This is a genomic window from Pseudomonas syringae group sp. J248-6 (assembly GCF_032586995.1).
Taxonomy (GTDB): domain Bacteria; phylum Pseudomonadota; class Gammaproteobacteria; order Pseudomonadales; family Pseudomonadaceae; genus Aquipseudomonas; species Aquipseudomonas amygdali.
In genome coordinates, this window is the sequence record NZ_JAWHOP010000001.1 from 1 (window position 1) to 115,343 (window position 115,343).

The window sequence follows — 115,343 nt, forward strand, 5'->3', positions numbered from 1 at the left end:
TTGTATTGCAGATTCAGCCGGGTCGCCTTGATCGGGGCGATGAGTGCCTGGGCGACAGGGTTTTTGGCATCAAAGCCAGAAAACGCATCGAGCATCGCCTTGCCATCGGGCTTGCCCTTGTACAGGTCCTTGAAGCGCATTTTCGACCCGCTCAGGTCAGGGCTGGTGCAGCGCTGATCTCTTGAAATCGCGTCTTTTTCCAGACGCTCAAGGCGTGCCGCGCTGAGCTGTATTTCCGAGAAACACAACTGTAGCGTCTGCACGTGCCGGTTGTTCCAGAGTGCCGGCAGCCAGATGTCCTCAAGCGCCTGGCCAGTGGCCTTGCGCTCGCCTGCTAGAAACCCGCTTTGCTGACGATATCGGGCCACGTCGATGTCGTGATACGTGTTGCCGGTTTCGCTGACGTGGATCTCCAGCTCGCGCCACAGCTTCTCCTGATAAAACACATACACATAACCCGCGCGAGCCAGCACCGGTGTGCCCATGTCGTCCACTGTCTTGGAACCGGGCAAGGCAATGAATGGCAGCACCGGAACGATCTGATTGAACTGCGCATCGGCCTGTCGCGGCGTGACTTTCGTGCCACTGAGCAACGGCAGGCGAATCGGCTCGCCTTCAAGGGTCGCGATTTGCAGATCAAGACGCCCGCCGTCGATGTGATCCCAGACTTTCAGTGTGCTGCTGAACAGCTCGTTTACCAGCCTTTCCGATTTGGCTTGATAGATACGATTTCCATCAGAGCCGACCAGCAAAACCTGCTGCTGGTCCGAATGCTTCTTGCCCACGATCTGGACGATCAGTTTGTCCATTTCGCAGGATGGTCCAGCGCTCAGTCTGCCGTTGGTCATTGTGTGAATTCCCTGCTCTGGCGTTGGTAATCGATACCGTCGAGGCCCAGACAGAAACGAACAGTTGGGCTAGTTGAATGCCATGAAAGCTAACAAGAACAGTGCCAAGTATTTTTTATTCATATAAATCAAAAGGTTAATTTTAAATGTGATTCGAGAGTGATTTCTCAGTCGAAAATCCAATAAAACCTGCGCGAGATTCTGCGTGCGATTACAAGATATTGCGCAACGCCGTCAAAGCGCCGCTAAGCGAGGCTCGCAAGCGCTTAAGTGATCTAAAGCGACCGCTGATTGCGCAACCTATTGCGCACCACTCCCCAAACCGCAACGCAGCCCTATCCCCGAGCGTCTCAACCCGGAAAAACGTTCTAAGTTAATGACTAAACAGTCTTTTTTATATTACCAAATGCGCTATATCGTCATTCCCCAATAACTCAAGCTCATAAGGGAATTCACGATGCGGCGTCTGACAGCTCTGGCTATGGCAATCACAATCAGCGGTTCAGCCTGGGCTGCAACGCCCCCGGATACGTTGGTGGTGGCGCGCTCGATAGACGACATTGCCAGCCTGGACCCCGCCGAAAGTTTTGAAATTACCGCGACCAATACCCTGGCCAATATCTATCAGCGCTTACTTGAGCCAGACCGGCAGAACCCGGCCAGCCTGGTGCCTGCCCTGGCATCCAGATGGAAGGCGGGTGACGACGACAAGAGTCTGGTTTTCGAACTGCGTGACGGTGCCAGATTTGCCTCGGGCAACAGTGTTCGCCCGGAAGACGTCATTTACTCACTGAGCCGCGTGGTCAAACTGAACAAGTCGCCTGCATTCATCCTGGGTGAGTTGGGCTGGACGGCGGAAAACGTCGACAGCTTCCTGACCCGGGTGGATGACCAGCATGTGAAGATTTCCTGGCCAGCAGCGGTAGGCAGTTCATTTGCGTTGAGCATTCTGTCTGCGACGCCAGTGGGCTTCATTGTCGACGCGGTAGAGGTCGGCAAGCATACGAAAGACGCTGATCTGGGCAACGGCTGGCTGAAAAATCATTCAGCCGGTACGGGTTCCTATGCGCTGCGCAGCTACGTGCCGCACGAGGCGCTGGTTCTTCAGGCCAATCCTAATGCCATCAAGGCCCCCAAGCTGAAAACAGTAATCCTCAAGAACGTCACTGACCCGGCAACCCGACGTCTGTTGGTGGTGCAGGGCGATGCTGACCTTGCGTTCGATCTGGGCGCAGACCAGTTCAGCGCTCTGGAAAAGCAGAAGGGCGTCAGTGTGCAGCGATTCCCGTCCTCAATGATCTATTACCTGGCCATCAACAGTGGCAGCACGCAGGCGCCTGCACTGAAGAACCCGGCGTTCTGGGAAGCTGCTCGCTGGCTGGTTGATTATCAGGGCATTTCCAAAGATCTGTTGAAAAACCAGTACAGCATCCACCAGGCATTCCTCCCTGCGGGCGTCATCGGCTCGCTGGTCGACAAACCGTTCAAACTGGACGTCGATAAAGCCAAGGCCGCCTTAAAGGCGGGTGGTATTGCCGAAGGCACGAAAATCGAACTCAATGTGTTCAATCAACCTCCCTACACAGATATTGCCCAGGCGCTGCAAGCCAGTTTTGCCAAAGCCGGCATAGAGATTTCAGTGCGTCCGCTAGTAGAAAGCGAGCTACTGGCGAAAATGCGCGCCCGGGACTTTCAGCTGATCTTCACCTACTGGGGGATGGATTATCTGGATCCTCACTCCAACGCGAGCGCCTTCACTTACAACGTCGCCAACGGTCCGAAAACCATCGCCTGGCGCACTCAGTGGGATATCCCGCAACTGAGCCAGGAAACCCGCACGGCTGCTGCCGAACGTGACCCGCAAAAACGTGTTGCGCTGTATACCGACCTGCAAAAAACTGTGCAGCAAAGCTCGCCATTTGTCGTGGCGCTGCAAGGTCAGAACCAGGTCGCGGTACATGACGGCGTGCAAGGTGTGTTACAGAACATCACCGTTTCGCTGCCGTATTTTGATCAGGTGAGCAAAAGCAAGTGAGAGCAGGGGCTTCACGCAGAGTGAAAGTGGCGGCCAGCGGACTGTTGTCGTTGTCGATAACACTGATCGGCCTGTTGTTCTTCACATTCATGCTGACCACTCTATCGCCAGTCGATCCGGCGCTAAGGATTGCTGGCGATCACGCCAGCGAATCGTCGCTGGCCCAGGTTCGAACCGATCTGGGCCTTGATCAACCTTGGCCAGCGCGGTTCGGTCGATATCTGGACAACCTGGGGCAAGGAGATCTTGGGGTTTCCATTACCTCCGGGCAGCCCGTGCTGGAAGGTTTGAGCCGTGCGCTGCCAGCCACACTTGAGCTCGCGACCCTGGCCATTCTGCTGGGCAGTACCCTCGGCCTGTCATTGGCCCTGCTGGCAGCGTGGCGGCCGGGAGGCTGGGTTGACGGGCTGGTGCGGCTGGTCTCGCTGATTGGCTATTCGGTGCCGATCTTCTGGCTCGGTCTGCTGATGCTCCTGCTGTTCTACGCCAGGCTGCAATGGACTGGCGGGCCAGGCCGTCTGGACGATTCGTACCTGTACACCCTTGAATTGAGCAGTGGATTGATGTTGTGGGACACCTGGCGCTCTGGCGAAAGCGGCGCGCTGGCCAACGCCTTCAGTCATCTGGTCTTGCCTGTTCTAGTCCTGGCGTTTTACTCGATGGCAGGCATTTGCCGCATGACACGCTCCGCGCTGCTGGGAGAAATGGGCAAGGAGTACGTCGTGACTGCGCTGGCCAAGGGGGCGGGACGTGGTCGGGTGCTGTTGCGCCATGTGTTGCCGAACGTTGCCGGGACGCTGGTGGTCGTCGTTGCCCTGTCTTACGCCAGTCTTCTCGAAGGCTCGATTCTCACCGAGACGGTCTTCGCCTGGCCGGGTATCGGCCGCTACCTCACCACGGCGTTGTTTGCCGGTGACGTACCAGCGATCCTCGGTAGCACGCTGGTTATCGGACTCTGTTTTGTGGTCGTCAACGGCATCGCCGATGTGCTGGCTGGCATGATCGATCCGCGAACACGGGGGGTGTCATGAGTGTTTCCGTAGCGTTCGACAATATAGTGGCTCGCAGCGGATGGCGTCGCTCACCCGCATTACTCATCGGCGCGTCGATTATCGGGGTGCTGGTACTTGTGGCGTTGCTGGCGCCGCTGTTGAGTGGTTTTGATCCCAATACGCAGAATATTCAGGAGCGTCTGCTGCCGCCGTCTGCCACCCACTGGCTGGGCACCGATGCGTTTGGCCGGGATCTGTTCACACGCCTGCTTTACGGCACACGCCCGACCTTGCTGCTGGTAACGCTGGTATTGCTGCTGACCTTGCCCATCGGTTTGCTGGTGGGCGTTACTGCCGGCTTTTACGGCGGCTGGGCCGAGCGAATCCTGATGCGCCTGACCGACATAATCATGGCCTTTCCGCAATTGGTGCTGGCCTTGGCGTTTGTCGCAATTCTGGGGCCGGGCCTGCTCAACGGGGCACTGGCACTGTCGCTCACGGCATGGCCCGCGTATGCCCGTCAGGCAAGGGCGGAAACCAGTGTATTGCGCAACAGCGACTATCTGGCCGCAGCTCACTTGCAGGGCATACGTGGCATGCGTCTGTTGATCGGTCACGTCCTGCCGCTGTGCCTGCCTTCGGTGATCGTGCGTGTAGCACTGAACCTGGGCGGCATCATTCTGGCCGCCGCAGGGCTGGGATTTCTTGGCCTGGGTGTCGAGCCACCGACTGCGGAATGGGGCTCGATGGTTGCCGACGGCAGCCGGGTCATCTTTGATCAGTGGTGGGTCGCCGCTGCACCGGGAATCGCGATATTGCTGACGAGCCTGTCTTTCAACCTGCTGGGCGACGGTCTGCGCGATGTACTGGATCCTCGTCATGACTCATGAACAATCGCTGTTGAACGTGCAGGGCTTGCGGATCGGTTTTCCAGGCTCGGGCCCGGAACTGATCGAGGTGGTCAAGGGGATCGATTTCACTGTGGGCACTGAAAAGGTCGCGCTGGTGGGTGAGTCCGGCTCGGGCAAGTCACTCACCGCGCGTGCGTTGCTGGGGCTTGTCGCATGCCCCGGTCAGGTGACCGCCGAACACATGAGCCTGGCAGGCGATGACCTGCGCAGCCTTACGGCAAAGCAATGGCAGGGCCTGCGCGGTACTCGTCTGTCACTGGTGTTGCAGGACCCCAGGTATTCGCTCAACCCGGTGCTCAGGGTCGGCACTCAGGTTGAAGAGGCGCTGGTGTTGCATACCCGGCTGGGACGCCGTGAGCGTCGCGAAAAAGTACTCGACATGCTGGAGGCTGTAGGCTTGCCCAACCCGCTGGCGCTGTATGACAGCTACCCCCACGAACTGTCCGGCGGCATGGGGCAGCGGGTGATGCTCGCCGCAATGCTGATCAATGATCCACGCCTTTTGATTGCCGACGAACCCACCTCGGCACTCGACAGCGGCCTGCGCGATCAGATTCTGGAGTTGATTCTGGGCCTTGTCGAACAACGCAACATGGGGTTACTGCTGATCAGTCATGATCTGCCTCTGGTGGCGAAATATTGTGACCGGGCGCTGGTCATGTACCGCGGGCGGATTGTCGACCGATGCAACGCCGCCGAACTGGCAACTGCCAGTAACCCCTACACGCAGACGCTATGGCGCTGTCAGCCCTCTGCTCTGACCTATGGTCAGGCACTTGCGACCCTTGATCGCAAACTAATGGAGGCGCTGCCATGAGCGTGGTGGATATCAATGAACTGACGGTAAGCTTCAAGCGTGGCCTGCATGCCTTTACTGCACTGCAGATGGCAGAGTTGAGAATCGAACCGGGCGAATGCTTCGGTCTGATCGGCGCGTCAGGCTCTGGCAAGTCGACTTTGCTACGAGTACTCGCCGGCCTCCAGCGCGACTGGCAGGGCAGTGTGAACCTGTTCGGGCAGCCGCTTCACGCGCAGCAAGCCTTCACGGGAACCTTGCGTCAGCAGGTGCAGATGGTGTTTCAGGACCCTTATGCATCATTGCATCCGCTGCACCGGATCCGCCGCAGCCTGCGCGAGCCGCGGCAGATCAACGGCCTTCCTTTCGACGAGGCCAATCTGGTTGCTTCGATGGAACAGGTGGGCCTGTCGGGTGACATGCTCGATCGCTACCCGCATCAACTGTCCGGCGGCCAGCGTCAGCGCGTTGCCATCGTTCGTGCGCTGCAATTGAATCCAGCACTGTTGTTGCTGGACGAACCGACCTCGGCGCTGGACATGACCGTTCAGGCGGAAATACTCAATCTTCTCCAGGCCCTGCGTCGCGACACGGGCATGACCATGATTCTGGTCAGTCACGACATGAATACCATTGCCCATTTGTGTGACAGGGCACTGTTGATCCGCGAGGGACGTGTCGAGCGACATCTTGATCGTGCGGCACTTGGCGTATTGGCGGGGGCGAACCACTGATCGATTTCCCGGAAGAAATTTACGTCGAAAGTGGTACAAAAAAGATACACATCGCGTTTATTTGTCGCTCGAGTGAATCACTTGTATACAGCGCAGATCAACGCATTGCGGACCAATGACCCCGATTTTACGCAGCGGCGGCGGGCTTTTTGAAAAAAAGAGCGTGGACTCGGGATATAACACTAATTAGAATCAGTCTCATTTGGCGCCCCCCATCGCTCAAGGCTTTTGACATGACTGAAGCAGCGACGCTATCACAGCAGACCTTGCATTCCCTTTACCGCGATCATCATGGCTGGCTGGAAAGCTGGTTGCGTAAACGCATGGGCAATGCCTGGGATGCTGCGGACCTGAGTCAGGATACGTTCCTGCGTGTACTGTCCAGCTCTCAGCAGATCGCCGATATGCAGGAGCCACGCGCGTACCTGCTGACCGTGGGCAAGCGCCTGCTCAGTAATTTCTATACTCGCCGCAGCCTGGAACAGGCTTACCTCGAAGCGCTGGCGCAGTTGCCTGAAGACAGCGTGCCGTCCCCCGAACAGCGCTGGCTGCTGCTGGAAACCCTGCAGGCGCTGGACGAGTTGCTCGACGGTCTTTCGGCAGTGGTGCGCCGGGCGTTTCTCTGGAGCCAGCTCGAGGGGCTGGGGTATCGGGAAATCGCAGAGCGCCTGGGTGTTTCCGAACGCACCGTCAAACGCTATATGGCGCAAGCCTACGAACACTGCCTGCTGGTGGATTGGTGATTCGCTCGGCACCTTCTAACGAAGAACGCGAGGTAGTACGCAGGGCGGCGCAGTGGCTGGCGCTTCTGGAATCCGGCGGCGCCAGCGAAGAAGATCACGCCATGCTGCAGCACTGGCGCGACAGCTCTGCCAGTCATGAGCGCGCCTGGCAAAAGGCGCAACAGCTGCGGCAGCGTTTTTTCGGCCTGCCTGCCAATCTGGCTATGGCCACTCTGGATCGTCCCGACAAGGCAAGACGCGCGGCGCTCAAACGGGCGTTGGGCGCTGTGGCACTGGTCCCGACCGCCTGGCTGGTGGGCCGTCAGCTGCCGCTGGATGTCTGGCGTGCCGACCTGCAAACCTCCGTCGGCGAGCACAAGCGTCTGTCCCTGGCCGATGGCAGCACTTTGCAACTGAATACCGACAGCGCGGTGAATGTCGATCTGGGTGCACGTCGAGTCACCCTTGTGCGTGGCGAGATAGCACTCAAGGTGCCGGGCAGGGCAGCACTGACCATCGAGGGCCCCTACGGGCGCGTCGTGGTCAGTCAGAGTGAAGTCTGTGTACGTCTCAACGACAGCGATTGCCGTGTATCGGTGGTCAGCGGCTCGGTGCAACTCTATCCGCTGCAGGGGCCGGTGCTGGCATTGCATGCGCAACAGCAGGTCAGCCTCAAACACGATGGTGCCGGGCCTGTCAGCGCCTTCGACGCCTTGCTGCCCGGCTGGCGCGACGATGTACTGACCGCGCAGAACCAGTCTCTGGGTGATTTCCTGCGCGAGCTTGGCCGCTACCGCCCCGGTTTGCTGCGCTGGGAACCGGCACTTGAAGCCCTGCGAGTGACGGGCAGTTTCAGGCTCGACAATACCGACCGCGTGCTTTCGTTACTGGCTGCCAGCCTGCCGGTGGACGTGCAGATGCGGACCCGCTACTGGGTCACGCTGGTACCTCGAAAAAACATTTCGACAAAAAATAATGCGTGAAGCTGTCCCTTTTTTTTGTCTCGCTGGTCATTTCAGGTAAGTGCACAAAAAATACGAGAGTTTCCCTCTATGTCCGCAGTGTCTTCCTACCGTTTGCGTCCGCTTTTGCATTTCAGCCTGTTGCTGACGTTGAGTTCCAGTCCGTTGTTCGCCTCGACCAGTTGGGCCGAAACCTCGGGCAAACGTGCCTATGAGGTGCCGGCTGGCAGCCTGAGCGCCGCGCTCACCCGCTTTGCCGGTCAGGCCGGGGTCAACCTTTCGGTAGACCCCGCGCTGGTGAACGGTCGAAACAGTTCGGGGTTGTCCGGCGAATTCGCGGTCGAGGAAGGCTTTGCGCGCTTGCTGCAAGGTTCCGGTCTGCAACTGGTACCCGTCGGAGAGCAGGCTTACACGCTGATCCCGGCACCTGACAGCGCGAGCGCAGGCCTGCAACTCGCACCCACCTCGATTGTCGGTGACAGCGGCTCTACCGATGGCCAGGAATACGCAGGCGGCCAAGTGGCACGCAAAGGCTCGCAAGGCATGCTGGGTTCGCGGGACTTCATGGAAACGCCCTTCAGCATGACCACCTATACCAAGGACGCGGTGAAAAACCAGCAGGCCCGTACCCTTGGCGACCTGATTGCCAGCGACCCGTCGGTGCGTGCCACTAACCCTGCTGGCGGGCGTTACGAACAGTTCACCATTCGCGGCTTCAGCCTGTTCAATAGCGACGTCTCATACAACGGCTTGTACGGCATCCTGCCCACATACACCATCGACATGGAAATGGCCGAGCGGGTAGATATCCTCAAGGGCCCAAGCCAGCTGATTAATGGCATTTCGCCGCGCGGCAGTGTCGGCGGGGGGATCAACGTGGTCCCCAAGCGCGCAACGGATAAACCCATCACCGAGCTGACCACCAGCTATGCGTCCAAGGGGCAGGCAGGCGCGGCGGTGGATGTGGCCCGTCGCTTTGGCGAGGACGACAAGTTCGGTATCCGTTTCAATGGCGTGAAGCAGTCTGGCGACACTGAATGGGATCATCAGAGCGTTGATCGCGATATGGCCGTACTGGGCCTGGATTTCCGCGGCGACCGCCTGCGCCTGTCGACGGATATCGGGCACACCGAGCGCGATACCGATGCCCCGCAGGAGCGCGTACAGGTGGGTGCCAATGCGAAGGTGCCCAACGCCAACGATGTTCGCGACAACTATGCGCAGTCCTGGAGCAAGGCGCGCACCAAGGATACCTTCGGCGCAGTGAATGCCGAATATGACCTCAGCGACTCGGTGATGCTGTACGGCGGTGTCGGCGCGCGCAAAAGTAACCATGACTTCCTGCGCCATGCGGTATCGGTCACCAACGACGCAGGTGACTTCAGCGTTCAGCCGCGCGACTTCACCCGCGACGAAAATGTTCGCACAGCCACTGCCGGCGCACGCAGCTGGTTCAATACCGGACCGGTCAGCCACGAGGTCAATCTGGCTGCCAGCTATTTCTACATGGACTTTGAAAACGGTGGTGCACGCTACGCAGCCGCGCCGAGCAATCTCTACAATCCGGTCGACACGCCGACACCCTCCAACCCTACGCGGGCCGACTCCAAGGTTTACACCGAGAACCGCTTCAGCGGTGTGGCCCTGACCGACACACTGGGCTTTTTCGATGACCGCCTGCTGCTGACACTCGGTGCCCGCTGGCAGCGAGTCAAGGTTGATGACTGGACCGACAACGTCAAGGGCGACACCTCCTACGACGAGGAAAAGGTCTCACCTTCAGGCGGCATTCTGTACAAAGTGACCGACGACTTCTCGGTGTATGCCAACTACATGGAAGGCTTGAGCCAGGGCAAGATCGCGCCGTCGACGTCGGTGAACGAAGACCAGATCTTCCCGCCTTTCGTCAGCCGCCAGATCGAGGTCGGGGCCAAATATGACCTGGGGTCATACGCCTTCACTGCCAGCGTATTCCGTATCAAGCAACCGGCCTACGAGACCAACACAACCTCGCGCGTCTTCGGCCCGAACGGCAAGCGCCGCAACGATGGCGTCGAGCTGACCATGTTCGGCGAACCGCTCAAAGGCTTCCGCCTGCTGGGCGGGGTCATGTACATCGACAGCGAGCTGACCAATACCGTCAACGGCACGTTCGATGGCAATCGTGCACCTGCCACCCCCGAGTACAACGTCAATCTGGGCGCAGAATGGGACGTGCCGAGCGTCAAGGGCCTGACCCTGACCGGACGGGGCATCTACACCAGCTCGCAGTACCTGGACCAGGCCAACAGCAAAAGCATCGATTCTTCCGAGCGCTTCGACGTGGGCGCGCGGTATGCGTTCAAGGTCGATCAGAAGGACATCACACTGCGGGCCAATGTCGAGAACGTCATGAACAAGTATTACTGGAGTTCGGCCGGAGCGTCGGATGACAGCGAGCCGGGCCTGACCCTGTCGACACCCCGGACCTATCTGCTGTCAGCGACTATCGGGTTCTGAGTTGACCGCGCAGCCCAGGGAAGGGCTCACCCGCGTAGTGAAAAAACTGGCAGTCCTCATCGAGGAATAACCTGTGCGGCTATTAAATAATTAACCTGAGTATGACCATAGAAGAGTCTGTTATATAAGGCTCTCTTTCGGTGTTTTACATAAATAACAAGCGCCCCTCTGAGTGATGGCACTTTGAATAATTCCGGCGTACAGGGCGGCGTATTCGCGTGCCTTGTAACTTTTCAAGTAAGCAATAACGTTCATTTAAATTTCATCTTGTTTTTGAAACAACGGGTTGCACTTTCAAGGAAATGATAATAGTTTGCATCCAGCATTTAGCGAGGACTAACCGATGTTGAATAATGGCTTATTGCAGTCTACTACGTCGCAGAAAACCAATGCCAACTATCTGGACAGGCAGAGCAAATTTGAATCCAATGTAAGAAGTTACCCCCGGAAGTTGCCATTGGCCATCGCCAAGGCACACGGCGTATGGGTCACCGATGTTGAAGGCACTACGTATCTGGACTGCCTGGCCGGTGCCGGAACACTGGCTCTGGGTCACAATCACGAAGCCATCATGGCCAGTCTCGACAGCTTCCTGACGTCTGGAATGCCCATGCACACCCTTGACCTGACCACCGCGGTCAAGGATGCCTTCAGCGAGACGCTGCTGAGCCTGCTTCCGGGCCAGGGACGCGATTACTGCCTGCAGTTCTGCGGGCCATCCGGTGCCGATGCTGTCGAAGCAGCGATCAAGCTGGCCAAGACTGCCACCGGTCGCCATAACATCATCAGCTTTTCCGGCGCTTACCACGGCATGACTCACGGTGCTCTGGCATTGACCGGCAACACCGCGCCGAAAAATGCCGTCACCAACCTGATGCCCGGCGTGCAATTCCTGCCGTACCCTCATGAGTACCGGTGCCCGTTGGGTATTGGCGGTGAAGCCGGCACCGAGGCACTGAGTTACTACTTCACGCAGTTCATCGAAGACGTCGAAAGCGGCGTATCGCTGCCAGCGGCGGTGATCCTCGAGGCCGTGCAGGGCGAGGGCGGTGTCAATCCCGCGCCGGCTGCGTGGTTGCAGCAGATTCGCGAAGTGACCCGCAAGCACGGCATCCTGCTGATTCTCGATGAAGTGCAGGCGGGTTTTGGCCGTACCGGCAAGATGTTCGCCTTCGAACACGCCGGGATCGAGCCCGACGTCATCGTCATGTCCAAAGCAGTCGGTGGCGGCCTGCCGTTGGCCGTGCTCGGCTTCAAGCGCGAGTTCGACGCCTGGGCTCCGGGCAATCACGCGGGTACTTTCCGCGGCAATCAGATGGCGATGGCAACAGGCCTTGCCACCCTTGAGGTGCTGCAACGGCAAAACCTGGCTGCCCAGGCCGCAAAACGCGGGGACTGGCTCAAGGCACAGCTTGGCCTTTTGCAGCAACGTTATCCGATGATGGGCCAGGTGCGCGGACGCGGGCTGATGCTGGGCATCGAGATTGTCGATGAGCGCAAACCGGCGGACCGCCTCGGCAGCTTGCCAATGGACCCGGAACTGGCAGTTGCCATTCAGCAGCACTGTTTCAAACAGGGGCTGTTACTTGAGCGCGGCGGCCGAAATGGCAACGTGATTCGTTTGCTGCCGCCGCTGATCATTACCGAAGAACAATGCCAACTGGTCATACAGCGATTCGAGGACGCCCTCAAGGCTGCATTGGCCCAGCTGCGCAAGTAAGCAGTAATAGCAATGACGTTATCACCGCGCTTGAAACAGAACACGCACACAACGTTTGACTGAGCGAACCCATTGCACGCCGTGCAGAGATTATCAATTGGCTTGTTGCAGACAATAAGCCACACCGACAGTTAAGCCGTTGTGCCACAAGCGATAGATCAACGCTTGTTGCGACGTCACTTAAACAGTAAGCGTCAAGGCGACTGTGGAGCAGACATGACTAATACCGATCGCACCGTTTTATCAAACATGGTGAGCGAGCTGGCAACCACTCGTGCATTACTTAATTGCCTGATCAAGGAGTTCGCACTGCCTGAACAGTGCCTTCATTACACCTGGCCCCAGGGCATGCAAGGTATTGCGCCGGGCAGTTTCGTGGATGGCGGGCAATGGAAGGGCATTCCACTCACCATCAGCCTGCCCAATGAGCAGCAGTTTTTCGTGCTGGTGGACCGCCGCGACCATCTGGGCAGTCATCGTTACCTGTCCGATGTCTACGCACGCAACGGCAACAGCACCTGGCGCTGCCTGGCTTTTGCCGAATTTGCCCAGCAGTTGCTGACGGCGTGTGAGCACATGACCCGGGCCAGCAACGACGAACTGCTCGATCAGGTCCTGCAAAGCCAGCACCTGACCGCCGCCATCGTTGCGCACAACATGACCGGCCAGCACCCGGCACCGCTGAGCGGTTATCTGGCCAGCGAACAGGGCCTGTGGTTCGGCCATCCCAATCACCCGGCACCCAAGGCGCGTCTGTGGCCTGAGCATCTGGCGCAGGAGACCTACGCCCCGGAGTTTCAGGCGCAGACCGCGTTGCATCTGTTCGAAGTGCCGCTGGACGGGCTGCGAGTCACCTCCAATGGCTTGAGCGAAGCCGAGGTGATGTCAGGGTTCGCGGATCAATCGCGGGCCAGGCCCGGGCATGCGCTGATTTGCATGCATCCGGTACAAGCCCAATTATTTATGCAGGACCGCCGTGTGCAGCGCCTGATCGAACTCGGGCAGATCACCGATCTGGGCACCAGCGGGCCGTTGGCCAGCCCGACGGCTTCGATGCGCACCTGGTACATCGAAGGGCATGACTACTTCATCAAGGGCTCACTGAATGTGCGCATTACCAACTGCGTCAGGAAAAACGCCTGGTACGAACTGGAAAGCACGCTGATCATCGACGAATTGTTTCAGCGCTTGCAGCAGACACGTCCAGAAACCCTGGGCGGGCTGTCCACCGTAGCCGAACCCGGCTCCATGAGCTGGGCACCCAAAGGCGCCAGCGAGAGCGACGGCCACTGGTTCCGCGAGCAGACCGGCGCCATTCTGCGCGAGAACTTCTGTCGTCGTTCCGGCGCTGATTCCAGCGTGATGGCGGGCACCTTGTTTGCGCGTGATCTGCGTTCGCGGCCTTTGGTGCACGACTTCCTTGAGCGTTTCAACGGCGGTGAACTTGAGGACCCGCACCTGCTGGACTGGTTCGATGAATACCAGGCCTTGCTGCTGCGCCCGGTGATGGCGCTGTTCTTCAATCATGGCATCGTGATGGAGCCGCACTTGCAGAACGCGGTGCTGATTCACGATAACGGACGCCCTCAACAGCTGCTGTTACGCGACTTCGAAGGCGTCAAGCTGACCGATGAACTGGGCATCAAGGCTATTCAGGTCGGTCTGCATCCGCGAATTCGGCAGTCATTGCTCTACACCCGCGAACAAGGCTGGAATCGCATCACCTATTGCCTGCTGATCAACAACCTGTCCGAGGCCGTACTCGCCTTGAGCTGGGAACGCCCGCACCTGGCGCCGCTGATGTGGCAGCGAGTCGAGCGGCAGTTGCAACGCATCCGCGACGAGTTGGTGCTACCTGCGCCAGAGCTGGACGCGCTGATTGCCGGCCAGTCGATTGCCTGCAAGACCAACCTCAAGGTGCGTCTGGCCGCCAAGGCCGACCGTGAGGCCAATTATGTGCGCCTCGCCTCACCATGGGCCAAGGAGGCGCGTTATGCGTAAGTTGCCGGAAACCGTACTGGCCGCCATCAAAGAAGCTCAGGCACTGGAAACCGACCCGCTGGCGGCTTTCGTCTACGATCTGGATGCGTTGCAACAGCATGTCACTGATGTCATGGCCGCGCTGCCTGCGGGCGTTGAGCTGTATTACGCGATCAAAGCCAACAGCGAAGCATTGATGCTGGAAACCCTCGCGCCGCTGGTCAGTGGCTTTGAAATCTCTTCGGGGGGCGAGATCGAGCGGGTAATGGCCTGCCCGACACGCAAACCCTACGTGTTCTCCGGCCCTGGCAAGCTGGATTCCGACTTGCGCTCGGCGTTGCTGAACAAGGTTGAAGCCATCCATCTGGAAAGCCTCAACGAAATTGCGCGTCTGCAACAGCTGGCAGAAGAAACCGGGCGCGTGCAGCCGGTGTTTCTGCGCATTAACCCACAGTTGCCAGCCGCGCAGTCGAGCAAGCTGGCGATGGCCGGCACCGCCACACCGTTTGGCATTGACGAAGCCGATCTGGCCGAGGCGGTCAGGCGCGTAGACAGCGCCAGCCACCTGACGCTCAAGGGTTTCCATGTACACGCCATGTCGCATCAGATGTCGGTTGAGCGTCATGAGCAGTTGCTGGATTTCTACCTGCAGCGCTGGCAGGAATGGAAAGCACTGGCCAGCTACCCGGAGCAGTTGACCCATTTCAACGTCGGCGGCGGCATTGGCGTCGATTATCTGAACAGTCAGCAGTTCGACTGGCAGCGCCTGTGCCGCTATCTGGAAAAACGCCTGGGCGAGCAGCGTGACGCGCCGATCCTGCGCTTTGAACCAGGACGTTTCATCAGCGCCTATTGCGGTTATTACGCCATCGAGGTGCTGGACAGCAAAACCAGCCACGGCGAACATTTTCTGGTCTGCCGCGGCGGCACTCACCAGTTTCGTCTGCCGGTTGCGCAAGGCCATGACCATCCGGTTATTCATGTGCCGAGTGTGCCAGCGACGGGCGCATCTGCGGAGCAGTCCTACACCGTGGTTGGCCAGTTGTGTACGCCAAAGGATGTATTGAGCCGCCGACAGCCGCTCAAAGGCGTGAACATCGGTGATCTGCTGGTGTTGCCGCTGGCAGGGGCTTATGGCTACAACATCTCCCATGTCGATTTTCTCTGTCACCCAAGACCGGTACAGCACTTTGTGCGCAACGGCGAACGGGTTCGCACATGAGTCTGAACGTCCCACGCCGTTGGGTAGTGTTCAATGTGCTGCTCGGTACGCTGACTGTCAGCCTGAGCAACAGCTCGCTCAACCCGGCGCTGCCAACGTTCATGGAGGCGTTTCAGGTCGGTCCGCTGCTGGCCACCTGGATCGTTGCAGGGTTCATGACCAGCATGGGCATGACCATGCCGCTGACCAGCTTTCTCAGTCAGCGCATTGGCCGCAAACGCCTGTACCTGTGGGGTGTGGCGCTGTTCATCGGAGGCTCGCTGCTGGGCGCGCTGGGCAACTCCATCGCGTTGGTGATAACTGCGCGGGTGGTGCAGGGCATCGCCAGCGGGTTTATGATCCCGTTGTCGCTGGCGATCATTTTCTCTGTGTATGAAAAGCACGAGCGAGGCAGGGTGACCGGGCTCTGGAGCGCAGCGGTAATGCTCGCTCCGGCATTGGGGCCGCTGTGCGGCAGCCTGATGCTGGAGTGGTTCAGCTGGCGCTCGCTGTTCCTGATGAATGTGCCCATCGGCCTGCTGGCCTTGCTATTGGGTGTCGGCGTGCTGCCAGACTCGGAGCCTGTGGAGCGCAAACCGTTCGACCTGATCGGCTATTTGCTGGTTGCCTCGGGCATCGGCTTGCTGATGATCGCCATCAGCCGCATGCACCGCGCCGAGGCACTGCTCGACCCGTTCAATCAGGGCATGGTGCTGGTCGCCGTGGCCTGTCTGATCGCTTTCGTCAGGGTCGAGTTGAGTCGCAAGGCGCCGCTGCTGAATCTGCGCCTGTTCAACCTGCGCGGTTACCGTCTGAGCGTGATCGTTGCCGTCGTGCAGTCGGTCGGCATGTTCGAATGTCTGGTCCTGTTGCCGCTGCTGGTGCAGACAGTACTCGGATACAACCCGATCTGGACCGGTCTGGCCCTGCTGTGTACCGCCGCGTTCGCCAGCCTGTTCGGGCAGTGGGGTGGCAAGGCGCTGGACCGGCACGGTCCGCGCACAGTAGTCGCCATCGGCCTGCTGCTGACCGGTGCTTCAACCCTGGCGCTGGGCATGCTCAAGGCGGATACGGCGATCGGCGTGGTGTTCGTGCTGATGATGATTCGTGGCGCGGGCCTCGGGCTTTCCTACATGCCGGTGACGACGGCGGGGCTCAATGCCTTGCCCGAGCCGATGGTCACTCAGGGCGCGGCGATGAACAACGTTTCCCGCCGGCTTGTGGCGTCGCTGGCAATTGTCATCGCTTCGCTGTGGCTGGAGTTTCGCCTGAACACTGCGGGACCGGCCGCCACGCCTTCGGCCATCAGTGAAGTCTTCATTGCCACCGGCCTGCTGATCCTGCTGGCACTGCCGTGTGCCTGGCGTTTCCCCCTTAACGACGAACGCACCGAGGCACAGCCCGGCGCGGTCGAACCCCGATAATTTTTCGTTCGAGGTATGAACATGGCTACCCCTTTACCGCTGAAACGCAACACCGCTTCACCTTCAACGGCCACCGGTGCCTGGCTGGCTGATATCAACGCTGAGCGCTACCAACAAGTACAGCGCCGGGTAATCGGTCAATTGCTGCAAACCTTGCTGTACGAGGCTGCACTGCCTTATCGATGCGAGCCGCTGGACGATCATCGGCATCGTTTCACCGTCGCTGTCAGTGATGGCGTGGAGTACCACTGCGAAGGCCTGCTGAGCACCAGCTTCGAGCTGATCCGCCTCGATCACGCCACCCTTGAACGCTTGAGCAGCGCCGGTGAGCGTAGCGTGCCGGATGTGCATCTGGCGTTGACCGAGCTGCTCAGCCCGTTCAAGGACAGCCCGCATCTGGCACGCTTCATCCAGGAAATAGAGCAGACCCAGCTCAAGGACCTGCAAGCACGCAGTCAGGGTTATCAGCCCGCAAAACCCGCACATGAGCTGGACGTTGACGCTTTGGAACAGCACTTCATGGACGCCCACAGCTACCACCCGTGTTACAAGTCACGGATCGGTTTTTCGTTGGCTGACAACCGTCACTACGGGCCCGAATTTGCCACGCCGTTCGGGGTGGTCTGGCTGGCAGTGGCGAAGTCGAGCGCGTCGGTCGGTCATTCGCGCAACATGGATTTCCAGGCGTTTGTCCGCCAGGAACTGGGCACACAGCGCTGGCAGGAAATTTCCCGGGACCTGGCCGCGCAGGGCAAATCCATTGACGATTATCAACTGATGCCAGTGCATCCGTGGCAATGGGACAACGTCACGGTGTCGACTTTCTACCCGGAACTGGCCAGCGGCGAGCTGATTTACCTGGGCACCTCGACCGACGTCTACAAGGCTCAGCAGTCGATTCGTACACTGGCCAATGCCAGCCAGCCCAAACGACCTTACGTCAAACTGGCGATGAGCATGACCAACACCTCCAGCACGCGCATTCTGGCGCGGCATACGGTGCTCAATGGTCCGATCATCACCGACTGGCTGCACCAGTTGATCGCCACCGACAGCACTGCGCGTGCGCTGGATTTTGTGATTCTCGGCGAAGTTGCCGGTGTCAGCTACGACTATCGCCACCTGCCGGAAGCGCGCTCGGCGCAGACTTACGGCACGCTGGGTGCAATCTGGCGTGAAAGCCTGCATCAGTACCTCAAGGACGATGAGCAGGCCGTACCGTTCAATGGCTTGAGCCATGTGGAAAACCGTTATGGCGGCGGCGCGCAGGCACCGTTCATCGATGCGTGGATCCGCCAGTACGGCCTCAAGGAATGGACCCGGCAATTGCTGCAGGTCACGGTGCCTCCGATCATCCATATGCTCTACGCCGAAGGCATCGGCATGGAGTCTCACGGTCAAAATATCGTGCTTATCGTCAAGCAGGGCTGGCCGCAGCGTATCGCCCTCAAGGACTTCCACGACGGCGTGCGTTACTCACCCGCGCATCTGGGCCGCCCTGAACTGTGTCCGGAGCTGGTCCCGCTGCCCGACAGTCACGCGAAACTCAACCGTAACTCGTTCATCATTACCGATGACGTGAATGCGGTACGCGACTTCTCCTGCGACTGTTTCTTCTTCATCTGCCTGGCCGAAATGGCGATCTTCCTGCGCCAGCAATACCAGCTGGATGAGGCGCTGTTCTGGCAGATGACCGCCGACGTCATTCTCGACTACCAGCGTGCGCACCCGCAGCATCGCGAGCGCTTCGAGCTGTTTGACGTCTTCGCACCGTCCTATGAAGTGGAAGAACTGACCAAGCGCCGCCTGCTGGGTGACGGTGAGCGTCGCTTCCGTTCAGTGCCTAACCCGCTGCACACCTACAGGCCGCAATGATGCTGAGGACCAATACACTCAAGAGCAGACTTGGCAGCGGACAGCCTGTGTACGGGCTGATCAGTTCGATCCCGGCCCCGGCCGCCATCGAGTTGATCGCCGAGGCCGGTTTCGACTTCGTGATCATCGACATGGAGCACGTGCTGATCAACCCGGAAAACGTGGAGAACATGATCCGGGTTGCAGAGAGCTACGACCTCACGCCATTGGTGCGGGTCGCCGATCTCAATCCGAAAACCCTGCTGCGCCTGCTTGATGGCGGTGCGCAGGGCATCGTTTTGCCGATGATCGAGAGCCCCGAGCAACTGGCGGACGCCATCGCCGCCTGCAAGTACCACCCGCTGGGCCGCCGCAGCCTCAACGCCGGTCGTCCCGGCTCGTTCGGCAAGCACAGCCTGGCGCAGTACGTGGAAGCTGCCAATCAACAGATCATGGTAGTGGCGATGATCGAAAGCGCCGAAGGCGTGCGCCGCGCCGCCGAGATTGCCCATGTGCCTGGGCTGGACATGATTCTGGAGGGGGCCGCAGACCTGTCGCAGTCATTGGGCATGCCGTGGCAGATCGATCAACCCGATGTACAACAAGCGTTGCTGGCCACCTGGCAAGCCACCAAGGCAGCAGGCGTCGCCTATTGCACCATTCCCCGGAAAGACGGCGACGCTGCCCGCTGGCAGGCTCGCGGCGTAAATGCCTTTGTCCTCGGCGATGAGCGCGGCATTGCCTTTCGCGCACTTCAGGCGCGTCTGGCCCAACATTCAGCAGAAGGAAAATAATCCGATGAACTTCACTTCACTCGCCGCTGACCTGGTCATGCAGGATCTGGTCGATTGCCTGCTGGCTGAAGATTTCTTTGGTCGCGAGCCATTGAGCCTGCAGGACACCGCTCACTGGCAAGCGCGCCACCCGCAAGCCCCAAAACTTGAAGGGCAGAGCAGCACACAACAAATCTGGGAATGGTGCTGCGATGACTCGGAGCAGCGCTTCATCAGCGTCGCGCTGCGCCCAGGCATTACTCAACAATGGGAGAAAGTGCCCGGCACGCCGGTGCTGGGCCGTCAGGCTGAGCGCTGGACGCAGTTGTCCCCGGAAGAGTTCATGAAATGGGTGTTTGCCGGTAAAGCAACGCTGCTTCAGGACAGCGAGCGTCAGGACAATGAAAAGGGCATAGCGCTGTTTCTGGATGTATTGCGCATCAGTGTCTGGCAGACCGCGTTGTCGCTGGACCATAAAGTCGACGAGCACAACCTGATGGCACAGGACGGCGCTACGTTCTTCAGGACGATGGAGCAGTGGGCTTCGCTGCGTGATCGCCCATACCATCCACTGGCCAAAGCCAAGCAAGGGTTGAACGAGCAGGAATACCAGCAGTATCAGGCCGAGTTTGCCCGGCCGGTGGCGCTGAACTGGGTCGCCGTCGACAAAACCTTGCTGCAATGCGGTGACGGAGTAGGGGATTTGAACGAATCTTTCCCTGCCCGCCACCTGCTGCCAGAGAATCTGCAAGCAGTCCTCAAGCAGGAACTGCAACAGCGCGGCATTGCCGACAGTCACGTTGCGCTGCCGGTTCATCCGTGGCAATTCGAGCATGTTCTTCAGGTCCAGCTGGGCGACGCGTTCGCCAGGGGCGATTGCCAGCGTCTGGACTTCAGCGAGGCCGCGGTATACGCCACCTCATCGCTGCGTTCGATGACGCCGTGCTTCGACAGCCCCGATTACCTCAAATTGCCCATGGCGATCTATTCGCTCGGCGCGTCCCGCTACCTGCCAGCAGTGAAAATGATCAATGGCGGGCTGAGTGAAAAACTGTTGCGTCAGGTTGTCGACAAGGATGAAACCCTCAGCCGCTCGCTGCACCTGTGCGATGAGCGCAAATGGTGGGCGTTCATGCCACCCCAGGCCACTCTGTTCGACGAAGGTCCCCGGCACCTTTCGGCGATGGTGCGAGGCTATCCGGCAGCCTTGCTCGACGATCCGGACTGCCGCCTGCTGCCGATGGCGGCGCTGGGTACACCGTTGCCAGGCAGCAATCGGCATTTCTTCGATGAGTGGATGGACTATCGCGACCTGCCGCGCAATCAGGCTTCGGTACTCACGCTGTTCCGCGAGCTGAGCCACAGTTTCTTCGACATTAACCTGCGCATGTTCCGCCTGGGCATGCTCGGCGAGGTTCATGGCCAGAACGCAGTCATGGTCTGGAAAGCCGGCGAAGCACAAGGGCTGTTGTTGCGCGACCACGACTCGTTGCGTATTTTCGTGCCCTGGCTTGAGCGTAACGGCATGCGCGACCCGGAATATCGAATCAAGAAAGGCCATGCCAATACGCTTTATCATGACCGCCCTGAAGACCTGTTGTTCTGGCTGCAGACACTGGGCATTCAGGTAAACGTGCGGGCAATCATGGATACTCTGGCCCAGGTGTATGAGGTACCGGTCACAGCGCTGTGGACGGTATTGCGCGATGTTCTGGATAATCTCATTACAACCATCGAATTTGACGACGAGGCGCGTGCCATGATCAGGCATCAACTGTTCGAAGCCCCCAACTGGCCGCAGAAACTCTTGCTTACACCCATGATCGAGCGCGCAGGCGGGCCGGGTAGCATGCCGTTCGGCAAGGGCGAGGTGGTCAACCCGTTCCACAGGTTGCGCCGTGCAACCTGACCAACCTTTGCATCCTTCGCGGCGCAGGGTATTGCGCCTGTCATTGGGGTTACTGGCGCTGCCCGGTATTGCCTGGGCAGAGCCATTGCGTGCAACGCCACCAAGAGTCGTCACGCTGTTTCAGGGGGCGTCCGACAGCGCCGTGGCCCTGGGCGTGACGCCGTGCGGCGTGGTGGATTCCTGGAGCGAAAAACCGATGTACCGCTACCTGCGCCCGGCGCTGGCGGCGGTGCCGCATGTGGGCCTGGAAACCCAGCCTAGCCTTGAAGATATCGTGCTGCTCAAGCCCGATCTGATCGTCGCATCACGCTTTCGCCATCAACGCATCGCGCCGTTGCTTGAGCAGATCAGCCCCGTGCTGATGCTGGAAGAGGTGTTCGAGTTCAAGCGCACCCTGGCGATGATGGGCGCTGCCATGCTGCGTCAACAGCAGGCCATGGACCTGCTGGGCCAATGGCAACAGCGTGTGACGGCGGTGCGCAGCCGGTTGCAGGAGAAGTTTGCCGGGCGCTGGCCGATCACCGTGTCGGTGCTCGACATTCGTGAAGATCATATCCGCAGCTATCTGCCTGCCAGCTTTGCAGGTTCGGTGCTGACCGAACTGGGCTTCGCCTGGACGCCCGCTGCCCGCGAAGCAACGGGCGTTTCCCTTAAACTCAGCAGCAAAGAGAGTTTGCCTGTGGTCGATGCCGACCTGTTTTTCATTTTTCAGCGCGCGGACAACAAAGCCGCGCAGCAAAACTACGACAAGCTGGTCCGACACCCGTTCTGGCAACAGTTGCGCGCGGCCCAGGATGGCCAGGTATGGCGCGTGGATGCCGTTGCCTGGAGCCTGTCCGGTGGCATTCTGGGTGCCAACCGCATGCTCGATGAAATCGCTCGCGTGGCCATGGCGGATAGTCCCTCATGACGGCTGCGGTAAAACTGGGTCTGGGATTGTTGGTGTTGATAGCGTGCATGGGATTGAGCCTGGCAACCGGAGCCACCTGGATATCGCCCTCTGCGATTGTCCAAAGTGTGTGGCAGCCCGATGCGCTGAGCGCTATCGAGCATGTGCTGCTCGATACGCGCCTGACGCGTACCCTGATGGCCATCGCCGTGGGTTCCAGTCTGGCGGTTTCTGGCGCGCTGATGCAGGCTCTGACGCGTAACCCGCTGGCCTCGCCCGGCCTGTTCGGCATCAATGCCGGGGCGACGTTTTCGATCATTGCCTGTTCGTCGTTGTTTGCGCTTTCATCCATGAGCCAGTGGCTGTGGTGCGCGTTCATTGGCGCGGCGGTAGCAGGGACTATTGTCTGGGTCATCGGCAACCGCGGGCAGGGCAGTCTCAACCCATTGCGAATCGTGTTGGCCGGTGCGGCTATCACCGCGCTGTTTACCGCGTTCAGTCAAGCGTTGCTGGTGGTCAATCAGGACGGTCTGGACACCGTATTGTTCTGGCTGGCCGGTTCCTTGTCGGAACGCGATCTGGCCACCGCCGCGCCATTACTGGTATGCGTAGTTGTGGCACTGGCCGGGTCACTGGTGCTGGCCGGGCAGGTCAACGTGCTCAATACCGGAGAAGCCATCGCAACCGCACTGGGCCAGCGCACAGGTTTGATTCGCCTGCTGATGAGCATCGTGATCATTGCCTTGGCGGGCAGCGCCGTGGCGTTGGCCGGGAGCATTGGTTTCATTGGCCTGCTGGTGCCGCACATGGTACGCAAGACACTGTCCATCGATCATCGCTGGCTGCTGCCCGGCTGCGCGTTGCTGGGCGCAACGCTGTTGCTGCTGGCCGATACGCTGGCGCGGGTGGTAATCGTGCCTCAGGAAGTGCCGGTGGGCGTGATGACCGCACTGTTCGGCGCGCCGTTCTTTATTGCGCTGGTTCGCCGGGGGGCATGTTATGGATAGGCATCTGACCCTGCGCTACTGCGGTTTTTCCCGGCAGTTCAGCCTGACTGCATTGATACGTCTGTTGATCGGCGCAACGCTGACATTGCTGATCGCTCTGGGCTCGCTGGCCGTGGGCAAAATCAACCTGTCGCCCGAGACCCTTTTGAATGTTTTTACCGGTCAGGCGGATGCAAGTCTGGTCTTTATCGTCGAACAACTGCGCATGCCCCGGCTGGTGCTGGCAGCACTCGTCGGCGCGGCACTGGCGGTGTCCGGGCTGATCCTGCAAAGCATCATCCGCAATCCGCTGGCTTCGCCGGACCTGCTGGGTATCACCAGCGGTGCCAGCGCGGCGGCAGTGCTGTATCTGTCATTCTTCTCGGCTGCTTTGGGGGCGCAATTTCTGCCCTTGGCGGCAATCTGCGGTGCAGGTCTTGCCGCACTGGTCATCTATCTGCTGGCGTGGAATCAGGGCGCTTCACCATTGCGCATGGTGCTGATCGGGGTAGGGGGGTCGGCCCTGCTGGCAGCAGTGACGACGTTCGTTCTGGTGTTCAGCCCGCTGACCACCACCTTGTCGGCTTATGTCTGGCTGACCGGGAGCGTGTATGGTGCCAGTTGGCCGGAGCCCCGCGCCCTGGCGGGCTGGCTGTTGCTGACTTTACCGCTGCTGGTGCTGCTTGCCCGCCAGGTGCGCATGCAGCAGCTCGATGATGATCTGGCTCAGGGCATCGGTGTGCGCGTGCAATGGCTGCGCGCCGGGCTGCTGCTGGTGAGTGTTGCGCTTGCAGGTCTGGCGGTTGCGTGGGGCGGGGCGATTGCCTTTGTCGGCCTGATTGCGCCGCACATTGGCAAACGCCTGATGCCACCGGGGTTTACCGGGCAGGCGCTGATGGCGGCGCTGATCGGTGCCAACCTGGTAATGCTCGCCGACCTGGCCGGGCGCACGCTGTTCCTGCCGCTGGACCTGCCCGCAGGGATTTTTGTCGCGGTTCTGGGCACACCGTTTTTTCTCTACTTATTGATCAACCAGCGGCATTAAGGAATTACGGATGGCGTCAATCGCAACCCATGACCTGACCCTGAGTTACCAGCGGCAGGTGATCATCGACAGCCTTGATCTGCAGTTGCCCGCGGGCCAGGTGACCGTGCTGATCGGCAGTAACGGTTGCGGCAAAAGCACCTTGCTCAAATCCCTGGCGCGTCTGCTCAAGCCGCAGCAGGGCACTGTGGTGCTCAACGGTGCCGATATCCACCAGAAATCCACTGCTACGGTCGCGCGCGAACTGGCGATTCTCCCGCAAATGCCAAGCGCGCCAGAGGGCATCAGCGTACGTCAACTGGTGGCGCTGGGCCGTTATCCCTATCAGAACTGGATGCAGCAATGGTCCGTTCAGGATGAAGCCATGGTCGAACGGGCACTGGCGCAGACCGGTATGCAGGAACTGGCCGAGCGGCCCGTTGATGCCCTGTCAGGCGGCCAGCGTCAGCGCGCGTGGATCGCCATGACGCTGGCCCAGGATACCGACATCGTATTGCTGGATGAGCCGACGACCTTTCTCGACCTGGCTCATCAGATCGAAGTGCTGGACTTGTTACGCGACCTCAATCGCCAGGAAGGCAAGACCATTGTCATGGTCCTGCATGATCTGAACCTGGCTTGCCGTTATGCCGATCACATGGTCGCCGTCCACGAGCGCACCGCCTTTGCCCAGGGGCGTCCGGCCGACATCCTTAGTGAAGCACTGGTCAAGCAGGTCTTCGGCCTTAATTGCCGGATCATCGCCGACCCGTTCTTTGGTACGCCGCTGTGCATTCCCTTTGGCCGGGAACTGCCGCAATGAGCCTGGCACAGGCGTTCAGCGAGCCCGAATGGGCGCTGCTGTCCGGGGCGTTGCGCCTCAAACACGCAGTTGACCGCGATACCCGCTCGTTGCCAGCCCGTGCGTTGCTGGACGACAACGTGTGCGAACAATTGCTTGCAGCATTGGGGCCGGTCATCGGCTCTCCGACGCAGGCGATCACCGCGTCACTGCTGGCCAAACGCTTTTCCTTCCTGAGCACCGGTGCCTGCCTGTACGCCATGTCGGTCTACGACAAGGGCTTGATCCTGTCGCTGGACAATAGCGTGATCGAATACGCACACGATGACGGCCTGTGGACCTCCTCAATGCCCTTGGACGACTTAACACCTGTGGGTTATGAACAGGGCACCCGCGAGGTGTGGCGTGAGGTGATTGTCGGCACCTTGTTCCGCGACCTGCTGCAGCCGCTGTGGGAAACCTTCAACCGTATCACTGGCATTTCCCGGCGCATCCTCTGGGAAAACACCGCCGTACGTGTCTATTCGCTGTACGACAAACGCATGGAAAAGGTTGAAGACCCGGCGATTCGACAGCGCTGTGATGCGGATTTCGACTGGCTGCTGAATCAGGCCGACCCGGCACTGTTCGGCCTGAACTACAACCCGTTGAAACACTTCCGCCGCCCACCGGTTTTGCTGGAAGCCGAGGGCAAAAGCATCCGTTTTCGACGCACCTGCTGCTTCTATTACGACGCCAGCAACCCCGTCGAGTATTGCTCGACCTGCCCGTTATTGAGGCCAAAAAAATGTCGATGAACAAGCACATTGCACACCGTCAGCAACAACTCAGTGATGCCGTGATAGAGCAATACCGGGGCATTGCCGCCTCCACCATCGGCCACCTGACTGACAGTGGTTATCTGCCAGGGATCAGACCGCTGTTCGACGGCGCTCGTCTGGTCGGCAACGTGGTTACAGTCAAAGTAGAGATGCCCGACGGCAGCATCCTGCGCGATGCATTGCTTAACAGCCTGCCTGGCGACGTGCTGGTCATTGAATGCGTTGGTGACGATCATTGCGCCTGCTGGGGCGAGCTACGTACCCTGGCCGCGCTCATCAAGGGCCTGGCCGGCGTAGTCATATCAGGTGCGGTTACCGACGTCGCCGCCTTACGCGAACATCGTCTGCCGATATTCAGCCGAGGTATCAGTGCTGTGACCACGCGAAGCCTGGGGGAACGTGGTGAACTCAATGGGCCGATCAATATCGGTGGGGTTGTTGTTAATCCGGGAGACATTGCCATTGGCGATGACGACGGAGTGTTCATCCTGAGTGCGCAGCAGGCGAGTGAGTTGTTGCCTGGGTTGCTGGCCAAGGAACAAGCGGACCATGACAAACGGGAGGAGTTTTTGCGACGACTGGACAGGGATGAAGCACCTGCTGCCGGTTAGCACATTAATCCAGCAGAGACGCATTCTTGAGTAGATCAAACAGCCCTTCAGGTACAAGCGTAGATTCGCGGGTAAAACTGGAACCAGAATGCCACGCAGCCTTGAAAGTTGCCCCGCCGCTTTCAAGGCCATCCAGCCAGGGCTTCTTATAGATTTCTGCGTCGTCAAATATTGCATCGTAGACCTGGACGATCTCGTGCCCTCGCTTGCCCGCGTAGGTAAAAATGCTCTCCAACGTGCCAATCAACCGAACGTTGCTGATCGAAAAGCCCAGTTCTTCATACACTTCCCGGACCACGGCATCGATACTCCGTTCGCCAAATTCAATGCCTCCGCCAATAGGGCGAAAAAGCGTTCGCTTTGCGACCGCGTCGTGAAATTCGTTGACCAGTATTTTTCCCTGGTGGTGAAAAACGCAAAGAGCGAGGGCACGAATGCGCGGTTCTGACATGAATAAAACTCCTTTCCAGCGTTCTACATGACTATACACAGACGCCATCAGCGTGTTGTTCAGCTATTATTCAGGTGGGTAGCTGGCAGACAGCCAGCTTACAAATTAATTCCGTGCAAACTTACAATTAATCGTCATGTATTAACCGTTATCGTACGACTAAAACGGCAATCTGGATCCCAAATCAGACTTCAGAATTTATATCAGGATTTTCCGGCGTTTAGTTGACGAGGGCGCTAAAGATTTCGCTTCTATGACCGATGAAGGTGGCAAGCCCAAACTGTCCCGGATAGCCGCAATGTTTAACTCTCAGTTGAAAAAAACCAACAAGGCATTGGAGCGCCGCCTCGCCATGCTTGAACAGGCAGGGCAAATTCTGAATCTGGAGACAGTTGCCGCCGTTCTGGACGGGGCGGGCAAAGTGCAGTCAGTCAATGCCTTGTTCGAGACAGAGCTGAGCTATGCACAAGCCGAGATTGCCGGGCGCAGTCTTTCTGAACTGAGCCCGCCAGAACTGAGCGGTGATGTTCACCAGAAGCGCGCCCTGGCGGCTATTCGGGACGGCAAACATTTCAGCGGCACCTTGCGTCTGGTCAGCAAAACAGGGGCCAGAGTGTGGCTGAGAACCGTGGTCGTTCCCTTTAAGAATGAAACCGGCGGTGTGGAACAGATCACGCTGTACTCAAGCGTTTTGACGCGCACCATTGAAGCCTCTCGCGAGAACGAAGCCCTCGTGAACGCGCTGCAACGGTCCACCGCTGTTATTGACTTCACCCTCGATGGAATAGTCATTACAGCCAATGACAACTTTCTGAAAGCAATGGGTTACGAGTTACATCAGATAAAGGGAAAACATCACAAAATGTTTTGTTTGCCTGAAGAGTCTGCCTCCGACGCCTATACGCTGTTTTGGGAAAGGCTGCGTCGAGGTGAATTTATCGTTGACCGTTTCCGGCGCGTCGACAAGTCCGGTCGTGATGTATGGCTGGAAGCGTCCTATAACCCGATTACCGACGCCAATGGCAAGCTCTATAAAATCGCCAAGTTTGCAACGGTGATTACTGAACAGGTTGAGCGTGAGAAAGCTGTCGCTGAAGCGTCGGAGATGGCCTATCAAACATCTATCGATACCGACGGCAGTGCACAGCAAGGCCGAAAAGTCATCAAGGACACCCTGCAGATGCTGGGCCAACTGACAATTTCGATGGAAGAGGCCACGCGGGGCATCGAGGCACTGGACTCTCAAAGTCAGGTCATTGGAACGATCATAAAAACCATCAGTGGAATCGCCGAGCAAACCAATTTGCTCGCACTGAACGCAGCTATTGAAGCCGCGAGGGCGGGCGAACAGGGCAGGGGGTTCGCGGTGGTGGCCGATGAGGTACGCCAGTTGGCCTCACGCACGACCAAAGCGGCAGAAGAAATCGTAAACGTCGTGAAGACCAATCAGAGCCTTGCTTCAGATGCCGTGGGCGTGATTGTGCGCAGTACCGAGCAGGCTTCCGAGGCGCTGGTGCTGGCTAACGATGCAGATCGTGTCATGCAGGAAATCCAGCAAGGCGCCAACACAGTAGTTCGAGCCGTCAGTCGGTTTGTCGATCAGCGCTCGAGTTAGTTGCAAACGGCGGAACACTATCGAGCCCGGTAGTGTTCCCGGTCATCATCCTGGCAAGGGGCAATAGGGCTTAGCGAATGCCGGTAAGCGTGAAGTCTGGCGACCGCTGAACTGCCTGCAGTCGTACACCTGCCGTCATTCGAGCGTAGCGTTCATGTCATTCATTCGCAGTCCGCACATGGTTCGTAAATACCTTTACACCCTGTTGTGGCTTTACCTGTTTTCTATTTTTTTGTTGGCCATAGCGTGGGAATTCAAGCTTGAGTCCTTCGCTATGTACGCCATGAACTTGCCGTATGATCAAGACTTCGAAGATGCCGAGCGTTGGCGTTTTGTATTGACGTCGACCGGGTTTGCGTTGCTGTCGATGGTCGTACCGTTCATTCTTTTGAAGCGCCTGATGCAACGCTTGCAAGACAGCTACAACGACTTGCTGAAGTCGCAGGCGCTCAGCGACTCTCTGGCCCGTCACGATCCTTTGTCTGGCCTGCTCAATCGGCGCGTGTTTCACGAGCAGCTGGTTGCGCGCCTGGAGCAGCCATCTTCGCAAACCGCCGTTTTCCTGATCGATCTGGATAAATTCAAGCTGATCAACGACACCCACGGGCATGCAGTGGGAGACGCGGCGATTTGCGCCGTTGCGGAAAGTCTGCGAGACGCGACAATAGGGTGGCAGGCTTCCGTAGCTCGACTCGGCGGGGACGAGTTCGGCCTGGCGGTCAGTGGTGACTTCACTCAGGTTGAACTGGCAACGCTGGCTGAAAGTGTGTTGGCTAAAATCGCAGCGTCCAGCGCGAATTTTCCGCGTTTAGCGCTGAGTGCGACCCTGGGCATTGCGATTTCGCCTTTGGACGGTTCGGATGCCGACATCCTGCTACAGCATGCCGACAGCGCCATGTACAGAGGCAAGAACGGCGGCCGCGCCACGTTTAACTTCTATGAAGTCAGTTTCGAGCGCGAACAACGCCATCAGGAGCTGTTCGCGCAGGAATTGAGGCAGGCTATTGAGCACAACCAAATCCAGCCGTTCTATCAGCCTATTGTCAATCTTCCGAAGCAACGCCTCGCGGGCTTCGAACTATTGGCGCGATGGCTGCACCCCGAGCGTGGAACTATCATGCCGCTTGACTTCATACCCGTGGCAGAACAGTTGGGGCTAATCAAGCAACTCACTGAAAGTCTCCTGCTTCAGGCCTTCGATCAGGCGCGTGACTGGCCCAGCGACTTTACGCTGTCCATAAACGTCACTTCATTGATGATCGAAAGTGTCGATTTTCCCGACTGGTTGGCCCACGTGGCCAGTGAAGGTCAATTTCCACTGAGACGGCTGGAAGTGGAAGTGACGGAAAATGCCCTTGTGGCCAATGTCGACAGTGCACGCCTGAACCTGGAGCGCTTGCGCGCTATGGGTGTGAGCGTAGCGCTGGACGATTTCGGTACGGGCTATTCGGGTCTTTACCACCTGACCAAACTGGCCATCGACAAAATCAAGATCGACCGGTCTTTCTTTGACACCTCACTGGATAACCAAAATGAGATGGTCAAAGCCATCCTCGCTCTGGGAAAAAGCCTGCGCATGAAAATCACCGCCGAAGGAGTGGAGCACGAGGAACTTGCAGACTGGTTAGCCTCCCACGAGTGCGATTTCGCTCAGGGTTACTTGTTCGGACGGCCCTTGCCTTTGGCCCAGGTGACAGCACTGCTGGCAATGGCCGAGCCCGAAGTGCCGATAAGGGCGCGCGCCAGTGCCGGGTAGCACGAACGTCGGGCGTACAGGATGTGGCGCGCCACTAATTGCAAGCTATGGTGCACGCCGAAGCGTAATCCGGGTCAACTCCGAAGGCTGGCCAAGACGAATGGCAAATCCGGGCCAGAGTGCGGTGCCGTTGTTGACGTACAGCTGCATCCCGCCGACATCATAAAGCCCCGACACAAATCCCCCGTTGGCCAGGGCCAGCAGGCGGTGAAGACCGAAGATCATTCCGCCATGGGTATGGCCGGAAAGTTGTAAAGCCACCCCTTTAGCCGCGGTTTCTCGCGCGTTTCTCGGTTGATGGTCGAGCAGGATGATCGGTGTGTCTTTTGCGATGCCTGCTATGGCTTTTTCAACGTCTGGCGCGGGGAAGCCGGTTTTTGGTGCGGTCACATCGGTGACGCCAGCCAGAGCGATCCATGCGCCGTCGCGCTCGATCAGGGTGTGGCTGTTGGCGAGTGGCACCATCCCCAGCGAGACAAAGTGCTGCATCCACGTCTGGTTGTCGAAAAAGTATTCATGATTCCCGGGTATGACATACACGCCGTCAGGCGCCCGTAAATCGCGCAACGCTTCGACATCCTGCTTTCGGTTGTTGAGTGAGCCATCGATCAGGTCGCCGGTGATGACGATCAGATCCACTCCCAGCGCATTTGACTGCTGCACCACCGCTTGCGTCCATGGTGCGTCAAACAGGCGACTCATGTGCATGTCAGTCAGTTGCAATACTTTGTAGCCCTCGAATTGCACAGGCAGGTTTTTGATCGCGATCTGGATGTCTTTCACAGGCGGCACGCGCACGGCCTGCTGGACGCCGATTGCCGCCAGTACCAAGGCCGCCAAACCGATGACGTAGCGCAGATTAGCCGGAATGGTCAGTGTTTTCCGGCGCAGCAGCATCGTCAGCAACGTTGCGATATCGACGATGATTTGCAACACCGCAAGCAACAGGATCGCGCCAAACGCCCAATTGAACAGCATCACGACGGAGCGTGGAAATTCCGGCGAAAACACGCTCCCGGAGGAAAACCGGCAATACAGATGATATTGCGAGGCTAGAACAAGCGGCAGAGCAACGGCAATTCTGGTTGATAGCGCCCACGGCATTGGCCATAAGAATCTGGCGATAACGTACAGGCAGGGCAGGCTGAACATAACGTGAAACATCAAAGCGCTCCTTTAGTCGTCCGCCGATAGTAACGGCTCGCCTCTCGATGCGTCGACCGATGGGCTCCGAATCAGTTGACTGGGGCTTTTACTCACTTGATTCATAAGCGGATGAAGCAACACCCGATACTGGAAACGTGGTTGGTGCCGCTTTCGGCTGCGGGCCCGGCCTTGCTCGCGATCCTCCCTTCATGGAGCGGGTTTTCAGTACCTTTTTTTTGGGGGGGGATGACTGAGAATGCCGGAATGGCCGGAAATGGCATCCATAAATAAACGTATGGATGCATTAAGCATCCTAATCGCAAAAAGCCATCTCTTAATTGACGCTAAGGTCGGCACTCATGGTTAATGGCTGCAACGCTATTCAACGTAGAGTTCGCCGCCATGCTCAAATTCTCATCTCGTTTAAACGCTGTTTTCGGAGCCTTGACCGGGCTGGCTTTGCTGATCGGTGCAAATGCCGCAATGGCGGGCCAGACGTTACGTTTAGCCCATGCCTCAAGCTCCAGCAGCCTGATCAATCAGGCAATGACACGTTTTGCTGCCGAGGTCAGCGCCGAGACGAAAGGCGAATTGAACGTACAGGTCTATCCCGACGGGCAATTGGGTGACGAAGCGCCTATTGTCGATTCGGTCGGCGCAGGAGCCATCGACATTGGCCTGGGCGGCTCGACTGACGGCATTGATCCACGCCTGAATGCGCTGTCGCTGCCATTTCTGTTCGAAGATTCGGTCGCCGTGCATGCCTACCTCGATAGCGCAGCCGGCAAGAAATTCCTCAGCATGGGCCAGGACCATGGCTTCGTCATGCTCTCGGCGCTGGACTCTGGCTTTCGCCAGTTCGCCAACAGCAAACACCCGATAATTCAGCCCGCAGACCTCAGTGGCCTGAAAATACGCACGCCGCCTAACCCCGTGATCCTGGCAACTATCAAGCAACTGGGCGGACTGGGGCAGTCGATTCCGTTTGGCGAGGTTTATACCTCGCTGCAATCGGGTGTAGTGGACGGTGTGGAGCCCGAGCTGCGCGATTTTTACGACCAGAAGTGGTATGAGGTCGCCAAATATGTCTCGCTCTCGAACTACGTGTGGTCGGCTAACTTCTGGTTCATCAACAAGGACAAGTACGAAAGCCTGAGCGCAACTGATCGGGCTGCTCTCGACAAGGCCGTGGTAGACACCACAGCCTGGTATCGCTCGCAGCTGGAAGCGGTGTACAGCAAGATTCAGCAGGAAATGCAGGGCAAAGGCGTGAAGTTCAATGACGTCAACCCGCGTCCATTCCGCGAGTTGAGCAACCCGGTGTATGCCCAGTTCGGCAAGGTCTGGGGCGAAGACTTCGTCAGCCAGCTGCGGCACGACGCGCAAGGCGAGTGACGCCATGTCTATCAGCCCGCATCCCGACCAACCACCCAGCAGCCTGGCTGAACGCTGCCTTCCTGTATTCGGCTCGCTGATGTTCGCCGTGACCTTTCTGTCCATTCTGGCGGGCGTCCTCTCGCGTTACCTGAATCTGCATGGCTTCGAATGGTCGTTCGAGATCGCCACCATCGGTTTTATCTGGGTGACGTTCATTGGTGCCGTGATCGCTGAAATCAGGCACGAGAACGTGCGATTCCAAGGGCTGGTGAGCATGCTGCCAGTCACTCTGCAAAAGGCGCTGGATGCCTTTGCCAGCCTGGCCCTGCTGGGGATCAGCGCGTGGCTGCTGAGCAGCGGTGTGGCGTTTATTTCACGCACAGGCTGGATGCCGACCCCGGTGCTGCGCTGGCCGGCAGGACTGAGTTCACTGGCGCTGATCAGCGCTGCCGCAATGCTCGCGATACTGGCCGTTGTGCGCCTGGCACGCCTGATTCGCAACGGAGTACGCCCATGACCGTGCTGATCCTTTTTCTGGCGTTTTTCTGTTTGCTGATGGCGGGCTTGCCCGTCGTCTGGGCGATGGCCGGTGGCAGTATCGCGGCCCTGCTGTGGGGTGATCTGCACATGCCGCTGGCCTGGCTCGCCCAGCAAACGTTGCGCGGTGCGGACTCATCCACCCTGGCCTCTATTCCATTGTTTCTGCTGGCCGGAGAGTTGATGAACCGTGGAGGCCTGACGCTGCGCATCATGCGCGTTGCGGAGCACTGTTTCGGGCGTTTGCGCGGCGGACTGGGGCTGGTGAACGTGGCCACTGCGTTCGTCTATGGCGGTCTGACCGGATCAGCCACAGCCGATACCGGTACCGTTGCCAAGGTCATGATTCCAGTGATGGAAGCACGCGGCTACCCACGTGCATTCGCCGCCGCTGTTACCGCAGCCTCTGGAACGCTGGGCATTATCGTACCGCCGAGCGTCATCCTTATCATGTTCGGCGTGCTGACCAATACGTCCATCGGTGGTCTGTTCATGGCCGGCGTGATCCCTGGCCTGATGCTCGCCGCAGTCTTCATGATGACCGCCTACATCGTCGGGGTTCGCGAGGGCTTTCCAAAAGCCGAAGGCAAGATGGACTGGGGCCTGTTCCTGCGTGACACCGGTGGTGCGCTGCCTGCATTGTTGATGCCGTTCATGGTGCTCGGGGCGATAGTGACCGGCTTTGCCACGGCCACCGAAGCGGCGTCGCTGTCGGTACTCTATGCGCTGTTCGTCGGAACCATTGTCTATCGACAACTGGGCTGGCGCGATCTGTTCCCGGCCGTGACCGAAGCGGTGACCACCACCGGCTCGGTAATGATCATCATGGCCGTGGCCATGCCGTTTGGCTGGATCCTGACCTTCGAACTGGTGCCCCATACCGTGGCGACCTGGATCGTCGGCCTGCATACCGGACCGCTGATCACCATATTGCTGGTGATTCTGGTGCTCAAGGTCGTCGGTTTCTGGCTTGACCTCGGCCCGGCGATGATCATCCTGGCCCCCATTCTGGTTCCCGTTGCCAAGGCGGCAGGTTTCGAGCCCTATCAGATCGGTCTGATCTTCACCATGACCCTGGGCTGGGGGCTGTTCACTCCGCCTATCGGAACCAACATCTTTGTGGTGTGCAACGTAGGGCGTATTGATATCGGGGCTGTATCACGACGATTGATACCGTTCTGGATCGCCACGGCGTTTGCCATCGCCTTGCTGGTGTTTTTCCCGAATCTGACCCAATGGTTGCCCCGCGTCATGGGCTATTGATACCTCCCATTTCCTGAGAATAAAGATGAAACATTTGATCGGTGGAATTTCCAGCGGCGGCCGCGCTTTGCCCGAAATCGACGGCCAGGCTTTCAATGTCACGCGCTCCAATGGGCCATGGCTGTGGGACAGCAAGGGTGTGCGCTATGTGGATACCGCAATGGGTTTTGGTGCAACCATGCTGGGCCATGCTCAGGTGGAGGTCATGGCAGCGGCCAGTGCAGCAATGCTCAACGGCCCGATGCCTTCCTTTGCCCACGCGGACGAGGAGGCCGCTGCTGCCGCATTGGCGACATTCACCGGCGATCTCAGCCAGGTGATATTCCTCAACACTGGCAGCGAAGCCGTGCACCTGGCCTGCCGCACCGCGCGCGTGGCGACGGGTCGCCAGCGCATTGTAAAGTTCGCTGCCGGCTATGATGGCTGGTACGACTCGGTAGCCTTTGGCAATGCGGGGCAGGCCTCGGCCTTGATGAGCGGCACAACCCGGCCTGAACGTGATGGCATGCTGCTGTTGCGCTACAACGATTTTGAGGATGCCGAACAACTGTTTCGCGATTACAGCGACATCGCGGCCCTGGTGGTGGAACCCGTGTTGGCCAACGCGGGCTGCATCGAGCCTGCGCCGGGCTATTTAAAGCACCTCAGCGATCTGGCTCACCGTAATGGCGCACTGGTTATCCTGGATGAAGTGTTGATGGGGTTGCGCCTGTGTCCAGGGCTGACCGGCACGCTGCTGGGTGCCGAGCCTGATCTGGCCACGGTCGGCAAGGCAATCGGCAGTGGTATTCCGGTCGCCGCGCTGGTTGGCAAACCCGAATACATGGGGCTTTTCGAGCAGGGAAAAATCGTACGCGCCGGCACCTACAGCGGAGCGCCGCCAGCGTGCGCTGCAGTACTGGCAACCCTCAAGCAACTGGCGACCGCCAACTATGCCGCACTGCTGACACGCGGTGACCAGCTGCGCGCCCAACTGGTCGCAGCCTTTGCCAGCAAAGGCATGGCCGTGAGCAGTACGGGTTACGGGTCAGTGTTCACGTTATGGCCCTCGGCGACGCCACCCAGAACCTACGCCGATGCGGCGCATGTGGCTGACAGCGCGTGGACACTCGCGCTGCACAAGGCGCTGCGCCGCGAACGGGTCATGAGCATGCCGTTTGCCTTTGGCCGAACTTACCTGACCTTTGCGCATCAGGAAAAAGCGCTGCAAGCGGTACTTGAAGGTTACAAGGCTGCGATCGCCTCGCTTTGAGACTCGCTTTCAGAACGGCTTTCGGCCTGAAAGCAATCACGGACGAAATGCGCCAGGCGGCGGGTATTCAACAGGGCATGTTCGGGCACCAGCAGCTCCAGTTCGATGCTTGGCAGCCGGGGCAACTGCTCGGATTTCAAGATGCGCCAGCCAGATGGAACAACTGAAGCGGGCAATACCGTCACCGAGGTGCCTAGCCGAACCGAATGCATGACGCCCGGCAGATGAGATGAAGAACTGACCACCCGCCAGGGCGTACCCAACATATCCAGCGCTTCAATGATCTGCGGACGCGCCCGGCAGCTTTCGGTAAATAACGACAACGGCAAAACCTTCTGCTGCTCGGGAAAATGCCCCGGCGCTGCGCACCACAACATCGGTTCGCACCTAAGTAACTCACCCTGCACCTTGGTACCGGAGCGGGTGATGATCGCCAGGTCGATGCTACCTTCGGTAATCATGGACTCGAGGCGAGAAGAAAAATCACAGATGATTTCTACCTGCAGATGCGGATGGCGCAGGGTGAACGCCTGCATGAGCTCGCAGCCCAGCGACTCAAGATAGTCATCCGGCATGCCTATACGAACGCGAGTGGCTTCCTGCCCGCAATCGAGTGCGGCAAGCGCCTCGTCTTCGAGCATCTGGATACGCCTGGCGTAGCCGATCAGCCGTTCACCGTGCTCCGTCAGCGTAACGCCACGGCGAGATCGCTCCAACAGCTTGCGCCCGACCCGGGCCTCCAGCCGGCCCAGCATAAGGCTGACAGCTGCCTGGGTCTTGCCGATACGCTCACCGGCAGTGGTGAACCCGCCGCAATCGATGACAGCAACAAAAGCAGCAAGGCAATCGGTATCGAGATGGCGCATGGGGAGACCTCGGGTAAAACCTGGTAAGCGAGGTCTATGCACGTTCCATTCCGTTAAGTGCCGTTACGAGAAGTACAGCAACTTGAAAGTCACGACCGAAGCTTTTCATTCGCCTGGCTGTTGAGCTGACGCTGCATATCCCAGCAACGGTAATGATCTGTCAGCGTTTCCGTGATGGATCTATATTTGATGCCCAGATCATTCAGGCTGCGCTGGTTATCCACCACAAAGCGAATGCCAAGGTGCTTGCTCAGATAATCCTGAGTGAGCCCGAAGAATGGACCAATCAACCTGACAATAGCGTTGGGAATGCGGTAGCGCGGCAATAACCAGGGGCGTCGATGTAAGCGGCGCACAATGCCAGCTATTTCCACGAAAGAAATCATATGTTGTTCAGCAAGGATATAGCGACCCTGAGCGTCAGCCTTGTTTGCTGCGATGATATGGGCTGCCGCTACATCCCTGACGTCCACGGTAGTCAGACTCAGGTCGGGCATGCCATAGAAGAAGTAACCGCGGAACATTTCATCCAGAAGAAACAGGCTTCCGGAGTCCGAGGCAGGTGTAAGAGAAGGACCGAGAATCATGCCCGGATTGATAGTGACCAGACTCCAGCGCGTCTGCTTCTCGCAGATCCGCCATGCTTCTTTCTCGGCCTCTACCTTGGCGTAGTGATAGGGGTTGGTTTCAAGCGTGCTGCTGGTATTGAAATAGTCCTCGGTCAGGGTCTTGTTCTTCATGTGCAGAACGTCAATGTAATCGCCAAAGATTGCCCCGACGGTGGAGGTCATGACCACACGAAGGACACTGGGCGTTTTATCGACACTGCTCAGAACGTTCCGGGTGCCCAGCAGTGCAGGCTCAAGCATTTCCCGGCGGCCGTCCTTTATTTTTTCAGGCAGCAGAAAGGGCGACGCCACATGATGGACGACCGTGCAGTCGTGCATGGGCGCATCAAACGCGCCGTCTACAAGAAGATCTGCTTCGAACAGGTAAAGTTTGCCTGGATATTGCTTTTGCAACGTCAGCAGAGGAAGCACTTTTGCCCTGTTGGTGAGGTTGCGCACGGTGGTATTGACGACATTGCCCCTGGCAAGCAGTTGCTGAATCAAGTGGCAGGCCACAAAACCGCCACCCCCGGTAACAAGCACTCGTTCTGTCATCGCGGCCCATCTCTTGTTTGATTATTTATGGAGAGCAGAGAGCTACGATAAACAACCGGTCACAGAACGATCAGGGGTTGAGCGGACACAAAAGGGGGCGGCAGCGGACGTTCGATGATCACGTATGTTCTAGCGAGTACATGAAAACTCAGGAAGTTGACAGGCGCTGGATGTCTTTTCGAAATTGTTGAATTTCGTATCTGGCCTCGCGGGGCGTTACCCCGGTCCAGCGTTTGAACGCTCGACGGAAATCACGAATATCGCTGAAGCCGGTTTCAGTCGCAACGTCGATCAATTTCGTTTCACGGTGGCTCAGGAGTGACAATGCCCTGGCCCTACGTAGCGAGTCGATAACGCCCTGATAGGATTGGCCCGCCTCGTCAAGACGACGCCTTAAGGTGCGTTCGCCGATATTGAGCTGTTGCGCAAGGTCATTGAGTGACGGCGGAGCGCAGAGACGCTTGCGTATTTCCCGTTGAACGGTTTCGACAAGATCTGACGTGCCTTTATCTTCCCAGTTTGCACTGTCCAGCAACTCTGCCACTTCTGCAGCCACGAAGTCATCGCGCGTCAACAATGGAATGTCCAGCCACCGGGCATCGAATTCGATCAGGTTGTGAGCACCGGCAAATACCACCGGGCAGCGGAATATTTCGCTGTATCGTTGCCGGTGCGCAGGCTCTGGATACTCAAGCTCGATGCGGCTGGGGAGCATCTCATGATGCCCAGTCAGATGTCGGGCGATGGCCATCGCGCTGGTGAATGCCTCTTCCAGATAAAAGCTGATCACGTCAGGGTCAAAGAACTGCGGCACCATGTAGGTCAGGCAGCGACCTTCATGAAGCTCCATTCGATGGCGGAGCAGGGCACCGGCATGTTTCTGATAACGGAGAGCCAGATCCAGCGCGTCACCCAGCGTGGGACTGGCCTGCATACCCAGTCCGACAATGCCCCATGACACTGCTGTCTGGCGCTCGCCGACCGACAGACCCAAGCCGTCATCACCCAGCACCGTGATTGTCCGGCGTACCAGCAGGTTGCTTTGCCGATGCGACAGAAGATAGCCGGGCTTTTTCAGGTCATCAGGGGCAAAACCCAGGCCACGGCATAGCCACTCGGCATCGACGCCACGTTCGGTCGCATATTGCAGGAGCATGCGCGATACCTGCGGCGGAGCCGAGGCTTCAGAGAACAGTGGGTCAGCAATGAGTTTCATGTTGATCCGGACCTTTTACAAACAGGTTTTATTGTTTTATCGAATCACAGCATGCCTGAAAAAGCAGCCAAAACACCCCTCGAATCGTTAAATTAATCATCGACCCGATCAGGCAGCCGAACAAGTCCGTTACCACCCCCTTTTACGTCCATTGGCCCCCTGCATGCTCCGTGTCTCCTTGGCTAACTTAGGGTTCTCGCTGTTGAACCCGAGGAATACAAAGTGAGCCACGACAACAACAAGATCCACGATTGCGCCGACGCGGTGTGCATTATCGGAAGCGGCCCTGGCGGGCTGTGCATGGCGAGGGCGCTCAAGCGCCAAGGCCTCGATTACGAGCAGTTCGAGCGACACAGCGAAGTGGGAGGCGTATGGGATATCAATAATCCCGGAACCCCGATGTACCAATCGGCGCACTTTATCTCCTCTCGCGATCAGTCAGGGTTTATCGACTATCCCATGCCCGCGCACTTTCCCGATTATCCGAGCAATCGACAGATTTTCGAGTACGTTCGCTCTTTTGCGATGGCGTTCGATCTGTACGACAGGATCCGTTTCAACACTGCGGTCAAAGACGTAGAAAAAGAACAGGATGGACGCTGGCTAGTCACGCTGGCCAACGGTGAACGACGCCGCTATCGCGCGGTGGTGTGTGCCACCGGCTGTAACTGGGACCCGAACATGCCCGAAGTGAAAGGCCAGTTTGAAGGCACCGTTCGGCACTCGGTAACGTACAAGAACCCCGACGAATTCAAGGGCAAGCGGGTGATGGTCATCGGCGCGGGCAACTCCGGTGCCGATATTGCCTGCGATGCGGCCAAACATGCCGATAAAGCCTTTATCAGCATGCGTCGCGGCTACCACCTCATTCCCAAACATCTGTTCGGAATGCCGGTTGATGAATTCGGTGAAAAGGGACCGCAACTGCCAATGTGGCTGGCGCGCCCGGTTTTCCAGACGATTTTGCGGGTCATCAATGGTGATACCCGGCGCTTTGGCTTGCCCAGGCCGGACCACAAGCTCTTTGAAAGCCACCCGTTGCTCAATACCCAGTTGCTGCACTACCTGCAGCACGGCGATATTCAGGTAAAGCCGGACGTGTCCCACTACGAGGGTCGGCACGTGGTGTTCAAAGACGGCACGCGTGAGCCGCTCGATCTGGTGCTCTATGCCACCGGGTATAAATGGAGCTGCCCCTATGCCGCGAAATATTTCGAGTGGCAGGGCGGTCGGCCCCGGTTGTACCTGTCTATTTTCAGTCGTGAGCATCACAACCTGTTCGGCATCGGGTACGTCGAGACCAACTCGAGCGCCTATAAGCTGTTTGATAGCGAGGCGCATGCTGTCGCTTGTTACTTGCGTGACCAATTGCATCAAAAAAACCAGGCCAGTCATTTCGATCAGTTGATTGCTACCGACGACCCGGATCTTTCCGGGGGAATCAAGTTCGTCAAATCCCAACGCCACGAGGTGTACCTGGAGGCGCATGCGCTCAAGAAATACCTGCGCAAGCTGTTTCACAGCCTAGGCTGGCCTGCGGTCGAAGAGGGCTATTACAAAAGCCTGCGTAAAGGTGCTGGCTATATTGCTGCGCCAATGCAACAGAAGGTCGCCATTCAGGAGACGTGCTTATGAAAACGGTGGTTCTGATTACCGGCGCGGCCGGCGGCATTGGCCAGGCGATCTGCGCCCAGCTGATCCGCAGGGGCATGCAACTGATACTGGCGGACATCGACGAAAAGCAGCTGCGCATGTTGGCTGAAAACCTCGGCGAAGATGCTTTTCCCTATGTAGTTGATCTGACCGACCAAGAAAGCCTGGCAGGCTTGATGACCTACATAGAGTCAGAGTTTGGCCGACTTGACGTGTTGATCAACAATGCCGCCATTGCAGTAGTCGAAGCGTTTGATACACGCTCGGTGGAAAGCATCAGTCGAGAGCTCAACATCAATCTCGTCGCACCGCTGATCCTGACTCGTCTGGCCATTCCGTTGCTCAAGCGATCGAGCGACGCTCGGATCATATCCACTGTTTCACTGGGGGGCGTATTTCCCACGCCCGAATCACCGATCTACTGCGCCAGCAAGTTCGGACTGCGCGGCGCAATGCTCTCGATCGGACTGGATCTGGCCGAAAAGGGCATCAAGGTCGGTTCCATCCTGCCAACCGCGACAGACACCCAAATGCTGCGCAAGGAAGCGATCGAAGGCGGCAACGCTTTACAGTTCATTGCACCGCCACAATCGCCGGACGACGTCGCACGTCAGGTGTTACTCATGCTCGACAAACCGTGCCTGGAACGGACACCGAAACCGAGCGAATCCTTGGCATCCAGTCTGGCTATGCTGTTCCCCAACCTGTTGCCGCGCACCACCCGATTGCTGCAAAAGCGCGGAGAGAAAGGCATGAAGAAGTACATCGAGTCGCTCGGCGAGCGTGGCCTGGCGCACCGGGTGGAGGGGGTTTGGCGTTTGAAATAGCAGTCGTCTGTGCTGCGGACAATACAGAGCGTTTCAGGGCTAAGGGCTTGCGGACATCGTTCGTCCAGGGGCGATGACAGTTGATCGAACCGGACGGACGGTTGCGTGGAGATCATTGAAAAGCGGCGCGCTGATGCCAGTGCGGAACTTGCTGCTCGGCCATAAGCAGGTATCGTGTGGGCGTCAGGTTGTAACTGCACAGCTCTGAGCAGGCTACAACTGTATTTTTCGAGGCGTGATATGTGCAGTCCTTCGCGCCGACGATACAAGGATTATTTTAATGAAAGCTTTTCAGATCGGATCTCAACAAGGTCTTGACGCCCTGACCGCGACCACTCGACCCGAGCCGGTTGCCGGACCGGGGCAAGCCATTGTGGCGCCTCGTCTGGTGAGTCTCATCAGTCGTGATGTCCAGATCCTTCATGGCGTTTACGGTGCCAGACAGGAGCCAGAGCGCATTCCGGTTTCCGAAGGTGTGGGCGAGGTCATCGCTGTAGGCGAGGGCGTCAGTCAGGTCAAAGTGGGTGACCGGGTTATCTGCGGTCACTTCCCGGACTGGCTGGAAGGCCCATTCAGAATCGACGTGTTTGCCCATGACGTCGGTGTAACCCACGACGGCTGGCTGGCGGAAAAAGTCGTATTACCCGCCGCAGCGTTGATTCGCGTGCCGGACTCGCTGGCTGACCAGGATGTTGCCGCGCTGGCATCTGCGGGCCTGACAGCCTGGAACGCGCTGATGGAAGTGTGCAAGGTCAAACCGGGCGAGCTGGTCCTTTGTCTGGGAACCGGCGGGGTGGCGCTGGCCGCTTTGAAGCTTGCCAGGCTCCACGGCGCGCGCGTGGCAATCACCTCATCAAGTGACGAAAAACTGGACATCGCCCGCCAGCTGGGCGCGGAAATTACCATCAATTATCGAACACACCCTGACTGGGCAGCGCAAGTCATGGCGCTCACCAATAACACCGGTGCGGACATCATCCTCGAAACCGGAGGCCAGGACACCCTGGGGCAATCCATCGCTGCCGCTGCCGTCAACGGACGTATCGCGGTCATTGGTGTGACTCCAGGGCAGCACTCTCCGATTCCCGATTACCTGTCCCTCATCCTGAAAAATTTAACCATCAGGGGCATTGCCAATGGTAGCCGCGCGATGTTTACCGACCTCATACGCGCAATCGAGGCAAATGGGGTTGAAACCGTCGTTGCCAGGACGTTCAAATTCGCTGATGCCCCCCAGGCCTATGCTTATTTTGCTGCGGCAAAGCATATAGGGAAGGTGTTGATCGAGTTTGAGCGCGACTGAGGGCAGAGCACAGGATCATCCGGAGAATGGCGAAAGGCTTACACGAGCTGGAGTGGATCCACTCTGTACGGCGCCACTGCGAAGGAGCAATCTACACCCATCAACTGCAAGCGCAGGAAGCGCTTCACAGGTCACGGATGATCACCATTGCCGGGATGGCTACCGACAGGATGTTGGAATGGTATTGATGGAAAAAACAACCCGCTTCGGCGGGTTTTTTTATGCGCGCAAGTAATGGGCGCGCCTGCAAACGTAATCGGCAACGGTTTCGCGAATGACTTGAAGATGAGGGACCTATGCAGACGCATACCCAAGCCCAAAGGCGGCGAAAGGTGTCGTGTCGGGCGGGATCAGCAGCCGCGTCCAGCAGCGGCGACGATAAATTTGAGGTTCTTGCCCTCGACTTTTATACGTCGGGCGGTGCGGTGATGATAGTTGGCGAATGCCGGATGGCGCAGCGGTAGCGAATCGAGGCGTGGATCAACCGGTCGACAGATCGCACCGCTGCATGATGGGAGAATCTTTGAAAGTGATGCAACAATAAAAAACCGCCTCCGCTCAGACCGCCTTCTGAAGCATCTCGACAGCGACGGGACGCTGCACCCGGTGTGCGGCATGCAGCCATCGAAGCAGTGCACTACGACCACCGATGCTCATTTTTATCGCTGCGCGCTTGAAGTAGCTTTCCACTGTGCTGACTTTCAGATCAAGCCTGTCCGCCAGTTGAGGCACAGTGAGACCCGCCAGCAGCCCTACGCAGACTTCGGTTTCGCGGGAAGACAGGCTAAGTTCCGATGCCTCAAGGCGACTGAGGAAACGCTGGCGCAGGCCTTCCATGGCATCATTGTTTTTCAAGCTGTTCATGGCAGATGAGGGTGTTGTCGAAACAAGGGTAGGGGTCACGGTTGCAATGTGTTGCTTCACGATCGGCAAAACGACCCAGGATAAGTCCTTGAGCTGAGCACGCTCCTGACTGGTGAATGCCTTGGCAGAGGGGGCTCGATAAACCGACAGTACATATTGCCCCTTGCCCGGGTACGCGAGGTGTACCTGGGGGCGAGAAGCATGAGCCTGAAGGTGACCTGGATTTTTTTGCGCATTGTAGGCCGGCGATTCAAACCTGATGGATTTATCGACCCGTGTATCTGCCAGCTCTGTGGGGCTCAGCAGAACAGGCTCAAGGCGCCTGCTATCGATACCTTGGTTGAGCACCTGGTGCAAATTTCCACCAAATGCACCAATGGGGGGAGCGCCGGCCGCTTCGCTCGTAGACCGAGTAAGCCCTTGAATGACATGGGTAGCATCCACGGGGAGCGAGGCCGTGATCATCTCATGGAGCAGGCGGGCGAAGTGGCGGCTTCCGATACCGGAGATCACTTTGCCAAGATGCGGGAAGAGCTGTTGCATGTTCATCGGTATTCCTTTTTCCGTTTAAAAAGAGACACGCCAAGGCGCAGCCTTGATTCAGCAGATGAGTTCAGGAGTGCATTGTCTTTTCGAAGACTGCAGTCAAACAGGTTGTATGTAGACCTTAATATAATGTTCACGCTTACTGAACATAGGCTGAATCTGAAGCCATAGCGAACGACGCCGAAGAGCATGCCGTAATAAAAAGTCAATCGTGTTACGGAAAACGAGAACACTTGCCATGATCAATACACCTTATTAGAACGATCTTTTTATCGATTTTTATTGAACTTGGCATTGCCGTGGAAGAGCAGGTAAATACGAATCACTCTGGGTAATGGCAGCTGTATAGGAAGATACACCGCGCACGACGGGCCTCTGCAGGGCCTGTAGCAACGTAGCAAAGACATTCGATGGCATAGGCATGATGGTCCACTCCTATCAATATCCATGTTGTCAGCGTATCAAAACAGGTCGCTGGTGGTACGGGGGAGTGCAACACTGTGTTTATATTAAGGCAATCATACTAATCACAGACAAGTCGAAAAAAGTTGGCCGATGACCTAAGACCGGCGAAAGCCTGCAGGGTTCAAAATTCACGTCTAGATTATAATAAAAAAAACACAATGAAAAGAAAAGTAGTGGGCCAGGCGATTTTAAACAGACAGGCGAATGAGGCGTTATCTGGTACGTTAGTGCAAATGGGCTGCGCAGAGTAAAAGACATTTTTCAGAGCACGCTTGTTTTTATTTTATGTCTGCCGGTTTTCCTGCAGATCATTTGTTAATTCTTTCTCGCGGAACCGTAGCCTCACTCGGTTTAGCCGATTGACTGGCTGCGCGAGACGATTGGGCAGGAGACGGCTTTCTGCGGGGAAGGTGAACGCGGAGCGTCCGGCAACGTGATGCCACTTTGCAAGCCACCCCGGCAACGTGCTTCTGCCAGCATTTGGCTATCATGGTTGATACCGCCAGAGCACCTGGTACGAGATGCGTCATACCGCGTACCTTTAAGCTCATCCGCCAAAACTCAGGCCATTTGGGCGACGCCTGTCATCCACTTGACCAACCCGTGTCGTCCTTTCACACCAAGCTTGGCCGCAGCACGCTTCAGATAGGTCTCGATGGAGCTGTTTTTGACGTGAAGCTTGTCGGCCAGCTCCGGAACAGTCGCCCCGGCAAGTATGCCAAGGCAGATTTCCTTTTCACGGAGTGACAATCTGACCTCGGAATGGCTGAGCTTTTCGTTGAACTCGCGCTGAAGCTGCTGCCCGCCCTGGGTGACCGCATCGTTGTCAGCATGCGCAGTGCACAATGTTCGGGTGGTCTGAGCGTGCCGCTCCAACAGTGGCAGCAGGGCCTCTGAAAAATTCTTTAAAAACGATAATTCGTGCAGCGAAAAGTCACGTTGGTGATGTTGGCGGTGCAAGGAGATGACGCAGCGTCTGTTCGACTTGCGCGACACCAGACTGCAATGGTAGGTACCCGCCGAACCAGAGCTGGCCGGTCCAGTGCAACTACTAAAGGGTGGCTTCAGATGAATGAGCAGGAAGTCGTCCACATTGACCATTCGAGCGAGCAGCATGTCGTGGTCCTGCGAAACCGTCAGATTCACCGGCTTCTGCTCAGCGTACTCTCGCCCAAGGGGCTGAATGCTGATGATGCTGCCTTCATTCTCGTCAATCGTCCATTCACTCAGGTCCAGGAAATCGATCGGTACGGTGGCCGCGATGATCTGATACATATTCGAAGCAAATCTTGCATCGCCTACGCTCGAGATCAGTTTTCCCAATTCCAGAAAATACGCTGACTGGTCACCCGTCATTCGTAAATTGGCTTTCATTACACATTTGCCCCCATGGCGTTAGTCTCCAGTTAAACCAAAAGCAACCTCATCTCACATACTGCTCAGCCCTCTCGATGCCTGACATTAAGCATAATGTAAGATTGTAGGACAATACTACTAGCGCGTTAAAGAATTTACACATAGCGACTATTCCTAGTCTGTAGGGGAAAGGGGGGACAAATGGCTCGATACAGGCAGATGCTCTATTTTCGACACGGTTCTGTAACGCCTGCCAAGGCCGGTAGTGGCAATAGGATGTTTCGTCTCAGAATAAAGATGCTCTAAATGCCATGGCTGCTACAGGAAAATCAGGCGAATATGGCCGCCAAATAGTGACGTTTAAATTGAGACATTCCACTTGTGTGTGGTCTCCGAAATAATGTCCCTGAATGCGGGGACAGACGGACGTACGACCTGATGTTTCCATAAGCACGTGACTGCAGGGACGTTTGCTGCTGCACGAAACAGTCGCGGTGGCGCGGGGAGATTCTCATGTACGCCCTTTATTTCGGTGTTGAACAGTTGATCCAGACGAGATCAATAATTCCTGTTGAGCGGGAAATACAGTGAGGATTTTCGGATTTTTCAGGAAATTGAATTTCCGCAAAATCCTTTTAAGGATCGTATTGATTGATCTGGCGTTCTCGCTGGCTGGCTATGCCTTCTATAAGGGCGTTAGCGGTGAAGAAGAGCCTGTTTTTCTATCCGCCGCAGCGGAAATAACGGATATCGAACACGCCGTACTGGCACAAGGCGTGCTGCAGGGCCGTAATCAGGTGGACGTAGGGGCTCAGGTTTCCGGGCAATTGCAGTCACTGAAAGTCGCGCCAGGTGACAAGGCCCGGAAAAATCAGCTATTGGCAGTAATCGACCCGCTGCCAGCAAAAAACGCTTTGCGACAGGCCGCTGTGAAGGTCGAGCAACTCACTGCAGAGCGGGACGCGACCGTTCATAAATTGACGCTGGCAGAATCGAATTACCGCAGATATCGAGAGCTGGGTTCAACGATGGCCGTTTCTAAAGCGGATCAGGACAACGCCCGATTTGAGCTCGAGAACGAGCGCGCCAACCTGACGTCGCTCTCCGCGCAGTTACAAAAGGCCCGCATCAACGAAGAGGCCTCCCGTATCAAGCTCGAATACACACGAATCCTGGCACCCATGGATGGTCAGATCCTCGCTATTGTCACCCAGGAGGGCCAGACGGTCATCGCAGACCAGATCGCACCGGTCATTCTGAAGATGGCGCAACTCGACACAATGACCGTAAAGGCGCAGGTTTCCGAAGCCGACGTGGTCAAGATCAAGCCCGGGCTTGCGGCTTACTTCACCATCCCGGGCGATCCGGACACACGCTATACCAGCACCCTGAGCGCCATGGAGCCTGGCCCTCTGGACGCTGCGAGCTCGTCCGGCGGATCAGGCGAAAACAAAAAGGCCGTGTTCTACAACGCTCTATTCGACGTACCCAACCCCCAGGGCCGGTTCTACATCAACATGACCGCCAACGTCAGGATAGTGCTCGAAGCGAAGACCGGAGTATTGACGATTCCTGTTGGCGCGCTGGGCGAACGTCGGGAAGACGGGACTTACAGCGTACGGGTATTGGGCGAGGATAACGAAGTCAGGACACAGCAAATAGAGTCAGGGATCAATAATCAGGTAAGGGTTGAAGTACTTTCGGGGTTGAAAGTTGGAGACAGGGTTGTCATTGGGGAGGCTGGGGGCGGTCAAGGTGTGTGACGGTATGGCAATGACGTGCCGGGCAACAAAAAACGTCCTGAAGGCCTTTCATTCGACGTTAACGCAATAATGGAACACGACTAAGACTGGCTTGACTCATTGGGCGGAGCGTTTTTCCTCACGTTGTGAGGGCCGTAAACTTCGATGCTTGCTTTAGAACTTCCCTGAACACCTGGGTGCTGGCACTGCACACCAGTAGTTTTCCTTTTTTTGGGAAATAAAGGGGTTGAAAAATACATCTATTCTGGAGTGTTGGTGATGACCATGTATTACGTCGCAATTGCAATGCTCACGCTGCTGCTGGTGCCGGGACCGACCAATTCGCTGCTGCTCCAGTCCGGGGTCAATCGCGGCCTTGGTATGTATTCACTGAAGTTGATTGCTGCCGAATGGACGGCCTATCTGATTCAGATTACCGCCTGGGGTATGTCCATTGACGCACTCGCGAATTATGGGTGGGTGGTGATAATGACCAAGATCCTGGCAGTGGCTTTTCTGTTTTACATTTCTCTGAAACTATGGTTTTCAACGCATCAGGACACAGACGGAAAGCCCGCTGTGATCTCGATATCGGCATTATTTCTGGCAACACTAAACAATCCGAAAGGGCTTTTTTTTGCGACGTTCATAGCGCCCGCCGGCACCTTCTTGCAGTTCGAAAGTTATGTTTCATTCATGACGGTATTTTCGTTGGTCGTTCTGCCTGTGGGCATAGCGTGGGTCGGACTGGGCGCTCTGTGTGGCCGAAGCCTGCCAATGCTGATGTCGAGCAATCGAGTCAATAGATTAGTGTCATTAGTGATTGGGCTGTTCGCGATTATTGCGTTGTATAACGTGGCTTCAACAGCGCTATTCACCTGACCTGCCAATACGCGTTCGCAGGCCGTACTTTAAATACATATCTAACACTGACGGTCTGTTTGTGTTCAGTCAGTGCGTGGAGCAGTCATATGAACTCTCAGGACATCGTGCTTAGCGACGATGAGGAAAGAGAACTGAGTCGGCGCGTAAATGCTTCAGCCACTGTCAGTCAACGCGAGTCTCGCCGGGCGCTGGTGATTTTGCTGGCGGCTCAAAAGCTGTCTCGTAACGAGATTGCCTGGTTGACCGGTCTCTCCGTTGTTTCAGTCACGCGCTGGTGCAAGCGTTTTCAAGAGCTGCGGCTGCAAGGTCTGATGGATCTGCCCGGAAGAGGGCGCAAGCCGTCCCTGCCGGCTGAAGCGCTGAGACTGACCCTTGAGCAAGTCACCAAGCCACGTACCGATCAGGCTCGCTGGAGCTGTCGAAGCATGGCACGAGTCGCTGGCATATCACCGGCCAGCGTTCAACGCATCTGGGCCGCAAACGGCATAAAGCCGCACCTGACATGCGCTATTGAGTTGCCCGACGATCCGGACTTGAAAGATAAATCCTGAGACGCTATTGCGTCGTAAATGCTGGGCAGGACGCTCGCTCGCGACGCGATATGCCAGACGCCCTGATTGATGGCTGTCATATCGCTATCGCGGGCACGATCACTTTTGGTATTTCATAAGCCGGTCGCACCTATTGGCACATAACCCCAACGCAGGTCGGGGCTGCTGTCAGCCATGATTGTGCATCGGCTCCCGGCGCGCGGGAATCAGATCCCGGGCCGAATAAAAGCCCTGCACCAGGCGATTTTTGGCTCGGTACTCACACATCACGAGCAGAGTATCCGGGGGAGGAGTGACCGTTGATTCGTGCTTGACCACCATGATTTTGCCGCTCGAGCGAAGGCGTACATGTGCTCCAGATTCGAATGTGCCCATCTTCATTACCTCACAAGGGTTTTGATGTACGTTCCGTCCAGCCGCCGCCCAGTGCCTTGTACAGATTGACTTCGGCGGTCAGCTGGGACAGTCGGTCGGTGATCAGGTTTTGTTGAGCGCTGAACAGAGAGCGCTGTGCGTCGAGAAACGTCAGGCTGTTGTCGACGCCAATGCGATAGCGGCGCTCGGCCAGGCGGTAATACTCCTGGTTGGCCTGTACCAGATCGTTCTGCGCCTTCAGCTGGCGCTTGTAGGTCTGGCGTGCAGCGAGGCCATCGGAAACCTCCTGGAAGGCGGTCTGGATCGATTTTTCGTACTTTGAGACACTGATATCTTTCTGGATCTTCGAATAATCCAGGCTCGCCCGCAGATTGCCGGCGTTGAAAATCGGGATGTCGATCTGCGGTGAAAACACCCAGCCTGCCGAGCCACCTTTAAACAGGCCGGACAGTTCGGTGCTCGATGTGCCAGCGTTGGCAGTCAGGCTGATGCTCGGGAAGAACGCTGCGCGCGCGGCACCGATGCTGGCGTTGGCCGACTGCAACTGGTATTCGGCTTCAAGAATGTCCGGGCGTCGCTGCAGCAGATCAGAAGGCAAGCCAGCCGGAACTTCGGCGAGCCATTCGGAGGCCAGCGGACGGTTTGGCGCGCTGTCTGCGACCGTCGTGCCCACCAACAAAGTCAGGTTGTTGAGATCCTGAGCGACCTGGCGCTGGAACGTTGCCAGGCTTGCCCGTGCGCTTTCCACCGAGGTACGTGCCTGGGCCAGGTCCAACGACGAAGAGGCGCCGACTTGCTGGCTGCGAGCGGTGAGGTTCAAGCTTTTCTCGTAGGAAGCCAGCGTGTCCTGATTCAAGGCCAACAGTTCCTGGTCGGCGCGCCAGGTCAGGTAGGCGGTGGCGACACTCGCCACCAGACTTAACTGAGTGCTGCGCCGGGCCTCTTCGCTGGACAGATAAGTAAGCGAGGCCTGGTCGGTCAGGCTGCGTATGCGTCCAAATAAATCCAGCTCGTAGGCGCTGATACCCAGCGTTGCCGAATAGCTGCCACTGGTGACCGGGCTGCCGGTCTGCGTGATGCTGGCGGGCTGGCGCTGTCGGGTCCCGCTACCAGTGGCGCTGATCGCGGGAAACAGATCGGCGCGCTGGATGCGATATTGCGCTTGATAGGCCTCGACGTTGAGGGCTGCCACACGCAAGTCTCGGTTATTGTGTAAAGCGCTCTCGATGAGCTGTTGCAGCGTCGGGTCGCGGAACAGGTCGCGCCACCCCATGTCCGCCGCCATGGGGCCAGAGAGTACTGGAGCGTAGGCGGGTGTCTGTGGGTAGTGTGCGGCAACCGGCGCTGCCGGCCGCTGATAGTCCGGAATCAGTGAGCAACCGCTCAAGGACAGCACAGCAACCAGCCAAGGGCTGAGGGATTTGCTCATCATGCTCCTATCATCCACTTGGCCAGCCCATGTCGACCGCTGATACCCAGCTTGGCGGCGGAGCGCTTTAGGTAGGTTTCGATGGAGCTGTTCTTGACGCAGAGTTTTTTTGCGATCTCAGGGACTGTGGCGCCAGCCAGGAACTCCAGGCAGGCTTGCCTTTCCCGCGTTGACAGCACGACATCGCTGGCACTCAAGCGCTCATTGAACTCGCGCTGCAGTTGCGTGTGCTCCATGGCAGCCAGGCTGTTCGTCAGCGTTCCTCCGCTTTTCACGCGGTATTGGCGGTGGACACTGGCGTGCCGTACCGACAGGGGCAACAAGGTTTCCGAGAGGTATTTCAAAAATGACAGTTCTTGCAACGAGTAATCTTTGTCTGCTTGCGGGCGGTGCAGTGAGATCACACAACAACGATTGGCCTTGCGCGAGACCAGGCTGCACTGGTGAGAGGTGCCGGAAAAGCTAGTGTCCTTGTTGTTTTTCATCCGTGCATTCAAGTGGATCAACAGATCGTCGTTCGCTTCCAGCACGCGCTTGACCAGCGGATGATCGTTGCGGTGCCTGGCACGGGTCGGACACACCGTTTGCATCTGCGGATTCAACTCAGTGCCCGCATAGCCCAGCAATTGAACATCGGTCACCGCCGATTGACTGTCGTCAACGGTCCACTCGCTCAGCTCGACCCGGCTGACGGCCAGCGATGTGTTGATGAACTGGTGCATGTTACTCAGAAACATGTCATCCCCGACGCTGGATACCAGCTTCCCGAGTTCCAGATAAATGTGCGGTTTCACTTCATCTTTGGCATTCGCTCGTCGGTTCATATGTCCATTCCTGCAGATCAGAAGTTGCGTGCAATTCTGTCGACCAGACCGTGAATTCCGTCCTCTGGATGCTCAAACCTTTCGCGCCTCAACATCACTCGAATCCGGTATCACGCATGAATGTCTTCAAAAAAACGATTCAGCTAGAGGCTACAATTAAGCTGGGTTGCGCAGGAGAAGTCTGTCACGGGATACCGGGACATCCTGCGCAACCCTGCGGTCACTGCTCAGCTGACGCTGTTATCGAACGTGAAACCTCTTCTCTGCTGGTCTTGTGAGCCGGCTCCCTGTTCAGCGCCCGGGAGATCGCCTGGCCCAGCGTGCTGACATGAGGCGCCCGGACAAGGGTCTCGTGGGTACCGGGAAGCGCTGTCACGCTCACCGGCGTCTCAAGCAACTCACTCCACCCCAGCAGCGGATCGTTGCGCTCCTCCCCGCTGGCGGTAAACAGCGTCACCGAGAGCGGAGCGGGTGGGCTGACATAGGCACCGATTGCGATATTGGTCGCATAGGCCACCGCTAGATGGCTGCGTAACAAGTTGGCATCGACGTCCTGCGGCAGCTCCTCCGGAAGCAGGCTATGTGCCATGCAGAGTGTCAGCATTTCATCGATGGCATCCGTGCTGGCCAGCTCGGTGAGTTGCTGGAATACCTCGGGTTCGAGCTGCTCGGGTAGCCAGCTCATCAGGAATTGACCTTCGCTCAGTGCCTCCTGCGCTTGCTGATCAAGACGCGCGGAGGTGTCGATGATGCCGAGGAACTCCAGCTGTTCACCGCTGGATTGCAGCTGGCGGGCCATTTCATAAGCGATCAGACCACCGGCAGACCAGCCGCCGATCCGGTAAGGCCCTTTCGGTTGCACCTGGCGAATCGCCGCCAGGTAACGCGCAGCCATGGCCGGTACCTCAAACAGCGGCGTTTCTCCAGCCGCCAGACCACTGGCGGCCAAGCCGTAGAGCGGCACCTGTGGGTCGATTGCAGCGGCCAGATCACGCACGTATTGCACTTCGCCGCCCAGCGGGTGGACCAGGAACAGCGGCTTTTGCGAGCCTGTGCGCCGGACCGGGACCAGATTGCTGTGCTGACCAGGACGTGCCTGGCCGTCCAGTGTTCTGGCAAAACCTGCAATGGTCGGCTCGATGAACAGATCGCGGACGGCGATTGGTTTGCCGAGAACCTTGCGCAAGCGCGAGGCCATCTGCACCGCCATCAGCGAAATACCGCCCAGCTTGAAGAAGTCGTCATGGCGACTGACGTTGTCCAGCTTGAGCAGCTCCTTCCAGAGGTTGGCGAGGGCAATCTCGGTGTCGCCTTCGGGCGCTTCGTAAGGGAGGGCCTCAGGCTGTTCCTCCTCGACCGTCGCAGCGACAGCCACGGTATGAGCCGAACGTGGCAATGCTGGCGTGTTATCCAGCACCTGACCGATCGACTGCTGTGCGTCGGTCACCATATTCTCCAGGACCCTGGTAAACAGCTGCGTAATGGCCTGTACGGTCGTTATGTCGAACAAGTCGCTGGCGTATTGCAGGCCACCGATCAGGCTTTCGCCGGTATCTGCCAGCGACAACGAAAGGTCGAACTGAGTGGTGATATGGGTGCTGTCCAGCGACTCTACTTGCAGGTCGGGTAGTTGCAGCAGCGAAGGTGGTGTGTTGTCCAGGCTCAGCATCACCTGGAACAACGGACTGTGGCTCATGCTGCGGGTCGGCTGCAAGGCACTGACCACTTGCTCGAACGGCAAGTCCTGATGACTGTAGGCAGCCAGCGTCAGGTCCTTGATCCGGCCGAACATGTCGCTCAGACGCGTCTCTCGGCCGGTTGCCACACGCAATGCCAGTGTATTGGCGAAGAAGCCGATCATCGGCTCCAGCTCCGGACGCTGACGGTTGGCGACAGGTGTACCGACCACCACATCATTCTGGCCACTCAGGTGACTCATGAGCACCGACCAGCCCGCCAGCAGGACCATGAACAGCGTGCTGCCCTGAGCCTGGCTGAAGGCGCGCAAGTCAGCACTCAGTTCTGGCGAGAGCATAAATTCGACGAGCCCGCCGGTGTAACTCTGGATGGCCGGACGCGGACGGTCCAGTGGCAGGCTTAACAAGCCTGGCGCGCCTTCCAGGTGCTTGCGCCAGAAGTCGATCTGGGCTTGCAGCGCAGGTCCGTCGAGGGAATGCCGCTGCCAGGCGGCGTAATCCACGTATTGAAGTGGCAGCGCTGGCAGCGGGTCCTTCTGGCCTTGACTGAAGGCGCTGTAAAGCACGCTCACTTCCTGGGCCAGAACACTGTTGGACCAGCCGTCAGAGACGATGTGATGCAGCGTAATCAGCAGCACATGCTCGGCATCCGTCACTTGCAGCAGATGCCCGCGCAGCATAGGCCCCTGAGTCAGGTCGAACAGTTGCGTGGCATTTTCCTGACCCAGGCGGGTCAGGGTCGCCGTGCGTTCATCACTGGAAAGGCCGCGCAGATCCTGGTGCAACAGTGGAAAGCGGGTATCGGCCGGGGCGATCTTCTGCACCGGTTCACCGTCAACCAACTCAAAGCGCGTGCGCAGGGTTTCGTGGCGTGCAACCAGACGATCAAGCGTCGCCTGCAAGGCAGCCGTGTCCAGTGTCCCTGTCAGGCGCAAGGCCATCGGCAGGTGATAGGCCGCACCGGCAGCATGATCCAGGTGATCGAGGAACCACAGGCGTTGCTGAGAGAAGGACAATGGCAGGCGGCCCGAGCGGTTGGCCTTGGGAATCGATTGCGCTTCACTTGGCGCCGCGGCGTTGACCAATGAGGCCAGGCCACGCACGGTCGGTGCGTCGAACAGTTCACGCAAGGTGATGCGTGTACCGAGCTTGCGTCGCAGTCGCGACAGCAATTGCACCGCGAGCAACGAATGGCCGCCCAGTTCAAGGAAGCCGTCGTTGCGCCCGACCTGATCCAGATTCAGCAGGGCTTTCCATATCTCGGCGATGGCCTCTTCGGTTTCACCTTGCGGTGCCTCGTAAGCCTTGCTGGCCAACGCATCCTGACCGGGGGCCGGCAGCGCCCGGCGGTCGAGCTTGCCATTCGAGGTCAGCGGCAGGGCGTCCAGATGGACGAAAGCGCTGGGCACCATGTACTCAGGCAGATGCTTGAGCAGCTCGCTACGCAAGTGCTCGGCCGCCACCGATTCGCCACAGACATAGGCAACCAGGCGCTGGCTTTCCGAATCACCCTGGCTGTCGTTGCGGGCAATCACCACCACCTCGCGGATGCCTGGTACGGCCAGCAGAACGTTTTCGATTTCACCCAGCTCGATACGGAAACCGCGAACCTTCACCTGGAAGTCGTTGCGGCCCATGTATTCCAGCGTGCCGTCAGCCAGCCAGCGACCCAGGTCGCCGGTTTTGTAAAGGCGGGCGTTGGCAATACTGGAGAACCGGTCAACGATGAAACGTTCGGCACTCAGCTCGTCACGGTTGAGGTAGCCACGGGCCACACCGCTACCGCCGATATGAATTTCCCCGGCGACGCCCAGTGGTGCTGGTTCGCCGCGCGCATCCAGAACATGCACCTGGACGTTGGCAATAGGCCGGCCGATGCTGGGTTTTTCACCCAGGTCGCGGATCAGATCAATGGTCGCGTCCACGGTGCATTCGGTCGGGCCATACATGTTGTAGAAGCGGATGGTCTGGCAGTTACGCAGCTTTTCCCAGGTGCTGGCGTTGATCGCCTCGCCACCCAACAGCACGCTGATCGGCTGGTAACTGCTGCGTTCCAGCAAACCGGCCGAGAGCAAGGTGTCGAGCTGCGACGGTGTTGAGTCGAAGGCATGAACTTGATGGGCTTCCAGGAAGTCCAGCAGTTCGCTGCCGTTGGCACGAATAAGTTGCGGGATGATCACCAGCGTGTGGCCGGAGAACAGTTGCGAGATGCCTTTGATCGACATGTCGAAGAAGAACCCGGCGTTGAGCGCCACGGTGGCCGGTGTCGGGCAATGCTGGTGGGTCGTGCGGGTCAGCACGTTCCAGAAGTTGAACACCGAACGGTGCTCGACCATGACACCTTTCGACTGGCCGGTGGAGCCTGACGTGTAGATCACGTAGGCCAGGTTTTCCGCCGTCAGGCCGTCTACCAACGGATTGGCGTCGAACGCCTGATCATCCGCCGCCCGCAGCGACTCAGCACTGTCCAGCAGCATCAGCGGTGTGTCGCCGACCGGCAGACTGAGCGCGCTCTGGGTCAGCAACGCACGCGGCTGGCTGTCCTGCAGCATGAAGGCCATGCGGTCAGTCGGGTGGGCAGGGTCAATCGGCACGTAGGCAGCACCGGATTTGAGCACGCCCAGCAGGCCGACAATCATGTCCAGACTGCGTTCGGCGCAGATGGCCACGCGCTCGTCCGGCTGCACACCGAGTTGCAGCAGCTGTCGGGCCACGTGGTTGGCGCGGCGGTTGAGCTGGCGATAGCTCAATTGGCGGTCTTCGTAGACCAGCGCTACAGCCTCGGGATTGCAGCGGACCTGGTGTTCGAACAAGGCATGGATCGGCACTGCCGGAGCGAATTCACGGGCGGTGTCGTTGAAGTTATTGAGCAGCAGTTGCCGCTCGTCCTCCGGGACCACTTCCAGGCTGCTTGCCAGGCGTTCCGGATCCTGCTCAAGGGCGTTGACCAGCTCGGCAACCGCCTGACCAAGGTAGGCGGCAATCCGCTGCGGGTCGATGCCATTGATAGACTGCGCTGTCAGCGAGAACCCATTGGCCTCATTGGCTACGGCAATCTCGATCGGGTAGTTGGTACGGGTTTCGGAGCCCAGGAAATGAATACCTTCCTGCTCCTCACTCATGTCCTCGATGTTTTCCCCGGCAGTGTTCACCAGATCACCGTGACGGCAGTTGAGGATCACTGTGAACATCGGCAGCGATGCATCCACTGCGCTGCAGCGCTGCGCCAGGGCCAGAGGCGCCTGTTCGTGAGTCAGCAGGCCGCTGAGCTGTTGGTAGGCATCCTGAACGATATCGCGCACGCTGTTTTGTTGCAGGCGAATACGCATCGGCAAGGTATTGATGAACATCCCCAGCGCATGGTTGGCGCCAGAGGTGCCTTGGGAGCGTCCGGAAAGCACGGTGCCGAAAATCCCGTCGTCGCGGCCGCTGGTGGCGGCCACCACCAAACCCCATGCCGCGTGGAACAGCACGGAAGTTGGTACGCCCTGGGCCCTTGCGGTGCTGTGGACCCGCGCGCTGAGGTCGTCGCTCAGATCCTGCACCGAACGCAGGATTGCTGCATCGCCGCCACGCACATCGAGCACGCCGTAGGGCGCAGTGGTGGTGTCGACATCCCCCAGCAGTTGACGGAAGTAGGCTTCATGTTCGGCCTGGGAAACGCATGCGGCCTGGGCGATGAAGTTGCGGTACGGCTGGGATGGCGGCAGGGCGTCGGCGCGTCCGTCCATCACAGCATGGATCTCGCCCATGATCAGGCGCAGGGTGACGTTGTCGCTGATAAGGTGATGGTCCAGCAACGCCATCAGCCACTTTTCCTGCCGGGTATCGTAAGTGATGTACACGGCTATCAGCGGTGCCTGTTGCAGGTCCAGGCGCATATGGTAGGTATTGGTGCGTTCACGCAGCATCTGCAAGGCGTCTTCACCGGGCGCGGCGTCGAGCTGAATGACTGGCAACGGTGCCTGGCGATGGACCACCTGTACCGGTTGCGGCAGACCTTGCCAGCGCAGGGAGCTGCGCATGATGTCGTGGCGGTTGATCACCACTTGCAGCGCGCCAAGGAATTTGTCGAGCAACGCACGGCTGTCGAAGGTCGCTATGGTGCGCATCAGGTAGGCATCGCCTTCTGACTGCAGCAGGTGGTGAAACAGGATGCCTTCCTGCAACGACGACAGTGGGTAGATATCCTGAACATTGGCGACGCCGCCTGGCACATCGGCAACGATATGCTCCAGTTCCTGCTGGGTCAGTTTCACCAACGGCAGCATGTCCGGGGTCAACGCGGTGCAATCGACGGGAATCAGGTTCGCCGGGGCGACCCGTTCCGCCGCAGTGCCGCCCGCCAGGACCGCGGCCATGGCTTGCAGGGTTGGCGCCGAGAACACCGTGCTCACATCCAGTACCAGGCCGATCTGACGCAAGCGTTCTATCAGGTTAATGACGAGGAAGGAGTGACCACCCAGTTCGAAGAAGTGATCCTGGCGACCGACACGTTCAACCCCGAGCAATTCCTGCCAGGCAGCGGCCAGGGTCGTTTCGATAGCGCCTAGCGGTGCATGGTAGTCACGACTGACCGTGGCGAACTGGTCCGGCGCGGGCAGGGCGGCACGGTCCAGCTTGCCGTTGGTGGTCAACGGCAAGCTTTCAAGGGTCACAAAGGCACTGGGCAGCATGTGTTCGGCCAGCACGCTGGCCAGCTGGCTGCGCAGGAGCGCTGAATCGGGCGCGGTGCCTTCCTCGGCAATCAGGTAGGCGACCAGGCGTTTGTCGCCGGGGCGATCCTCACGCATGATGACCATCGCTTCACGGACATCGGGGCAGGCGAGCAATTGCGACTCGATCTCGCCCAACTCGATACGAAAGCCGCGAATCTTGATTTGCGAGTCATTACGGCCGACGTAGACCACGCCGCCGTCGCTGCGGTAGTGCGCAACGTCGCCGGTACGATAGAGCCGTGCGCCGCTTTGCAACGCATAGGGGTCGGCAATAAAACGCTCGGCATTCAGCTCCGTGCGGTTCAGGTAATGCCGGGCAACCCCGGCACCGCCGATGTAAATCTCGCCATTGACACCCACCGGCACCGGCTGCTGATAGTCGTCGAGGATACGCAGGCACAGGTCATCAAGTGCCGGTCCGATCAGACTTGGCATGGCAGTGTCGATTTCCGCCTGGCTGATCGGGTAGTAGGTGGCATGCACGGTGATTTCCGTGATCCCGTACATGTTCACCAGACGGGTACGCGACAGCGGTGTACGTGCGGTCCAGGGCTGCAGGCTGCGGAAATCCAAGGCCTCACCCCCGAACACCACTTCACGCAGCGCATGCTCGCGCGGGCTGCGTTCGCGGGCCTGGATGAACTGGCGGAAAGCGCTTGGCGTCTGGTTCAGAACGGTGACCTGCTGCTCGCAGACCAGCGCATAGAAGTCATCCGGCGAACGCGCCACCTCACTCGGGACGATGACCAGTTTGCCGCCGTAACACAGCGCGCCCCAGATTTCCCAGACCGAGAAGTCGAAGGCAAAGGAGTGGAACAGCGTCCAGACATCCCCATGCCCGAAGTTGAATTGTCCGGCGGTGGCGTCGAACAGGCGTGCCACGTTGCCGTGCTCCACCAGTACACCTTTAGGCAGGCCTGTAGACCCTGAGGTGTAAATGACATAAGCCAGGTGCTCGCGGGACAGCCCCAGAGCAGCAGGCTCAGGGTTGCAGTCCAGCGATTCATCCGCCAAATCAGAACTGTCGTTATCCGCGCCGAGGGTCAGTACCGGCACATTGTGTGCCGGCAGCACGTCGAGGCAGGCCGACTGGGCCAGCAACGCCACCGGCGCGCTGTCCGTCAGCAGGTAGCCGAGACGCTCGCTGGGGTATGTCGGGTCCAGCGGTACGTAGGCCGCACCGGCCTTGAGCACGGCCAGCACCGCGCAGACCATCTGTGTGCCACGCTCGGCAAGGATCGCCACCCGGTCATCGGGACGCACGCCTTGGGCGAGCAGTTCATGGGCCAGACGGTTGGCTCGACGATTGAGCGCCTGGTAACTCACCTCATGCCCGCCAAAGACCAGCGCGATGTTCTGCGGATGGGCGGCGGCGAACTGCTCGAAGCGCTGATGCACCATCAGACCCGACGCGAATACCGCCTTGGGCTGCAATAGCGCAGGCGAGGCCAGGCGTTGCGCAGGGCTGAGCAACGGCAGGCCGAGCACAGGTTGCGCGACATCCTCGACCATCGCCTCCAGCAGGGTATGGAAATGCTCGGCAAAGCGCTCGACGGTCGTGTGGTCGAACAGGTCGCTGGCGTACTCGATCATCCCGGTCAGCGTGCCGTTTTCGCTACCCAAAATCAGCATCAGGTCGAACTGCGCGGTTTCATGGGCTTGCAACATCGGATGCAGGCTAAGGCCCGGCAGGCTCAACTCGCCACCGACGCTGGTGTTATCCAGCGACAGGGCGACCTGGTACAGCGGGTTATGGCTCATGGAGCGTGGCGGCTGCAAGGCCTCGATCACTTGCTCGAACGGAATGTCCTGATGCTCATGGGCCGCCAGAATGGTCTGGCGGACCTGTTGCAGCAATTGCGCCACGCTCGGGTTTTGCGCCAGATCAACGCGCAGGGCCAGGGTGTTGACGAAGAAGCCGATCAGGTTCTCGGTTTCGGTGCGCCCACGGTTCGCGGTGGGCACGCCGATCACCACATCGCGTTCATTGCTTAGACGCGCCATAAGTACCGACCAGGCGCTAAGCAGCCCCATGAACAGGGTGACGTTGTGGGTCTGGCAGAAGCGTTCCAGACGCTGATATTGCGCTGAATCGATCTTGAACGGCACGTTGCCACCGCGATAGCTTTGCACCGCCGGACGTGGTCGGTCGGTGGGCAGCGACAGCAGCGTCGGTGCACCACCCAGGTGCTCACGCCAGAAACCGGCTTGCTCTGCCAGGCGCTCACCCGTAAAGGTGCGGCGTTGCCAGGCGGCGTAGTCAGCGTACTGAATCGACAGGGCCGGCAGCGGGTCTGGCTGATGCTGACTGAAAGCCTGGTAGAGGGCGGCAAATTCGTTGACCAGCACACCCACCGACCAACCGTCGGAGATGATGTGGTGCTGAGTGATCAACAGCATGTGCTCGTCATCCGCCAAACGCAGCAGACACCCGCGAATCAGCGGGCCCTGGCACAGGTCAAACGGTGCAGCGGCCTCGCTGTCGGCGATACGTGAAGCGCTGAGGCTGGCCTGTTCATAAGGCTGCGAGCGCAAGTCCTGCTCCGCCAGGGCGAAACCACTGTCCGCCGCAGCGATGACCTGCATCGGCTGTTCGCCGTGCAACTCGAACGTGGTGCGCAAGCTTTCGTGACGCGCGACCAGACGGTCGAGCGCAGCCTTGAGCGCGCTGTGATCAAGCTCGCCGCGCAGCAGCAGCGACATCGGCATGTGGTAAGCGCTGCTGGCACCAGGGTCGAGCCTGTCGAGGAACCACAGGCGTTGCTGGGAAAAGGACAGTGCCAACGGCGCGTTACGCTCGATGGGTTCGATACTGTCGGTGTCGACCGCTTGCAGACCGTCGACCACCTTCGCCAGTTCGGCAACGGTCGGGTGACTGAACAGCTGGCGCAGCGCCATGTCGCCGTTCAACTGCTGGCGCACCCTGGAAACCAGTTGCGCAGCCAGCAGCGAGTGGCCGCCAAGCTCAAAGAAGCCGTCATGGCGGCCAACTCGTTCGAGGCTCAGCAGTTCCTGGAATATTTCTGCGAGGGCCTGTTCGGTGGCGCCCTCCGGCGCAACGTAGATTCGCTCGGACATGGCGTTCAGGTCCGGTGCCGGCAGTGCTTTCTGGTCGACCTTGCCATTGAGCGTCAGCGGCAAGGTATCCAGGCGCATGAACACACCCGGAACCATGTATTCCGCCAAACCGGCACTCAATTGCGCACGCAGATCCTCTGGATCAGGTGCTTCAACGCCCGCATGCACGGTGTAATAGGCGACCAGACGGGTGTCACCCGGGCTGGCCTCGTGCGCCACCACCACGGAGTTGCGCACGCCGTCGCACAGGTGCAGGACACTTTCGATTTCGCCAAGCTCGACGCGGAAGCCGCGGACCTTCACCTGACCATCGTTACGCGCGATGTATTCAAGGTTACCGTCCGGCAACCAGCGCGCCAGGTCGCCGGTGCGATAGAGCCGCGCACTGTCCTGCGGGCTGAACGGGTCGTCGCTGAAACGTTCGGCGGTCAGTTCCGGGCGGTTCAGGTAGCCGAGTGCAACGCCAGTACCACCGATGTAGATCTCGCCAACCACACCCATCGGCACCGGCTCGCGCCGGGCGTCAAGCACATAGACCCGCACGTTGGCGTTGGGCTTGCCGATCGGCAGGCTCAGGGTGTCAGGCAGTACATCGAAGATTTCGTAGCTGGTGGCACAAGTGGTGCCTTCGGTCGGGCCATAACCGTTGAACAGGCGTACCTGAGCGGAGTGTTCACGGACCCGACGGAACGAGGCCGGATCAGCCCGCTCGCCACCACACATGATCATGCGCAAGCCTGCCAGCGCCTCTGGAATCAACCCGGCATACAGGTTGAACAAAGCGGTCGAGCTGATCATGGCTGTCACTTTGTGGCGTTTGAGCACGGCAGCAAAGGCCACCGGCTCGAGCAGCACATGTGACTCGATAATCACCGACTGGCCGCCATTGAGCAATGCACCCCAGATTTCCGGAGTACTGGCGTCGAATGCCGGGTTGGACGAAAACGCTACACGGTCCTCGGCCGAGAAGTCGTAGTAACCGTTGTCCTGGACCAGCCGCACAATACCGTTGTGGGTCACGATCACGCCTTTGGGCAGACCGGTGGAGCCGGAGGTGTAGATGATGCACGCAGGGGTCTCGCCTGCAACCTCATCTGCAAGCACGACTGGCGCCTGGTTCAGCGCTGCCAGCTCCAGGGTGTCCAGATCCAGTCTTGGCGTCATGTCAGGTGCCGTCAGGTCGCTACGGCTCAGCAGCATGATGGCTTCACTGTCCTCAAGCATGAAGCGCAGGCGTTCTTCAGGGGCCAGGCGATCCAGCGCCAGATACGCCGCGCCGCATTTCAGGGTGGCCAGCATGCTGGCCAGCAATTCCACCGAACGATCCAGCAGGATCGCCACCCGGGTTCCAGGCCCCACACCGTGCTGACGCAGCTGCTGAGCCAGGGCGTTGGCGTGGCTGTCGAGTTCGGCATAGGTCAGCGTTTGCTCGCCCTGGCAGACTGCAATTGCCTGCGGTGCAGCCTCGGCATGAGCCTCGAACAAGCGATGCATCAGTTGACCGAGCGGGTAGGCGCGCTCGGTGGCATTGATATCCTTCAGCAGGTACTCACGCTCCGCAGTGTCGAGCAACGGCACCTGCTCCAGCACTTGCTGATCATCGGCCACCATGGCCTCCAGCAAACGCAGGAAGTAGCCGCGGTAACGGCGCATGGTGCTTTCGTCGAACAGCGCAGTGGCGTATTCCAGCGTGCCGATCAGTTGCCCGTCCACCTCGCCGATGTCCAGCGTCAGATCGAATTTTGCCGTATCACCGGCCACTGCGACGCTTTGCAGCGTCATGTCGCCGAGCACCAGAGCGGTGTCCTCGTTGTTTTGCCATGACAGCATCGCCTGGAAAATCGGACTGTGAGACAGACTGCGTTGTGGTCGAACCACTTCAACCACTTGTTCGAATGGCAGGTCCTGGTTTGCCTGGGCAGCCAGAGTCCGCTGTTTGACTTGCTGCAGCAGCGCTTCGACGCTCGGGGCACCCGATAGGTCGACCCGTACCGCGAGGGTGTTGACGAAGAACCCGATCAGGTTCTCCACCTCGGCGCTCATACGGTTGGCCACCGGCGTACCGATCACCACGTCATCCTGACCGGACAGACGTGCCAACAGCGCGGCCCAGGCAGCCATGACCGTCATGAACAGGCTGCTGCCATATCGTTGGCTCAACGCCTTGAGGCCATGGGTCAATTGTGTATCGAGCACCAGTTCCAGCGTCTGCCCGCTGTAGTCCTGTTGCGCCGGACGTGGCCGATCGGTCGGCAGGGTCAGCAAGGCTGGCGCACCTGCCAGGGCCTGCTGCCAGTACTGACGCTGCTGTTGCAGCACGTCGCCACTCAACCATTCACGCTGCCACAGTGCGTAGTCGGCGTATTGCACCGGCAAGGCCGGCAGCGGATCCTCCGCGCCCTGACTAAAGGCTGCGTAGAGCGCGCCCAGCTCGAGGTTCAACACCCCGGTTGACCAGCCATCGGAGACGATGTGGTGCATGGTCACCAGCAACACGTGGTCATCATCGGCCATGCGCACCAGACGCCCGCGCACCAGAGGTCCATTGACGAGGTCGAAGTGCTCGCCGGCCTCTTGTGCAGCGATGGCAAGCAGCTTTTCTTCGGCATCGGTCTGCCCGGCCAGTACCTGCAGTTGCAGTTCGAAACCTGTATCAGCGGCAGAGATGCGCTGTTCCGCAGGCTGCCCCTGCTCTTGTACAAAAGTGGTACGCAGCGCCTCATGGCGGGCCACGATACGATCCAGCGCGCGTTGCAGCGACGCCTGATCAAGGCTGCCGCGCAGGCGCAGTCCCACCGGAATATGGTAAGCGGCGCTGCCACCTTCCAATTGCGCGAGGAACCATAGGCGCTGTTGGGCAAACGACAGCGGTAGCGCACCCGAACGTTGCACAGGCGTGATCGCCAGGCGGGCGTTGCTCTGCGTATTGCCCAGCCGCTCGGCGAACTGCTGCAGCACCGGTGCCGCGAAAAACGCTGATGGTGAAACCTCCAGATTCAATTGCTGACGGACCTGAGCCAGCACGCGCATGACCAGCAATGAATGACCGCCGAGCGCGAAAAAGTCATCATGCCGACCGACTTGTGCGACGCCCAGCACATCGGCCCAGATTGCGGCGATTGCCGTCTCCAGCGGACCGTCGGCTGCCTCGAAATCATGCTGATCGAAAGCTTCGGCATCCGGCTCGGGCAACGCTTTGCGATCCAGCTTGCCATTGGCGCTCAGCGGCAATGCGGCCATGCGCACGAACGCCGCCGGGACCATGTATTCCGGCAGGTTGAGTTGCAGTTGCTGGCGCAGCGCGCGTGGCGTAAGGGCAGGGGCGGCAGGTTCGCGGGTGGCATATTCCACAAAATACGCGATCAGTTTCGGCGTGCCGCTGCTGTCCTCGCGAATCACGACCAGGCTTTCGCGCACGCCCGCGACCTCGGCCAGACGTGCTTCGATTTCGCCCAGCTCCAGACGCAGCCCGCGCAGCTTGGCCTGTGAATCGTTGCGGCCGAGGAATTCGATATTGCCATCAGCCCGGTAGCGCGCCATATCGCCGCTGCGGTACAGCCGTTCGCCCTTGACAAAGGCACTGTCCATGAAGCGTTCGGCGGTGAGTTGCGGCAAATTCAGATAGCCGCGAGCAATACCTGCGCCACCGATATACAGCTCGCCCGCAACACCCGGTGGAACCGGTTGGCCAAGCTCATCGAGCAGATAAATCCGCGTGTTGGCCAGTGCCCGGCCAATCGGCAAGACCCCGTCGACCTGGCTGTTTGCCTCGAACTCGAAACAGGTGCTGTCGATGCTGGCTTCAGTGACACCGTAGGCTTGGACGATCTGCACGTGATTGCCACAGAGTTTGCGCAGTTGCCGGGCGCTGTGCGCGGTCCAGATATCCGAACCACAGACCACGGTGCGCATGAACGACAGGTCGTGACCCGTCTCTTCCACCCAGCCCAGCAACGAGTTGAGCACTGCAGGTACGAAATCCCCAAAACCTATCGACGCCTCACGCAGCAGACGGTAAAGCGCAGGCGGGTCCATCAGGGTCTCACGTGGGCACAGCACCAGTGTGCCGCCGAAACCCAGGGAGCGGATCAGGTCGGCGCTGAACACATCGAAGGAAAACCCTGCCATCTGCAAGTGATTGAGTGGCGCGTGTAACGGATACAATTGCTTCCACGCCGCGCTGACGGCGACCAATCCGCGATGCTCGACCATTACGCCTTTCGGCACGCCGGTGGAGCCCGAGGTGTAGATCACATACGCCAGATTGTTTGCGCCGAGGGTTTCCACATCCGGGTTGTCGTCACGCTCGGAGAAGGTATCGCGTTGATCGTCATCGAGTAGCACCAGCGGCACGTCAAGCGTCGGCAGACGCTCCTGCACATCACGCTGGGTCAGCAGTGCCGACGGCGTACTGTCTTCGATCATGTAGGCCAGACGTTCGGCCGGGTAAGCCGGGTCCAGTGGCACATAGGCAGCACCGGCCTTGAGTACACCGAGTACGCCGATCAGCATTTCCACGCCGCGTTCGACGCAGATCGCCACTCGATCATCCGGGCTGATCCCCAGGCCGATGAGATGATGCGCCAGACGGTTGGCTTGGCGGTTCAACTCCACATAACTCAAGCGCTGCGCCCCGCAGGCCACGGCGATGGCGTCGGGCTGCGCCTGAACCCTTTCTTCGAACAGCTGATGAATCGTGCAGTCCTGCGGGTAGGGCGCCTCGGTTGCGTTGAGGCCCGCCAGCAGATGTTCACGTTCGTCGACACCCAGCAAGGTTACGTGCTCCAGCACCTGTTGGTCGTCGGCGACCATGGCCTCCAGCACACGCTGGAAGTAGCCCAGATACCGCCGCATGGTGCTCTCGTCGAACAACGCTGTGGCGTACTCCAGTGTGCCGACCAGTTGCTCATCCACCTCGGCCATGTCCAGCGTCAGGTCGAATTGAGCGGTATCAGCGGCCAATTCAATGCTTTTCAGGGTCATGTCGCCGAGCGTCAGATCAGACGCCTCGTTGTGCTCCCACGACAACATGGCCTGGAAAATCGGGCTGTGGGACAGGCTGCGTAGCGGATTGATGACTTCCACGACCTGTTCGAACGGCAAGTCCTGATGCGCCTGTGCATCGAGAGTCTGCCGTTTGACCCGCGCCAGCAGAGTCTCTGCGGTAGGCTTGTCACTGAGGTCAACACGGATCGCCAGGGTGTTGACGAACAGGCCCACCAGCCCTTCGACTTCACTGCGTGTACGGTTGGCCACTGGTGTACCAATGACCACATCGTCCTGACCCGCCAAGCGCCCCAGCAGCCCGGCCCACGCGGCCATGACCGTCATGAACAGGGTGCTGCCGTGACGTTGGCTCAATGCCTTGAGGCGCTGGGTAAGGTCTTTGTCGAAAACGATGGGCAGTGCTGCGCCGGCATAGTCCTGCAGCGCCGGACGCGCACGATCGGTGGGCAACATCAACAGCGCCGGAGCGTCTGCCAGGGTTTTCTGCCAGAAGCTGCTTTGCTGTTGCAGCAGATCGCCGCTCAGCAAGTGACGTTGCCACACGGCGTAGTCCAGGTATTGCAGCTCCAGCGGTGCAAGCGGGTCGTCCTGGCCCTGACTGAATGCTGCATAGAGAGCAGACAATTCGCGGGTCAGCACATCAACCGACCAGCCATCGGAAACGATATGGTGCATGGTCAGCAACAGGACGTGATGGTCCTCGGCCATGCGAATCAGGCGGCCACGAATCAGCGGGCCCTGTTGCAAGTCGAAGCTTTGCAGCGACTCTTCGCTGGCCAGCGCCTGAAGTTGTTCCTCGGCATCCGCCAGCCCTTGCAGGTCGTGCAGTTGCAGGTTGAAAGCGGCATCCGCCGGGCTGATGCGTTGTACCGGCTGTCCGTCATCACCCTGAATGAATGTGGTGCGTAAGCCTTCGTGGCGTGCAACCAGGCTCTCCAGCGCCCGTTGCATTGCCTTGAGGTCCAGTTTGCCATGCAGGCTCAGACCGGCAGGTATGTGGTAGGCCGCGCTGGCGCCTTCCATCTGAGCGAGGAACCACAGACGTTGCTGGCCGAATGACAATGGCCACGCCTGATCGCGTGCCACCGGCACGATGTCCGGCAAGTTGCTGCGCCCGGCCTGAGAGATGGCTACGGCCAGGGTGCTCAGTTCAGGATGTGCGAACAGCGCAGCCAGACCCAGTTCGACGCCCAATTGATGGCGTACCTGAGAAATCAGACGCATCGCCAGCAAGGAGTGGCCGCCCAGTTCAAAGAACTGATCATGACGGCCCACTTGTTCCAGATCGAGCAGGTTTTGCCAGATCTGCGCCAGCGCAATCTCGGTTTCACCTTGCGGCTCCACGTGTTCGCGGCTGGCAAAGGCATCGGCTTCCGGAGCCGGCAAGGCGTTGCGATCCAGCTTGCGGTTCGGCGTCAACGGCAAGGCGTCGAGGATCACGAATGCGCTCGGCAGCATGTACTCGGCCAGTTGCGGTGCCAGTTCGGCACGCAGTTCAGCGGTTGTAAGCTGGCTTTGCGGCTGGGCAACCACATAGGCCACCAGGCGTTTGTCTCCCGGGTTATCTTCCCGAGCGACCACTACCGCCTCCTTGACCCCGGCGCAATTGCCCAGACAGGCTTCGACTTCCCCAAGCTCGATACGGAAACCGCGCACTTTGACCTGGAAGTCGTTACGGCCGAGGTATTCAATACGGCCGTCAGCCATGTAGCGCGCCAGGTCACCGGTTTTGTACATCCGGGCATCAGGGCTGTTGCTGAACGGATCCGCCAGGAAGCGTTCGGCGTTGACCTCTTCAAGGTTCAGGTAGCCGCGTGCCACGCCGTCGCCACCGATGAAAATCTCACCGGCCACGCCGTATGGCACTGGCTGCTGCTGAGCATCAAGCAGGTAGATACGGGTGTTGGCCATCGGCTTGCCAATGGTCGCATTGCCGCTGCCTTCGCTGCCAGCCGCAGCGTCATGACTTACATAGGCGGCGGTGCAGGAAACGGTGGCCTCGGTCGGACCATAGGTGTTGATCAGGCGAGTGTGCGCCGGGCGCACCTCATCCCAGAGCTTGAGTTTCTGTGCCGATAATGCGTCGCCGGTGACGTTGATAAGGCGCACCTCAGCCAGGCGTTGTTCAGCAGCCTGCGGTTGGTTGTGCCACTCAGCCACCAGCGTATGCCAATGCGCGGCGGTCAAGTGCAGGACGGTTGGGTAGATGCCGTGATTTTCAATGCCCTCACTGCCGAAGATCTCGCGGCTCGGCGCCAGGGTGGCACCGGCCAGGAGTGCCGGGAAAATCTCCTCTACCGAGAGGTCGAAGTTAAGGGTGTTTTGTTGCAGCACAGTGTCGGTTGGGGACAGATCAAACAGGCGTGCAGCATCGACGCTGTAGTTGACCAGGCCACGGTGTTCAATCATCACGCCCTTCGGATTGCCCGTGGAACCCGAGGTGTAGATCACATAGGCCAGGTTGCGCACACCGAGGGCTTGCACCACCGGGTTGTCGTCACGCTCGGTAAACGTGCTGCGCTGATCATCGTCGAGCAGCACCAGCGGCAAGCTCAGAGTCGGCAGATATTCCTGCAAGTGACGCTGTGTCAGCAGCGCCGACGGCGTACTGTCTTCGATCATGTAGGCCAGGCGCTCGGCCGGGTAGGCGGGGTCCAGTGGCACGTAAGCCGCTCCGGCCTTGAGCACACCCAGCAGGCCGATCATCATTTCCACGCCGCGGTCGACGCAGATCGCCACTCGATCATCCGGACCGATGCCCAGGCCGATCAGGTGGTGAGCCAGACGGTTGGCCTGACGGTTCAACTCGGCATAGCTCAAGCGCTGCGCCTGGAAAGCCACGGCGATGGCGTCAGGTTGCGCCTGTACCTGTGCTTCAAACAGGTGCTGAATGCACAGGTCCGTCGGGTAGTCCTGGCGGGTCTGGTTGAAGGTCTCCAACAGCCGGTTGCGCTCGGAGGCGGGCAGAACATCCAGCTGCGTAACGGCCATCTGCGGTGTATGCGCCAGCGCGTCGGTCAATTGCTCCAGTGCACACTGCATCATGGCGCACAGGCGTTGTGGGTCCGCGGGCTGCACACCGTGTATCACCAGGCTGAGCTCACTACCGTAATCGTCGACCGACAAGCACAGCGGGTAGTTGGTGCGTTCGGCGCTGTCGAGCAGGCGCATGCCAGGCCATTGCAACTGGCTGTCCTTGCCCTGATGCCGGTAGTTGAGCAGGCTGGAGAACAACGGCACCGCCGTGGCCACGCTACTGCAACGCTGAGCCAGGGCCAATGATGCCTGCTCGTGGCTCAGTAACTCGCTGAGATCACGATGGGTGGCCATGAGCAGTTCCTGGACACCTTGTGTGGCCAGTTGCACGCGAACCGGCAGGGTGTTCATGAACATGCCCATGGCCCGCTCGGCACCGACCGTACCTTGCAGACGACCGGTCACAACGGTGCCGAACACCACATCATCGCGGCCGGTACAGCGGGCCAGCACCTGAGCCCAGGCGACATGGAACAGCACAGCCGGGGACATGCCGCGTTCCCGCGTCTGAGTGCGGATACGTACGCAAAGGTCACTGTTCAATGCCAGCTCGGCTTCTTCAACGTCATTGCCGTCGCCCTGAACTTCCAGCAGTTCGAACGGAGCGGTGGGTGAATCAACATCAGCCAGGCGGCGGGTGAAGTAGGCTTCGTGGGCACTTGAAGGGCTGGCGAGGGCCTGTGCGACAAACTCCCGATAAGGCTGCGGTGGCAGCAGGTCTGCGCTCTGGCCTTGCATCAGCAGGCGAATTTCTTCGAGTATGAGCTCTAGAGTGACGTGGTCGCTGACCATGTGGTGGTCAAGCAGCGCCAGTAGCCAACGATCCGAGTTGGGGTCGCCAGCAATGTAGGCCAGTAGCAGCGGGGCCTGTCGCAGGTCCAGGCTCAGACGATTGGGATCAGTGAGACGATCCACCTGGCTGAGTGCGTCTTCGTCCGGCGTCAGCGTGAGGGTATGTACCGCGAATTGCGCCTGGCGGTGCACCACTTGCACCGCTTGTGGCAGGCCGATCCAATGTACCGAACTGCGCAGGACATCATGGCGGTCGATAACCGTTTGCAGGCCCTCAAGAAAGGCGTCAAGACGCGCACGGCTGTCGAACTCGATCGTCGAGCGCATCAGGTAGGCGTCGCGTTCACGATTCAGCAGGTAATGAAACAGGATGCCTTCTTGAAGCGGTGCCAGCGGATAGATGTCCTGGATATTGGCGGCTCCACCCGGAACGGCCGAGGTAATCAGTTCAATCTCATCAACGCTTAGCTCCACCAGCGGCAACATGTCTGGCGTTAATTGCGTGCAGTCGGCCGGGATGCGGTTAGCCGGTGCCTGGAACAGGGCTTGTTTATCCTGACTGATAGCCAAGGCCATTTCACGCACGCTGGGCGCAGTGAATACAGTCTTTACGTTGAGATTCAGGCCGTGCTTGCGCAGACGCTCGATCAGAGAGACGGCCAGCAGTGAGTGGCCACCCAGTTCGAAGAAATGGTCGTGACGGCTTACCTGCTCAATGCCCAGCAGTTCTTGCCAGATAGCCGCGATCTGCTCTTCGGTTTCGCCTTGCGGGGCTTCATAGCCACGGCTGATCAGTGCATCGGCTTGCGGGGCTGGCAAGGCGTTGCGATCCAGCTTGCGGTTCGGCGTCAACGGCAATGCGTCGAGGATCACGAACGCGCTCGGCAGCATGTACTCGGCCAGTTGCGGTGCCAGTTCGGCACGCAGTTCAGCGGTTGTAAGCTGGCTTTGCGGCTGGGCAACCACATAGGCCACCAGGCGTTTGTCTCCCGGATTATCTTCCCGAGCGACCACCACCGCCTCCTTGACCCCGGCGCAATTGCCCAGACGAGCTTCGATTTCCCCAAGTTCGATACGGAAACCACGCACCTTGACCTGGAAGTCGTTACGGCCCAGGTATTCAATACGGCCGTCGGCCATGTAGCGTGCCAGGTCGCCGGTCTTGTACATCCTGGCGTCAGGGCTGTTGCTGAACGGATCCGCCAGGAAACGCTCGGCATTAACCTCTTCAAGGTTAAGGTAGCCGCGTGCCACGCCGTCGCCACCGATGAAAATCTCACCGGCCACGCCGTATGGCACTGGCTGCTGCTGAGCATCAAGCAGGTAGATACGGGTGTTGGCCATCGGCTTGCCAATGGTCGCGTTGCCGCTGCCTTCGCTGCCGGCCACGGCGTCATGACTGACGTAGGCGGCGGTGCAGGAAACGGTGGCCTCGGTCGGACCGTAGGTGTTGATCAGGCGAGTGTGCGCCGGGCGCATCTCGTCCCAGAGCTTGAGCTTCTGCGCCGACAGTGCGTCACCCGTGACGTTGATCAAGCGCACATGCTGCAGACGTTGCTCAGCGACCTGCGGGTGGTTGTGCCATTCGGCCACCAGCGTATGCCAGTGCGCAGCGGTCAGGTGCAGGACGGTGAGTTGAATGCCGTGAGTTTCAGTGCCTTCGCTGCCGAAGATATCGCTGCTTGGCGCCAGAGTGGCACCAGCCAGCAAGGCCGGGAAGATTTCCTCCACCGACAGGTCGAAGTTCAGGGTGTTCTGTTGCAGCACGGTGTCGGTTGGGGACAGAGCAAAAAGCCGCGCGGCATCGACGCTGTAGTTGACCAGGCCACGGTGTTCGATCATCACGCCCTTCGGATTGCCAGTGGAGCCCGAGGTGTAAATCACATACGCCAGGTTGCGCGCACCGAGGGCTTGCACCACCGGGTTGTCGTCACGCTCGGTAAAGGTGCTGCGCTGATCATCGTCGAGCAACACCAGTGGCAAGGTCAGAGTCGGCAGATATTCCTGCAAGTGGCTCTGTGTCAGCAACGCCGACGGCGTGCTGTCTTCGATCATGTAGGCCAGGCGCTCGGCCGGGTAGGCCGGGTCCAGTGGCACGTAAGCCGCTCCGGCCTTGAGCACACCGAGCAGGCCGACCATCATTTCCACGCCGCGCTCGACGCAGATCGCCACCCGATTATCCGGGCCGATGCCCAGGCCAATCAGATGATGCGCCAGACGGTTGGCCTGACGGTTCAATTCGGCATAGCTCACGCGCTGCGCCTGGAAAGCCACGGCGATGGCATCAGGTCGGGTGCGTACCTGCGCTTCAAACAGCTGCTGAATGCACAGGTCCGTCGGGTAGTCCTGGCGGGTCTGGTTAAAGGTCTCCAACAGCCGATTGCGCTCGGCGGCGGGCAGCACATCCAGCTGCGTAACGGCCATCTGCGGTGTATGCGCCAGCGCGTTAGTCAATTGCTCCAGCGCACACTGCATCATGGCGCACAGACGTTGCGGGTCCGCGGGCTGCACGCTGTGTATCAACAGGCCGAGGTCACTGCCGTAATCGTTAACCGACAAGCACAGCGGGTAGTTGGTGCGCTCAGAGCTGTCGAGCAAGCGCATGCCCGGCCATTGCAACTGGCTGTCCTTGCCCTGATGCCGGTAGTTGAGCAGGCTGGAGAACAACGGCACTGCCGTGGCCACGCTACTGCAACGCTGGGCGAGGGCCAATGATGCCTGCTCGTGGCTCAGTAATTCGCTGAGATCACGGTGGGTGGCCATGACCAGTTCCTGGGCGCCTTGCGTGGCCAGTTGCACGCGAACCGGAAGGGTGTTCATGAACATGCCCATGGCCCGCTCGGCGCCGAACGTACCTTGCAGGCGGCCGGTGACCACGGTGCCGAACACCACATCATCGCGACCGGTACAACGCGCCAGCACCTGAGCCCAGGCAACATGGAACAGAACCGCCGGGGACATGCCGCGCTCCCGGGCCTGAGTGCGGATACGTGCGCAGAGGTCACTGCTCAATGCCAGTTCGGCCTCTTCAACGTCATTGCCGTCGCCCTGAACTTCCAGCAGTTCGAACGGAGCGGTGGGTGAATCAACATCAGCCAGACGGCGCGTGAAGTAGGCTTCGTGGGCACTTGAAGGGCTGGCGAGGGTCTGTGCAACAAACTCCCGATAAGGCTGCGGTGGCAGCAGGTCTTCGCTCTGACCTCGCATCAATAGGCGAATTTCTTCGACTATGAGTTCCAGGGTGGTGTGGTCGCTGATCATATGGTGATCAATCAGCGCCAGTAGCCAACGATCCGAGTGTGGGTCGCCAGCAATGTAGGCCGATAGCAGCGGTGCCTGTCTCAGGTCCAGGCGCAGACGACCTGGATCAGTGAGACGATCCACCTGACTGAGCGCGTCTTCATCCGGCGTCAGCGTGAGTGTGTGTACCGGCAATTGTGCCTGGCGATGCACCACTTGTACCGCTTGCGGCAGGCCGGTCCAATGCACCGAACTGCGCAGGACATCATGACGGTCGATAACCGTTTGCAGCCCCTCAAGAAAGGCGTCAAGACGCGCACGGCTGTCGAACTCGATCGTCGAGCGCACCAGGTAGGCGTCGCGTTCATGATTCAGCAGGTAATGGAACAGGATGCCTTCTTGAAGCGGTACCAGCGGGTAAATGTCCTGGACATTGCCGGCTCCACCCGGAACGGCGGAGGTGATCAGTTCAATCTCATCAACGCTTAGCTCCACCAGCGGCAACATGTCTGGCGTCAATTGCGTGCAGTCGGTCGGGATGCGGTTAGCCGGTGCCTGGAACAGGGCTTGTTTGTCCTGGCTGATAGCCAAGGCCATTTCGCGCACGCTGGGCGCAGTGAATACAGTGTTTACGCTGAGACTCAGGCCCTGCTTGCGCAGACGGTCGATCAGCGAGACGGCCAGCAGTGAGTGGCCGCCCAGTTCGAAGAAATGGTCGTGACGGCCTACCTGCTCAATGCCCAGCAGGTCTTGCCAGATAGCCGCGATCTGCTCTTCGGTTTCGCCTTGCGGCACTTCGTAGCCACGACTGATCAGTGCATCACCGTCTGGTGCTGGCAGCGCCTTGCGATCCAGCTTGCCGTTCGGCGTCAGTGGCATTGAGTCGAGCAGCACATAGGCCATCGGGATCATGTAGGCCGGCAGTTGTTCCTGCAGCGAATCGCGCAAGCTGTCGATGTCTACCGAAGCATGCTCTGCTATCAGGGTGTAATAAGCTACCAAGCGTTTATCGCCCGGCACATCTTCACGAGCAGTGACCACCGCTTCGTGGACCGCCGGGTGTTTGGCCAGAGCGGCTTCGATTTCGCCGATCTCGATACGCAAGCCGCGGATCTTCACCTGGAAGTCATTACGGCCCAGGTATTCCAGCGCGCCGTTGGTCAGCCAGCGGCCCACGTCGCCGGTTTTGTACAGGCGGGCCTGCGGATCGCTGGAAAACGGGTCGGCGATGAAACGCTCGGCACTCAGTTCTGGCTGGTTCAAATAACCCCGCGCTACGCCGATGCCGCCAATGTGCAGTTCACCGGCCACGCCCAGTGGTTGCAGCTGGCCCAGGGCATCCAGCACGTGCATCTGAATGTTGGCAATCGGACGGCCAATAGGCACGCTGTCGCCCGGATCCGTCGGGCGGCATTCCCAGGCAGTAACGTCGATGGCCGCTTCGGTCGGGCCATACAGGTTATGCAGTTCAACGCCCTTGAGCTGTTGTTCGAAGCGGCGCTGCAACGCACGAGGCAAGGCCTCGCCGCTGCACAGTACGCGGCGCAGTTGCGGGAAGTCGCGGGTTGAACGGTGCTCCAGAAATACATCGAGCATCGAGGGCACGAAGTGCAGCAGGGTAATGCCCGTGTCACTCATGACCTGCGCCAGATAGTCAGGGTCCTGATGGCCACCGGGACGGGCCATGACCAGTTCGGCACCGGCCAGCAGCGGTAGGAAAAACTCCCAGACCGACACGTCGAAGCCGAACGGGGTCTTTTGCAGTACCCGATCGTTGCTGTCCACGTGATAGGCGTCGCGCGCCCAGAGCAGTCGGTTGACCACACCCAGGTGTTCGTTCATTACGCCTTTGGGCGTGCCGGTGGAACCGGAAGTGTAAAGCACATAGGCCAGATGATTCGGTTGCAGGCCCAGGGCCTTGGCATCCGTGTTGCCGCTCGGCTGCTTAGCCAGTTGCGCGAGGTCATCGCGGTTATCGAGCACCAGCACCGGAACGCTTAGGGCTGGCAGATCTGCAAGCAGATCGCTGCTGGTCAGCACTGCCTGCGGCGAGCTGTCCTCAAGCATATAGGCCTGACGCGCGCTCGGCAGGTCCGGGTCAATCGGTACATAGGCGCCACCGGCCTTGAGAATACCCAACAGCGCCACGACCATTTCCGGTCCGCGACGCAGGCTGACTGCAACTCGCGTATCCGGCTCCACGCCCAGTTCGATCAGGCGATGGGCGAGCTGGTTGGCCTGTTGGTTGAGTTCGGCGTAAGTGAGCAGCGGTCCGCTGTCGCCGCGTACGGCGCAAGTACCCGGACGCTGGGCGGCCTGTTGCTCGATCAGTTGGTGAATCAACACATCGCGAGGATAAGGGTGGGCAGTGTCATTGAAGCCCGCCAGCAACAGCTCGCGCTCATCGTCCGGCAGTATCGACAGGCTGTTCAACGCGGCATGCGGGGTGTGTTCCAGTGCTTCCACCAGGCTGTGCAGTGCAACCTGCATGTACTCGCCGATGCGCTGAGCATTGATTTGCTGGACGGCCTGAATAGTGAGCGTGAAAGCATCGCCCAGGTCATCGACGTTCAGGGTCAACGGGTAGTTGGTATTGTCTTCGGTGCCGAAAGACTCGATCCCTTCCCAGGCGGCGGCAGCTTGTGCCGAAACATCGCCCACGACACTGTGCCGGTAGTTGAGCAATGCACTGAATAGCGGCGTCGGTGCGGCCACGCCGCTGCAGCGCTGGGCGAGCACCAGCGGAGCATGCTCATGCCCCAGCAAGGATGTCAGCCGCTCGTGGGTCGCCTTCAATCCCTCGGCCACTGTCGTCGCGTCGATATCGACGCGCAGCGGCAAGGTATTGATAAACATGCCCAACGCACGGTCGGCACCGTCGCCGGCCTGCATACGGCCCAGCAGTACCGTGCCGAACACCACTTTTTCACAGGCCGAGACATTGCCCAGCACCCGCGCCCAGGCCAGGTGCATCAGGCTCGCGACGCTGACGCCTGCCTGTCGAGCCTGAGCCCGCAAACGCAGGCTCAGCTCGGCGGCCAGGGGCACGCTGGCCTCTTTGAGGTCACGGCCGCCGTCCTGCACATCCTGCACACCGAATGGCAGGGTCGGCTCGACGATGTCGCCGAGCATCTCGCGGAAGAACGCTTGGTGCTGAGCATCACGGCCCCCCAGGCGAGCCTGGGCGACATAGTTGCGATACGGCACCGTCTCAGCCAACGCATCGCCCTGACCGAGCAGGTGCGCCTGAATTTCATGCAGGACCACGGACAGGGAAGTGGCGTCGCTGACCAGGTGATGGGACAGCAGCATCGCCAGCCAGCGGTCGTTGACCGGGTCATGGCTATAGACAATGCGCATCAATGGCGCGTTACGCACATCAAGGCGGTAATGCCGAGGGTCGAAGCGCTGGTGCAATTGCTCGTCAACCGGGCCGTCTGCAGGGTCGAGGAACAACTCGGTGACTTGCAGTTCAGCCTGGCGCAGCACCACTTGCACCGGTTCATCGAGATCTTCCCACAGCACCGCGGTGCGCAGGATATCGTGGCGGTTGATCACGCCTTGCAAAGCGCCGCTGAAAGCGTCCAGCCGCGCCCGGTCAGATAAGCCGAACAGTGCTTTCAGGGTATAGGGGTCGCCCTGTTCGGCACTGATATGGTGGTAAAGAATCCCCGCCTGCAACGGTGCCAGCGGGTATATGTCCTGCACATTGGCAGCACCGCCGGGCACATCTTTCACCACGCGGTCGATCTGCGCCTGAGTAAGGCTGATCAGCGGCAGCAAGTCAGGGGTGATGTGTTCGCAACGTTCGGGAATCAGGTTGGCCGGCACCACGACGTCCGTGCCGCCATCGACTGCTGCGGCAAGCGCCGCCACGGTCGGCTGGCCGAACAGCACATGCACATCGGCACTCAGACCGACATCGCGCATTTGCTGAATCAATTTCACCGCCAGCAGCGAGTGGCCGCCCAGTTCGAAGAAGTGATCATGACGACCCACCTGTTCAACCTTGAGCACGTCGGCCCAGATCGACGCCAGCAGCGTTTCCACTTCGCCTTGCGGCGCTTCGTAACCGCGGCTGATCAGCGATTGCGCATCCGGAGCAGGTAGTGCCTTGCGATCCAGCTTGCCGTTGGGCGTCAAGGGCAGGCTGTCCAGCTGCACAAAAGCGCTGGGAACCATGTATTCGGGCAGGTGTTCAAGCAACTCTTTGCGCAGGTTTTCGGCGGGTGCCGGTTCGCCACACAGGTAGGCCACCAGACGCTTGCTGTCAGGTTGTGTCGGGTCGTCTGCACGGGCAACCACTACCACTTCACGCACACCGGCGCACAAGGCCAGAGCGGCCTCGATTTCGCCGATCTCGATACGCAAGCCGCGGATCTTCACCTGGAAGTCATTACGGCCCAGGTATTCCAGCGCGCCATTGGCCAGCCAGCGACCCACGTCGCCGGTTTTGTACAGGCGGGCCTGCGGGTCGCTGGAAAACGGGTCAGCGACGAAACGCTCGGCACTCAATTCTGGCTGGTTCAGGTAACCCCTGGCCACGCCAATGCCGCCAATGTGCAGCTCACCGGCAACGCCCAGTGGTTGCAAGTGACCTGACGCATCCAGCACGTGCATTTGAATATTGGCAATCGGACGGCCGATGGGCACGCTTTCGCCCGGATCCGTCGGGCGGCATTCCCACGCAGTAACGTCGATGGCCGCTTCGGTCGGGCCATACAGGTTGTGCAGTTCAACACCCTTGAGCTGTTGCTCGAAGCGGCGCTGCAACGCGCGAGGCAAGGCCTCGCCGCTGCACAGTACGCGGCGCAGTTGCGGGAAGTCGCGGGTTGAACGGTGTCCCAGAAATACGTCGAGCATTGAAGGCACAAAGTGCAGCAGGGTAATGCCCGTGTCACTCATGACCTGCGCCAGATAGTCAGGGTCCTGATGGCCACCGGGACGGGCCATGACCAGTTCGGCGCCGGCGAGCAGCGGCAGGAAAAACTCCCAGACCGACACGTCGAAGCCGAACGGGGTCTTTTGCAGTACCCGATCCTGACTGTTCACTTTATAGGCGTCACGGGCCCAGAGCAGGCGGTTAACGACTCCAAGGTGCTCGTTCATCACGCCTTTGGGCGTGCCGGTGGAACCCGAGGTGTACAGCACATAGGCCAGATGATTCGGCTGAAGACCCAGAGCCTTGGCATCCGTGTTGCCGCTCGGCTGCTTAGCCAGTTGCGCGAGGTCATCGCGATTATCGAGCACCAGCACCGGAACGCTTAGGGCTGGCAGATCTGCAAGCAGATCGCTGCTGGTCAGCACTGCCTGCGGCGAACTGTCCTCAAGCATATAGGCCTGACGGGCGCTCGGCAGGTCCGGATCGATCGGCACATAGGCGCCACCGGCCTTGAGAATACCCAACAGTGCCACGACCATTTCCGCGCCGCGCCGCAGGCTTACCGCAACCCGCGTATCCGGCTTCACACCCAGTTCGATCAGGCGATAGGCCAGCTGATTGGCCTGCTGGTTGAGTTCGGCGTAGGTGAGCAACGGCCCGCTGTCGCCGCGCACAGCGCAGGCATCAGGACGCTGGGCGGCCTGTTGCTCGATCAGTTGGTGAATCAGGATGTCGCGAGGATAGGCGAGGGCGGTTTGGTTGAAAGTTGCCAGTTGCTGATGCTCGTTTTGGCTCATCAGCGGGAAGTGTGCCAAAGGGTTGTCGTGTTGATTCAGCACAGCTTCAAGCATGGCGAAAATGCGCTGCTGTATGCGCTGAACTTCCTCGAAGGTGAAGTAAGCCGTGTTGAAGTTGAAGTCCAGGTGGATGTCTTCAGAGGGATGGTAATCGCGTACGAAGATCGCCATGGGCGTCTGTTCGTAGCCGTTGTCCAGCATCAGCACCCGCGCCGGGTCCTCGCCGCCGAACGTGACGTCACCATCGAAGCTTTCGAATGACAGTGAAACATCGAACAGCTGATGGCGTCCGGTTTGCGCCAGCCGCAGGCTACGGTTGAGTTCGGCAATCGGGAAACGCTGGTGACGGTAAGTGCGACGTAGTTGCGTACCGATGTTATTCATCAGGTCGACCAGCGTTGCATGCGGATCGAAGCCCACGCGAATCGGGCTGATCGAGGAAAACATCCCGATGGTGGCTTTCTGACGAGCATTGGTACGGTTATGCACCGGCATTCCGACAACGATCTCATCGACGCCTACGGTACGGCAGAAATAGGTGCTGATAACTCCGACCAGTACATGAGCCACAGACAGGTTGCATTCGCTGGCAAACTGCGTAAGCGCGTTGTAAAGCGCGCGGGGCAACATGGCTTGAACCTGGTCACTGGGGGCTGGACCGTTGGTTACGCCTGCCTTGAAATCTGCTCTGCGTTGCAGCAGAACCGGCGGCAGTTGGGCGTAGGTCTGCTCCCAGAACAGTCGATCACGCTCGTAGCGAGAAGACGTCATGTAGGCCTTGTCTTCTTCAAGGAACGAGAGGTAAGAAGGCCCCTCGGCAAGCGTTTGCTTGCCTTCCAGCAAGCCTGAGTAGGCATCGCCCACGGCATGCGCAATCAGCACTGCACCGATACCGTCGGCGACCAGGTGGTGCAAGCGATTGAACCAGTAATGCAGTTGCGGCCCGCAACGAACCAGGCGTGACTCCCAGAGTTGTCCGGTCATTGACTCAAAGGGTTGGCGGAAGGACTCGCGCAGATGCGCAATGGCATGCTCGGCGTCGCCGTCGACCTCAGGCAAGTCGGTCACTTCAAGCTTGAACGGCGCCTCGGACAGAACACGCTGGCCGCCCATACCACTCTCGTGACTGAAACTCAGACGCAACGCGTCATGGCTGTCGATGACCATCTGGATGGCTTTTTCGAACAGCACAATATCGATCTCGCCCTTGATCTCCAGAGTCATGCCGATGTTGTAGTAAGGCAGGTGCGGGTGTGTGAGCTGATCGAGCCAGATACCTTGCTGAACCGAAGCCAGCGAAAGGGGTTCTTGTTCTTGCGTGCACAGATTGTCGATCAACGAATTCATCTCAAAGCACCTGTTTGCGAAATCAATTGGCTCGTCTCCGGTCGAAGGGCGGCGTGGCATGTGGCTGGACGACTGCCAGTCGGAGGGAGGACTAAAAACATTGAAAAAAAAATAGAGCATCCCCTTGGGGATGTCTGTCGTGGGAAGCTGGGACAACTGCGGGCTTCCGGGCTGGGTGTTCAATGATTCAAGACTGTTCGGTATAAGGCCCGGACCGATTCGACTGGCTTGTGGAGCGGGGTGGTGAAGGGAAGGTTGTTGATTGGTGCTGCGCCAGTGTGCCGCCTGGGAGGTGAGCCGGTTACAGCCGCGCTCAAGGCCGCAGCGCAGAGTGAAGTCGGGGGCCTGAGCCCCCGCCCTTTTATTCGCCGAGGTATCGCGCGACTGTCAGGCGACAGCGGGCTGAAGAACTTCGTCCAGGAAGCTGAAGGCGGTGTGTTTCGATTGCGGGCTGGAGACAAAGAACGCGAGGTGGCTGCCATTGTGTTCTATGTGCAGCGTGGCGTCCTTGATCGACGCAGCGATATGCCGTGAGCCACCGATGTGCGTCGTCGAGTCGGCATCGCCAGCCACGACCAGAGTTGGCGCGCTGATGCGCGCCAGTCGTGGTGCCAGTTCGGTCTTGTTCAGTGCATCATTCAAACGCGCATAGCGATAGAACAACTCGGGATTGACATAGGGGTAAAGCACCACGTGGGCAATGGACTCAGGGGTGGTGGCCAGCGTCGACTGGTCGAGGAACATCGCTTGCAGGTCAGCAGCCTCGCCGCGATCCTGAGCTGCGCTTTCCATCAGCCATTCGAAGTTTTGCTGATGAGCGGTACGCAGATCGTTGTCGCCCAGGTTGTAATCGCCATGCCACAAACTCAGAGAGCTGACCCGTTCGCGGTGGGAAGCGGCGGCGCTCAGGGCGATCACCGCGCCGCCGCAGATGCCCATCAGGTGTGCGGTCGATAGCCTGAAGTGATTCATCACGCTGATCATGTCGGCGACCTGAGCATCGGTGTCCACCGCAATCTGGTCGAACGCCTCGCAGGCACCGAACAGCCCTCGGGTCTCCCAGGTCACGACAAAAAAGCGCTCGCTCAAGGCGTCGAACCAGTCGCGGCAGAGATCGAACGGAATGCCGCAAGGCAATGCCAGAACTACAGGAGGCAGTTCGCGGTTGGCGCTGGCATGCACCAGCAATTGGGCATTGTCACGGGTGGTCAGGTGCAGTGTCTCTATGTGCGGTACTGCACCGCTGAATTCAAAATGCTTGAGCAGTCGACTGAATGCGGTGACGTCTCCAGCATCGTCGAAGTGCTCGTAGCTATAGTCGAGCGCTTCACAGATTTTTCGGCTTATAAAGTATTCGAACGACGACAGTTGTGCCTCGCCACCGTGCAAGTACTGCAGGGTGCGCACGCCGATGCGCGCAAACGCGGCATTGATCGCCCGCTCTGTAGCCCGCACGCTGGAGCAAGCCGGCTCTGGCAGCGGGCCGTTGGCCTGGGCGAGAAAGCTCAGGCACACGGGATCGGGCAAATTGAGGGCAAGGTGCCTGAGCATCCTCACCGTCTCGCACAGACGCATCGCTGCGTCGGAGGAAATAGTCATGGATCGTTACTCTTTTTGGGCGCTTTTTCAGGCACATTGCGCAAGGCTACTGTCGTCTGACGTAGCTGGATCAGACCGCTTCGAATTTTTTGCCGCGTGTGGTATGGGTCACGAGGCGGTTGTATTCCGGTGTTTCGTCACCGATTACCTGCACCGCGCCGTATTTCTCGAGGCTGATGCGGCCGCCGTACTCTTCGATGTGGTCCGAGTCCGGGTAGACGTGCACGAAGGAAGGTACATAGCGTGACGCGAAGCCCATGCGCATTTCCTGTGATTCGCCGCTGTGCGGATAGGATGCGTGCATCAGCGTCGACCAGAAAATGATGAACTGCCCGGCTTTCATCTGCATGGGTACAGCAGAGGCTTCGTCAGGTTTCCAGTTCTCATCGATCTGCAACTGGCGATAGTCGTAACCGAAGAAACCGCGACGCACGCCGTCCTTGACCACCGAATTGTTGGCATCGGGCTCATAGCTCATGCGCTTGGTTTCGTCATAGTTCATGCTGTTCTGGGTGCCAGGAATGAACTGCAGGCAACCATTGGCAATGTTCGCGTCAGTGAACGCCGTCCAGACGGTGATGGTGCCGCCGAACTCTTCGTTCTCCGGCCAGATGATCTGCGGTTTGCCGGAGGCATTGGCGAAGGTATCGGCCTGATGCCAGTCGGTGCCTTCATCACCCGGATATTTAGGAAAGAACTCGGTGCGCCAGCAGAGCACGTTCGGACCGAGGATGCTTTCGACGCGGTCGCAGATTTCCGGGCGGCAGATGTGGCTGGCCAGAAAGTCATCGTCCAGATGGCGGTCATAGTTGGCGATGTTGGTACCACCGGAGATGGCGTCCAGATCCTGGTAGGCCGCGGCGCTACGGTCGAGCAGACGCAGACGGGTGCGCTTCCAGGTTTCTTTCATTTCTTCTGGCGAGTAGGCGTCAAACGGACCGATAAAGCCGTTTTTCTCGAACGAGGCACGCTGTTCCGCAGTTAAAGCGAATTTTTTGCTCATGAGCTTTTCCTTTTCGGTCAATGGGCTTGAACAAGGCTACGGGAGATGTGGTCGGCCAGGACTTTGGCCGTTGCGCCATCCGCCAGGATTCCTGGGTCGAGGTTGATTTTGTAGTGCGCTTTGAGCTTGCTAAGCGAACGGATCAGCGCCAGCGAGGTGCCACCGGAATCGAAGAAATCATCATTGACGCCGATGTTTTTCAGACCCAGATCTTCGCTCCAGACCTTGAGCACGAAGTGCTCCTGTTCACTGAGGCCCTTGACGTCTGCCGCACGTAAAGGCGCTGTGTCAGCGGTAGGCGAGGGCAGTTGTTGCTTGTCGATTTTGCCGTGGTGGGTCACCGGCAGCGATGCCAGCGGCACATACACCGAGGGCCGCATGTACTCCGGCAAACTTTCGGCCAGCAGTGCGGCAACTTCGCTGCGAGTCTGTTCTGTCCAGGCATCGACGCCCTTGCCTGGCACCACGTAAGCCACCAGACGCAGGTCGCCATCACCGTAATCGTGTACACCGACATGGGCAGCGGCAACGTTCGGGCTGGTTTGCAGAGAGGCCTCGATCTCGCCCGGCTCGATGCGGAAACCGCTGATTTTCAATTGTTCATCGCAACGACCGGCGTAACGGTATTCACCATTACTCTCCAGGGTCATCAGGTCGCCAGTGCGGTAGGCGCGTACAGCACCGGGCAACTCGACGAAACGCTCGACGTTGAGCGCTTCACGGTTCAGATAGCCCTGAGCCACGCCGGCGCCTTCGATGTACAGCTCACCCGTGGTGCCTTCCGCGACCGGGGCCAGGCTTGCGTCAAGCAGGTGCAGGCGCCAGCCGTCCAGCGGTTTGCCGAGAGAAACCATGGCGGCTGTTTCCAGGTCCTGCGCCAACACTCGCTTGAAGGTGGTGTGAACGGTGGCCTCGGTGATGCCGTACATGTTGATGAGCGCAGGCTTCTGGTCGCCATGGCGCTCGACCCAGGGACGCAGCACGGTAGCGGGCAACGCTTCGCCGCCGAAGACCACGTAGCGCAGGGCAAGAGGTGCAGTATTGCCACGATCAGCTTCATCAAGGCCGCGGAAGGCCGATGGTGTCTGGCTGAGCACGGTGACGCGCTGATCGGCAAGCCACTGACGCAGGCTGGCAGGAGAGCGCGAGACTTCATACGGCACTATAGCCACCTGGCCGCCGTGGGCGAGGGCGCCCCAGATTTCCCAGACCGAGAAGTCAAAACCGATGGAGTGGAACATCGACCAGACGTCCTGGGCGTTGAAGTCATAGGCGCGCTGGGTACTTTCCAGCAAACGACTGACGTTGCCATGGGAAACCTGCACGCCTTTGGGCTCACCGGTGGAGCCAGAGGTGTAGATGATGTAGGCAGTGACCTGATCCGGGTCTGAACGGCCGTCTTCGGCAGCCAGTTTCAGCGCCGGTGCGGACAGCAACTCGTCAAGGGCCAATACGCGCAGAGACGGTATTTTCGGCAGATCTGCAGCATCGCCGATGATCAGGCTGAGGCCGCTGTCGCGCATGATGTGTTCGACGCGCTTGCCAGGGTATTGCGGGTCAACCGGCACATACGCGCCACCGGCCTTGAGAATGCCCAGCAGACTGATGACCAGATCGACGCTACGCGACATGTACATCCCCACACGCATTCCGTGGGTCACACCTTCACTGCGTAAACGCGCAGCCAGCTTGGTCGAGAGTGCTTCGAGCTGTGCGTAGCTCAAGGTCCTGAGCGTATCACTGACTGCGATGCGCTCAGGAAATTGACGTGCCCTGTCAGTGAATATCTCGTGCAGAAAAGCACCGGGCTTGAGAGGGGCTGACGCGGCGCCAAGCGATTCGTCAGTGTTCTTGATCGGCATGACAAAGGCTCCTGTTTAGTAACCAGGTGCAGCGTTCAAATCCACTGCACTCAAGACATCCCTGCGGCCTGAAGGATCTGTTCGAAGGGCCGGCAAAATCCGCAGTTGGCGCATTTCAGCACCGACTGCCGGCTTGCGTCTGTCGAGGGAAATGGGGACAAGGCCCTGGCGAACACCATGAATTCGCTTTGACATGCTGCGCGACCGCTGTCCCGGAATGCGGTGACAGACGCCCCCCGGCCATCAGTGTTTTTATTCTTGCGCGGTGCTGGAACGTGTTGGTCTGGCACCAAACAACGTGGATGTGAAGGGCTGAGGTCCAGGAGTTTATGCATGAGTCTTCAAGCTAACACTGCGCCCGTTTTCGCTGACGAACAGCGAGCGGAGGCGCCAACGTGGCCCGACGGAGCCGCTGACCCCTCGGTGCGGTTGTCCCTGCTGGCTGCTGGCATCAGTTTGCCAATGGTCGTCGAGCCAATCGCTGATGGACTGGACCCGACTCAGTGGGCCAGCGAGCGACGCGAGGCAATCGAGGCATTGTTGTGTCGTCACGGCGCGGTGTTGTTTCGCGGGTTTGACCTGCCTTCGGTCGCCGCCTTCGAAGCATTTGCCGAGGCGCTGTCGCCTGGCCTGCACGGCACATACGGCGATCTTCCAAAGAAGGAAGGCGGGCGCAATGTCTATCGCTCAACGCCGTATCCCGAGCGCGAAATGATCCTTTATCACAACGAGAGTTCGCACCTGGAAAGCTGGCCTCGCAAGCAGTGGTTCTTCTGTGAGAAGCCATCGAAAGTGGGCGGGGCAACGCCGCTGGCGGACATTCGCCAGGTGCTCGCCTATCTGCCCAAAGAGGTGGTCGAGCGCTTTGAAAGCAAAGGCCTGCTTTACAGCCGCACCTTCACTGCCGGTGTCGAGCCGAGCTGGGAATCGTTCTTCGGCACCTCTGAGCGCAGCGTTATTGAACAGCGTTGCCGCGAGCAAGGTACAGACTTCGAATGGCTTGACGGCGACACGCTGCAGCTTCGCACCCGGTGCCCGGCGGTGATCAGCCATCCGTTCACCGGCGAGCGTGGCTTTTTCAATCAGGTGCAGTTGCATCACCCCTATTGCATGGGCGAAGAGCTACGCGAGGACCTGCTCGATATGTTCGGCCCCGACCGCCTGCCAAGGTTGGTCAGCTATGGCGACGGCTCAGCCATCGAAGACTCGGTGATGGCCTTGATCGGTGATGCCTACGAGGCTTGCGCAGTGCGCTTCGACTGGCGCAAGGGCGATGTGGTGATGCTTGACAACATGCTCGTCGCCCATGCCCGAGACCCTTATGAAGAGCCCCGGCTGATCGTTGTGGCCATGGGTGAAATGACTGATCGGGGCGATGTCTGGCAACCGGCCTGAATGATCGACATCCATTGATACCGTCAGGGCTTTCACACATCGGCGCCCACGCGGACCAAGCATCCAAGGACAGCAACCAATGAAAACCAAGCAAGAAAAGAAGGCCAGACCAGGCTCGATCATGCGTCTGTTGTGGAGCAACCATCCCTGGCTGACGTTCTTTACGCTGCTGACCGGGCTCATCAGCGGCGTTGCGTCCATTGCCGTGGTCAATGTGATTAACCAGGCGATTCACGAAGAGACCTTTCAGCGTGAGTCGTTGTTCTGGTTCGTTGGCCTGAGCCTGGTTGCCCTGGTTTTCCGCAACGGTGCGTCGCTGTTTCCGGCCTACGCCAGCATGCGCATCATGACCCGTATGCGCATTGCCCTGTGCCGCAAGATCCTCGGCACGCCGCTTGAGGAAATCGACCGCCGTGGTGCGCCGAATGTGCTGACCCTGCTGACCAGTGATATGCCGCAACTCAACGCTACGCTGTTGGTCATGCCAACGATCCTGGTGGAGTCGGCGGTGTTCCTGTTCGGTATTGCCTACCTGGCCTACCTGTCCTGGGTGGTGTTTGCAATAACCATCTCGCTGATGGTGCTGGGCGTTGCAATGTACATGCTGTTTTTCATGGGTGGCATGAAGTTCACCCACAAGGTGCGCGACGAGTTCACGGCCTTCAACGAATACACACACGCGCTGGTGTTCGGCCTCAAGGAACTGAAACTCAACGGTATTCGCCGCCGCTGGTTCAGCCGCTCGGCGATCCAGGAGTCTTCGGTACGGGTCGCGAAGTACAACTACATTGAACGGCTCTGGTTCACTGGCGCCGAAAACGTTGGCCAGTTGACCCTGTCGTTGCTGGTCGGCTGCCTGCTGTTCGTTGCGCCGATGTTCGCTGTTATCGATGCCAGGACCATGAGTGCCAGTGTGTTGGCGGTGCTGTACATCATGGGCCCGCTGGTAATGCTGGTCAGCGCCATGCCGATGCTGGCCCAGGGACGTATTGCCTGCACGCGCCTGGCGGATTTCGGATTCTCCATCAACGAACCGCACCCAGAACCGGAAACCAGCGATGCCGACAATGTGCTGCTCCTCGATCACAAGAAGTCATGGGGGAGTATCCAGCTGAAGAACGTACACATGAACTACAAGGACCCGCAGAGCAGTTCCGGTTTTGCCTTGGGACCTATCGACCTGACGATTCACTCCGGTGAACTGGTCTACATCGTCGGCGGCAACGGTTGTGGCAAAAGCACCCTGGCCAAAGTGTTTTGCGGCCTGTACATCCCGCAAGAGGGTCAACTACTGCTCGACGGTACGGCGGTCACAGACGACTCGCGCGGCAACTATCGCGATCTGTTCTCGGCGGTGTTCTCTGACTTCCATGTGTTCAACCGATTGATAGGTCCTGACGAGAAAGAACATCCCAGCACCGATCAGGCGCAGAAATACCTGTCGACTCTGGGCCTGGAAGAAAAGGTCAAGATCGAGGGACTTGGTTACTCGACCACCACGGACTTGTCGTACGGCCAGCAGAAACGCCTGGCACTGGTTTGCGCCTACCTGGAGGACCGTCCGATTTACCTGCTGGACGAGTGGGCCGCCGACCAGGACCCGCCGTTCAAGCGTTTCTTTTACGAGGAATTGCTGCCGGACCTCAAACGTCGCGGCAAGACGATCCTGATCATTACTCACGACGATCAGTACTTCCAGTTGGCCGACCGCATCATCAAGTTGGCCGACGGTTGCATCGTCTCCGACGTGAAGTGCGAGGTCCAGGGCAAGCGCGCCTGAACTCAAGCGCAGTCCAAATTCCCAGGGATGGTCCTTCACAAAACTGCATGAAGCAGGCTCGTCCCTGGCTCCGAATCGACTACCGGTTATCGCTGCCTTTTGTATGCGGCCAGGCCGACCCTTTGCGAGAAGAAATGTATGGCATTTGCCCTGACCGCTGCGCAACGCAATATCTGGCTGGATCAGATGACCCAGGGCGACTCGCCGTTATACAACATCGGCGGCTATATGGAGATCGATGGTGCCGTCGATTCCGTGTTGTTCCAGCAGGCCGTGGACCTGTTGATTGAAGAACACGATGCTCTGCGCATGGTCCTGCTTGACGAACGTGACGAGGAGGGCTTGCCGCTACAGGCCTTCGCCTCGAGCATGCCGCAGTGTATGACTCCGATCGACCTGCAAGGGCATGACGACCTGCGTCAGGCAGCCGCACACTGGGTGCAGACCCGGCTTGAACAAGCGTTCAGGCTCGAGGGTGGGCCACTCTACCGAATGCATTTGCTCAAACTCGAAGAGCAGCGCTTCTACTTTGTGTTTTATACCCACCACATCGTGCTCGACGGCTGGAGCATCGACGGTGTCTGTACGTACCTCAGTGAGATTTACAATGCGCTGCTCAATCAGCGCACGCCTGACGTTGCCGCACCGTCCTATGTCGATTTCATCAAGGACGACCTCAAGTATCGCGGGTCGCGACGTTTTTCGCTCGATCAGGCCTACTGGCTGGACAAATACCGTGAGATCCCCGATCCGTTGCTGACAGCGCGCCCGCGCCAGGTCTCTATTCAGAACCAGACAGCACACAGCCGCAGCGGCCACATCAGCTCCGGTCTTGACCGTGGTCTGGAGCAGCAGATCGACGATCTGGCGCTTCGACTGCAAGCCTCGTCGTTCCATGTTTTGCTGGCAGTGCTGTACGTGTACTTCACCCGCGTCTACCAGCGTGATGAACTGGTCATCGGCCTGCCGATTCTCAACCGCTCCAATGCCGGCTACAAGAAGACCCTGGGGCTTTTTACCCAACTCAGTTCGGTGCGCCTGAAATTCAGTCCAGACCTGCCGTTCGCAGAACTGGTCCAGGGTATATGTCGGGCAGTCAAGCAGGATTACCGCCACCAGCGGTTCCCGGTCAGCGACCTCAACCGGCTGCTGGAATTGCGCCGTACCGAGCGTACCCAATTGTTCGATCTGACGTTCTCCTATGAGCGCCAGAACCTTCCGCTGCATTTCAATCAGGCAGCCGCCAGCACTACCAAGTGTTCGAACAACCACGAACAGACGCCGCTAGCTATCTACCTGCGCACCAACGCCTGCGAAACTGAATCGTGGATGCACTACATCTACAACGAGGCGTTTTTTCAGCACGACGAGATTGTCCTCCTTGCCGAGCGCTTGCAGCGTGTTATGGAGCAGGGGCTGACGAATGAACAACTCCCGGTGAACGGGTTCTCGCTGATCAGCGAGACCGACACCTCCCGGGTTCAGGCGTGGAATGCCGATCAGCCACATTTCGCTGATGACCTGACTATCCACCAGCAGTTCGAAGCACGCGCTACAGAACGACCAGACGCCGTGGCGCTGATGTTCGAAGAGCAGACCCTGAGCTACGGCGAACTCAACGCCCGCGCCAACCAGGTCGCGCATCGCTTGCTCGCGCTGGGTGTGCGCCCGGACGATCGCGTAGCGATCTGCGTCGAGCGTGGCCCGGCGATGATTATCGGCTTGCTGGGTATCCTCAAATCCGGTGCCGGTTATGTACCGCTGGACCCGGCTTACCCACTTGAGCGCCTGGCCTATACCCTCGGCGACAGCACGCCAGTGGCATTATTGAGCCAACAGTCAGTACAACAAGCGTTGCCTGTCTGCGAAGTGCCGCTGATCTATCTCGACGACGCCGACCTGCAGAACGAATCCGTGTGCAATCCGCAGGTAGCGGTCAAGTCCAGCGACCTTGCCTACGTCATCTACACCTCCGGCTCCACCGGACTGCCCAAGGGCGTAATGGTCGAGCATCGCAACGTTGCGCGGCTGTTCTCGGCCACCGAAGAGTGGTTCAGCTTCAATGAACAGGACGTGTGGGCGCTGTTCCATTCGTTCGCCTTCGACTTCTCGGTCTGGGAAATATGGGGCGCACTGCTGCACGGCGGCCGTTTGTTGATCGTGCCGCAACTGGTCAGCCGCTCGCCGGAAGACTTCTACAACCTGCTGTGCAGTGCCGGGGTGACGGTGCTTAACCAGACGCCGAGTGCGTTTCGGCAACTGATTGCTGCCCAGGGCGAGAACGCGCAGGCGCATTCGCTGCGTCAGGTGATTTTCGGTGGTGAAGCGCTGGAAACGGCGATGCTCAAGCCGTGGTACGCCCGTAACATGAATGCCGGTACACAACTGGTAAACATGTACGGCATTACCGAAACCACAGTGCATGTGACCTATTACCCGTTGCAGCCTGAAGACGCCCAGCGCGTTGGTGCCAGCCCGATCGGCAAGCGCATCCCTGACCTGCAACTCTATCTGCTCGATGCCTTTGGTCATCCGCTGCCACCGGGTGCGGTGGGTGAGTTACACGTCGGCGGGGCAGGCGTGGCCCGTGGTTATCTCAATCGCGATGAATTGAACGCGACGCGCTTTCTCGACGATCCATTTGCCTCGGTACCCGGCGCGCGGATGTACCGCTCTGGCGACCTGGGTCGTTGGTTGCCGGACGGCAGCCTGGAATACCTGGGCCGTAACGATGAGCAGGTGAAAATTCGCGGTTTCCGTATCGAGTTGGGAGAGATCGAAGCTCAATTGATCGCCTGCAGAGGCGTGCGTGAAGCAGTGGTCGTGGTGCGTGAAGACGAACCGGGCGATAAACGTCTGGTGGCCTATGTCATCGGCACAGCAGACCTGGAACCGGACGCCACCTACTTACGTGAACAGCTGCGCCTGTCACTGGCCGAGCACATGCTGCCGAGCGCTTTTGTCAGCCTGGAAAGTTTCCCGCTGACCGCCAACGGCAAGCTCGACCGCAAGGCTCTGCCGCTGCCTGCGGCCGAGGCCTTTGCCCGGCGCCAATACGAGGCACCGCAAGGCCTGACGGAAATGCGCCTGGCCGGGTTGTGGACCGAGTTGCTGGGCGTCGAGCAGGTAGGCCGTCATGACCAGTTCTTCGAACTGGGTGGGCATTCCATGCTGGCAGTGAAACTGATCGAACGCATGCGCGACGTCGGTCTGAATGCCGATGTGCGCGTGCTGTTCGGCCAGCCAACCCTGGCCTCCCTGGCGGCCGCCAGCGGCAAGGTCACAGACGTTAAGGTGCCCGCCAACAAGATTCCCTCCGACTGTCGGCACATTACCCCGGACATGTTGCCTCTGGCCCGACTCACTCAAGCCCAGATCGACCGCGTGGTCGCCACCGTACCTGGGGGGGTGAGCAATGTGCAGGACATCTATGGGCTGGTGCCGCTGCAGGAAGGCATCCTCTATCACCATTTGACGAGTGAGGACGGTGATCCGTACCTGTTGCAGGCTGTGTTGCGGGTCAATAGCTTCGAGCAGTTGCTGGACTTCACGGAAGCCTTGCAGCAAGTCATCGATCGTCACGACATTCTGCGTACGGCGGTGGCCTGGGAAGAACTCGACGAACCGGTGCAGGTGGTCTGGCGTCAGGCACGGCTGCGCGTCGAGGCGTTTTTACCGCACCCGGAGCAGGGTGATGTCGCGGCCCAGTTGCAGGCACAGTTCGATCCACGGCGGATACGCATGGATCTGCATCAGGCACCGATGATGCGCCTGCATTACGCAGAGGATCCCGTCAACCAAAGCTGGGTGGCGGTGTTGCTGTTCCATCACCTGATCGATGATGCCACCTCGCTGGCCTTGCTGGGCGCAGAGATCGAGGCGTTCAGACAAGGGCGCGGCGAACATCTGCCAGCGTCGGTGCCGTATCGCAATCATGTGGCTCAGGCCCGATTGGGCGTGAGCCGTAAGGAGCACGAAACGTTTTTCCGCGACATGCTCGCCGATATTGACGAGCCGACCCTGCCGTTCGGCCTGCAGGACGTACAAGGCGACGGCAGCAGAGTCGAAGAAGCCCTGTTGCCGGTTGACCCGGAGCTGGCCAGACGTCTTCGCGCCCATGCCCGGCGCCTGGGTGTCAGCAACGCGAGCCTGCATCACCTTGCGTGGGCACAGGTGGTAGGGCGCTTGTCTGGTCGTCAGGATGTGGTCTTCGGCACTGTGCTGCTAGGCCGTCTGCTCAGTGGTCAGGGCGCCGAACGAGCCTTGGGGATGTTTATCAATACCTTGCCATTGCGCGTCGCTGCCGGCGAGCAGGGTATTCAGGCTGCTGTGCGCACCACCCATGCACGCTTGGCGGCGTTGGTCAGTCATGAGCACGCGCCGCTGTCACTGGCCCAGGCATGCAGCGGCGTGGCCGCACCGACACCGTTATTCACTGCGCTGATGAACTACCGGCATGTTGCGGTCGGCGCCCAGACACCTCAGGAGGCAGGGCAGACCAGAACCTGGGGCGGTGTCGAAGTGCTCGGCGGTGAAGAGCGCACCAACTACCCACTGTCCTTGTCGGTGGACGACCTCGGAGAATCCTTCGGTCTGACCGTTCAGGCAGTGGCCGGAATCGGTGCCCGGCGCATCTGCGGTTACATGCACACCGTGCTGGAGCAACTAGCCGACGCGCTGGACAGTCGGCCAAATGCACCCTTACACAGCCTCGACTGGTTGCCCGCGCACGAGCGCCGCCAGTTACTGGAAGACTTCAACGCGTTCAATGGTGCCTACCCGCAAGATCTACTGCTGCACCAGATGTTTGAGGCTCAGGCGGCTGCGCAACCCGACTCGGTAGCAGTCACCTACGAAGGCCAGCAACTGAGCTACCTCGAGCTCAATCAGTGGGCCAACCAGATTGCCCATCGGTTGATCGCCGAAGGCATTGGCGCTGATGACCGTGTGGCGATTTGTGTAGAACGCAGTCTGGAAATGATCGCGGGCCTGGTGGGCATTCTCAAGGCCGGCGCAGGCTACGTGCCACTCGACCCTTCTTACCCTGCCGAACGCCTGGCCTACATGCTTGAGGACAGCGCACCGAAAATGCTGCTGACCCAGCGCGGTTTGCGCGAGCGGTTTGCGCAGGCCGTCCTGCCGGTGTTGCTGCTGGAAGCTGACGCCCGCGCCGAGAACGGTATCGACCGCACGCCGGTGACCAATCCACAGCTCGCGGGGCTTGGTGCACAGCACCTGGCGTACCTGATCTACACCTCGGGCTCTACCGGACAGCCCAAAGGCGTGGCCATGCCCCATGCGCCGTTGGTCAATCTGATGCATTGGCAGATCGCCCAGACTGTCGAGCACGGTCGCCCGAGGCAACGCACCTTGCAGTTCGCCGCGCTGGGTTTTGATGTGGCCTTTCAGGAAATCTTCAGCACCTTGTGTGCAGGTGGCGAACTGTCTCTGATCCACGGCGATACCCGTCTGAATTTCCGCCGCCTGTTCCAACATATCTGCGAGCAGCGTATCGAACGCCTGTACATGCCGTGTATTGCCCTGCAGGCATTGGCCGAGGCGGTGGTCGCTGAACCCGAACAGACTGATTGCCTGTTGCAGGACGTAATCACTGCCGGTGAGCAACTGCGAATCACCGAACCGATGCGGCAGTTCTTCGCCCGTTTGAACGACGCCCGCCTGCATAACCACTACGGCCCGACCGAGTCCCATGTGGTCACGGCGCTGACCCTTGAGGGCGACCCGCAGGCCTGGCCGACCTTACCGAGCATCGGCCAGCCGGTGGCCAATACCCGCATTTACCTGCTCGACGAACACATGCGCCCGGTGCCGGTGGGCGTGGCAGGCGAACTGTACATCGGCGGTGCGTGTGTCGCGCGTGGCTACCTGAACCGTGATGACCTGACCAACGAACGCTTCATCGCTGATCCGTTTGCCGCCAGCGATGTCGGCAACCCACACGCGCGCCTGTACAAGACCGGCGACCTGGGTTGCTGGCAGGCCGACGGCAAGATCGTCTATCTGGGCCGTAACGACGATCAGATCAAGATCCGAGGTTTCCGTATCGAACTGGGCGAAATCGAGGCGCGCCTCGGTCAATTTCCGGGCCTGCGCGATGCAGCGGTGCTGGCCCGCGAAGACGTTCCCGGTGAAAAGCGCCTGGTCGCTTATTTCAGCGTGCAGACCGGGCAGGTGGTGCCCGAGGCCGACCAGATGCGTCTGCATTTACAGGCGCTGCTGCCTGATTACATGATCCCGGCAGCCTATGTGCACCTGGAAAAACTGCCGGTCTCGCCCAACGGCAAGCTGGATCGTCGCGCACTACCGCAGCCATCAGCCGATGCCTTCGTCAGTCGCGACTATCAGGCTCCGATCGGCGACACCGAAATCATGCTGGCTGAGCTCTGGGCCGACGTGCTGAGTGTTGAACGAGTCGGTCGGCACGACCATTTCTTTGAGCTGGGTGGTCACTCGCTGTTGGCGGTGAAGCTGATCGAGCGCATGCGTCAGGCTGGCCTGAGTGCCGATGTACGCGTGCTGTTCGGCCAGCCCACCCTTGCCGCACTGGCGGCGGCTGTGGGCGGCGGTATCGAGATCGAGGTTCCGGCCAACGGCATTCCCGACGGCTGCGAGCACATCACCCCGGACATGCTGACCCTCACTTCGCTGGACCAAGGGACTATCGATCGCATTGTCGCCGGCGTTCCCGGTGGTGCGGCCAATGTGCAGGACATCTACCCGCTGGCACCATTGCAGGAAGGCATTCTTTATCACCATCTCGCCGCGGAGCAGGGCGACCCGTATCTGCTGCAAGCAACCTTCGCCCTGCATGATCCGGCGCACGTACGACGCTTTGCCGAAGGCTTGCAGGCAATGATCGATCGCCATGACATCCTGCGCACGGCGCTGGTCTGGGAAGGTCTGGAACAACCGCTGCAAGTGGCTCTACGCCGGGTCGAGCTGTCGATTGAGCAAATCACCCTGGCACCGGGCGGCGGCGATATCGTCGCCCAGATGCAACGCCGTTTTGATCCCCGCGAGTACCGCCTCGATCTCAGCCAGGCCCCGCTGGTTCATCTGGCCTTTGCCCAGGACTCGGAGAATCAGCGCTGGGTGGCGATCCTGCTGTTCCATCACATTGCCCTCGACCACACCGCGCTGGACGTGATGAGCGCAGAAATGCTCGCTCACATGCAAGGCACCGCGGCGCAAATGCCGGCGGCGATGCCTTACCGGAATTATGTGGCGCAGGCCCATCTGGGCGTGAGTCGCGAACAACATGAAGCATTTTTCCGCGAGATGCTCGGCGATGTCGATGAACCGACGCTACCGTTCGGTCTGCTTGAGGTGCAGGGTGACGGGCAGGGTATCAAGGAGGTTCGCCACGCGCTTGCGGCTGATTTGTGTCAGCGTCTGCGCACTCAGGCGCGGCAACTGGGGGTGAGTGCAGCAAGCTTGCATCACCTGGCCTGGGCGCGAGTGCTGGGCAGCGCCAGCGGGCGTGAAGACGTGGTATTCGGCACGGTGTTGCTGGGGCGCATGCAAAGCGGCCTGGGTGCCGACCGCGCCTTGGGCATGTTCATCAATACCTTGCCGCTGCGGGTCGATGTCGGTAGGTGTGCAGTGCGTCAGGCCGTGCGTCAGACCCACGCCCGTTTGACCGCATTGCTCGGCCACGAACACGCGCCGCTGGTGCTGGCGCAACGTTGCAGCGCGGTGGATGCAGCGTCGCCGCTGTTCAGCGCGTTGCTCAACTATCGCCACAGCCCGGCACGTGAAGCCAGCGGTGGCGATCGTTGGGCGGATACCCAGGTGCTCGGCGTACTCGAACGGACCAATTACCCGTTGACCCTGTCGGTGGACGATCAAGGCGAAGGCTTCCTGTTGAACGTACAGGTAGCAGCCGGCTTCGATGGCCAGCGGATCTGCGACTACATGCAGACCGCCCTGAGCCATCTGGTTCAAGCCCTTGAATCCGCGCCGGACTCAGCAGTGCGCGATCTGCCGGTGGTGCCGGAAGCCGAACGGACGGAGCTGCTGGTGGCGTTCAACGACACCGCGCGGGACTATCCGCAGCAACAGACCGTGCATAGCCTGTTTGAAGCTCAGGTGCGGGCGTGCCCCGAGGCTTGTGCGGCAATCCACGACGGCGTTGCCTTGAGTTATGCAGAGCTCAACACTCGGGCCAACCGTCTGGCGCGGCATCTGCTGGGTCTTGGTGTACAGCCGGGTGACAGCGTGGCGACTTTGCTGGAGCGCAGCCATGACCTGCTCGCCAGTCAACTGGCAGTGCTCAAGTGCGCGGCGGTGTATGTGCCGCTGGACATCAATGCACCGGTCGAGCGTCAGGCATTCATGGTTGAGGACAGCCAGGCGCGTGTACTGCTCACTCACAGCCAAGTGTCGCTGGAAACCGCTGCGCAGCGTGTCGATCTCGATGGTTTGACCCTGGATGATCTGAAAGACACTGATCTGGCGTTGCCGCAGTCCGCCGAAAGTGTTGCCTACATCATGTACACCTCTGGTTCGACGGGTGTTCCGAAAGGTGTGCTGGTGCCGCATCGGGCCATAAGCCGTCTGGTGATCAACAACGGTTATGCCGATTTCAACGCTCAGGACCGCGTGGCGTTCGCTTCCAACCCTGCATTTGACGCCAGCACGCTGGATGTCTGGGCACCGTTGCTCAACGGCGGCTGCGTGGTGGTGATCGGGCAGAACGACTTGCTGTCTCCGCGCGACTTCCAGCGTCTGCTGCTGGAGCAATCGGTAACCGTGCTATGGATGACCGCCGGGTTGTTCCATCAATACGCTCCGGGGCTGGGCGAGGCTTTTTCGCGGCTGCGCTACCTGATTGTCGGCGGCGATGTGCTGGACCCGGCCGTTATCGGCCGGGTGTTGGCGAATAATCCGCCACAGCATCTGCTCAACGGTTATGGCCCGACCGAGGCGACGACCTTTTCCGCGACCTGCGAGATTGTTTCGGTCGGCAATGGCTCGATTCCTATTGGCAAACCCGTAGGCAACAGCCGCCTGTATGTGCTCGATAGCCAAGGCCAACCCGTGCCATTGGGCGTGCCCGGCGAGCTGTATATCGGCGGGCAGGGTGTCGCCAGGGGTTATTTGAATCGGGATGAACTGACCCTTGAGAAATTCGTTGCCGACCCGTTCGACAGCGACCCACAGGCGCGCTTGTACCGCACCGGCGACCTGGTTCGCTGGCGTGCCGACGGTAATCTGGAATATCTGGGTCGTAATGACGATCAGGTGAAAATCCGTGGTTTCCGTGTTGAACCGGGTGAAATCGAAGTACGCCTGGCCGAGCATTCGGATATTCGTGAAGCCGTGGTGCTGTGCCGTCAGGATGAGCCTGGTGACAAGCGTCTGGTCGCTTATGTCACGGCGCAGCAGACTGAAACTGCGCTGGACATCGAACGCCTGCGCAACCATCTGCAAGGCTTGTTACCGGACTACATGGTGCCGGCAGCCTACGTGCAGCTCGATGCGCTGCCGCTGACCGCCAATGGCAAGCTCGATCGCAAGGCCCTGCCAGTGCCGGATGCGCAAGCGCTGATCAGTCGTGGTTACGAAGCACCGCAAGGTGAGGTCGAAGCAGTGCTGGCCGAGATCTGGGCCGAGGTACTGCTGGTCGAGCGGGTTGGTCGCTACGATAACTTCTTCGATCTGGGCGGGCACTCTCTGCTGGCCATGCGCATGGTGTCTCAAGTACGCCAACAGCTGGGCGTGGAATTACCGCTGGGCGAGCTGTTTGCACTCGGTGAACTGGCAGCGGTGGCCGCAGCGCTGAATGGCGTGGCGCGCAGTGAACTGACAGCAATCCTGCCGGTGAAGCGTGATCAGCCAATGCCATTGTCCTTCGCCCAGCAAAGGTTGTGGTTCCTGGCACAGATGGACGGCGGTAACGAAGCCTATAACATCCCGATGGCACTGAGCCTTGTGGGGGCGCTCGACGTCACCGCTCTGGCGCGAGCCCTGGCACGTATCGTCGAACGCCATGAAACCTTGCGCAGTCGATTTGTGACCTGTGAAGGCGCTGCGCAAGTACTGTTCGTGCCCACCTGCGCAGACGCCGGGCTGTCTGTCGAAGACATTCGTCATGCGCCTCATGGCCTGGAAGAGTTTATTCGGGTCGAGGCGGTAGCACCGTTCGATCTGGCTAACGGCCCGCTGATTCGCGCTCATTTGCTGCAAGTGGCCGACGACCGTCATGTGCTGCTGATGACTGTGCACCATATCGTCGCCGATGGCTGGTCGATGGCTGTCCTGAGCCAGGAACTGCTGGCGCTGTACCCGGCGTTCTGCCAGGGACAGCCCGATCCACTGCCGGCGCTGGCGATCCAGTACGCCGATTACGCGGTATGGCAACGTCGCTGGCTGTCCGGCGAACGCCTGCAACACCAGGCCGCCTATTGGCATCAGGCACTGGAGGGAGCGCCGACGCTGCTCACGTTGCCGACTGATCGGCCACGTCCGGCGCAGCAGGACTTCGCCGGTGCCAGCCTTGCCGTGCAACTGAATGCAAATCTGGCAGCAGACCTGCGCAAACTGGCACAACGTCAGGGCGTCACGCTGTACATGGCGCTGATGGCCGCCTGGGCGACGACACTCACGCGCCTTTCGGGTCAGGCCGACGTGGTGATTGGCAGCCCGGTGGCAGGGCGAGGCCATACCGAACTTGAAGACCTGATCGGCCTGTTCGTCAACACCCTGGCGGTGCGCATCGACACCTCGGGCAATCCGAGCGGCGAGGCGCTGCTGGCCCGGGTCAAGGCCCGCGTACTGGAAGCACAGGAGCATCAGGACCTGCCGTTCGAACAGGTTGTGGAAGTCGTTCGCCCGACACGCAGCCTGGCCCATCCTCCTTTGTTCCAGACCACGCTGAACTGGATGCCGGGAAAAAACGTTGCCGATTCGCTTGGCGACCTGAGAGTGGAGCCGGTCGAGCAGAACAGTCAGGTGTCCAAATTCGACCTTTCGCTGAACCTGAGCGAGCAGGGCGAGACGCTGGCAGGGACGCTGGACTACGCCACGGCGCTGTTCGACGAAACCACGGCGCAACGGTATCTCGGCTATTTCATGCAGATCCTCGAAGCCCTGGCGGCTGATGAGCAGACGCATCTTGATCGCATCCCGCTGGTCGGCGAAGAGGAACGCCGTTACCTGCTGGAAACGCTCAACACGACGGCGCTGGCGCAAGTTGATGACGAGCAGACCGTGCACGCCATGATCGAAGCCCGGGCAGCCAGCGCGCCTGAAGGTGTCGCGGCTCAGGTGGGCGAGCATTGCCTGCACTATGGCGAGATGAACCATCGCGCCAACGCCCTGGCCCATCACCTGATCAGTCTAGGCGTAGGTGTCGATGATCGCGTGGCGGTCATGGCCCGTCGCGGGCTGGACACGCTGGTGGCCATGCTCGCCGTCCTCAAGGCAGGCGCAGGCTATGTCCCGGTCGATCCGTCGCACCCTGACGAGCGCATTGCCTATCTGCTGACCGACAGCGCACCCAAAGTGCTGCTGACCCAGCAGGCTCTGATGAACCGTGTGCCGCAAACGTCTGCACCGGTCATCGCCTTTGACCGCCCTGAATGGCCGCAACGCCTGGAAAACCCGCAAGTGGCGGGGCTCACCCCCACGCATCTGGCTTACGTAATCTACACCTCCGGCTCCACTGGCCAGCCAAAAGGCGTGATGGTCGAGCACCGCACCCTCGGTAACCTGATCGACTGGCATTGTCAGGCCTTCGATCTGCAGGCTGGCAGTCATACCGCCAGCGTCGCAGGCTTCGGCTTCGACGCCATGGCCTGGGAAGTCTGGCCGGCGCTGTGTGCCGGGGCGACCCTGCACCTTCCGCCTGCGGACGTGGGTAATGAACAGATCGATGCGCTGCTCGACTGGTGGATCGCTCAACCGCTGCAGGTGGCCTTCCTGCCGACCCCGGTCGCCGAATATGCCTTCAGCCGCGACCTGTCTCACCCCACCTTGCGTACGCTCTTGATCGGTGGCGACCGTCTGCGCCAGTTCCAGCGCGATCCGGGCTTTACCGTCATCAACAACTATGGCCCGACCGAGGCCACGGTGGTCGCCACGTCGGGGCGTTTGCTGCCCGACGGCAGACTCGACATCGGCACACCGATTGCCAATACCCGCGTGTATCTGCTCGATGAGCATCAACAACTGGTGCCGCTGGGTGTGGCGGGCGAGCTGTACGTCGCCGGAGAAGGCGTGGCGAGGGGGTATCTGAACCGACCGGAGATGACCGCCCAGCGCTTTCTGCGTGATCCGTTCCACGCCAACGCCCGGATGTACCGCACCGGCGACCTGGCACGCTGGAACGCCGATGGCACTCTCGACTACCTGGGGCGCAATGATGATCAGGTCAAGATTCGCGGCGCGCGCATCGAACTGGGCGAGATCGAAGCGCAGCTAAGTCGGTTGCCGGGCATTGAAGAAGCGCTGGTGCTGGCCCGAGAGGACGAACCGGGACAGCCAAGGCTGACGGCGTATTTCATCGAGCGCGACGGTTCGCTGTCGACGCCGGTGGCAGAACTGCGCTCTGCCTTGCTGACAGTGCTGCCTGGCTACATGGTGCCCAGCGCCTTCGTGCGTCTGGACGCCTGGCCGCTGACGGCCAATGGCAAAGTCGACCGCAAGGCCCTGCCAATGCCGGATCGCAACGCGCTTCCGGATTGGGACTACGAGGAACCCCAGGGGCCGGTGGAAATGGCCGTGGCCGAGATCTGGAGTTCGTTGCTGCACGTCGAGCGGGTGGGTCGTCATGACCACTTCTTCGAGCTGGGCGGGCACTCGCTGTTGGCCGTCAACCTGATCGCGCAAATGCGGCGCCAGGGGCTCGATGCCGATATTCGCACCCTGTTCACACAGCCGACGCTGGCCGCGCTGGCTGCGGCGGTGGGTAGCCTGAATGAAATAACAGTCCCGCAAAACGCCATCCCGGACGACTGCAAGCGCATTACGCCAGAGCTGCTGCCACTGGTCGATCTCGATCAGGCCGCCATCGACCTCATTGTCGCCAGCGTGCCCGGCGGCGTGGAAAATGTGCAGGACATCTACCCGCTGGCACCACTGCAGGAGGGGATTCTCTACCACCATCTGGCTGCCGAACAAGGCGATCCGTACGTCCTGCAAACGGTATTCGAGACTGCTGACCGAACGCGTTTGAATGCCTTTGTCGATGCCTTGCAAAGTGTGATTGATCGCCACGACATCCTGCGAACTGCAGTACTTTGGCAAGGCCTGGAAACACCGGTGCAGGTTGTCTGTCGTCAGGCTCGGCTGTTGCTGGAGCAGGTCGAACTCGACCCGCTCGAGGGGCCGATCATGGAGCAACTGCAACAGCGCTTCGACCCTCGCCATTCGCGGCTGGACATTAGCCAGGCACCACTTCTGCGGCTGATCTTCGCCGAAGACCAGCCCAACCAGCGTTGTGCGGCGATCCTGCTGTTCCATCACATGGTCCTCGACCATACAGCGATGGAGATTGTGCTCCACGACATGCAGGCGCATCTGCTGGGGCAGGCTGACCAACTCGAAGCAGCCATTCCGTATCGTAACTATGTGGCCCAGGCTCGCCTGGGTGTAAGCCGCGAGGCCCACGAAGCGTTTTTCCGCGAATTGCTCGGTGACATTGACGAACCGACGCTGCCGTTCGGGCTGCTGGATGTGCAAGGGGATGGCCGCGATGTTGAAGAAAGCAGCCTGATACTGGACCGGCAGTTGAATAGGCGTCTGCGCGCCCAGGCACGGCAGCTGGGGGTAAGCGCCGCAAGTCTGATGCATCTGGCGTGGGCTCAGGTATTGAGTCAGGTATCGGGCAGGCGCACCGTCGTATTCGGCACCGTGTTGATGGGCCGCATGCACAGTGGCGAAGGCGCCGAACGGGCGTTGGGCATGTTCATCAATACCTTGCCGCTGCGCGTCGATCTGGCCGGGCAGGGTGCACGGGACGGCGTACGAGCGACCCATGCCCGACTCACCGCATTGCTCGGTCATGAACACGCGCCGCTGGTGCTGGCGCAGCGTTGCAGCGGCGTGGCGGCACCGTTGCCACTGTTCAGCGCGCTACTCAACTACCGCCACAGCAGCGTGGCAGAACCCACCAACGAATCGATCGAGGCCTGGCGCGGCATCGACGTGCAGAATGGTGAGGAACGCACCAACTACCCGTTGACCTTGAACGTCGATGATCAGGGTGACGGTTTCAGATTTTCAGTGCTGGTGACCGGCAAAGTCGGTGCCGGGCGAGTCTGCGGGTACCTGCAGACCGCGCTGGAAAATCTGCTTGTCGCGCTGGAGCAGTCACCGGACGCCGCGCTCGAAAGCCTGCCTATCCTGCCTGCTGCCGAGCGTGAGCAGTTGCTGGTGCAGTTCAACGACACCGCGCTGGATTACCCGCAGCAGCAGACCATTCACGGGCTGTTTGAAGCGCAGGCCGAGCGCACACCGCAAGCCATGGCAGTGGTTCATGGAAAACAACGCCTGACCTATCGCGAGCTTAACGAACAGGCCAACCGCCTGGCGCATGCCTTGCGCAAGCAGGGCGTGCAGCCGGATTCGCGGGTCGGGATCTGTGTGGAACGCGGCGTGGAGATGGTCGTCGGGTTGCTGGCGATCCTCAAGGCAGGTGGCGGTTACGTGCCACTCGACCCGGCTTACCCGGTAGAACGAATTGCCTACATGTTGCAGGACAGCGCGCCTGCCGCTGTGCTGGCGCAGTCGGCGACTGAGGCGTTACTGGTCGACGTCTCGGTACCTGTGATCAATCTTGATGCAAGCAACTGGCAGGAAGAATCCGCCCGGAATCCGCAGGTGCCGGGCCTGACTTCAGCGCATCTTGCGTACCTGATCTACACCTCAGGTTCGACCGGCCTGCCGAAAGGCGTGATGATCGAGCACCGCAATACTGTGAACTTCCTCAGTTGGGCGCACACGGCATTCGACGGCTCTGCGCTGGAAAAAACACTGTTCTCCACCTCGCTGAACTTCGACCTCGCGGTCTACGAGTGCTTTGCGCCGCTCACCTCGGGTGGCAGCATCGGGGTGGTCACAAACGTGCTGGAACTGCAACACGGCGAGCACGATATCGGCCTGGTCAACACCGTACCGTCGGCGCTGAAAGCGCTGCTGGAAATCAACGGTTTGCCAGAGTCGGTCCATACCGTCAACGTCGCCGGTGAAGCACTCAAACGCAGTCTGGTGGAAAACCTGTTCGAGAAAACCAGCGTGCAGCGCCTGTGCAATCTCTATGGCCCGTCGGAAACCACCACTTACTCAAGCTGGGTGGCGATGGATCGCGAAAACGGCTTCGCTTCGCACATCGGCAAACCAGTGGGCAATACACAGTTTTACCTGCTGGATGAGCAACAACAGCCCGTGCCACTGGGTGTAGCGGGAGAGATCTACATCGGCGGCGCGGGCGTGGCCCGCGGCTACCTGAACCGTGACGACCTGACTGCCGAACGCTTCCTCGCGGATCCGTTCAGCCGGCAGCCCCAGGCACGTATGTATCGCACCGGCGACCTGGGTCGCTTCCTGCCAGACGGCAATATCGAATACCTGGGCCGTAACGACGATCAGGTGAAGATTCGCGGCTTCCGTATCGAGCTCGGCGAGATCGACGCGTGTCTGGCCAGGCATCCTGCCGTCCAGGATACGGTAGTCACCGCTCGTGAAGACGTCCCCGGTGACAAACGCCTGGTGGCGTATTACACGGTCCGGTCGACGCAAACGGAACCAGCCATCGACAGCCTGCGCGGCTGGCTGCTAGGGCAGTTGCCGGCCTACATGGTCCCGGTGGCCTATGTGCGTCTCGATGCATTGCCTCTCACCCCTAACGGCAAACTTGACCGCAAGGCGCTCCCTGCGCCGGGCGAGGGCGCGTTGATCAGCCGTGGCTACGAAGCTCCGCAAGGCGAGAGAGAAGTACTGATCGCCGAGATCTGGCAAGACTTGCTGGGTGTGACGCAGGTTGGCCGACATGACCATTTTTTTGAGCTGGGAGGTCACTCCCTGCTCGCCGTCAGCCTGATGGAACGCATGCGTCAGGAAGGCCTGGAGGCCGAGGTCAAGTCGCTGTTCAAACACCCCACCCTCATGGAATACGCAGCAACAACGGAAAGAATGGAGATTGTTCTGTGAGCATGATTGAACTGTTGGCAGTACTGGAAGAGAAAGATGTGCAGCTCGCCGTCAAAGGCGACCAACTGGTCGTCAGCGGCAAGCGACAGTCCCTCATGGAGCCCGCCGTGCTGGCGCTGTTGCGCGAGAACAAGGCGGCATTGATCGAACTGATCAATGCCGGCGAGTATTACAGCGGCAAGGCCGATGAAGTGGAGGTTCCCGCCCAGGCGATTGTGCCGGGCTGCGAGCGCATCACCCCGGAAATGTTGCCGCTGATGAAACTCGACCAGGCAGCCATCGAAAGCATCGTTGCCCGCGTTCCTGGCGGCGTGCGCAATGTGCAGGACATCTACCCGCTGGCGCCGTTGCAGGAAGGCATTCTTTATCACCACATTGCCGCCGAACAAGGCGATCCATACGTGCTACAGGCACAGTTTACGATTGCCAGCCGGAAGCTTTTCGACGAGTTCACCACGGCCTTGCAGCAGATCATCGACCGCCACGACATCCTGCGTACCAGCGTGTTATGGGAAGGCCTGGACGAGCCGGTTCAAGTTGTGTGGCACAAGGCTGATCTGGTGCTCAGCGAAATCACCCTTGAGCCTGACGCCGGTACCGCCAGCGAGCAGTTGCAACAACGCTTCGACCCACGGCATTACCGCCTCGATATCAGCCAGGCACCCTTGCTGCGGCTGGCCTTCACCCACGACGTGGCCAACCAGTGCTGGGTGGCGATGTTGCTGTTTCACCACATCGCCATCGACCATGCGGCGCTGGACCAGATCCATCATGAACTCCATGCGCACCTGAGCGGTCAGGCCCACACCCTGGGCGAGCCAGTGCCGTATCGCAACTATGTGGCCCAGGCCCGGCTCGGCGTCACGAACAAGCAGCACGAAGGGTTTTTCCGCGAGATGCTCGGCGACGTCGACGAGCCTACGCTGCCGTTCGGCCTGCACGATGTGCGCGGCGACGGCCATGGTATCGAAGAAGCGCATCAGACCCTGCCTTTAGAGCTGAGCCGACGCTTGCGAAATCAGGCCCGACTGCAAGGGGTGAGCGCGGCGAGCTTGCATCACCTTGCCTGGGCACAGGTGCTCGGGCGCCTGTGCGGGCGCAGCAACGTCGTATTCGGCACCGTACTGCTCGGGCGTATGCGCGGCGGCGAGGGGGTTCGCCGGGCCTTGGGGATGTTTATCAATACGTTGCCGCTGCGGGTGGACGTGGGTGAGCAGGATGTGCGCGCCGGGGTCAAGGCGACCCATATACGTTTGACTGCATTGCTCGGCCACGAACACGCCTCGCTGGCGTTGGCCCAGCGTTGCAGCGGTGTATCAGCACCGACGCCACTGTTCAGCGCACTGCTCAACTATCGCCACAGTTCAGCTGAAGCGGCGACCGATCAGGAAGTCACCGATCAGACCGCTCAACTCTGGGAAGGGATTGAGGTGAGGGGCGGCGAAGAACGCACCAACTACCCATTGATTTTATCCCTCGACGATTTTGGCGAAGGATTCAGCCTGAATGTTCAGGCTGTCACCGGTATCGGTGCCCAGCGGGTTTGCGGGTATATGCAGACGGCGCTGGAAAGCCTGGTGCATGCACTGGAGCAGACACCGCAAACGTCGTTGAACAGCTTGCCGATCTTGCCGGCCGACGAGCGTGAGCAGTTACTGGTGCAGTTCAACGACACCGCGCTGGATTACCCGCAGCAACAGACCATTCACGGGCTGTTTGAAGCACAGGTCGAGCGCACACCGGAAGCCATGGCAGTGGTTCATGGCGAACAACGCCTGACCTATCGCGAGCTTAACCAGCAGGCCAACCGCCTGGCCCATGCCCTGCGCAAGCAGGGCGTGCAGCCGGATTCTCGCGTCGGCATCTGCGTTGAGCGCGGCGTGGAGATGGTCGTCGGTTTGCTGGCGATTCTCAAGGCGGGCGGCGGTTACGTGCCGCTGGACCCGTCGTATCCGGTAGAACGAATTGCCTACATGTTGCAGGACAGTGCTCCGGCAGCAGTACTGGCGCAAACCGCGACTCAGGGCTTGCTGGCCGACGTTTCAGTGCCTGTCATCAATCTTGATCTGAACGATTGGCAGGACCAATCCGTCCAGAATCCGCAGGTGCCGGGGCTGACTTCAGCGCATCTTGCGTACCTGATCTACACCTCGGGCTCGACCGGTCTGCCGAAAGGCGTGATGATCGAACACCGCAACACCGTTAACTTCCTGACCTGGGCGCACAAGGCTTTCGACGGCTCTGCACTCGAAAAAACGCTGTTCTCCACCTCATTGAACTTCGATCTTGCGGTTTATGAGTGCTTCGCGCCGCTGACGTCGGGCGGCAGCATCGAAGTGGTCAAAAACGTCCTTGAACTGCAACACGGCGAGCACGATATCGGCATGATCAACACCGTACCGTCGGCGCTTAAAGCACTGTTGGACGTTGACGGGCTGCCGACGTCGGTCCATACGGTCAACGTCGCCGGTGAAGCGCTGAAACGCAGCCTGGTTGAATCGCTGTTCGAAAAAACCGGCGTGCAGCGCCTGTGCAACCTCTACGGTCCCTCGGAAACCACCACCTACTCAAGCTGGGTGGCGATGGACCGCGAAGATGGCTTCGCAGCGCACATTGGCAAGCCAGTCGGCAATACACAGTTTTACCTGCTGGACGAACAGCAACAGCCTGTGCCACTGGGCGTTGCCGGTGAGATCTACATCGGCGGTGCTGGCGTGGCGCGGGGTTATCTGAACCGTGACGACCTGACTGCCGAACGTTTCCTCAAAGACCCGTTCAGCCAAAACCCAGCGGCACGCATGTACCGCACCGGCGACCTGGGTCGCTACCTGCCAGACGGCAATATCGAATACCTCGGCCGTAACGACGATCAGGTGAAAATCCGCGGCTTCCGTATCGAATTGGGCGAGATCGATGCACGCCTGGCCAAACACCCGGCGGTCCATGAAGCGGTAGTCACCGCCCGCGAGGACATTCCGGGCGACAAACGCCTGGTGGCTTATTACACCGTCCAGGCAGCTCACACTGAGCCAGACATCGACAGCCTGCGCGGCTGGCTGCAGGAACAACTGCCGGCCCACATGATCCCTGCGGCCTACGTGCGTCTCGACGCAATGCCGCTGACCCCGAACGGCAAACTCGACCGCAAGGCCCTGCCAGCACCGGACGGTGACTCACTGATCAGCCGTGGCTACGAAGCCCCACAAGGTGAAACCGAAACGCAGATCGCTGCTATCTGGAAAGACTTGCTGGGCGTTGAACAGGTCGGTAGACATGACAACTTCTTCGAGCTGGGCGGACACTCACTGTTGGCAGTCAGCCTCATAGGGCACATGCGTCAGTTGGGCCTGAGCGCCGATGTGCGTGCGCTGTTCGGCCAGCCGACGTTGGCCGCACTGGCTGCTGCGGTCGGTGGTGGCACGGCAGTCATGGTACCGGCCAATCTGATCGCCGGGGATTGCCAACGCATTACGCCCGAGCTGCTGCCGTTGATCAATCTGACCCAGGTGCAGATCGATAAGGTCGTGGCAAGCGTGCCGGGTGGCGTGGCGAATGTGCAGGACATCTACCCGCTGGCACCGTTGCAGGAAGGCATTCTCTATCACCACCTGGCCGCCGAAAGCGGCGATCCCTATGTGTTGCAGACTCAGTTCGCCTTTGATAACCGCGAACGTATGGACGCTTTTGTTCAAGCGTTGCAAACGGTTATAGACCGTCACGATATTCTGCGCACCAGTGTGGTGTGGCAAAGCCTTGAGTCCCCGCTGCAGGTGGTCTGGCGTAAGGCCCAATTGCACCTTGAAGCGCTCGAACTGGATCCTGTGAACGGCGATATCGGCGTGCAACTGCACAGCCGCTTCGACCCGCGTCACTACCGCCTGGACATCGGTCAGGCACCGTTGATGCGCGTGGTCTATGCCGAAGATCCGCCCAACCAGCGGATTTGCGCGATGTTGCTGTTCCACCACATGGCCCTGGACCACACTGCGCTGGAAGTGGTGAAGCACGAAATACAGAACGGCTTGCTCGGCGAGGCCGAAGCCTTGGCAGCGTCGGTGCCCGTGCCGTACCGCAACTATGTGGTTCAGGCACGCCAGGGTGTCAGCCAGGCTGATCACGAAACGTTCTTCCGCGACATGCTGGGCGATATCCTCGAGCCGACCCTACCGTACGGCCTGCTGGATGTGCAGGGCGATGGCAGCCACGTGAAGGAAGCCAGCCTGACGCTGGACCCTCAACTGAATCTGCGCCTGCGGGCTCAGGCCCGGCAGCAAGGCGTCAGCGCCGCCAGCCTGGTGCATCTGGCCTGGGGCCAGGTGCTCGGCACTGTTTCGGGCAAGCGTGACGTGGTGTTCGGTACGGTGTTGATGGGGCGGATGCAGGCCGGTGAGGGCGCCGAACGCGCCTTGGGCATGTTCATCAACACCTTGCCGCTGCGGGTTTCGGTAGGTGAGCAGGGCGTGCGTGACGAGGTCAAGGCGACCCATAAGCGCGTGACCGCGTTACTCGGTCACGAACATGCATCCCTTGCCCTGGCCCAGCGTTGCAGCGGCGTTGCCGCACCGACGCCGCTTTTCAGCGCCTTACTCAACTACCGTCACAGTGCAGCTGCCAGCGTTTCCGAACAGGCGGTCCAGGCCTGGCACGGTATTCATGTTCTGAGCAGTGAAGAACGTGCCAATTATCCACTGAGCTTGAGCGTCGATGACTTTGGCGACGGTTTCAGCCTGAATGCACAGGCGGTGGCGGGTATCGATGCGCGGCGCATCTGCGATTACATGCAGACCGCCTTGAGTCATCTGGTCGAGGCCCTTGAATCCGCCCCGGATTCAGCGGTATGCAACCTGCAGGTGGTGCCGGAAGCCGAGCGGCAGCAACTGCTGTTGGCGTTCAACGACACCAAGCAAGACTACCCGCGGCAGCAGACCGTGCACGCCATGATTGAAGCCCGGGCAGTCAGCGCACCCGAAAGTGTCGCGGCTCAGGTGGGCGAGCATTGCCTGCACTACGGCGAGATGAACCATCGCGCCAACGCTCTGGCCCATCACCTGATCAGTCTCGGTGTCTGTGTGGATGATCGTGTGGCAGTCATGGCCCGTCGCGGACTGGACACGCTGGTGGCCATGCTCGCCGTCCTCAAGGCAGGCGCAGGCTATGTCCCGGTCGATCCGTCACACCCTGACGAACGCATTGCCTATCTGCTGGCCGACAGCGCACCCAAAGTTCTGCTGACCCAGCAGGCCCTGATGAACCGTGTGCCGCAAACGTCTGCACCGGTCATCGCCTTTGACCGCCCTGAATGGTCGCAACGCCTGGAAAACCCGCAAGTGGCGGGGCTCAACCCCACGCATCTGGCTTACGTAATCTACACCTCCGGCTCCACTGGCCAGCCAAAAGGCGTGATGGTAGAGCACCGTACCCTCGGTAACCTGATCGACTGGCATTGTCAGGCCTTCGATCTCCAGGCTGGCAGCCATACCGCCAGCGTCGCTGGCTTCGGTTTCGACGCCATGGCCTGGGAAGTCTGGCCGGCGCTGTGTGCCGGGGCGACCCTGCACCTGCCGCCTGCGGACCTGGGTAATGAACAGCTTGATGCGCTGCTCGACTGGTGGATCGCCCAGCCGCTGCAGGTGGCTTTCCTGCCGACGCCGGTTGCCGAGTACGCCTTCAGCCGCGACTTGTCTCACCCCACCTTGCGTACGCTATTGATCGGTGGCGACCGTCTGCGCCAGTTCCAACGCGATCCAGGCTTCACCGTCATCAACAACTACGGCCCGACCGAGGCCACGGTGGTCGCCACGTCGGGGCGTTTGCTGCCCGACGGCAGACTCGACATCGGCACACCGATTGCCAATACCCGCGTGTACCTGCTCGACGAGCATCAACAACTGGTGCCGCTGGGTGTGGCGGGCGAGCTGTACGTCGCCGGAGAAGGCGTGGCGAGGGGGTATCTGAACCGACCGGAGATGACCGCCGAGCGCTTTCTGCGTGATCCGTTCCACGCCGACGCACGGATGTACCGCACCGGCGATCTGGCACGCTGGAACGCCGATGGCACTCTCGACTATCTGGGGCGTAACGATGATCAGGTGAAAATCCGCGGCTTACGCGTTGAGCTGGGTGAAATCGAAGCACGCCTGGCCGAACACGCCGATGTTCGTGAAGCCGTGGTGCTGTGCCGCCAGGATGTTCCTGGTGACAAGCGTCTGGTGGCGTATGTCACGACGCAGCAGCCTGAAACGGTGCTCGACATCGAACACCTGCGCAGCCATCTGCAAGGCACATTGCCGGACTACATGGTGCCGACAGCCTATGTGCAGCTCGATGCGCTGCCGCTGACCGCCAACGGCAAGCTCGACCGCAAGGCCCTGCCAATGCCGGATGCGCAATCGCTGATCAGTCGTGGCTATGAAGCACCACAGGGCGAGGTAGAGATCCAACTGGCATCGATCTGGGCTGATGTACTCACGGTCGAACAGGTCGGTCGCCATGACCACTTCTTCGAACTGGGCGGCCACTCGCTGCTGGCAGTGAAATTGATCGAGCGCATGCGTCAGGTCGGCCTGAGTGCCGATGTGCGCGTACTGTTCAGCCAGCCTACGCTGGCGGCACTGGCGACAGCGGTCGGCGGTGGCACGGAAGTCGTGGTGCCAGCCAATCTGATTCCGGAACGCTGCGAACACATCACCCCGGACCTGCTGCCGCTGATCAGCCTGACTCAGGCGCAGATCGACTGCGTGGTAAAGCATGTGCCCGGCGGTGCTATTAACGTGCAGGACATTTACCCGCTGGCGCCTTTGCAGGCAGGTATTCTTTATCACCACATCAGTGCCGAGCAGGGCGATCCATACACCCTGAAAGCCCTGTTCAGTCTGCGCGACCGCGCACGACTGGACGATTTCAGCCACGCCTTGCAAGCGGTTATCAATCGTCACGATATCCTGCGTACCGCTGTACTGTGGGAAGGTCTCGACGAACCGGTGCAAGTGGTGCTGCGCCAAGCTGAAATGCACGTCACCGAGTTGTGCCTCGATCCGGTAAACGGCCCGATTGATGAACAGTTGCACGAGCGCTTCGATCCCCGGCATTACCGCCTCGATGTGCGTCAAGCGCCCTTGATGCAGATTGTCTTTACCCATGACCCGCTCAACGATCGCTGGCTGGCGATGCTGCTGTTCCATCACTTGGTCAATGACGCAACCTCGCTGTACGTGGTGCTGCATGAAATGCAGGCGCACTTGCTAGGTCAGGGTGCTTCTCTGGGTCAGAGCGTGCCGTATCGCAACTACGTGGCCCAGGCCCGGCTGGGTGTCAGCGATGCGCAGCACGAAGCTTTCTTCCGCGAAATGCTCGGTGATATCGACGAGCCAACGCTACCGTTCGGTTTGCAGGATGTGCAGGACGGCGGCGGTGACATCGAAGAGGCGAGTGTGATCCTGCCCGCTGAACTGAACCTGCGTTTGCGGACTCAGGCTCGACAGGCAGGCGTCAGCGCCGCGAGCCTGATGCATCTGGCCTGGGCACGGGTGCTCGGCAGCGTCTCGGCCCGTGAACAGGTGGTGTTCGGTACAGTACTGCTGGGCCGTATGCAGGCCGGCGAGGGTGCAGACCACTCGTTGGGCATGTTTATCAACACCTTGCCACTGCGCGTCGATATCGGCGCGACAACGGTGGTCGAGGGATTGAAAGCGACCCACGGGCAACTAACGGCTTTGCTGGGCCACGAACACGCGCCACTGGTACTCGCCCAACGCTGTAGCGGCGTGGATGCCCCGGCGCCACTGTTCAGTGCGTTGCTCAACTATCGACACAGTGTCGTGAGCGACGTTTCAGCGGAAACCGCCACTGCCTGGGAGGGGATCGAGTCCTTCGGTGCCAAAGACCATACCAACTACCCGTTGACCCTGAATATCGATGACGTAGGCAACGGTTTCAACCTGACGGTACTGGTCAGCAGCACCGTCGGTGCCAAACGCGTCTGTGGCTACATGCAGACCGTGCTGGAGCATCTGTCGAATGCCCTGGAGCAGTCACCGTCCTCGACCCTCGACAGCCTGCCGATCCTGCCCGCTGCCGAACGTGAGCAGTTGCTGGTGACGTTCAACGACACCGCGCGGGACTATCCGCAGCAACAGACCGTGCATAGCCTGTTTGAAGCTCAGGTGCGGGCGTGCCCCGAGGCCTGTGCAGCAATCCACCACGGCGTTGCAGTGAGCTATGCCGAACTCAACACTCGGGCCAACCGTCTGGCGCGGCATCTGCTGGGGCTTGGTGTGCAGCCCGGTGACAGCGTGGCGATTTTGCTGGAACGCAGCCATGACCTGCTCGCCAGTCAGCTGGCAGTGCTCAAGTGCGCGGCGGTGTATGTGCCGCTGGACATCAATGCCCCGGTAGAGCGTCAGGCGTTCATGATCGAGGACAGCCAGGCGCGTGTACTGCTCACTCACAGCCAAGTGTCGCTGGAAACCGCTGCCCAGCGTGTCGATCTCGACGGTTTGACCCTGAACGATCTGAAAGACACTGATCTGGCGTTGCCGCAGTCCGGCGAAAGCGTCGCCTACATCATGTACACCTCTGGCTCTACCGGCACGCCTAAAGGTGTGTTGGTGCCGCATCGGGCCATAAGCCGTCTGGTGATCAACAACGGTTACGCCGATTTCAATGCGCAGGATCGTGTGGCATTTGCCTCCAACCCGGCGTTTGATGCCAGCACGCTGGATGTCTGGGCACCGCTGCTCAATGGCGGCTGTGTGGTGGTGATCGGGCAGAACGACTTGCTCTCCCCATTGAATTTCCAGCGCCTGCTGCTGGAGCAATCGGTAACCGTGCTGTGGATGACCGCCGGTTTATTCCATCAATACGCTTCGGGGCTGGGCGAGGCCTTTTCGCGCCTGCGCTACCTGATTGCCGGCGGCGACGTGCTGGACCCGGCCGTTATAGGCCGGGTGTTGGCGAATAATCCGCCACAGCATCTGCTCAACGGTTATGGCCCGACCGAGGCGACGACCTTTTCCGCAACCTACGAGATTGTTTCGGTCGGCAATGGCTCGATTCCTATTGGCAAACCCGTAGGCAACAGCCGCCTGTATGTGCTCGATAGCCAAGGCCAACCCGTGCCGTTGGGCGTGCCCGGCGAGCTGTATATCGGCGGGCAAGGCGTTGCCAAGGGCTATTTGAACCGTGATGAATTGAGCACCACGCAGTTTGTCTTCGATCCGTTCAATCCGTCGGAAAACGCACTGATGTACCGCACCGGCGATTTGGTTCGCTGGCGCGCCGACGGCAACCTGGAGTATCTCGGCCGCAATGACGAGCAGGTGAAGATTCGTGGTTTCCGCGTTGAACTGGGTGAAATCGAAGCGCGCCTGGCCAAACACTCCGCTGTTCGCGAAGCCGTAGTGCTGTGCCGTCAGGATGTGCCTGGCGACAAGCGTCTGGTGGCTTATTTCACCGCACAGCAGCCTGTCGACATCGAACACCTGCGCAACCATCTGCAAGGCACGTTGCCGGACTACATGGTGCCGGCAGCCTACGTGCAGCTTGACGCTCTGCCGCTGACCGCCAACGGCAAGCTTGACCGCAAGGCGCTGCCAGTGCCGGATGCGCAAGCGCTGATCAGCCGTGGTTATGAAGCACCGCAAGGCGAAGCCGAGACCCTGCTGGCAGCGATCTGGGCGGATGTACTGACGGTCGAACAGGTCGGTCGTCATGATCACTTCTTCGAACTGGGCGGCCATTCGCTGCTGGCAGTGATGCTCATCGAACGCATGCGTCAGGTCGGCCTGAGTACCGACGTACGTGCGCTGTTCAACCAGCCGACCCTGGCCGCGCTCGCCGCAGCGGTGGGCGGGTACACCGACGTGCAAGTGCCGGATAACCTGATCGTGCCGGACTGCGAGCGTATTACCCCGGACATGCTGCCGCTGGCTGACCTCGATCAGGCAGGGATTGATCGGGTCGTCGCCAGCGTGCCGGGCGGCCTGGCCAACATTCAGGACATCTATGCTCTGGCCCCCTTGCAGGAAGGCATTCTCTATCACCATCTGGCTGCGGATGAAGGTGATCCCTATGTCTTGCAGATGCTCTTCGCGTTCGATGATCGCGAGTGCCTGGCCGGTTTCGCAGCAGCCTTGCAGAGCGTGGTCGAACGCCACGACATCCTGCGCACCAGCGTGGTCTGGGAAGGGCTTGAGCAGCCGGTACAGGTGGTATGGCGCAACGCGAAACTGAGCCTGGAAGAGGTGGCCATCGACCCGCTCGACGGTGATGTGCTGACACGACTGCGCGAGCGTTTTGACCCACGGCACTATCGCCTGGACATCGGCCAGGCGCCGCTGATGCGTATTGCCTACGCCGAGGACACCACCCACCAGCGGCTGGTCGGCATGTTGCTGTTCCACCATCTGGCGCTGGATCACACTTCGCTGGAAGTGGTAGTGGAGGAAATGCAGGCCAGCCTGCAGGGTCAGATCGAGCAATTGTCGGCCCCGGTGCCTTATCGCAACCATGTGGCACAGGCGCGCCTGGGTATCAGCCAGGCTGAACACGAAGCGTTTTTCCGCGACATGCTCGGCGACATCGACGAACCAACACTGGCTTACGGCATACAGGACGTGCAGGGCGATGGCAGTGGCATCGAGGAAGTGAATCAGTTACTCGACAGCCAACTGAGCAGCCGTATACGCAGCATTGCGCGGCAGTTGGGGGTCAGCGCTGCAAGCCTTGCCCACCTGGCATGGGCTCAGGTGGCTGGTCGGGTCTCAGGGCGCGAAGAAGTCGTGTTCGGCACTGTACTGATGGGCAGGATGCAGGGCGGCAACGGTGCCGACCGCGCGCTGGGAATGTTCATCAACACCTTGCCGCTGCGCATCAGCGTCGGCAGCCAGAGCGCTCTGGCGGCGGTCAAGGTCACTCACCAACGCCTCTCGGCACTATTGGGGCATGAGCATGCTTCGCTGTCGCTGGCCCAGCGCTGCAGCGGT

Annotated in this window: 50 protein-coding genes and 2 pseudogenes (1 of these 52 running past the window's edge); 37 read left to right on the forward strand and 15 right to left on the reverse strand. The window is 59.6% G+C overall.

The genetic code is table 11. The annotated features are described in order from the left end of the window. On the reverse strand, positions 1-848 hold an 848-nt coding region (locus tag RYC17_RS00005), incomplete at its 3' end, for a toxin VasX (protein WP_316902035.1). Between the two features lie 457 nt (positions 849-1,305). Between RYC17_RS00005 and RYC17_RS00010 the strand changes: the two genes are divergently transcribed. From RYC17_RS00010 to RYC17_RS00110, 21 genes are all read left to right on the forward strand, one after another. Further along, positions 1,306-2,883 carry an ABC transporter substrate-binding protein gene (locus RYC17_RS00010; RefSeq protein ID WP_016980494.1) on the forward strand — a complete coding sequence of 526 codons (1,578 nt, stop codon included), beginning with the start codon at positions 1,306-1,308 and terminating at the stop codon, positions 2,881-2,883. Between the two features lie 20 nt (positions 2,884-2,903). Then, the gene (locus tag RYC17_RS00015) at positions 2,904-3,914 is read left to right on the forward strand and encodes an ABC transporter permease (protein WP_316902037.1); all 1,011 of its coding nucleotides are present in this window, start codon (positions 2,904-2,906) and stop codon (positions 3,912-3,914) included. After that, positions 3,911-4,765 carry an ABC transporter permease gene (locus RYC17_RS00020; protein WP_002553740.1) on the forward strand — a complete coding sequence of 285 codons (855 nt, stop codon included), beginning with the start codon at positions 3,911-3,913 and terminating at the stop codon, positions 4,763-4,765. Before RYC17_RS00015 ends, RYC17_RS00020 begins: the two co-directional genes overlap by 4 nt. Beyond that, positions 4,755-5,603, forward strand: a complete 849-nt coding sequence (locus RYC17_RS00025) for an ABC transporter ATP-binding protein (protein ID WP_058408604.1) — start codon at positions 4,755-4,757, stop codon at positions 5,601-5,603. The genes RYC17_RS00020 and RYC17_RS00025 overlap by 11 nt, the downstream gene beginning before the upstream one ends. A 68-nt stretch (positions 5,604-5,671) precedes the next feature. Then, complete coding sequence (locus RYC17_RS00030) at positions 5,672-6,316, forward strand: ABC transporter ATP-binding protein (protein ID WP_404944467.1); 645 nt, start codon at positions 5,672-5,674, stop codon at positions 6,314-6,316. A gap of 233 nt (positions 6,317-6,549) precedes the next feature. Further along, positions 6,550-7,059, forward strand: coding sequence for a sigma-70 family RNA polymerase sigma factor (locus RYC17_RS00035; protein WP_219171641.1), 510 nt, complete (start codon positions 6,550-6,552; stop codon positions 7,057-7,059). Then, positions 7,056-8,021, forward strand: coding sequence for a FecR domain-containing protein (locus tag RYC17_RS00040; protein WP_122280338.1), 966 nt, complete (start codon positions 7,056-7,058; stop codon positions 8,019-8,021). The genes RYC17_RS00035 and RYC17_RS00040 overlap by 4 nt, the downstream gene beginning before the upstream one ends. A gap of 69 nt (positions 8,022-8,090) precedes the next feature. Then, a complete protein-coding gene (locus RYC17_RS00045; RefSeq protein WP_005734304.1) occupies positions 8,091-10,499 on the forward strand; it encodes a TonB-dependent receptor in 2,409 nt (802 codons plus the stop codon). Between the two features lie 343 nt (positions 10,500-10,842). Continuing rightward, positions 10,843-12,219 carry a diaminobutyrate--2-oxoglutarate transaminase gene (locus RYC17_RS00050; protein ID WP_058401341.1) on the forward strand — a complete coding sequence of 459 codons (1,377 nt, stop codon included), beginning with the start codon at positions 10,843-10,845 and terminating at the stop codon, positions 12,217-12,219. 216 nt (positions 12,220-12,435) lie between these two features. After that, positions 12,436-14,220: an IucA/IucC family protein gene (locus tag RYC17_RS00055; RefSeq protein ID WP_316902040.1), complete on the forward strand. Its 1,785-nt coding sequence runs from the start codon at positions 12,436-12,438 to the stop codon at positions 14,218-14,220. Next, positions 14,213-15,421, forward strand: coding sequence for a type III PLP-dependent enzyme (locus RYC17_RS00060; RefSeq protein WP_316902042.1), 1,209 nt, complete (start codon positions 14,213-14,215; stop codon positions 15,419-15,421). The genes RYC17_RS00055 and RYC17_RS00060 overlap by 8 nt, the downstream gene beginning before the upstream one ends. After that, positions 15,418-16,824, forward strand: coding sequence for a DHA2 family efflux MFS transporter permease subunit (locus tag RYC17_RS00065; protein ID WP_316902045.1), 1,407 nt, complete (start codon positions 15,418-15,420; stop codon positions 16,822-16,824). The genes RYC17_RS00060 and RYC17_RS00065 overlap by 4 nt, the downstream gene beginning before the upstream one ends. Before the next feature lie 21 nt (positions 16,825-16,845). Next, on the forward strand, positions 16,846-18,699 hold the full coding sequence (locus RYC17_RS00070; protein WP_122280356.1) for an IucA/IucC family protein: 1,854 nt from the start codon (positions 16,846-16,848) through the stop codon (positions 18,697-18,699). Beyond that, complete coding sequence (locus RYC17_RS00075; protein WP_316902050.1) at positions 18,699-19,472, forward strand: HpcH/HpaI aldolase family protein; 774 nt, start codon at positions 18,699-18,701, stop codon at positions 19,470-19,472. The genes RYC17_RS00070 and RYC17_RS00075 overlap by 1 nt, the downstream gene beginning before the upstream one ends. Before the next feature lie 4 nt (positions 19,473-19,476). Continuing rightward, entirely contained in the window at positions 19,477-21,360 is a 1,884-nt protein-coding gene (locus RYC17_RS00080; RefSeq protein ID WP_122280341.1) for an IucA/IucC family protein, read from the forward strand. Continuing rightward, positions 21,350-22,270 carry an ABC transporter substrate-binding protein gene (locus tag RYC17_RS00085; protein WP_058401347.1) on the forward strand — a complete coding sequence of 307 codons (921 nt, stop codon included), beginning with the start codon at positions 21,350-21,352 and terminating at the stop codon, positions 22,268-22,270. Before RYC17_RS00080 ends, RYC17_RS00085 begins: the two co-directional genes overlap by 11 nt. Beyond that, positions 22,267-23,256 carry an iron ABC transporter permease gene (locus RYC17_RS00090; protein WP_316902053.1) on the forward strand — a complete coding sequence of 330 codons (990 nt, stop codon included), beginning with the start codon at positions 22,267-22,269 and terminating at the stop codon, positions 23,254-23,256. Before RYC17_RS00085 ends, RYC17_RS00090 begins: the two co-directional genes overlap by 4 nt. Next, a complete protein-coding gene (locus tag RYC17_RS00095) occupies positions 23,249-24,280 on the forward strand; it encodes an iron ABC transporter permease (RefSeq protein ID WP_316902055.1) in 1,032 nt (343 codons plus the stop codon). The genes RYC17_RS00090 and RYC17_RS00095 overlap by 8 nt, the downstream gene beginning before the upstream one ends. A gap of 10 nt (positions 24,281-24,290) precedes the next feature. Further along, entirely contained in the window at positions 24,291-25,082 is a 792-nt protein-coding gene (locus RYC17_RS00100; protein WP_058401350.1) for an ABC transporter ATP-binding protein, read from the forward strand. Then, positions 25,079-25,858, forward strand: coding sequence for an IucA/IucC family C-terminal-domain containing protein (locus tag RYC17_RS00105; RefSeq protein WP_316902057.1), 780 nt, complete (start codon positions 25,079-25,081; stop codon positions 25,856-25,858). The genes RYC17_RS00100 and RYC17_RS00105 overlap by 4 nt, the downstream gene beginning before the upstream one ends. Continuing rightward, positions 25,855-26,493, forward strand: a complete 639-nt coding sequence (locus RYC17_RS00110; RefSeq protein ID WP_316902058.1) for an RraA family protein — start codon at positions 25,855-25,857, stop codon at positions 26,491-26,493. Before RYC17_RS00105 ends, RYC17_RS00110 begins: the two co-directional genes overlap by 4 nt. Positions 26,494-26,497: 4 nt before the next feature. Here RYC17_RS00110 and RYC17_RS00115 read toward each other — a convergent pair whose 3' ends face one another. Next, positions 26,498-26,944: an NUDIX hydrolase gene (locus RYC17_RS00115; protein WP_122258688.1), complete on the reverse strand. Its 447-nt coding sequence runs from the start codon at positions 26,942-26,944 to the stop codon at positions 26,498-26,500. A 253-nt stretch (positions 26,945-27,197) separates the two neighbouring features. Here RYC17_RS00115 and RYC17_RS00120 point away from each other — a divergent pair, with 253 nt between their 5' ends. After that, entirely contained in the window at positions 27,198-28,559 is a 1,362-nt protein-coding gene (locus tag RYC17_RS00120) for a PAS domain-containing methyl-accepting chemotaxis protein (RefSeq protein WP_080396298.1), read from the forward strand. Between the two features lie 154 nt (positions 28,560-28,713). Continuing rightward, positions 28,714-30,315, forward strand: a complete 1,602-nt coding sequence (locus RYC17_RS00125; RefSeq protein WP_316902062.1) for a putative bifunctional diguanylate cyclase/phosphodiesterase — start codon at positions 28,714-28,716, stop codon at positions 30,313-30,315. Positions 30,316-30,360: 45 nt separating this feature from the next. Here RYC17_RS00125 and RYC17_RS00130 read toward each other — a convergent pair whose 3' ends face one another. Further along, entirely contained in the window at positions 30,361-31,479 is a 1,119-nt protein-coding gene (locus RYC17_RS00130; RefSeq protein ID WP_057402969.1) for a metallophosphoesterase, read from the reverse strand. Positions 31,480-31,863: 384 nt separating this feature from the next. Between RYC17_RS00130 and RYC17_RS00135 the strand changes: the two genes are divergently transcribed. Genes RYC17_RS00135 through RYC17_RS00150 form a run of 4 tightly spaced genes read left to right on the forward strand, consistent with a single transcriptional unit; the run spans position 31,864 to position 35,890 of the window. Then, the gene (locus RYC17_RS00135; protein WP_316902064.1) at positions 31,864-32,856 is read left to right on the forward strand and encodes a TRAP transporter substrate-binding protein; all 993 of its coding nucleotides are present in this window, start codon (positions 31,864-31,866) and stop codon (positions 32,854-32,856) included. 4 nt (positions 32,857-32,860) lie between these two features. After that, entirely contained in the window at positions 32,861-33,355 is a 495-nt protein-coding gene (locus tag RYC17_RS00140) for a TRAP transporter small permease (RefSeq protein WP_316902065.1), read from the forward strand. Next, complete coding sequence (locus RYC17_RS00145; protein ID WP_058408592.1) at positions 33,352-34,638, forward strand: TRAP transporter large permease; 1,287 nt, start codon at positions 33,352-33,354, stop codon at positions 34,636-34,638. Before RYC17_RS00140 ends, RYC17_RS00145 begins: the two co-directional genes overlap by 4 nt. A gap of 25 nt (positions 34,639-34,663) precedes the next feature. Further along, complete coding sequence (locus tag RYC17_RS00150) at positions 34,664-35,890, forward strand: aminotransferase class III-fold pyridoxal phosphate-dependent enzyme (RefSeq protein WP_122258692.1); 1,227 nt, start codon at positions 34,664-34,666, stop codon at positions 35,888-35,890. Here the strand turns inward: RYC17_RS00150 and RYC17_RS00155 are convergent. From RYC17_RS00155 to RYC17_RS00165, 3 genes are all read right to left on the reverse strand, one after another. After that, positions 35,863-36,756, reverse strand: a complete 894-nt coding sequence (locus RYC17_RS00155) for a LysR substrate-binding domain-containing protein (RefSeq protein WP_122258693.1) — start codon at positions 36,754-36,756, stop codon at positions 35,863-35,865. The two genes, RYC17_RS00150 and RYC17_RS00155, sit on opposite strands and share 28 nt — an antisense overlap. 89 nt (positions 36,757-36,845) lie before the next feature. After that, complete coding sequence (locus RYC17_RS00160; protein WP_122258694.1) at positions 36,846-37,919, reverse strand: NAD-dependent epimerase/dehydratase family protein; 1,074 nt, start codon at positions 37,917-37,919, stop codon at positions 36,846-36,848. Between the two features lie 148 nt (positions 37,920-38,067). Beyond that, positions 38,068-39,135, reverse strand: coding sequence for an AraC family transcriptional regulator (locus tag RYC17_RS00165; protein WP_122280347.1), 1,068 nt, complete (start codon positions 39,133-39,135; stop codon positions 38,068-38,070). A 264-nt stretch (positions 39,136-39,399) separates the two neighbouring features. Between RYC17_RS00165 and RYC17_RS00170 the strand changes: the two genes are divergently transcribed. The 3 genes from RYC17_RS00170 (at position 39,400) to RYC17_RS00180 (ending at position 42,918) form a co-directional block, all read left to right on the forward strand. Then, on the forward strand, positions 39,400-40,770 hold the full coding sequence (locus RYC17_RS00170; RefSeq protein WP_410478441.1) for a flavin-containing monooxygenase: 1,371 nt from the start codon (positions 39,400-39,402) through the stop codon (positions 40,768-40,770). Further along, positions 40,767-41,615: an SDR family NAD(P)-dependent oxidoreductase gene (locus tag RYC17_RS00175; RefSeq protein WP_058401364.1), complete on the forward strand. Its 849-nt coding sequence runs from the start codon at positions 40,767-40,769 to the stop codon at positions 41,613-41,615. The genes RYC17_RS00170 and RYC17_RS00175 overlap by 4 nt, the downstream gene beginning before the upstream one ends. Before the next feature lie 280 nt (positions 41,616-41,895). Next, the gene (locus RYC17_RS00180; RefSeq protein WP_316902074.1) at positions 41,896-42,918 is read left to right on the forward strand and encodes an NAD(P)-dependent alcohol dehydrogenase; all 1,023 of its coding nucleotides are present in this window, start codon (positions 41,896-41,898) and stop codon (positions 42,916-42,918) included. 558 nt (positions 42,919-43,476) lie between these two features. On the opposite strand, the gene RYC17_RS00185 is transcribed toward RYC17_RS00180, so the two are convergent. Then, positions 43,477-44,331 (reverse strand): helix-turn-helix domain-containing protein, encoded by an 855-nt coding sequence (locus RYC17_RS00185; RefSeq protein ID WP_058408585.1) that lies wholly within the window; start codon positions 44,329-44,331, stop codon positions 43,477-43,479. Positions 44,332-45,354: 1,023 nt separating this feature from the next. Further along, complete coding sequence (locus tag RYC17_RS00190; RefSeq protein ID WP_080394911.1) at positions 45,355-46,167, reverse strand: helix-turn-helix transcriptional regulator; 813 nt, start codon at positions 46,165-46,167, stop codon at positions 45,355-45,357. A 569-nt stretch (positions 46,168-46,736) separates the two neighbouring features. On the opposite strand from RYC17_RS00190, the gene RYC17_RS00195 reads away from it, so the two are divergent. From RYC17_RS00195 to RYC17_RS00205, 3 genes and pseudogenes are all read left to right on the forward strand, one after another. Continuing rightward, positions 46,737-47,912, forward strand: a complete 1,176-nt coding sequence (locus RYC17_RS00195) for an efflux RND transporter periplasmic adaptor subunit (RefSeq protein ID WP_193600970.1) — start codon at positions 46,737-46,739, stop codon at positions 47,910-47,912. A 258-nt stretch (positions 47,913-48,170) separates the two neighbouring features. Next, positions 48,171-48,773, forward strand: coding sequence for a LysE family transporter (locus RYC17_RS00200; protein ID WP_316902076.1), 603 nt, complete (start codon positions 48,171-48,173; stop codon positions 48,771-48,773). Positions 48,774-48,862: 89 nt separating this feature from the next. Then, positions 48,863-49,321: pseudogene (locus RYC17_RS00205) on the forward strand (helix-turn-helix domain-containing protein); the annotation flags it as partial. A 391-nt stretch (positions 49,322-49,712) separates the two neighbouring features. Here the strand turns inward: RYC17_RS00205 and adeC are convergent. The 7 genes and pseudogenes from adeC to syrB1 form a co-directional block, all read right to left on the reverse strand. Continuing rightward, the gene (adeC, locus tag RYC17_RS00215) at positions 49,713-51,131 is read right to left on the reverse strand and encodes an AdeC/AdeK/OprM family multidrug efflux complex outer membrane factor (protein WP_316902385.1); all 1,419 of its coding nucleotides are present in this window, start codon (positions 51,129-51,131) and stop codon (positions 49,713-49,715) included. After that, complete coding sequence (locus tag RYC17_RS00220) at positions 51,131-51,955, reverse strand: helix-turn-helix transcriptional regulator (RefSeq protein ID WP_122280350.1); 825 nt, start codon at positions 51,953-51,955, stop codon at positions 51,131-51,133. Before RYC17_RS00220 ends, adeC begins: the two co-directional genes overlap by 1 nt. A 220-nt stretch (positions 51,956-52,175) precedes the next feature. Next, on the reverse strand, positions 52,176-61,217 hold the full coding sequence (locus tag RYC17_RS26815) for an amino acid adenylation domain-containing protein (protein WP_410478442.1): 9,042 nt from the start codon (positions 61,215-61,217) through the stop codon (positions 52,176-52,178). Beyond that, positions 61,209-80,669: pseudogene (syrE, locus tag RYC17_RS00225) on the reverse strand (syringomycin E biosynthesis non-ribosomal peptide synthetase SyrE); the annotation flags it as partial. The gene RYC17_RS26815 and the pseudogene syrE, both read right to left, overlap by 9 nt. Positions 80,670-80,936: 267 nt before the next feature. Further along, positions 80,937-82,148: a syringomycin E biosynthesis aminoacyltransferase SyrC gene (gene syrC / locus RYC17_RS00230; RefSeq protein ID WP_316890144.1), complete on the reverse strand. Its 1,212-nt coding sequence runs from the start codon at positions 82,146-82,148 to the stop codon at positions 80,937-80,939. A 70-nt stretch (positions 82,149-82,218) separates the two neighbouring features. Then, the gene (syrB2, locus tag RYC17_RS00235; RefSeq protein ID WP_003383694.1) at positions 82,219-83,151 is read right to left on the reverse strand and encodes a syringomycin E biosynthesis L-threonyl-[L-threonyl-carrier protein] 4-chlorinase SyrB2; all 933 of its coding nucleotides are present in this window, start codon (positions 83,149-83,151) and stop codon (positions 82,219-82,221) included. 17 nt (positions 83,152-83,168) lie between these two features. Continuing rightward, entirely contained in the window at positions 83,169-85,013 is a 1,845-nt protein-coding gene (gene syrB1, locus RYC17_RS00240) for a syringomycin E biosynthesis L-threonine--[L-threonyl-carrier protein] ligase SyrB1 (RefSeq protein ID WP_058402103.1), read from the reverse strand. A 333-nt stretch (positions 85,014-85,346) separates the two neighbouring features. Here syrB1 and RYC17_RS00245 point away from each other — a divergent pair, with 333 nt between their 5' ends. From RYC17_RS00245 to RYC17_RS00260, 4 genes are all read left to right on the forward strand, one after another. Continuing rightward, positions 85,347-86,408, forward strand: coding sequence for a TauD/TfdA family dioxygenase (locus RYC17_RS00245; protein WP_122280354.1), 1,062 nt, complete (start codon positions 85,347-85,349; stop codon positions 86,406-86,408). Positions 86,409-86,487: 79 nt separating this feature from the next. Further along, a complete protein-coding gene (gene syrD / locus RYC17_RS00250) occupies positions 86,488-88,188 on the forward strand; it encodes a cyclic peptide syringomycin export ABC transporter SyrD (RefSeq protein ID WP_316890153.1) in 1,701 nt (566 codons plus the stop codon). A gap of 138 nt (positions 88,189-88,326) precedes the next feature. Continuing rightward, a complete protein-coding gene (locus tag RYC17_RS00255) occupies positions 88,327-104,361 on the forward strand; it encodes a non-ribosomal peptide synthetase (RefSeq protein ID WP_316902084.1) in 16,035 nt (5,344 codons plus the stop codon). A gap of 38 nt (positions 104,362-104,399) precedes the next feature. After that, on the forward strand, positions 104,400-115,343 hold the 5' portion of the coding sequence (locus RYC17_RS00260; RefSeq protein WP_410478443.1) for an amino acid adenylation domain-containing protein. It continues 5,421 nt past the right edge of the window; only the first 10,944 of its 16,365 coding nucleotides appear in the window; the start codon lies at positions 104,400-104,402; the stop codon falls past the right edge of the window.

What these genes read in the sequence shown, in the direction of transcription:
- RYC17_RS00200 (WP_316902076.1), top strand. Translation starts at nt 48,171, where the DNA reads ATGACCATGTATTACGTCGCAATTGCAATGCTCACGCTGCTGCTGGTG.
- syrC (WP_316890144.1), bottom strand. Translation starts at nt 82,148, where the DNA reads ATGACTATTTCCTCCGACGCAGCGATGCGTCTGTGCGAGACGGTGAGG.
- RYC17_RS00125 (WP_316902062.1), top strand. Translation starts at nt 28,714, where the DNA reads ATGTCATTCATTCGCAGTCCGCACATGGTTCGTAAATACCTTTACACC.
- RYC17_RS00140 (WP_316902065.1), top strand. Translation starts at nt 32,861, where the DNA reads ATGTCTATCAGCCCGCATCCCGACCAACCACCCAGCAGCCTGGCTGAA.
- RYC17_RS00105 (WP_316902057.1), top strand. Translation starts at nt 25,079, where the DNA reads ATGAGCCTGGCACAGGCGTTCAGCGAGCCCGAATGGGCGCTGCTGTCC.
- RYC17_RS00245 (WP_122280354.1), top strand. Translation starts at nt 85,347, where the DNA reads ATGAGTCTTCAAGCTAACACTGCGCCCGTTTTCGCTGACGAACAGCGA.
- RYC17_RS00110 (WP_316902058.1), top strand. Translation starts at nt 25,855, where the DNA reads ATGAACAAGCACATTGCACACCGTCAGCAACAACTCAGTGATGCCGTG.
- RYC17_RS00160 (WP_122258694.1), bottom strand. Translation starts at nt 37,919, where the DNA reads ATGACAGAACGAGTGCTTGTTACCGGGGGTGGCGGTTTTGTGGCCTGC.
- RYC17_RS00190 (WP_080394911.1), bottom strand. Translation starts at nt 46,167, where the DNA reads ATGAAAGCCAATTTACGAATGACGGGTGACCAGTCAGCGTATTTTCTG.
- RYC17_RS00080 (WP_122280341.1), top strand. Translation starts at nt 19,477, where the DNA reads ATGAACTTCACTTCACTCGCCGCTGACCTGGTCATGCAGGATCTGGTC.
- RYC17_RS00130 (WP_057402969.1), bottom strand. Translation starts at nt 31,479, where the DNA reads ATGTTTCACGTTATGTTCAGCCTGCCCTGCCTGTACGTTATCGCCAGA.
- RYC17_RS00020 (WP_002553740.1), top strand. Translation starts at nt 3,911, where the DNA reads ATGAGTGTTTCCGTAGCGTTCGACAATATAGTGGCTCGCAGCGGATGG.
- RYC17_RS00155 (WP_122258693.1), bottom strand. Translation starts at nt 36,756, where the DNA reads ATGCGCCATCTCGATACCGATTGCCTTGCTGCTTTTGTTGCTGTCATC.
- RYC17_RS00115 (WP_122258688.1), bottom strand. Translation starts at nt 26,944, where the DNA reads ATGTCAGAACCGCGCATTCGTGCCCTCGCTCTTTGCGTTTTTCACCAC.
- RYC17_RS00045 (WP_005734304.1), top strand. Translation starts at nt 8,091, where the DNA reads ATGTCCGCAGTGTCTTCCTACCGTTTGCGTCCGCTTTTGCATTTCAGC.
- RYC17_RS00220 (WP_122280350.1), bottom strand. Translation starts at nt 51,955, where the DNA reads ATGAACCGACGAGCGAATGCCAAAGATGAAGTGAAACCGCACATTTAT.
- RYC17_RS00055 (WP_316902040.1), top strand. Translation starts at nt 12,436, where the DNA reads ATGACTAATACCGATCGCACCGTTTTATCAAACATGGTGAGCGAGCTG.
- RYC17_RS00165 (WP_122280347.1), bottom strand. Translation starts at nt 39,135, where the DNA reads ATGAAACTCATTGCTGACCCACTGTTCTCTGAAGCCTCGGCTCCGCCG.
- RYC17_RS00145 (WP_058408592.1), top strand. Translation starts at nt 33,352, where the DNA reads ATGACCGTGCTGATCCTTTTTCTGGCGTTTTTCTGTTTGCTGATGGCG.
- RYC17_RS00025 (WP_058408604.1), top strand. Translation starts at nt 4,755, where the DNA reads ATGACTCATGAACAATCGCTGTTGAACGTGCAGGGCTTGCGGATCGGT.
- RYC17_RS00075 (WP_316902050.1), top strand. Translation starts at nt 18,699, where the DNA reads ATGCTGAGGACCAATACACTCAAGAGCAGACTTGGCAGCGGACAGCCT.
- RYC17_RS00135 (WP_316902064.1), top strand. Translation starts at nt 31,864, where the DNA reads ATGCTCAAATTCTCATCTCGTTTAAACGCTGTTTTCGGAGCCTTGACC.
- RYC17_RS00035 (WP_219171641.1), top strand. Translation starts at nt 6,550, where the DNA reads ATGACTGAAGCAGCGACGCTATCACAGCAGACCTTGCATTCCCTTTAC.
- RYC17_RS00010 (WP_016980494.1), top strand. Translation starts at nt 1,306, where the DNA reads ATGCGGCGTCTGACAGCTCTGGCTATGGCAATCACAATCAGCGGTTCA.
- RYC17_RS00050 (WP_058401341.1), top strand. Translation starts at nt 10,843, where the DNA reads ATGTTGAATAATGGCTTATTGCAGTCTACTACGTCGCAGAAAACCAAT.
- RYC17_RS00090 (WP_316902053.1), top strand. Translation starts at nt 22,267, where the DNA reads ATGACGGCTGCGGTAAAACTGGGTCTGGGATTGTTGGTGTTGATAGCG.
- RYC17_RS00255 (WP_316902084.1), top strand. Translation starts at nt 88,327, where the DNA reads ATGGCATTTGCCCTGACCGCTGCGCAACGCAATATCTGGCTGGATCAG.
- RYC17_RS00180 (WP_316902074.1), top strand. Translation starts at nt 41,896, where the DNA reads ATGAAAGCTTTTCAGATCGGATCTCAACAAGGTCTTGACGCCCTGACC.
- RYC17_RS00095 (WP_316902055.1), top strand. Translation starts at nt 23,249, where the DNA reads ATGGATAGGCATCTGACCCTGCGCTACTGCGGTTTTTCCCGGCAGTTC.
- RYC17_RS00060 (WP_316902042.1), top strand. Translation starts at nt 14,213, where the DNA reads ATGCGTAAGTTGCCGGAAACCGTACTGGCCGCCATCAAAGAAGCTCAG.
- RYC17_RS00175 (WP_058401364.1), top strand. Translation starts at nt 40,767, where the DNA reads ATGAAAACGGTGGTTCTGATTACCGGCGCGGCCGGCGGCATTGGCCAG.
- RYC17_RS00070 (WP_122280356.1), top strand. Translation starts at nt 16,846, where the DNA reads ATGGCTACCCCTTTACCGCTGAAACGCAACACCGCTTCACCTTCAACG.
- RYC17_RS00030 (WP_404944467.1), top strand. Translation starts at nt 5,672, where the DNA reads ATGGCAGAGTTGAGAATCGAACCGGGCGAATGCTTCGGTCTGATCGGC.
- RYC17_RS00185 (WP_058408585.1), bottom strand. Translation starts at nt 44,331, where the DNA reads ATGAACATGCAACAGCTCTTCCCGCATCTTGGCAAAGTGATCTCCGGT.
- syrB1 (WP_058402103.1), bottom strand. Translation starts at nt 85,013, where the DNA reads ATGCCGATCAAGAACACTGACGAATCGCTTGGCGCCGCGTCAGCCCCT.
- adeC (WP_316902385.1), bottom strand. Translation starts at nt 51,131, where the DNA reads ATGAGCAAATCCCTCAGCCCTTGGCTGGTTGCTGTGCTGTCCTTGAGC.
- syrB2 (WP_003383694.1), bottom strand. Translation starts at nt 83,151, where the DNA reads ATGAGCAAAAAATTCGCTTTAACTGCGGAACAGCGTGCCTCGTTCGAG.
- RYC17_RS00150 (WP_122258692.1), top strand. Translation starts at nt 34,664, where the DNA reads ATGAAACATTTGATCGGTGGAATTTCCAGCGGCGGCCGCGCTTTGCCC.
- RYC17_RS00100 (WP_058401350.1), top strand. Translation starts at nt 24,291, where the DNA reads ATGGCGTCAATCGCAACCCATGACCTGACCCTGAGTTACCAGCGGCAG.
- syrD (WP_316890153.1), top strand. Translation starts at nt 86,488, where the DNA reads ATGAAAACCAAGCAAGAAAAGAAGGCCAGACCAGGCTCGATCATGCGT.
- RYC17_RS00120 (WP_080396298.1), top strand. Translation starts at nt 27,198, where the DNA reads ATGACCGATGAAGGTGGCAAGCCCAAACTGTCCCGGATAGCCGCAATG.
- RYC17_RS00065 (WP_316902045.1), top strand. Translation starts at nt 15,418, where the DNA reads ATGAGTCTGAACGTCCCACGCCGTTGGGTAGTGTTCAATGTGCTGCTC.